General features: G+C 65.6%; 81 protein-coding genes and 1 other RNA gene (1 of these 82 running past the window's edge). 51 read left to right on the plus strand and 31 right to left on the minus strand.

What is annotated here, in order from left to right; genetic code table 11:
• On the plus strand, positions 1–2192 hold the 3' portion of the coding sequence (gene rnr / locus GVL12_RS10860; protein ID WP_159913733.1) for a ribonuclease R. 250 nt of this gene lie to the left of the window's left edge; only the last 2192 of its 2442 coding nucleotides appear in the window; its start codon lies beyond the left edge, outside the window; its stop codon occupies positions 2190–2192.
• A gap of 60 nt (positions 2193–2252) precedes the next feature.
• Here rnr and GVL12_RS10865 read toward each other — a convergent pair whose 3' ends face one another.
• The 3 genes from GVL12_RS10865 to GVL12_RS10875 are packed head-to-tail and all read right to left on the minus strand — an operon-like array spanning position 2253 to position 6459.
• Positions 2253–3764 (minus strand): NAD(P)H-hydrate dehydratase, encoded by a 1512-nt coding sequence (locus GVL12_RS10865; RefSeq protein ID WP_159913735.1) that lies wholly within the window; start codon positions 3762–3764, stop codon positions 2253–2255.
• 21 nt (positions 3765–3785) lie between these two features.
• Positions 3786–5036 carry an FAD-dependent oxidoreductase gene (locus GVL12_RS10870; RefSeq protein WP_159913737.1) on the minus strand — a complete coding sequence of 417 codons (1251 nt, stop codon included), beginning with the start codon at positions 5034–5036 and terminating at the stop codon, positions 3786–3788.
• A gap of 46 nt (positions 5037–5082) precedes the next feature.
• A complete protein-coding gene (locus GVL12_RS10875; protein WP_159913739.1) occupies positions 5083–6459 on the minus strand; it encodes an amidase in 1377 nt (458 codons plus the stop codon).
• Between the two features lie 205 nt (positions 6460–6664).
• Here GVL12_RS10875 and rpsB point away from each other — a divergent pair, with 205 nt between their 5' ends.
• The 20 genes from rpsB (at position 6665) to GVL12_RS10975 (ending at position 27509) form a co-directional block, all read left to right on the plus strand.
• Positions 6665–7417, plus strand: a complete 753-nt coding sequence (gene rpsB, locus GVL12_RS10880) for a 30S ribosomal protein S2 (RefSeq protein ID WP_159913741.1) — start codon at positions 6665–6667, stop codon at positions 7415–7417.
• Between the two features lie 104 nt (positions 7418–7521).
• Positions 7522–8418: a translation elongation factor Ts gene (gene tsf / locus GVL12_RS10885; protein WP_159913743.1), complete on the plus strand. Its 897-nt coding sequence runs from the start codon at positions 7522–7524 to the stop codon at positions 8416–8418.
• Positions 8419–8475: 57 nt separating this feature from the next.
• Positions 8476–9198 (plus strand): UMP kinase, encoded by a 723-nt coding sequence (pyrH, locus tag GVL12_RS10890; protein ID WP_159913745.1) that lies wholly within the window; start codon positions 8476–8478, stop codon positions 9196–9198.
• Between the two features lie 46 nt (positions 9199–9244).
• A complete protein-coding gene (gene frr / locus GVL12_RS10895; RefSeq protein WP_159913747.1) occupies positions 9245–9805 on the plus strand; it encodes a ribosome recycling factor in 561 nt (186 codons plus the stop codon).
• Between the two features lie 26 nt (positions 9806–9831).
• A complete protein-coding gene (uppS, locus tag GVL12_RS10900; RefSeq protein WP_159913749.1) occupies positions 9832–10569 on the plus strand; it encodes a polyprenyl diphosphate synthase in 738 nt (245 codons plus the stop codon).
• Positions 10570–10580: 11 nt separating this feature from the next.
• Positions 10581–11435, plus strand: coding sequence for a phosphatidate cytidylyltransferase (locus tag GVL12_RS10905; protein WP_159913751.1), 855 nt, complete (start codon positions 10581–10583; stop codon positions 11433–11435).
• Complete coding sequence (ispC, locus tag GVL12_RS10910) at positions 11432–12616, plus strand: 1-deoxy-D-xylulose-5-phosphate reductoisomerase (protein WP_159913753.1); 1185 nt, start codon at positions 11432–11434, stop codon at positions 12614–12616. Before GVL12_RS10905 ends, ispC begins: the two co-directional genes overlap by 4 nt.
• Positions 12617–12659: 43 nt before the next feature.
• Positions 12660–14024, plus strand: coding sequence for an RIP metalloprotease RseP (rseP, locus tag GVL12_RS10915; RefSeq protein WP_159913755.1), 1365 nt, complete (start codon positions 12660–12662; stop codon positions 14022–14024).
• 44 nt (positions 14025–14068) lie between these two features.
• The gene (gene bamA / locus GVL12_RS10920) at positions 14069–16366 is read left to right on the plus strand and encodes an outer membrane protein assembly factor BamA (protein WP_159913757.1); all 2298 of its coding nucleotides are present in this window, start codon (positions 14069–14071) and stop codon (positions 16364–16366) included.
• A gap of 38 nt (positions 16367–16404) precedes the next feature.
• Positions 16405–16872, plus strand: coding sequence for an OmpH family outer membrane protein (locus tag GVL12_RS10925; protein ID WP_200843670.1), 468 nt, complete (start codon positions 16405–16407; stop codon positions 16870–16872).
• A gap of 24 nt (positions 16873–16896) precedes the next feature.
• Complete coding sequence (gene lpxD, locus GVL12_RS10930) at positions 16897–17895, plus strand: UDP-3-O-(3-hydroxymyristoyl)glucosamine N-acyltransferase (RefSeq protein ID WP_159913761.1); 999 nt, start codon at positions 16897–16899, stop codon at positions 17893–17895.
• Positions 17895–18332 (plus strand): 3-hydroxyacyl-ACP dehydratase FabZ, encoded by a 438-nt coding sequence (gene fabZ / locus GVL12_RS10935; RefSeq protein WP_235033848.1) that lies wholly within the window; start codon positions 17895–17897, stop codon positions 18330–18332. The genes lpxD and fabZ overlap by 1 nt, the downstream gene beginning before the upstream one ends.
• Positions 18333–18348: 16 nt before the next feature.
• Positions 18349–19137: an acyl-ACP--UDP-N-acetylglucosamine O-acyltransferase gene (gene lpxA / locus GVL12_RS10940; protein WP_159913765.1), complete on the plus strand. Its 789-nt coding sequence runs from the start codon at positions 18349–18351 to the stop codon at positions 19135–19137.
• A 13-nt stretch (positions 19138–19150) separates the two neighbouring features.
• On the plus strand, positions 19151–20308 hold the full coding sequence (gene lpxB / locus GVL12_RS10945; RefSeq protein ID WP_200843672.1) for a lipid-A-disaccharide synthase: 1158 nt from the start codon (positions 19151–19153) through the stop codon (positions 20306–20308).
• A gap of 10 nt (positions 20309–20318) precedes the next feature.
• Complete coding sequence (rnhB, locus tag GVL12_RS10950) at positions 20319–20909, plus strand: ribonuclease HII (protein WP_235033849.1); 591 nt, start codon at positions 20319–20321, stop codon at positions 20907–20909.
• Between the two features lie 6 nt (positions 20910–20915).
• Entirely contained in the window at positions 20916–21692 is a 777-nt protein-coding gene (locus GVL12_RS10955; protein ID WP_159913769.1) for an RNA methyltransferase, read from the plus strand.
• A 267-nt stretch (positions 21693–21959) separates the two neighbouring features.
• Entirely contained in the window at positions 21960–23129 is a 1170-nt protein-coding gene (carA, locus tag GVL12_RS10960; protein ID WP_200843682.1) for a glutamine-hydrolyzing carbamoyl-phosphate synthase small subunit, read from the plus strand.
• Entirely contained in the window at positions 23129–26377 is a 3249-nt protein-coding gene (gene carB, locus GVL12_RS10965) for a carbamoyl-phosphate synthase large subunit (protein WP_159913773.1), read from the plus strand. Before carA ends, carB begins: the two co-directional genes overlap by 1 nt.
• 212 nt (positions 26378–26589) lie before the next feature.
• On the plus strand, positions 26590–27066 hold the full coding sequence (gene greA, locus GVL12_RS10970; RefSeq protein WP_159913775.1) for a transcription elongation factor GreA: 477 nt from the start codon (positions 26590–26592) through the stop codon (positions 27064–27066).
• A gap of 8 nt (positions 27067–27074) precedes the next feature.
• On the plus strand, positions 27075–27509 hold the full coding sequence (locus GVL12_RS10975) for a DUF4149 domain-containing protein (protein WP_159913777.1): 435 nt from the start codon (positions 27075–27077) through the stop codon (positions 27507–27509).
• Between the two features lie 89 nt (positions 27510–27598).
• Here the strand turns inward: GVL12_RS10975 and GVL12_RS10980 are convergent, their stop codons facing one another.
• Together GVL12_RS10980 and GVL12_RS10985 are read right to left on the minus strand one after the other, a co-directional pair.
• Positions 27599–28351: a glycosyltransferase gene (locus GVL12_RS10980; RefSeq protein ID WP_159913779.1), complete on the minus strand. Its 753-nt coding sequence runs from the start codon at positions 28349–28351 to the stop codon at positions 27599–27601.
• A gap of 21 nt (positions 28352–28372) precedes the next feature.
• A complete protein-coding gene (locus tag GVL12_RS10985; RefSeq protein ID WP_159913781.1) occupies positions 28373–28849 on the minus strand; it encodes a YhbY family RNA-binding protein in 477 nt (158 codons plus the stop codon).
• A 32-nt stretch (positions 28850–28881) separates the two neighbouring features.
• Here GVL12_RS10985 and GVL12_RS10990 point away from each other — a divergent pair, with 32 nt between their 5' ends.
• The 4 genes from GVL12_RS10990 to glmM all read left to right on the plus strand — a co-directional run bounded on the left by GVL12_RS10990 (position 28882) and on the right by glmM (position 33959).
• On the plus strand, positions 28882–29535 hold the full coding sequence (locus GVL12_RS10990; protein WP_159913783.1) for an RlmE family RNA methyltransferase: 654 nt from the start codon (positions 28882–28884) through the stop codon (positions 29533–29535).
• Between the two features lie 159 nt (positions 29536–29694).
• The gene (gene ftsH / locus GVL12_RS10995; protein ID WP_306770594.1) at positions 29695–31656 is read left to right on the plus strand and encodes an ATP-dependent zinc metalloprotease FtsH; all 1962 of its coding nucleotides are present in this window, start codon (positions 29695–29697) and stop codon (positions 31654–31656) included.
• Between the two features lie 83 nt (positions 31657–31739).
• Positions 31740–32585 carry a dihydropteroate synthase gene (gene folP / locus GVL12_RS11000; protein ID WP_159913785.1) on the plus strand — a complete coding sequence of 282 codons (846 nt, stop codon included), beginning with the start codon at positions 31740–31742 and terminating at the stop codon, positions 32583–32585.
• 39 nt (positions 32586–32624) lie between these two features.
• The gene (gene glmM, locus GVL12_RS11005) at positions 32625–33959 is read left to right on the plus strand and encodes a phosphoglucosamine mutase (protein WP_159913787.1); all 1335 of its coding nucleotides are present in this window, start codon (positions 32625–32627) and stop codon (positions 33957–33959) included.
• Between the two features lie 186 nt (positions 33960–34145).
• On the opposite strand, the gene GVL12_RS11010 is transcribed toward glmM, so the two are convergent.
• A complete protein-coding gene (locus GVL12_RS11010; RefSeq protein ID WP_159913789.1) occupies positions 34146–36326 on the minus strand; it encodes an EAL domain-containing protein in 2181 nt (726 codons plus the stop codon).
• A 380-nt stretch (positions 36327–36706) separates the two neighbouring features.
• Positions 36707–37633, minus strand: a complete 927-nt coding sequence (locus tag GVL12_RS11015; RefSeq protein ID WP_159913791.1) for a Ppx/GppA family phosphatase — start codon at positions 37631–37633, stop codon at positions 36707–36709.
• Positions 37634–37818: 185 nt separating this feature from the next.
• Between GVL12_RS11015 and ppk1 the strand changes: the two genes are divergently transcribed.
• Positions 37819–40056, plus strand: a complete 2238-nt coding sequence (ppk1, locus tag GVL12_RS11020; protein ID WP_200843673.1) for a polyphosphate kinase 1 — start codon at positions 37819–37821, stop codon at positions 40054–40056.
• A gap of 364 nt (positions 40057–40420) precedes the next feature.
• Here the strand turns inward: ppk1 and GVL12_RS11025 are convergent, their stop codons facing one another.
• Positions 40421–41902 carry a Ppx/GppA phosphatase family protein gene (locus GVL12_RS11025; protein WP_159913793.1) on the minus strand — a complete coding sequence of 494 codons (1482 nt, stop codon included), beginning with the start codon at positions 41900–41902 and terminating at the stop codon, positions 40421–40423.
• A gap of 961 nt (positions 41903–42863) precedes the next feature.
• Here GVL12_RS11025 and GVL12_RS11030 point away from each other — a divergent pair.
• From GVL12_RS11030 to phoR, 8 genes are all read left to right on the plus strand, one after another.
• Positions 42864–45347 carry an autotransporter outer membrane beta-barrel domain-containing protein gene (locus GVL12_RS11030; protein WP_200843674.1) on the plus strand — a complete coding sequence of 828 codons (2484 nt, stop codon included), beginning with the start codon at positions 42864–42866 and terminating at the stop codon, positions 45345–45347.
• 119 nt (positions 45348–45466) lie between these two features.
• The gene (gene pstS / locus GVL12_RS11035) at positions 45467–46507 is read left to right on the plus strand and encodes a phosphate ABC transporter substrate-binding protein PstS (RefSeq protein WP_159913795.1); all 1041 of its coding nucleotides are present in this window, start codon (positions 45467–45469) and stop codon (positions 46505–46507) included.
• A gap of 107 nt (positions 46508–46614) precedes the next feature.
• Positions 46615–47613 carry a phosphate ABC transporter permease subunit PstC gene (gene pstC, locus GVL12_RS11040; RefSeq protein WP_200843675.1) on the plus strand — a complete coding sequence of 333 codons (999 nt, stop codon included), beginning with the start codon at positions 46615–46617 and terminating at the stop codon, positions 47611–47613.
• Positions 47610–48509, plus strand: a complete 900-nt coding sequence (gene pstA / locus GVL12_RS11045; RefSeq protein WP_159913797.1) for a phosphate ABC transporter permease PstA — start codon at positions 47610–47612, stop codon at positions 48507–48509. Before pstC ends, pstA begins: the two co-directional genes overlap by 4 nt.
• Positions 48510–48525: 16 nt before the next feature.
• Entirely contained in the window at positions 48526–49311 is a 786-nt protein-coding gene (pstB, locus tag GVL12_RS11050; protein WP_159913799.1) for a phosphate ABC transporter ATP-binding protein PstB, read from the plus strand.
• Positions 49312–49324: 13 nt separating this feature from the next.
• Positions 49325–50026, plus strand: a complete 702-nt coding sequence (gene phoU, locus GVL12_RS11055) for a phosphate signaling complex protein PhoU (protein ID WP_159913801.1) — start codon at positions 49325–49327, stop codon at positions 50024–50026.
• An 18-nt stretch (positions 50027–50044) separates the two neighbouring features.
• Positions 50045–50752 (plus strand): phosphate regulon transcriptional regulator PhoB, encoded by a 708-nt coding sequence (gene phoB, locus GVL12_RS11060; RefSeq protein ID WP_159913802.1) that lies wholly within the window; start codon positions 50045–50047, stop codon positions 50750–50752.
• Positions 50753–50901: 149 nt separating this feature from the next.
• The gene (gene phoR, locus GVL12_RS11065; protein ID WP_200843676.1) at positions 50902–52233 is read left to right on the plus strand and encodes a phosphate regulon sensor histidine kinase PhoR; all 1332 of its coding nucleotides are present in this window, start codon (positions 50902–50904) and stop codon (positions 52231–52233) included.
• Here phoR and GVL12_RS11070 read toward each other — a convergent pair.
• The 6 genes from GVL12_RS11070 to trxA all read right to left on the minus strand — a co-directional run bounded on the left by GVL12_RS11070 (position 52228) and on the right by trxA (position 61481).
• On the minus strand, positions 52228–53583 hold the full coding sequence (locus tag GVL12_RS11070) for an MATE family efflux transporter (protein WP_159913806.1): 1356 nt from the start codon (positions 53581–53583) through the stop codon (positions 52228–52230). The genes phoR and GVL12_RS11070 overlap by 6 nt on opposite strands.
• Complete coding sequence (locus tag GVL12_RS11075; RefSeq protein ID WP_159913808.1) at positions 53580–55295, minus strand: hypothetical protein; 1716 nt, start codon at positions 55293–55295, stop codon at positions 53580–53582. The genes GVL12_RS11070 and GVL12_RS11075 overlap by 4 nt, the downstream gene beginning before the upstream one ends.
• Positions 55296–55882: 587 nt before the next feature.
• Positions 55883–58891 carry an ankyrin repeat domain-containing protein gene (locus GVL12_RS11080; protein ID WP_159913810.1) on the minus strand — a complete coding sequence of 1003 codons (3009 nt, stop codon included), beginning with the start codon at positions 58889–58891 and terminating at the stop codon, positions 55883–55885.
• A 343-nt stretch (positions 58892–59234) separates the two neighbouring features.
• Positions 59235–59492 carry a type B 50S ribosomal protein L31 gene (locus GVL12_RS11085; RefSeq protein WP_159913812.1) on the minus strand — a complete coding sequence of 86 codons (258 nt, stop codon included), beginning with the start codon at positions 59490–59492 and terminating at the stop codon, positions 59235–59237.
• Positions 59493–59641: 149 nt separating this feature from the next.
• A complete protein-coding gene (gene rho, locus GVL12_RS11090; protein WP_159913814.1) occupies positions 59642–60904 on the minus strand; it encodes a transcription termination factor Rho in 1263 nt (420 codons plus the stop codon).
• Positions 60905–61148: 244 nt separating this feature from the next.
• Positions 61149–61481 (minus strand): thioredoxin TrxA, encoded by a 333-nt coding sequence (trxA, locus tag GVL12_RS11095; RefSeq protein WP_159913816.1) that lies wholly within the window; start codon positions 61479–61481, stop codon positions 61149–61151.
• A 200-nt stretch (positions 61482–61681) separates the two neighbouring features.
• Here trxA and GVL12_RS11100 point away from each other — a divergent pair, with 200 nt between their 5' ends.
• Positions 61682–63043, plus strand: coding sequence for a TIGR03862 family flavoprotein (locus GVL12_RS11100; RefSeq protein ID WP_159913818.1), 1362 nt, complete (start codon positions 61682–61684; stop codon positions 63041–63043).
• A gap of 170 nt (positions 63044–63213) precedes the next feature.
• On the opposite strand, the gene ffs is transcribed toward GVL12_RS11100, so the two are convergent.
• Positions 63214–63310: signal recognition particle sRNA small type (ffs, locus tag GVL12_RS11105), an RNA gene on the minus strand.
• A 163-nt stretch (positions 63311–63473) separates the two neighbouring features.
• On the opposite strand from ffs, the gene dnaX reads away from it, so the two are divergent.
• The 4 genes from dnaX to GVL12_RS11125 all read left to right on the plus strand — a co-directional run bounded on the left by dnaX (position 63474) and on the right by GVL12_RS11125 (position 67002).
• Positions 63474–65456, plus strand: a complete 1983-nt coding sequence (dnaX, locus tag GVL12_RS11110; protein ID WP_159913820.1) for a DNA polymerase III subunit gamma/tau — start codon at positions 63474–63476, stop codon at positions 65454–65456.
• 21 nt (positions 65457–65477) lie between these two features.
• Positions 65478–65810 carry a YbaB/EbfC family nucleoid-associated protein gene (locus GVL12_RS11115; RefSeq protein ID WP_159913822.1) on the plus strand — a complete coding sequence of 111 codons (333 nt, stop codon included), beginning with the start codon at positions 65478–65480 and terminating at the stop codon, positions 65808–65810.
• Positions 65811–65947: 137 nt separating this feature from the next.
• Positions 65948–66544: a recombination mediator RecR gene (gene recR / locus GVL12_RS11120; protein ID WP_159913824.1), complete on the plus strand. Its 597-nt coding sequence runs from the start codon at positions 65948–65950 to the stop codon at positions 66542–66544.
• A 38-nt stretch (positions 66545–66582) separates the two neighbouring features.
• A complete protein-coding gene (locus GVL12_RS11125) occupies positions 66583–67002 on the plus strand; it encodes an MAPEG family protein (RefSeq protein WP_159913826.1) in 420 nt (139 codons plus the stop codon).
• 31 nt (positions 67003–67033) lie between these two features.
• Here the strand turns inward: GVL12_RS11125 and GVL12_RS11130 are convergent, their stop codons facing one another.
• Both GVL12_RS11130 and gloB read right to left on the minus strand, forming a co-directional pair.
• Positions 67034–68545, minus strand: coding sequence for a transglycosylase SLT domain-containing protein (locus GVL12_RS11130; RefSeq protein ID WP_159913828.1), 1512 nt, complete (start codon positions 68543–68545; stop codon positions 67034–67036).
• On the minus strand, positions 68542–69318 hold the full coding sequence (gloB, locus tag GVL12_RS11135) for a hydroxyacylglutathione hydrolase (RefSeq protein WP_159913830.1): 777 nt from the start codon (positions 69316–69318) through the stop codon (positions 68542–68544). Before gloB ends, GVL12_RS11130 begins: the two co-directional genes overlap by 4 nt.
• On the opposite strand from gloB, the gene GVL12_RS11140 reads away from it, so the two are divergent.
• Together GVL12_RS11140 and rnhA are read left to right on the plus strand one after the other, a co-directional pair.
• Complete coding sequence (locus GVL12_RS11140; RefSeq protein ID WP_200843677.1) at positions 69317–70096, plus strand: class I SAM-dependent methyltransferase; 780 nt, start codon at positions 69317–69319, stop codon at positions 70094–70096. The two genes, gloB and GVL12_RS11140, sit on opposite strands and share 2 nt — an antisense overlap.
• 11 nt (positions 70097–70107) lie before the next feature.
• Entirely contained in the window at positions 70108–70557 is a 450-nt protein-coding gene (rnhA, locus tag GVL12_RS11145) for a ribonuclease HI (protein WP_159913832.1), read from the plus strand.
• Positions 70558–70559: 2 nt separating this feature from the next.
• Here rnhA and GVL12_RS11150 read toward each other — a convergent pair whose 3' ends face one another.
• The 7 genes from GVL12_RS11150 to GVL12_RS11180 all read right to left on the minus strand — a co-directional run bounded on the left by GVL12_RS11150 (position 70560) and on the right by GVL12_RS11180 (position 77019).
• The gene (locus GVL12_RS11150) at positions 70560–70883 is read right to left on the minus strand and encodes a thioredoxin family protein (protein ID WP_159913834.1); all 324 of its coding nucleotides are present in this window, start codon (positions 70881–70883) and stop codon (positions 70560–70562) included.
• Positions 70884–70932: 49 nt separating this feature from the next.
• A complete protein-coding gene (locus tag GVL12_RS11155) occupies positions 70933–72195 on the minus strand; it encodes a PAS domain S-box protein (protein WP_200843678.1) in 1263 nt (420 codons plus the stop codon).
• 257 nt (positions 72196–72452) lie between these two features.
• Positions 72453–73745, minus strand: a complete 1293-nt coding sequence (gene glp, locus GVL12_RS11160; protein ID WP_159913838.1) for a gephyrin-like molybdotransferase Glp — start codon at positions 73743–73745, stop codon at positions 72453–72455.
• A complete protein-coding gene (mobA, locus tag GVL12_RS11165) occupies positions 73742–74377 on the minus strand; it encodes a molybdenum cofactor guanylyltransferase MobA (protein ID WP_200843679.1) in 636 nt (211 codons plus the stop codon). Before mobA ends, glp begins: the two co-directional genes overlap by 4 nt.
• Complete coding sequence (gene moaA / locus GVL12_RS11170) at positions 74370–75506, minus strand: GTP 3',8-cyclase MoaA (protein ID WP_159913840.1); 1137 nt, start codon at positions 75504–75506, stop codon at positions 74370–74372. The genes mobA and moaA overlap by 8 nt, the downstream gene beginning before the upstream one ends.
• Before the next feature lie 79 nt (positions 75507–75585).
• The gene (locus GVL12_RS11175) at positions 75586–76173 is read right to left on the minus strand and encodes a DUF2889 domain-containing protein (protein WP_159913842.1); all 588 of its coding nucleotides are present in this window, start codon (positions 76171–76173) and stop codon (positions 75586–75588) included.
• 93 nt (positions 76174–76266) lie between these two features.
• Entirely contained in the window at positions 76267–77019 is a 753-nt protein-coding gene (locus tag GVL12_RS11180) for a Crp/Fnr family transcriptional regulator (RefSeq protein WP_159913902.1), read from the minus strand.
• Positions 77020–77249: 230 nt separating this feature from the next.
• Between GVL12_RS11180 and ppa the strand changes: the two genes are divergently transcribed.
• The 4 genes from ppa (at position 77250) to GVL12_RS11200 (ending at position 82414) form a co-directional block, all read left to right on the plus strand.
• Positions 77250–77777 (plus strand): inorganic diphosphatase, encoded by a 528-nt coding sequence (gene ppa / locus GVL12_RS11185; protein ID WP_159913844.1) that lies wholly within the window; start codon positions 77250–77252, stop codon positions 77775–77777.
• A 215-nt stretch (positions 77778–77992) separates the two neighbouring features.
• Entirely contained in the window at positions 77993–79768 is a 1776-nt protein-coding gene (locus GVL12_RS26885) for a methyl-accepting chemotaxis protein (protein WP_159913846.1), read from the plus strand.
• Positions 79769–79983: 215 nt separating this feature from the next.
• Positions 79984–80505 (plus strand): chemotaxis protein CheW, encoded by a 522-nt coding sequence (locus tag GVL12_RS11195; protein ID WP_159913848.1) that lies wholly within the window; start codon positions 79984–79986, stop codon positions 80503–80505.
• Positions 80506–80677: 172 nt separating this feature from the next.
• Positions 80678–82414: a methyl-accepting chemotaxis protein gene (locus tag GVL12_RS11200; protein ID WP_159913850.1), complete on the plus strand. Its 1737-nt coding sequence runs from the start codon at positions 80678–80680 to the stop codon at positions 82412–82414.
• Here the strand turns inward: GVL12_RS11200 and GVL12_RS11205 are convergent.
• Positions 82411–83676, minus strand: a complete 1266-nt coding sequence (locus GVL12_RS11205) for a GNAT family N-acetyltransferase (protein ID WP_159913852.1) — start codon at positions 83674–83676, stop codon at positions 82411–82413. The genes GVL12_RS11200 and GVL12_RS11205 overlap by 4 nt on opposite strands.
• A gap of 71 nt (positions 83677–83747) precedes the next feature.
• On the opposite strand from GVL12_RS11205, the gene GVL12_RS11210 reads away from it, so the two are divergent.
• Together GVL12_RS11210 and GVL12_RS11215 are read left to right on the plus strand one after the other, a co-directional pair.
• On the plus strand, positions 83748–85394 hold the full coding sequence (locus GVL12_RS11210) for an NAD+ synthase (RefSeq protein ID WP_159913854.1): 1647 nt from the start codon (positions 83748–83750) through the stop codon (positions 85392–85394).
• Positions 85395–85440: 46 nt separating this feature from the next.
• Positions 85441–85779: a P-II family nitrogen regulator gene (locus tag GVL12_RS11215; RefSeq protein ID WP_159913856.1), complete on the plus strand. Its 339-nt coding sequence runs from the start codon at positions 85441–85443 to the stop codon at positions 85777–85779.
• 112 nt (positions 85780–85891) lie between these two features.
• Here GVL12_RS11215 and GVL12_RS11220 read toward each other — a convergent pair whose 3' ends face one another.
• From GVL12_RS11220 to GVL12_RS11245, 6 genes are read right to left on the minus strand one after another with little or no spacing between them, the layout of a single operon-like run.
• Positions 85892–86491 carry a TIGR00730 family Rossman fold protein gene (locus GVL12_RS11220; protein WP_159913858.1) on the minus strand — a complete coding sequence of 200 codons (600 nt, stop codon included), beginning with the start codon at positions 86489–86491 and terminating at the stop codon, positions 85892–85894.
• Positions 86491–86883, minus strand: a complete 393-nt coding sequence (locus GVL12_RS11225; protein ID WP_159913860.1) for a diacylglycerol kinase — start codon at positions 86881–86883, stop codon at positions 86491–86493. Before GVL12_RS11225 ends, GVL12_RS11220 begins: the two co-directional genes overlap by 1 nt.
• Positions 86884–86904: 21 nt before the next feature.
• The gene (locus GVL12_RS11230) at positions 86905–87474 is read right to left on the minus strand and encodes an RDD family protein (RefSeq protein WP_159913862.1); all 570 of its coding nucleotides are present in this window, start codon (positions 87472–87474) and stop codon (positions 86905–86907) included.
• The gene (locus GVL12_RS11235) at positions 87474–88331 is read right to left on the minus strand and encodes a DUF3106 domain-containing protein (protein WP_159913864.1); all 858 of its coding nucleotides are present in this window, start codon (positions 88329–88331) and stop codon (positions 87474–87476) included. Before GVL12_RS11235 ends, GVL12_RS11230 begins: the two co-directional genes overlap by 1 nt.
• Before the next feature lie 27 nt (positions 88332–88358).
• The gene (locus GVL12_RS11240) at positions 88359–88808 is read right to left on the minus strand and encodes a DUF3619 family protein (protein ID WP_159913866.1); all 450 of its coding nucleotides are present in this window, start codon (positions 88806–88808) and stop codon (positions 88359–88361) included.
• On the minus strand, positions 88805–89374 hold the full coding sequence (locus GVL12_RS11245; protein WP_159913868.1) for an RNA polymerase sigma factor: 570 nt from the start codon (positions 89372–89374) through the stop codon (positions 88805–88807). Before GVL12_RS11245 ends, GVL12_RS11240 begins: the two co-directional genes overlap by 4 nt.
• Positions 89375–89688: 314 nt before the next feature.
• On the opposite strand from GVL12_RS11245, the gene GVL12_RS11250 reads away from it, so the two are divergent.
• The 4 genes from GVL12_RS11250 to pssA all read left to right on the plus strand — a co-directional run bounded on the left by GVL12_RS11250 (position 89689) and on the right by pssA (position 94603).
• Positions 89689–91473, plus strand: coding sequence for an acetolactate synthase 3 catalytic subunit (locus GVL12_RS11250; RefSeq protein ID WP_159913870.1), 1785 nt, complete (start codon positions 89689–89691; stop codon positions 91471–91473).
• 139 nt (positions 91474–91612) lie between these two features.
• Positions 91613–92104 carry an acetolactate synthase small subunit gene (gene ilvN, locus GVL12_RS11255; protein ID WP_159913872.1) on the plus strand — a complete coding sequence of 164 codons (492 nt, stop codon included), beginning with the start codon at positions 91613–91615 and terminating at the stop codon, positions 92102–92104.
• A gap of 51 nt (positions 92105–92155) precedes the next feature.
• The gene (ilvC, locus tag GVL12_RS11260; protein ID WP_159913874.1) at positions 92156–93172 is read left to right on the plus strand and encodes a ketol-acid reductoisomerase; all 1017 of its coding nucleotides are present in this window, start codon (positions 92156–92158) and stop codon (positions 93170–93172) included.
• Positions 93173–93769: 597 nt separating this feature from the next.
• On the plus strand, positions 93770–94603 hold the full coding sequence (gene pssA / locus GVL12_RS11270; RefSeq protein ID WP_159913884.1) for a CDP-diacylglycerol--serine O-phosphatidyltransferase: 834 nt from the start codon (positions 93770–93772) through the stop codon (positions 94601–94603).
• The last annotated feature ends 436 nt before the right edge of the window (positions 94604–95039 follow it).

Genomic DNA, 95039 nt, shown 5'->3' on the forward strand with positions numbered 1-95039 from the left:
GGCTGCTGCAGGAAAGCGGTGTCTGGCTGGTCGCGCCCGAAGACAAGCGCTATGGCCAGGATGTGCTGATTCCCGCGAACGCCACGGGCACGGCCAAGACCGGCCAGGTCGTGGTCGCGGAGCTCACGGAGTCGCCTGCGCTGTTCGGCCAGCCGGTCGGTCGCATCACCGAAGTGCTAGGCGAAGTCGACGACGCGGGCATGGAAATCGAGATCGCGGTGCGCAAGTACGATGTGCCGCACGAGTTCTCGCCCGAGTGCCTGGAGCAGGCCAAGGGCCTGCCCGACAAGGTGCGCGCCATCGACCGCAAGCAGCGCATCGACCTGACCGACGTGCCGCTGGTGACCATAGATGGCGAGGACGCGCGCGACTTCGACGATGCCGTGTACTGCGAGCCCGCCAAGGTCGGGCGCGCCAAGGGCTGGCGCCTGCTGGTGGCGATTGCCGACGTGAGCCACTATGTGCGCACCGGCAGCGCGATCGACACCGACGCCTACGACCGTGCGACCAGCGTCTATTTCCCGCGCCGCGTGATTCCCATGCTGCCCGAAAAGCTCAGCAACGGCCTGTGCTCGCTGAACCCCGAAGTCGACCGCCTGTGCATGGTCTGCGACATGTTGGTCACGGCCAAGGGCGATGTGCACGCCTACCAGTTCTATCCGGCGGTGATGCACAGCCATGCGCGCTTCACCTATACCGAAGTCGCAGCCATCCTGTCGAACACGCGCGGCCCCGAAGCCCAGCGCCGCAGCGCGCGCGTGCCCGATCTGCTGAACCTGCACGGCGTCTACCAGTCGCTGCTCAAGGCGCGCCAGGCGCGCGGCGCCGTGGATTTCGAGACCACCGAAACGCAGATCGTCTGCGACGACAACGGCCGCATCGAGAAGATCATTCCGCGCACGCGCAACGAAGCGCACAAGCTGATCGAGGAAGCGATGCTCGCGGCCAACGTCTGCAGCGCCGACTTCATCGCGCAAAGCGGCCAGAACGGCCTGTTTCGCGTGCACGACAGCCCGTCGGTCGAGAAGCAGGAAGTGCTGCGCAATTACCTCAAGGCCATGGCCGTGGGCATGTCGATCAGCGACAACCCCAGGCCCGCCGAGTTCCAGGCGATTGCCCAGGCGACCAAGGACCGCCCCGACGCGCCGCAGATCCACACCATGCTGCTGCGCTCGATGATGCAGGCGATCTACACGCCCGTGAACGAAGGCCACTTCGGCCTGGCCTTCGAGGCCTACACCCACTTCACCAGCCCGATCCGGCGCTACCCCGATCTGCTGGTGCACCGCGTGATCAAGTCCGAACTCGAAGGCAAGCGCTACCGCCTGCCGGTGCTGCCGACGCCGGGCGAAGCCCATGCCAAGCTGGCCAAGCGCCTGGCGAACCGCGTGAGCGCGCCCAATCAGGCGCCGCGCAAGAAGCCCGCGGGCGGTGCCGAGCTGCTGGCCTGGGAGGCCGCGGGCCTGCACTGCAGCGCCAACGAACGCCGTGCCGACGAGGCCAGCCGCGATGTCGAGTCCTGGCTCAAGTGCAAGTACATGCGCGAGCACCTGGGCGAGGAGTTCTCGGGCACCGTGACGGCCGTGACCACCTTCGGCATCTTTGTGACGCTGGACGCGATGTACGTCGAAGGCCTGGTGCACATCACCGAGCTGGGCGGCGATTACTTCAAGTTCGATGAAATGCGCCAGGAACTGCGCGGCGAGCGTTCGGGCATACGCTATGCAATAGGCTCGCGGCTGCGCGTGCAGGTCAGCCGCGTCGACCTCGATGGCCGGCGCATCGACTTCCGTCTGGTGCAGGAAGGCGGCGAAGCCCAGCCTGCGCGCAGCGGCGGCGGCAAGCGCGACGCCCGGCCCCAGCGCGGAACGCGGGAGGAACGCAGCCCGCGCGACGAGCGCGGCCGGCGCGAGGAGGCTTCGGGCCATCGCACCGAGCGCCCTGAACGCAATCCACGCGATGCGGGTGCGCGGCAGGCCGGCGATGCGCAGCCGCACGTGGAGGATTCCAACGACCAGGCAATGGATGCGCCCGTCAGCCGCAAGGACCGTGGCAGCCGCTCCAAGCCCTCGCTGCTGATGCCCTCGCTGCCGCCACCGTCGCCCATCGAAGGCCTCAAGGCGTCGGTACGCAAGGCCGCGACAGGCCCCAAGCCGCCCAGCGGCAAACCCAAGCGCAAGCCACGCCGTTAAGCCGTGGCTGCACCAAAGGCCCTTGCCGGTTCTGCCAGCGAGGGCTTTTTTGCGTCGCGCTTATTGAAGCATTGCCGCAAGCGCGCTGGCGGTGAGTGCCAGGTGCGCGGGCCAGCGGTCGGCCGCCGCGCCATGCGCCTGTGCGGCATCGCTGGCCGCATGGTGGGGCGCAAGTCCACGCGCCAGGCGCGCGCCTATCAGTCCTGCGAGCACATCGCCCGTGCCGGCCGTGGCCAGCCGGGCATTGCCGGTCGGGTTGACGATGGGCCGTTCGCCCGGGGTGGCGGTGATCGAGCCCGAGCCCTTGAGCACCACCGTGCAGGCGTAGCGAGCGGCCAGCGCCTGCGCCGCGGCCAGCCGGTCGGCCTGGACTTCGCTGGTGGTGCAGTGCAGCAGGCGCGCGGCTTCGAGGGGGTGGGGCGTGAGCACCGTGGCCTGGCCGGCGGCGGCGCGGGCGCGCAAGGCCGTGGACAATGCGCTGTCGCCGGCCACGGCGTTGAGTCCGTCGGCGTCGAGCACCAGGCGCGGCGCCTGGGCCAGCACCGCGGGCAGCACGGCGCGCACGGCTTCGCCGCCGCCACAGCCGCAGACCACGCTCAGATCGGGCAAGCGCAGTGCATCGAAGCGGCGCAGCATCAGTTCGGGCCAGGGTGGCGCCAGCGTCAATCCATCGTCCAGCAGGGAAACCATTACCCGGCCCGCGCCGCCAAACACCGCTGCGCCGGCCGCGAGCCAGGCCGCGCCGGTCATGCCCATGCCGCGCGCCTGCAGGCCTTCGCCGCCGACCACGGCGACATCGCCAAAGCTGCCTTTGTGGCTGGCGTGCTGCGCATTGCCGCGCGTGTTTGCGCGCTGCTCCGGGCCGTCGATTCCCAGCTGCGCCGTGGCCGGCGGCGCAAGCGCGCCGCAACCCAGGTCGTCGAGCCAGACGCTGCCGCTGGCATCGCGCCCCTGGGCGGTGAACAGTCCGGGCTTGAGCGTCAGCAGGCTTAGCGTATGGCAAGGCGCAATAGGCGGCGAGTCGGGTGCGAATCCTGCGGCGTACTGGCCGGTGTCGGCATCGAGCCCCGAAGGCATGTCGACCGCCAGCAGCGTCGCCGGGCTGTTGCGCAGATGGTCCAGCAACGCGCGCAGCGCTGGCGCCGGCGCGCGCGCGGACGCGGCGCGCAGGCCTATGCCCAGCAGGGCATCGATGCACAGATCGCGCGGCCCGAGGTCGGTGGGCGGGCCGGGCGCAAACACCACGCCGGCTGCGAGCGCGCGCTGCCAGGCGGCGCGCGCATCGGCCGGTGTGGAGTCGGGATGGCCCAGCCAGGTCACGGTGACGCTCCGGCCGGCCTGGTGCAGGCGGGCCGCGGCCTCCAGGCCGTCGCCGCCATTGTTGCCGCTGCCGCAGGCGATCCAGATCCGGCGCGCATGCGGCGCGAGCGCCAGGGCCAGGCTGGCGGTGGACGCGCCCGCGCGCTGCATCAGGCAGTGGGCGGGCAGGCCGATTGCGGCCGTGGTTTCCAGGGCGCGGGTCGCGGCAACGCCGTGCAGCGCATGGGTCTGTTCAATGGAGATGGCTTGCATGGCCCCAGCATAGGGCCGCGCTCAGAAGCGTTCAAGCACCAGGCCCTGGGTGTCGATGGCCGGTGCGCGCCCGGCGACCAGGTCGGCGAGCAACTGGCCGCAGCCGTGCGCCATGGCCGCGCCGTGGTTGCCGTGGCCCAGGTTGAGCCAGATGCCGGGCAGGCCGCTGGCGCCCAGCAGTGGCGCGCCGTCGGCGGTCATGGCGCGCGTGCCGCGCCAGGTCTGCACGCCCTGCGAGGGCTGCATGCCGCCGGGAAACCAGTGGTTGAGCGCGTCGTAGAGGCGCTGCAGGCTGGGCGCGTGGTGCGCGCCCGAGGTGCCGATTTCGGCGCCGCCGCCCGCGCGCACGCGCTGGCCCAGCCGCACCAGCGTGATCTGGCTGTCCCAGTCGACGACGGCGCAGCGCGGCGCATGCACGGGTTCGCGCACGGGCGCGCTCACGGTGTAGCCGCCCAGGCCGACCACGGGCAGCTTCAGGCCCAGCGGGCGCAGCAGTGCGGCGCTGTCGGCGCCCGCGCAGACCACGATGGCGTCGTGCACGCGTGGGCTCGACTCTCCCGCGAGCTGCACGCCCGTGGGCGCGTGGCGCAGCCGGCTGACATGCGCGTCGAACACGAACTGCACGCCCATCTGCTGGGCCTCGAAGCGTTGCAACTGCACCCACAGGCGTGAGTTGGCGGTGGCGGCGCCGGGCAGGTTCAGCGCGCCGACCAATTTGAAATCGGACGCCAGGCCGGGTTCGAGCTGGCGTGCCTGGGCCGCATCGAGCCGCTGCACGGCCACGCCGGCGTCGGCGAGCACTGCCAGCGCGGGCTGCAGCCGGGCCAGCGTGGCTTCGGTGCGCAGCAGCACCAGCGCGCCGGTCTGCGCTTGCAGGTCCTGGGCCAGCGCGGCGCCCCCGCTGTCGCGCAGTGCGCGGCTGTACTGGGCCAGGCGTTCGATGGCCGCGAGCGCCGGGTGCACGCGCTCGGGTGCGCTGCGCACGCGCCGTCCAGCCTGGCGCCAGCGCCAGAGCCAGGCCAGGTCGGCGCTGTCCAATGCGCTGCCTATGCGCAGCAGCGCGGGTTGGCGGCGCAGACCGGCGGAAGGTGCGAGGCCCGCAGCGCTCCAGGGCTGGAGCAGGGCCGGCGCGAGCCAGCCCGTGGGCGCGAAGCTCGCGCCTTCGGCCGCGCTGCCGCGCTGGTCGTAGACCGTGACGGCGTGGCCGTCATGCTGCAGCGCGTGCGCAGTGGCGATGCCGGCGGCGCCGGCACCCACGATGGCAATGTTCATGAGAGGGTGTGATCAGAAAGGTCCGGCCCGCAGCGCGGGTGCTGCGCTACGACGCCGCGAGTATGCCTTCGATCTGCAGGCTGATGTCGAGTACCGCATCATCGTGCAGCGCGCCATGCCAGACCATCAACCCTACGGGCAGCTCGCCTTGTATGTGGCAGGGCAGCGACAGCGCGCAGCCGTCGAGCATGTTGACCACGCTGGTGTTGCGCAGCAGCAAGGTATTGGCGCGCTGGAAGGCCGCGTCGCGCTGCGCGTCGACGGCGGCGTCGAGGCCGTCGGCCGGTGCGACGCTGGCAATGGGGGGCGCGAGAATTGGGACCGTGGGCGACAGCAGCGCGTCGTAGCCGGCCAGCGCCTGCTCCATGCGCGCGATCCACTGGTTGCGCGCGTGGTGCAGGTCGATGTAGTGCGCGGCCGTCATGCCCGCGCCGCGTTCGATGCGGCTGCGCACGCGCGGGTCGTAGGGCAGGCCCAGCGCGTCGGCCCGGGCCAGCAGCGGGCGGTGCCAGGCATAGCTTTCGGCGCCCGGGAAGCTGCCGTGGTCGTTGATGTGGGCCAGCGTGTCGAGTTCGGGCAGGTCGATGTCGACGATGCGCGCGCCCGCGGCGCGCAGCTGCTCGAGGCTGCGCTCGAAGGCCAGTGCCACGGCGGGCTCGATGTCGTCGAGGAACAGCCGGCGCGGCACGGCCAGGCGCCAGTCGGCGATGCCGCAGGCCGCGCGCGCGACCGTGCGCGCGGCGAGGATTTCGTGCACAAGAATAGCGTCGCGCACGCTGCGCGTGATCGCGCAGGCCGTGTCCAGCGTGGGCGACAGCGCAATCGTGCCGCTGGTGGGCGTGAGGCGCGCGGTGTTCTTGAAACCGACCAGGCCATTGAGCGCCGCGGGAATGCGTATCGAGCCGCCGGTGTCCGAGCCCAGGCCCACATAGGCCGCGCCGCTGGCCACCGACACCGCCGCGCCCGACGACGAGCCGCCGCTCACGCGCGCCGGACCGGGCAGGGGGCCGAAACGTGCATCGAGCGCTGCGGGCGTGCCGAAATGCGGGTTGACGCCCACGCCGGAATAGGCGAATTCCACCATGTGGGTGCGGCCTATGAGCGCCGCGCCGGCCGCGCGCAGCCGGGCCACGGCCAGGCAGTCCTCGCCGGCAGGGGGGGCATCGGCGAGCACGCGCGAACTCGCCGCACTGCGTGTGCCCTCGATGTCGAAGAGGTCTTTGACCGAGACCGGCAGGCCGGCCAGCGGCAACTGCGGCGCGGCGCGGGCCGCGCTGTGCATGGCGCTGTCGAACAGTGTCTGGGCAAACACATGCGCGCAGGCCGGTGTGCTCGCCGTGGCGATCGCGGCCTGGAGCAGATCGGTGGCGCGGCATTCGCCGCTGCGCACGTTGGCGAGTGCGGAGCAAAGATCAAAGGACATGCTTGTGGTAGAATTTTTCGGCTTTGCTGAGTGCTGCCTTGCGGCATGCAATGCTGGGCGCGTCTTACGCGTTTGGCGTCACGTTCTGTGCACAGTGTGCCCTAGTGGCAAGCAGCAAAGCAAATAGCAAACCAGTCCCCTCAAGGTGTTGCCCTCACGGGCAAATGTCGGGCTGGATTTTAGACCCAACCTTTGGAGTATTCATATGTCCGTCACTATGCGCGAAATGCTGGAAGCCGGTGTCCACTTCGGTCACCAAACCCGCTTCTGGAACCCCAAGATGGCTCCGTTCATCTTCGGTCACCGCAACAAGATTCACATCATCAACCTGGAAAAGTCGCTGCCGATGCTCCAGGACGCGCAGAAGTTCGCCAAGCAGCTGTCCGCCAACCGCGGTACCGTGCTGATGGTGGGCACCAAGCGCCAAGCCCGCGACCTGGTGGCTGCTGAAGCCCAGCGCGCTGGCGTGCCTTACGTCGACCAGCGCTGGCTCGGCGGCATGCTGACCAACTTCAAGACCGTCAAGACGTCGATCAAGCGTCTGAAGGACATGAAGATCCAGCAGGAAGCCGGCCTGGAAGCCATGAGCAAGAAGGAACAGCTGATGTTCGCTCGCGAACTCGAAAAGCTGGAAAAGGACATCGGCGGTATCCAGGACATGAACGGTCTGCCAGACGCCATCTTCGTGATCGACGTGGGCTTCCACAAGATCGCCGTGGCCGAAGCCAAGAAGCTGGGCATCCCCCTGATCGGTGTGGTGGATTCGAACCACAACCCCGAAGGCATCGACTACGTGATCCCTGGCAACGATGACTCGGCCAAGGCCGTGGAACTGTACGCCAAGGCCATCGCCGACGCGATCCTCGAAGGCCGTGCCGACGCCGTCAACGACGTGGTCAAGGCCGTGGCTGCTGAAGGCTCGGACGAATTTGTGGAAGTGCAAGAGTCGGCTGCCTAAAGTCCGGCAACGCGACCTGTCGCGAAAAGGAAGCGGGGCTCTGGTAGCCCCCTTTTTTTAGCCTCAATCCTTGTAACGAATCGAACTGAAACCGGAGAATTAAGATGGCTGTTATTACCGCAAAACTGGTGGCTGAACTGCGCGCGAAGACCGACGCACCGATGATGGAATGCAAGAAGGCACTGACCGAAGCCGACGGCGATCTGGTCAAGGCCGAAGAGCTGCTGCGCGTCAAGCTCGGCACCAAGGCTGGCAAGGCCGCTTCGCGCATCACCGCCGAAGGCGTGGTTGCAAGCTTCATCAATGGCAATGTCGGCGCGATGATCGAAGTCAACAGCGAAACCGACTTCGTCTCCAAGAACGACAGCTTCCTGGCCCTGGCCGATGCCGCTGCCAAGCTGATCGCCGAGCACAACCCCGCCGACATCGAAGCCCTGTCCGCGCTGCCCTACGAGCAGGACACTTTCGGTCCCACGCTCGAAGACGTGCGCAAGGGCCTGATCGGCAAGATCGGCGAAAACATGTCGTTCCGCCGCTTCAAGCACTTCAGCGGCACCAGCCTGGCCTCCTACCTGCACGGCTCGCGCATTGGCGTGGTCGTCGAGTTCGAAGGCGATGCAACGGCGGCCAAGGATGTGGCCATGCACGTGGCCGCGATGAAGCCCGTCGCCCTGAGCAGCGCCGACGTGCCTGCCGAGCTGATCGAAAAAGAGCGCGCCGTGGCAACCGCCAAGGCCGCTGAATCGGGCAAGCCCGCCGACATCGTCGCCAAGATGGTCGAAGGTTCGGTGCAGAAGTACCTCAAGGAAGTCTCGCTGTACAACCAGGTCTTCGTGAAGGCCGCTGACGGCAAGCAGACCGTTGAGCAAATGCTCAAGGCCGCAAACACCACCATCAAGGGCTTCACCCTGTACGTGGTCGGCGAAGGCATTGAGAAGAAGGTGGACGATTTCGCCGCCGAAGTGGCTGCCCAGGTCGCCGCTGCCAAGGCTGGCGCTTAAGTCATCCGTAGACCGTTTCTTTCCCCCGATCCCATTTTTACCGTACGGAGTATTTTCATGACCCACGCAGCACCAGCCCACAAGCGCATCTTGCTCAAGTTGTCTGGCGAGGCGCTCATGGGCGACGACTCCTTCGGCATCAACCGGGCCACCATCGAACGCATGGTGGAGGAAATCGCCGCCGTCACCCGTGTGGGTGTGGAGGTGGCGGTCGTGATCGGGGGCGGAAACATCTTTCGTGGCGTGGCCGGTGGCTCCGTAGGAATGGACCGTGCAACGGCCGACTACATGGGCATGCTGGCCACGGTCATGAATGCCCTGGCCCTGGCCGATGCCATGGACAAGCAGGGCCTGACGGCCCGCGTGATGTCGGCCATTGCGATCGAGCAGGTGGTCGAGCCTTACGTGCGCCCCAAGGCGCTGCAGTACCTCGAAGAGGGCAAGGTCGTGGTGTTTGCCGCCGGCACGGGCAACCCGTTTTTCACCACCGACACCGCCGCCGCGCTGCGCGGTGCGGAAATCGGTGCCGAAGTCGTGCTCAAGGCGACCAAGGTGGATGGCGTGTATACGGCCGATCCGTTCAAGGACCCTGAAGCAACCCGCTACACGAAGCTGAGCTTCGACGAGGCCATTTCGCGCAATCTGGGCATCATGGATGCGACCGCATTCGCGCTGTGCCGCGACCAGAAGCTGCCGGTGCGGGTGTTCTCCATCGTCAAGCATGGAGCGCTGTTGCGTGTGGTGATGGGTGAAGACGAAGGCACCTTGGTGTACGCTTGAGCATCATGCACCGCGCAGGTGCATTGCCGATCCCCGAGGAATAGACATGACGATTGCTGACATCAAGAAAACCACCGAAGCCAAGATGGACCAGTCCATCACGGCGTTCAAGAACAACCTGGGCAAGATCCGTACCGGCCGCGCCAGCGCCGGCATGCTCGACAGCATCCAGGTCGAGTATTACGGCTCCATGGTGCCGCTGACGCAGGTGGCCAACGTTTCGCTGCTCGATTCGCGCACCCTGAGCGTCCAGCCCTGGGAAAAGTCCATGGCTGCCAAGGTCGAAAAGGCGATCCGCGAAAGCGATCTGGGCGTGAACCCTTCGTCGCTGGGCGAGCTGATCCGCGTGCCCGTGCCGCCGATGAGCGAAGAGCGCCGCAAGGAAATGACCAAGGTCGCACGCAACGAAGCCGAAGGCGCGAAGATCGCCATCCGCAACCTGCGCCGCGATGCGAATGATTCGGTCAAGAAGCTGGTCAAGGAAAAGCTGGCGTCCGAAGACGACCAGAAGCGCGCCGAAACCGACGTGCAGAAAGTGACCGACCGCCATATCGCCGAGATCGATCAGCTGGTGGCGGCCAAGGAACAAGAGATCATGGCGGTTTGACAGGTCCAGCCACCGTAGACCACGCCTTGCAGACGTTCACCGAATTTTCCGTGCCCCAGCACGTTGCCATCGTCATGGATGGCAACGGCCGCTGGGCCAAGCGCCGTTTCATGCCCCGCCTCACGGGGCACACGCAGGGCGTCAAGGCCTTGCGCCGCTGCGTCAAGGCCTGCCTCGAACGCGGCGTGGCGGTGCTCACGGTGTTTGCGTTTTCCTCGGAAAACTGGCAGCGTCCCGAAGACGAGGTCTCCGGCCTGATGGGCCTGCTCACGACGGCGCTGGGCCGCGAAGTCGTGCAGCTCGGACGCGAGGGCGTACAGCTGCACTTTGTCGGCGAGCGCCGCGGCCTGAGCGAGCGCATGTGCGCCGGGCTGGACGCCGCCGAGCGCGAAACGGCGCACAATAGCCGTCTGGTGCTCAATATCTGTTTCAATTATGGTGGACGCTGGGACATCGCCCAGGCTGCGGCCCGTCTGGCCGCGCAGGGCGCGCCCATCACCGAAGCCAGCCTGAATGCCGCCATGGGGCTGTCGCATGTCGCCGACCCGGATCTGCTGATACGCACGGGTGGAGAAATGCGCATCAGCAATTTCCTGCTGTGGCAACTGGCCTACTCGGAATTGTTTTTCAGCCCCGTTCTGTGGCCCGACTTCGACGAAGCGGCACTGGACGAGGCTTTTGCTGCCTACGGCGCGCGCGAGCGCCGCTTTGGCAAAACTTCTGCACAAATTCAGTCGGCCCCTCCCGCGAAGTTGCCGGTCTGAGAAAGGGAACCATGCTCAAGCAGCGTGTCATTACCGCTCTGGTCCTGCTGGCGATTCTTCTTCCCGCATTGTTCTATCCGGACCCGCTGCCGTTCTCGCTGGTGGTGCTGGTGCTGATGACCGCAGGCGCCTGGGAATGGGGCCGGATGCATGGCCTGCGCCAGGCCGGCGCCGTTGCGCTGGCCGCGGCCTGCCTGCTGCTGTGCGCCCTGACCTGGTACCTGGGCTGGCTGGACCAGTCGCTGGCCCGGTTGTGGCTGATAGGCGGCAGCCTCTGGGTGCTGGGCGCCGCGGCGCTGCTGCGTGCGGGCGTGGGCGCCTGGGGGCGTGTGCCGCTGGCGCTGCGGCTGGTGGGCGGCGTGCTCGCGCTGTGGCTGGCCTGGCTGGCCGTGGTGCAGGCGCACCGCATGGGTGTCAATTTCCTGCTGTCGGTGCTGCTGCTGGTCTGGGTCGCCGACATCTTTGCCTATTTCGCCGGCCGCACTTTCGGCCTCAAGTTCACGCGCAACAAGCTCGCGCCCTCGATCAGCCCCGGCAAGAGCTGGGAAGGGGTCTGGGGCGGCATGGCCGGGGTGCTGGTGCTGGCGGCGGTCTGGGTGGTCGCCGACCGCCAGCTGGGCGCAGCCCTGCCGAGCTTCTATTCCCTTTTGCTGCGCCAGGGCCTGTGGTTCCTGGTGCTGGCCGTGGTGTTCATGGGGGCCATGAGCGTGGTCGGTGATCTGGTCGAGTCGCTGGTCAAGCGCAGCGTCGGCGTCAAGGACAGCAGCGCGCTGCTGCCGGGCCACGGCGGCGTGCTCGACCGCATCGATGCGCTGCTGCCGACCCTGCCATTGGCCATGATGCTCTCTTCCTTCGTACAGCCATGAAACAACGACTTACTATCCTGGGCTCCACCGGCTCGATAGGCACCAGCACGCTCGACGTGGTGGCGCGCCACCTCGCGGATTACGAGGTGTTTGCGCTCAGCGCCGCGACCCAGGTCGACCTGCTGCTCGCGCAGTGCGCGCAGTTCAAGCCGCGGTTTGCTGTCATGGCCAGCCCGCCCCATGCGCGCGAGCTCGCCGAGAAGATCCAGGCCAATGGCCTGGCGACCCAGGTGCTGCAGGCGGGCGATGCGCTCGAGCAGATCGCCGCGCATGAAGAGGTCGATGTCGTCATGGCCGCGATCGTCGGCGCCGCGGGCCTGGGCCCGTGCCTGGCCGCGGCCCGGGCCGGCAAGCGTTTGCTGCTGGCCAACAAGGAAGCGCTGGTGGTCGGCGGCGCGCTGTTCATGGACACTGTCAAGCGCCATGGCGCGACGCTGCTGCCCATAGACAGCGAGCATTCGGCGATTTTCCAGTGCCTGCCCGAAGACCGCACGACATGGCCCCGGCGCGTGGACAGCATCCTGCTCACCGCCTCGGGCGGGCCGTTTCGCACGCGCGATCCCGCAAGCCTTTCGCAGATCACGCCCGAGCAGGCCTGTGCCCACCCGAACTTCTCGATGGGCCGCAAGATTTCCGTGGATTCGGCGACGATGATGAACAAGGCGCTTGAAGTCATCGAGGCGCGCTGGCTGTTCGACATGACGCCCGATCGCATCAAGGTGGTGATCCATCCCCAGCAGATCGTGCACTCGATGGTGCAGTTCAACGACGCCTCGGTGCTGGCCCAGCTGGGCACGCCCGACATGCGCGTGCCCATTGCCTGCGGCCTGGCCTGGCCCGAGCGCATCGCCAGCGGTGCGGCGCGGCTGGACTTCTCCCAGTTGACGGCGCTGACGTTCGAGGACGCAGATGCCCAGCGCTTTCCGGGCCTGCACCTGTCTTGGCAGGCGCTGCGCGCGATCGAGGGCACGACCACGGTGCTCAACGCGGCCAACGAAATGGCCGTCGATGCTTTCTTGCACCGCCGCCTGACGTTCGACCGTATCCATGCGGTCAACCTCGAGACGCTGGCGAAAATGCAGTTGCCGCAGGCCCCGGGCTCGCTCGAGGACCTGCTGGCCGTCGATGCCCAGGCGCGCGACTGCGCGCGCGCTGCGGTCGAACGCTGGGCACTGGCCTGAACGGCCAGGTCCGGCCCTCTTTTTTTCGAAATAGGCGCCCTCCATGTTGATGACTGTCCTTGCTTTCGCGCTTGCGCTGGGCGTGCTGATCGCCGTGCACGAGTACGGTCATTACCGCGTGGCGGTCGCCTGTGGCGTCAAGGTGCTGCGTTTTTCGGTAGGCTTCGGCAAGCCCCTGCTGCGCTGGACGCCCAAAGGCTCGCCCACGGAGTTCGTGCTCGCGGCGTTTCCGCTGGGCGGCTATGTGCGCATGCTCGACGAGCGCGAATCGCCGGTCTCTGCCGAGGAGCGGCATCTGGCGTTCAACAACCAGCCGCTGCGCGCGCGCGCGGCCATCGTCGCGGCCGGGCCCGCGGCCAATCTGCTGCTCGCGGTGCTGCTGTATGCGGCCGTCAACTGGATAGGCGTGCAGGAGCCCAAGCCCTATGTCGCCAGCCCGCCGGCCGGCTCGCTGGCCCAGGCCGCAGGCCTGCAGGGCGCGGAGCTGGTGCAGGCCGTGGCGCGCGGCGACGGCCCCTGGGAGCCGGTGGTTTCCTTTGACGAGCTGCGCTGGGCGCTGGCGCGCGCGGCGCTCGAAGGCGAGGATGTGCGTCTGGAGATCCTGCGGCCGCAGGCGTCGGCCGCGGCGGTGCTCCAGCTGCCGCTGGGCACGCTGGAAACGCGCGATGCCGACGCAGGGCTGTTCGAGCGCATAGGCGTGGTCGCGCCTTGGACGCCGGCCGTCATGGGCGAGCTGCTGCCCGACGGCGCGGCACAGCGCTCGGGCCTGCGCGAAGGCGACAAGGTACTGTCCGTGGGGCCGGTCACGGTGCTCGACGGCCAGCAGCTGCGCGGCCTGATCCGCGCCTCAGTCAGCGACGCGCAAGGCCTGGCACAGGACTGGCGCATAGAGCGGGGCGGCCAGCCGCTGCAGCTGTCGGTGCGCCCGGACGCGGTGCAGCAGGATGGGCAATGGTTCGGACGCATAGGCGCGTTCGTCGGCGCCGCGCCTGAAATGACGCTGGTGCGCCGGGGCTTCCTGGAAGGCCTGCAAAATGGCGCGCAGCGCACCTGGGATCTGTCGGTATTGACCTTGCGCATGATAGGCCGCATGGTCATCGGCGAGGCGTCGCTGAAGAACATCAGCGGCCCGCTGACGATTGCCGACTATGCGGGCAAATCGGCGAACATGGGGTTCACGCAGTACCTCGCTTTCCTCGCGCTGATCAGCGTCAGCCTGGGCGTGCTCAACCTGCTGCCCCTGCCGGTTTTGGACGGTGGGCACCTGATGTATTATCTTTGGGAAGGCGTGACGGGCCGGCAGGTGTCCGAAGCTTGGATGGAAAGATTGCAGCGTCTCGGCGTGGCTGTGCTGCTGATGATGATGTGCATCGCCTTTTTCAACGATATCAACCGGCTTTTGGGCTAACTATTTTTGCCGAATTTGCCAAGCAAGTCGGCGGCAATTCACTCATGAAAAAACACATCAATCGCTTAGGCGCGCGTACCGCTTCGGCCTTGACCGCCATGGTTCTTGCGGCCAACGCTGCCTGGGCACTTGAGCCTTTCAAGGTACAGGATATCCGCGTCGAAGGTCTGCAGCGGGTGGAAGCGGGTACCATTTTTGCGTCCATCCCCTTGCGCGTGGGCGATGATTACAACGACGAAAAAGGCTCGGCCGCGATCCGCGCGCTGTTTGCGCTGGGCCTGTTCAAGGACGTGCGCCTCGAAGCCAATGGCAATGTGCTGACGGTGGTGGTCGAGGAACGTCCGACGATTGCCGACGTCAACTTCGCGGGCACCAAGGAGTTCGACAAGGACACGCTCAAGAAGGCCATGCGCGACGTGGGCCTGGCCGAAGGCCGGCCTTTCGACAGCGCGCTCGCCGACCGCGCCGAGCAGGAGCTCAAGCGCCAGTACATCAACCGCAGCCTGTATGGCGCGGAAGTCGTGACCACCGTGACGCCGATCGAGCGCAACCGCGTCAACCTGACGTTCACGGTGACCGAAGGCGAGCCGGCGAAGATCAACGAGATCCACGTGGTCGGCAACAAGGCGTTCAGCGAATCCACGCTCAAGGGCCTGTTCGACCAGGACACGGGCGGCTGGCTCAGCTGGTACACCAAGTCCGACCGCTATGCGCGCTCCAAGCTCAATGCCGACCTCGAAACGCTGCGCTCGTACTATCTGCAGCGCGGCTACCTCGAGTTCCGCATCGATTCGACCCAGGTCGCGATCTCGCCGGACAAGCAGACGATTTCGCTGACGGTGAACATCCACGAAGGCGAGCGCTATGTGGTCTCGGACGTCAAGCTCGAAGGCAATTACCTCGACCGTGACGACGAGTTCAAGTCCATGGTCAAGATCAAGGCCGGCGAGCCCTACAACGCCGACCAGGTGACCGAAACCACCAAGGCATTTTCCGACCACTTCGGCAACTTCGGTTTTGCGTTCGCACGCGTCGAAGCCGTGCCCGAGATCGACCGCGCCAACAACCGCGTGTCCATCGTGGTCAAGGCCGAGCCCTCGCGCCGCGCCTATGTGCGCCGCATCCAGGTCAGCGGCAACAACCGCACGCGTGACGAAGTGATCCGCCGCGAGTTCCGCCAGTTCGAAGCCTCGTGGTACGACGGCGACAAGATCAAGCTCTCGCGCGACCGCGTCGACCGCCTGGGGTTCTTCACCGAAGTCAACGTCGAGACCCAGGAAGTCGCGGGCTCGCCCGACCAGGTCGACCTGGTGGTGACGGTGGCCGAGAAACCCACGGGTTCGTTGCAATTGGGTGCAGGTTTTTCAAGTGCCGAGAAAATCTCGTTGTCGTTCGGTATCAAGCAGGAAAACGTTTTTGGGTCAGGTAACTATTTGGGTGTTGATGTAAATACCAGTAAATATCGCCGTACCCTGGTGCTGAGCACGACCGATCCTTATTTCACCAAGGAAGGCATCTCGCGCACGCTTGACGTCTACTACCGCACCGACAAGCCTTATGAAGACCAGGGCGGCAACTACGAACTCGTGACCGCGGGTACGGGCGTGCGTTTCGGTGTGCCGTTCAGCGAACTCGATACCGTGTTCTTCGGCGCGGGCCTGGAGCAGACCCGCATCAAGCCGGGCACCAACATTCCTGCGGCCTACCTGGCCTATGGCGACACCTATGGCTATACCAGCACGGCCGTGCCGCTCACCATAGGCTGGTCGCGCGACAGCCGTGACAGCGCGCTCGCCCCCAACGACGGCCGCTACCAGCGCCTCAACACCGACTGGTCGGTGGCGGGCGACGCGCGTTATGTGCGCGCCAACTACCAGATCCAGCAGTACGTGCCGCTGAGCAAGAAGTTCACGCTGGCCTTCAACGGCGAGCTGGGCTGGGGCAAGGGCCTCAACGGCCGTCCGTTCCCGGTATTCAAGAACTTCTACTCGGGCGGCCTGGGTTCGGTGCGTGGCTTCGACCAGGGCACGCTGGGCCCGCGTGACGTGATCGGTTCGTCGCTGGGCGGCCCGAAGAAAGTCACGCTGAACGCCGAATTCATGGCGCCGCTGCCAGGCGCTGGAAATGACAAGACCTTGCGCGTGTTCACTTTTGTTGACGTCGGTAATGTTTTTGGCGACCGCGAGACAGTCGACTTCTCGCAGATGCGGGCTTCGACTGGCATTGGCTTGAGCTGGATTTCCCCGCTGGGGCCATTGCGCTTGGCGTATGCTCATCCCGTGCGCAAATTTGCTGGGGATAAAATCCAGAAACTTCAATTCCAAATCGGAACGTCCTTCTAATGAAATCACTTTCTCGCCAAATCTCTCTGGCCGTGCTGATGGGCACTATGGCTCTGGCTGCGCATGCGCAAGAATTCAAGGCCGGGTTTGTCAATACGGACCGGATCTTCCGTGAAGCCACCACGGCCAAGGCCGCCCAGGCCAAGCTCGAGCAAGAGTTCGCCAAGCGCGAAAAAGACCTCGTAGACGCGGGCAACGCCCTCAAGACGGCTTCGGACAAGTTCGAGCGCGAAGCCCCGACGCTGTCGGAATCGCAGCGCACCGCACGCCAGCGCCAGCTCGTGGACCAGGACCGTGAATTCCAGCGCAAGCGCCGTGAATTCCAGGAAGACCTGAACTCGCGCAAGAACGAAGAACTCTCGCAAGTGCTCGAGCGCGCCAATCGCGTGGTCAAGACGGTTGCCGAAGCGGAAAAGTACGACGTGATCCTGCAGGAAGCGGTCTACATCAATCCCAAGCATGACATCACCGACAAGGTGCTCAAGGCGCTCAACGCTGCCAAGTAATCTGCTGCAGAAGACGTACAGACAGTGAGCTTGTTACTCGGGCAAATTGTGGGTGCGCTGGGGGGGACGCTGGAGTTGGCAGGCAGTGATACGGAAATTTCCCGCATCGCTCCGCTGGACTCCGCAGGCCCGGGAGACTTGAGTTTCCTGAGCAATCCACGCTACCAGCAGCAACTGGCCGCCTCCAAGGCGGCCTGTGTCATTGTGGCGCCCGGCATGCGGGATGCGGCAATGCAACGCGGCGCGTGCATCGTCACGCCCGACCCCTACGTGTATTTCGCGCGCGCGACCCAGCTGTGGAAGCGGCTGCACGAGCGCGCGCTGCCCAGCGGCGTGCATCCGAGCGCGGTGGTCGATCCGCAGGCGCAGATCGACCCGACGGCCTATGTGGGCCCGCTGTGCGTGGTCGAGCGCGGAGCGCGCATCGGTGCGGGCACGGTGCTCAAGTCGCGCGTCACGGTGGGCGAGAACTGCAGCGTGGGTGCACGCTGCCTGCTGCATTCGGGCGTGGTGCTGGGCTCCGATGGCTTCGGCTTTGCGCCCGAGCGCGGAACCTGGGTCAAAATCGAGCAGCTCGGCGCAGTGCGCATCGGCGATGATGTTGAAATTGGCGCCAATACCTGCGTGGACAGGGGTGCGCTTGATGACACTGTGATTGAAAATGGCGTGAAGCTGGATAATCTGGTCCAGATCGGACACAACGTCCATGTCGGACAGCATGTCGCCATGGCCGGGTGCGTGGGCGTGGCGGGCAGCGCGCAGATCGGTGCGCACTGCACCGTCGGCGGCGGCGCGATCGTGCTCGGGCACTTGCAATTGGCCGAAAATGTACATATCTCGGCGGCGACTGTGGTGACGCGTTCTTTGAGCAAACCCGGCGTCTATACAGGAATGTTTCCTGTCGATGAAAACAACAAATGGGAAAAAAATGCTGCCACTTTAAAGCAGCTGCACAGCTTGCGTGAGCGCATCAAGGCGCTTGAGCAGCAGCAGCCGCAGGACAGCAAGATCGGAACGCAATGATGGATATTCACGCAATTCTCAAGCAACTGCCCCACCGCTACCCCTTTTTGCTGGTGGACAAGGTTCTGGAGCTCGAGAGCAACCAACGCATCAAGGCGATCAAGAACGTCACGTTCAACGAGCCTTATTTCCAGGGCCATTTTCCTGGCCGCCCCGTGATGCCCGGCGTGCTCATGCTCGAAGCATTGGCACAGGCCGCGGGCCTGCTGGCGTTCGACGCCATGGGCCAGGTGCCGGACGAGAACAACATCTACTACTTCGTCGGCATCGACGCCGCACGCTTCAAGCGTCCGGTCGAACCCGGTGACCAGCTGGTGCTGGAAATCACCATCGACCGCGTGCGCGGCGGCATCTGGAAGTTCAAGGGCGTGGCCCGCGTGGGCGACGAGGTGGCTTGCGAAGCCGACCTGATGTGCACCATGCGGGCTGTGGGCTGAAGGCGCTGGGTTGGTCGTGAGCCGTATTCACTCTACCGCGCTGGTTGATCCGGCAGCCCAGCTTGACGCATTGGTGACCGTGGGTCCCTATGCGGTGATCGGTCCCGATGTGCGCATAGGCGCCGGCACCACCGTGGGCGCGCATTGCGTCATCGAAGGCCACACGACGATAGGCCGGGAAAACCACATTTTCCAGTTCGCCTCGCTGGGCGCGCAGCCGCAGGACAAGAAGTACGCGGGCGAACCCACGCGGCTGGTCATAGGCGATCGCAATACCATCCGCGAGTTCTGCACCTTCAATACCGGCACCGTCCAGGACCAGGGGCTGACGCAGGTCGGCAGCGACAACTGGATCATGGCCTATGTGCACATTGCGCACGACTGCGTCGTGGGCAACCACACGGTGCTGGCCAACAACGCGACGCTGGCCGGCCATGTCAAGGTCGGTGACCACGCAATTTTGGGTGGCTTGACCGGCGTGCACCAGTTCACCCAGATCGGTGCGCATGTGATGGCCGGCTTTGCCAGCCATATCTCGCAGGACGTGCCGCCATTCATGCTGGTCGACGGCAATCCGCTGTCGGTGCGCGGCTTCAACCTCGAAGGCCTGCGCCGGCGCGGTTTTTCGCCCCAGCGCCTGGCCGCGGTCAAGCAGATGCACAAGCTGCTGTACCGCCAGGGCCTGACGCTCGAGGCCGCACGCCAGGCAATTGCTGAACTGAAGTCGCAAAATCCCGAAGCCGTCGCCGATATCGATGCCGTGAGCGCGTTTATCGCCGGCTCCAAGCGCGGTCTTGCACGCTGAACGGGAGCCTTCAATGACTGCAGCGCGTGTGGCCATGGTGGCCGGTGAAACTTCGGGCGACCTGCTGGCCGGCCTGATTCTCGACGGTCTCAAGACCCAGTGGCCGGGGCTGCAAAGCGCGGGCATTGGTGGCCCGCACATGCGCTCGCGCGGTTTCGAGGCCTGGTGGGACAGCCAGCGCCTGGCCGTGCACGGCTACAACCTCGAAGTCTTCCAGCGCCTGGCCGAGCTGCTGCGCATACGCCGGCAGCTGCGCGATCGGCTGCTGGCCGATCCGCCCAGCGTGTTTGTCGGCGTCGATGCGCCCGACTTCAATCTCGGGCTCGAAGCCGATCTGCGCGCCAAGGGTGTCAAGACCGTGCATTTCGTCTGCCCGTCGATCTGGGCCTGGCGTGCCAACCGCGTGGAGAAGATACGCCGCGCGGCCGACCATGTACTGTGCATTTTTCCGTTCGAGCCCGAGCTGCTCGCGGCCCATGGCATTGCCGCGACCTATGTCGGCCATCCCCTGGCCAGCGTGATTGCGCTCGAGCCCGATCGCCAGGCCGCGCGCCAGCGGCTGGGCCTGGCGCCGGACGCGCTGGTGCTGGCCGTGCTGCCCGGCAGCCGGACTTCCGAAATTCGTTATATCGCGCCCGTGTTCTTCGCGGCCGCAGCGCTGGTCGGCAAGGCGTATCCGGCGGTGGAAATCATCGTTCCGGCCGTGCCTTCGCTGATCGACACCGTGCGCCAGGCGGCGCGCGCCGCCGGCATCGAGGCGCGTATCCGCATTCTGTCGGGCCAGTCGCACGATGCGCTCGCGGCCTGCGACTGCACGCTGATTGCCAGCGGCACGGCCACCCTCGAAGCGGCGCTGTTCAAGCGCCCGATGGTGATCGGCTACCGCATGCAGTCGCTGAGCTGGCGGCTGATGCGCCGCAAGCAGCTCCAGCCCTGGGTCGGCCTGCCCAATATCCTGTGCGGCGAGTTCGTCGTGCCGGAGTTGCTGCAGGACGCGGCCACGCCCGAAGCCCTTGCGGCCGAGGTGCTGCGCTGGCTGCGCGCGCGCGATGATTCTCCTTCAACCATTGAAGCGCTCGAGCAGCGCTTCACAGCGCTGCACCATCTGCTGCGGCGCGATACCGCCCGATTGGCCGCTGATGCAATCCAGAAAGTTGTCTCTTCCACCTGAACAGGTCTGCTTGCCGTGGCATCCGCCCGGCCTGGTAGCGGGGGTGGATGAGGCGGGCCGCGGTCCTCTGGCCGGCCCGGTCGTGGCGGCCGCCGTGATTCTCGATGACCTGAACCCGATCGCGGGCCTGGCCGATTCCAAGAAGCTCACGGCCGCGCGCCGTGAAGCGCTGTTCGACGAAATCCGCGCGAAGGCGCTGTGCTGCTCGATTGCCGAAGCCAGCGTGCAGGAGATCGACGAGCTCAATATCCTGCAGGCCACGATGCTGGCCATGCGCCGCGCGGTGATGGGGCTGCGCCTGAAACCCGTGCTGGTCCTGGTCGACGGCAACCGCATTCCGGTGCTGGACATGCAGGCCGAAGCGATCGTCAAGGGCGACGCCCTGGTCAAGGCGATTTCCGCGGCCTCGATCCTGGCCAAGGTGCACCGCGACCGCTGGTGCGAGCGCCTGCACGAACAGTATCCGGCCTATGGTTTTGCCGGCCACAAGGGCTATGGCACGCCGGCCCACCTGACGGCCTTGCAGGCGCATGGCGCCTGCCCCGAGCACCGGCGCTCGTTCTCGCCTGTCGCCCAGGTGCTGGCCCCCTCTTTTTTCTGAATCGCCATGACTTCACCTGTGACTGCCATCCATTCGCGTGACAACGCCTTCGTCAAGGAACTGCGCAAGCTTTCGCACGACAGCACGGCCTACCGCAAGCAGGGCCGGGTCTGGCTCGAAGGCGACCACCTGTGCCGCGCGGCGCTGGCGCGCGGCCTGCACCCCGAAATAGCGGTGTTCGCCGAATCGTTCTGGCCCCAGGTGCCGGCCGAATGGGCGCAGGCCGCAGGCAAGGTGGTGGTGCTCGCCGACGCGCTGTTTGCCGATATCAGCGGCCTGGAGTCGCCGGCGCGCATGGGCTATCTGCTCGAATGGCTGCCGGGGCAGGCGCCCCAGCCGGGCCTGGCGACCGTGGTGCTCGATCGCGTGCAGGACGCGGGCAATGTGGGCTCCATCCTGCGCAGCGCCGCAGCCTTTGGTTTCCTGCAGGTGGTCGCGCTCAAGGGCACGGCGGCGCTGTGGAGCCAGAAGGTGCTGCGCGCGGGCATGGGCGCGCATTTCGGCCTGCATCTGGTCGAGTCGGTCGAGGTCGATGCGCTTGACGCGCTGCAGGTGCCGCTGATCGTCACCAGCTCGCACCAGGGTGCGCTGATCCAGCATGCCCAGCTGCCCTGGCCCTGCGCCTGGGCCATGGGCCACGAGGGCCAGGGCGTGGGCGCGGCCGTCGAAGCGCGCGCGGCGCTGCAGGTGCGCATCGCCCAGCCTGGGGGCGAGGAGTCGCTCAATGTCGCGGCCGCGGCGGCAATCTGTCTGCATGCGAGTGCGCTGGGGGCGGCAGGCTAGGGCCAGCCCTCGGAAAAGATTCACGAGCCTTGGGCAGGCGCACCAAGAACGTGCGCGGCGCGGCCGTATAGGTCTTCTGCGCTCTCGGGTAATCCCGGGCGCAGCCACGAGCCCGTCATGGTGCACGGCTATAATGGGCGGCTTTCAAGCATTCCACATCTACGCCTAGCGCCGCTTCGAGCCTTCCCCCGCAACACAAGCTATAGCCAGACTCACGTCCAGGCTCGCTGGGCGTAACCGTAATTAGAACCGGAGAACCCAGTGCTTTTGTCTCTCAAGGGATCCTTCCCCCCAGCCATCTTGGCGCTCGCAGACGGCACGGTCTTTATCGGCAACTCGATCGGTGCACTCGGCACCACCGTCGGCGAAGTGGTGTTCAACACCGCGATCACCGGCTACCAGGAAATCCTCACCGACCCAAGCTATTGCCAGCAGATCGTGACCCTCACGTATCCGCACATCGGCAACTATGGTGTCAACGCCGAGGACATCGAGGCTGAAAAAGTCCACGCCGCAGGTTTGATCATCAAGGATCTGCCGCTGCTGGCAAGCAACTTCCGCTTGACGCACACCTTGCCCCAGTACCTGGTGCGCGAGAACACCGTCGCCATCGCCAACATCGACACCCGCAAGCTCACGCGCCTGCTGCGCGACAAGGGCGCGCAAAACGGTGCGATCGTGGGCCTGGCCGAGGGCGAAAGCGTGACCCCCGAGCGCATTGCCGCAGCGCTGGCCGCTGCCCAGGCTGCGCCTTCGATGAAGGGCCTGGACCTCGCCAAGGTGGTGTCCACGACCAAGACCTATACCTGGGACCAGACCGAATGGCAACTGGGGCAGGGCTACGGCCAGCAGACGGCGCCGCGTTTTCATGTCGTCGCCTATGACTTCGGCGTCAAGCTCAACATCCTGCGCATGCTCGCCGAGCGCGGCTGCAAGCTCACGGTGGTGCCCGCGCAGACGTCGGCCGCCGAGGTGCTGGCTTTGAATCCCGACGGCGTGTTCCTGTCGAACGGCCCGGGCGACCCGCAGCCCTGCGACTACGCCATCGAGGCGGTCAAGGAACTGATCGAGTCCGGCGTGCCGACCTTCGGCATCTGCCTGGGCCACCAGATCATGGCCCTGGCTTCGGGCGCGACCACGTTCAAGATGGACAACAGCCACCATGGCGCCAACCACCCGGTCAAGGACCTGGACACGGGCCGCGTGAGCATCACGAGCCAGAACCATGGCTTCGCGGTCGACATGGCATCGCTGCCGGCCAACCTGCGCCCCACGCACGTGAGCCTGTTCGACGGCACGCTGCAGGGCCTGGAGCGCACCGACAAGCCCGCGTTCTGCTTCCAGGGTCACCCCGAAGCATCGCCCGGCCCGCACGACATCGCGTACATGTTTGACCGCTTCACGGCATTGATGGCCAAGGCCCAGGAGAATAAATAATGCCAAAGCGCACAGACCTCAAAAGCATTCTGATCATCGGCGCCGGCCCCATTGTCATCGGCCAGGCCTGCGAGTTCGACTACTCGGGCGTGCAGGCCTGCAAGGCGCTGCGCGAAGAGGGTTACAAGGTCATCCTGATCAACAGCAACCCCGCGACGATCATGACCGACCCGGCCACGGCCGACGTCACCTACATCGAGCCCATCACTTGGCAGACGGTCGAGAAGATCATCGCCAAGGAGCGCCCCGACGCCATCCTGCCGACCATGGGTGGCCAGACCGCGCTGAACTGCGCGCTCGACCTGTGGCGCAATGGCGTGCTGGAAAAATACAGCGTCGAGCTGATCGGCGCCACGCCCGAAGCCATCGACAAGGCCGAAGACCGGCTGAAGTTCAAGGACGCGATGACCAAGATCGGTCTGGGTTCGGCGCGCTCGGGCATTGCCCACAGCATGGACGAAGCCTGGACCGTGCAAAAGCAGATGGGCTTTCCCACGGTGATCCGCCCGAGCTTCACGCTCGGTGGCACGGGTGGCGGCATTGCCTACAACCCCGAAGAGTTCGAGACCATCTGCAAGCGCGGCCTCGAAGCTTCGCCGACCAACGAGCTGCTGATCGAAGAGTCGCTGCTCGGCTGGAAAGAGTACGAGATGGAAGTGGTGCGCGACAAGGCGGACAACTGCATCATCATCTGCTCGATCGAGAACCTGGACCCGATGGGCGTGCACACCGGCGACTCGATCACCGTCGCGCCCGCGCAGACGCTGACCGACAAGGAATACCAGATCATGCGCAATGCCTCGCTGGCAGTGCTGCGTGAAATCGGTGTCGACACCGGCGGCTCGAACGTGCAGTTCTCGGTGAACCCTGTCGACGGCCGCATGATCGTCATCGAGATGAACCCGCGCGTGTCGCGCTCGTCGGCGCTCGCTTCCAAGGCCACGGGTTTCCCCATCGCCAAGGTCGCGGCCAAGCTGGCCGTGGGCTATACGCTGGACGAACTCAAGAACGACATCACGGGCGGCGCCACGCCCGCGTCGTTCGAGCCTTCGATCGACTACGTGGTCACCAAGATCCCGCGTTTCGCGTTTGAGAAGTTCCCCACGGCCGACAACCGCCTGACGACGCAGATGAAGTCGGTCGGCGAAGTCATGGCCATAGGCCGCACCTTCCAGGAGTCGTTCCAGAAGGCGCTTCGCGGCCTCGAAGTCGGCGTGGACGGCATGAACGAGAAGACCCAGGACCGCGAGACCCTGGAAAAGGAACTGGGCGAGCCCGGTCCCGACCGTATCTGGTACGTGGGCGATGCGTTTGCCATGGGCCTGTCGGTGGACGAAGTGTTCAACCTGACCAAGATCGACCGCTGGTTCCTGGTGCAGATCGAGCAGATCGTCAAGATCGAACTCGAGCTCGACGAGCTCTACGCCGCCCAGGGCGAAGGCGCGCTGGCCGCGCTGGACGCCGCGACGCTGCGCACGCTCAAGCAAAAGGGCTTCTCGGACCGCCGCCTGGCCAAGCTGCTGCACACCACGGAGCATGTGGTGCGCGCCGCGCGCCATGCGCTCGATGTGCGTCCCGTGTACAAGCGCGTGGACACCTGCGCCGGTGAATTTGCGACCGACACGGCCTACATGTACTCGACGTATGACGAAGAGTGCGAAGCCGCGCCTACCGACAAGAAGAAGATCATGGTGCTCGGCGGCGGTCCCAACCGCATCGGTCAGGGCATCGAGTTCGACTATTGCTGCGTGCATGCCGCGCTCGCCATGCGCGAGGACGGCTATGAAACCATCATGGTCAACTGCAACCCCGAAACCGTGTCCACCGACTACGACACCTCGGACCGCCTGTACTTCGAGTCGCTGACGCTCGAGGACGTGCTCGAGATCGTGGCCGTGGAAAAGCCCATGGGCGTGATCGTGCAGTATGGCGGCCAGACGCCCTTGAAGCTCGCGCTGGGCCTAGAGGAAGCCGGCGTGCCCATCATCGGCACCTCGCCCGACATGATCGACGCCGCCGAAGACCGTGAGCGCTTCCAGAAGATGCTGCACACGCTGGGCCTGCGCCAGCCGCCCAACGCCACCGCGCGTACCGACGCCGAAGCGCTGGAAAAGGCCGCCACGCTGGGCTACCCGCTGGTCGTGCGCCCGAGCTATGTGCTTGGCGGCCGCGCGATGGAAATCGTGCACGAGCAGCGCGACCTCGAGCGCTACATGCGTGAAGCCGTCAAGGTCAGCCATGACTCGCCGGTGCTGCTCGACCACTTCCTGTCCAACGCCATTGAGTGTGACGTGGACTGCATCCGCGACGTCGAAGGCAAGGTGTTCATCGGCGGCGTGATGGAGCACATCGAGCAGGCCGGCGTGCACTCGGGCGACTCCGCGTGCTCGCTGCCGCCTTACTACCTGGCCAAGGACACGATCGAGGAAATCAAGCGCCAGACCGCGGCCATGGCCGAAGGCCTGAACGTGGTGGGCCTGATGAACGTGCAGTTCGCGATCCAGGAGCGTGACGGCAAGGACGTGATCTACGTGCTCGAAGTCAACCCGCGTGCCTCGCGCACCGTGCCTTTCGTCTCCAAGGCCACGGGCATCCAGCTGGCCAAGGTGGCCGCACGCTGCATGGTCGGCCAGACGCTGGCCTCGCAGGGCGTGACCAAGGAAGTGACGCCCCCGTACTTCAGCGTCAAGGAAGCCGTGTTCCCGTTCGTCAAGTTCCCCGGCGTGGACACCATCCTTGGCCCCGAAATGAAGTCGACCGGCGAAGTCATGGGCGTGGGCAAGACCTTCGGCGAAGCCTTCGTCAAGAGCCAGCTGGGCGCGGGCACGCTGCTGCCCCAGTCGGGCCGCGTGTTCCTCACGGTGAAGAACAACGACAAGGCACGCGCCGTGGTCATTGCACGCGAACTGGCTGCCATGGGCTTCGAGCTGGTGGCCACCAAGGGCACGGCCGCGGCGATCGCCGAGGCCGGCATCGCGGTGCAGGTGGTCAACAAGGTCACCGAAGGCCGTCCGCACATCGTCGACATGATCAAGATGGGCGATATCGCCATGGTGATCAACACCGTCGAAGAGCGCCGCAATGCGATTGCCGACTCGCGTGCCATCCGCACCAGCTCGCTGCTGGCGCGCGTGACCACCTTCACGACCATCTTCGGCGCGGAAGCCGCGGTCGAAGGCATGAAGAGCATGAACAACCTGGAGGTCTATTCCGTCCAGGAGTTGCATGCCCAACTGGCCCAGGCTTGAGCGCCAGGCCGGGTTATACCGGGTGAATGCCGCGCCAATCGCGGCATAATGAGCCCATGACCAGAAACCGCCGCGCGGCAACGTGCGGCGGTTTGCTTTTGGGGCGTGCGTTGGCCGCCCCGGGCAATGCAGCCCCGTATCCCGGGCATCCGCTGGTTTTTTTATGAATTGCCGCGCCAGGCGCGGAGCATGCTGAACGTGGAGATTCAACAATGACCACCATTCCCATTACCAAGCGCGGTGCGGAAAAACTCAAGACCGAGCTGCACCGTCTCAAGACCATAGAGCGCCCCAGCGTGATCCAGGCAATCGCCGAGGCCCGCGCCCAGGGCGACCTCAGCGAAAACGCCGAGTACGAAGCCGCCAAGGACCGCCAGGGCTTCATCGAAGGCCGCATCCTCGAAGTCGAGGGCAAGCTGTCGGCCGCGCAGATCATCGACCCCACGGCCGTCGATGCGGGCGGGCGCGTGGTGTTTGGCGCCACCGTCGACCTCGAGGACGAGAACACCGGCGACAGCGTGACCTACCAGATCGTGGGCGAAGATGAAGCCGACCTGAAGCAAGGCCTGATCAATATCTCCAGCCCGATCGCGCGTGCGCTGATCGGCAAGGAAGAGGGCGACACCGCCGAAGTCCAGGCCCCGGGCGGCCTGCGCCGCTACGAAGTGGTGGCCGTGCGCTACCTCTGAGCCGCGCGATGGCGAATTTCGCTTCCCAGCTGCCTGAGCGCCTGCCGGCGCTCGCTGCCGCGCTGTGGTGGGGCGGGCTGAGCGTGGTCGGCTTTATCGCCGTGCCGCTGCTGTTCGCCCACCTGCCGTCGCCGGCCATGGCCGGGCGCATGGCGGCGACGCTGTTCACGGCCCAGACCTGGGTGTCGGTGGCCTGCACGGCCTTGTTGCTGGTGCTGGCCAAGCGCCGCCATGCGCAGGCTGAAGAGCCCTGGGCGCGCGATGTGCTGGTCTGGGTGATCGTCGGCATGCTGCTGGCACTGCTGGTGCAGTTCGGCGTCTCGCCGCGCATCGTGGCGAAGCAGGATCTGAAGCTGTGGCACAGCGTGGGCACATTGATGTATGCCGTGCAATGGCTGTGCGCGTTGCGGGTGTTATGGCGTACCTGCGCTGCGCCGCGTTGAATGCCACGGCGCAGCGCGCCGGAGCGAAAAAAAGGCGGTTCCCAGGAACCGCCTTTTTTGTCTGCCAGGGCGCAGGGCGCCCGGATGGATCACTCGTGCCAGTAGTCCGCGACCCAGGTCGCGGGCTTGATGAAACGAAAACGCCGGTTGCGCCGGCCGGCCAAGGCGTCCGGCGGATTGCATTCGCCGTGGAAGATCACCACGCGCGCGCCTGCGGGCACGAACGGCGGCTTCCAGTAGTTCGTCGGCCAGGACGGAATGCCGTGGTATTTGAAGCTCGGGCACCATTCGGCAGGCCAGTACTGCAGCTTGCCCTGGCGGTGCAGGAAGTCGGACAGATAGGCCTGCTCGTTGCGGAACTGCTTGCGGATTTCCTCGAAGTGGCCGCGGAAGTACGCCAGCACATCGGGGTGCGCGCCCAGTTCCCAGCGGTACACGGACGAATTGCCCGTGATTCGCCAAGGGCGCTTGTAGTCGTGGATGATCAGGAATTCGCCCGGCTGCGTGAAGAACTCGTCGAGCGGGCCGGTGACGACCACGTCCACGTCAAGAAACAGCGCCGTGCCGCGCAGGCCATGCAGGTCGGGCGTGAAGGTGGCGAGCTTGGTCCAGCCGCGCTCGGGCAGGCCCTTGGGCAGGTCCAGCGAGGGAATCGGCAGGCACTCGACTTCGGCGCGAATCCCCTTGCTGTCATCGGTCAGGCAGATGAAGCGAAAATCACCCTGCAGATTGCGCCGCACCATGGCGTAGAGCCGGTTGACGTATTCAGGGCCGTATTTCGTGCCCCACTTCATGCAGATGACATGGCGCTCGCGCGCTGGAATATTCGGAATGGCGGTCATGGGCTGCGCAACAAAAAGACTTTAGTCGCCTTGTTGGCGTTTCTTGACCGATTTTTGCTTTACTTTGGCGCGTTTGATCGTGCCGCCTGCGGTCAGGCGCTGGTTGCCCAGCACGCGCAGCTGCTTGACTTCGGGGCGCTGGCCGCCGCGCGAGCTGAACTTGAGCACCTTGACGTCGCGCGGGCCGGGCATGCGGTCCTCGTCGACGGTCTTTTCCTTTTCGGGAATCGGGCGCCACAGCACCAGCAGCTTGCCGATGTGCTGGATAGGCGCGGCGCTGAGTTCCTCGGCGAGTTGTTGGTAGATCTGGTCGCGTGCGGCGCGATCGTCATTGAAGACGCGGACCTTGATCAGGCCGTGCGCATTGAGCGCCGCGTCGATTTCTTTTTGCACGGCGGGCGTGAGGCCGTCGCCGCCGATCATGACCACGGGGTCGAGATGGTGGGCGTTGGCGCGGTGTTCCCGGCGCTCGGCGGGAGTCAATTGAATTTGGGGCATGGCCCGTATTATCTAGGCAGGACGTAATCAGCATGAAAACCAAGACCAAAAGTAAGAAGGTCAATAAGGCATGGCTCAATGACCATGTCAACGACACCTATGTCAAACTCGCCAAGATCGAGGGGTTCCGTGCCCGCGCGGCCTACAAGCTCAAGGAGATCGACGAGCAGCTGGGGCTGATCCAGCCCGGCGACTTCGTGGTCGATCTGGGCTGCACGCCCGGGGCCTGGAGCCAGTACGTACGCCGCAAGCTCTCGCCCAAGGGTGCGGCGGTGGGCGAGCTCAACGGCCGCATCATCGGCCTGGACCTGCTGCACATGGAGCCCATCGAAGGCGTGCATTTCATCCAGGGCGATTTTCGCGAGGAAGAGGTGCTGGCCCAGCTCGAAGGCCTGCTCGGCGACAGCAAGGTCGATGTGGTGGTGTCGGATATGGCACCAAATTTGTCGGGTAATGACGCGACCGACGCCGCGCGCATCTCGCTGCTGGTCGAATTGGCCGTGGATTTCACCAAGCAGCACATGAAGCCCGAAGGCGCGCTGGTCGTGAAGCTGTTCCACGGCAGCGGCTACAGCGAACTGGTCGAGCTGTTCAAGCAGACCTTCAAGACCGTCAAGCCTATCAAGCCCAAGTCTTCGCGCGTGAAGTCGTCGGAAACCTTTCTGGTGGGCATGGGTCTGAAGTAGACCCTGGCCCGGCACCCTGGGAATACCCTTGAATGTCCATGCGCCCATAGGCAAGATCAAGGGAATTATGGGTATGCCGCCTTGAAGCACCTAAAATGGTCCCCAAATGGGTCATGAAGATTTCATGATCCTTTCTCTGCATTCCATCTGGAGCCCCGCTTGAACAATCAGTGGTTTTCAAAAATTGCCGTGTGGCTGGTCATCGCCATGGTGCTGTTTACGGTGTTCAAACAATTTGACACCCGTACCAGTGCTGCGTCCGGTCACATCGGCTATTCCGAATTTCTGGAAGAAGTTCGCAACAACCGCATCAAGAGTGCGACCATCCAGGAAGGACAGGGCGGCACCGAGATCGTCGCCATCGCGGCGGACGGCAGCCGGCTGCGCACGACGGCCACCTACCTCGACCGCGGTCTGGTGGGCGACCTGATCAACAACGACGTCAAGTTCGACGTCAAGCCCCGCGAAGAAGGATCGCTCCTGATGTCGCTGCTCGTGAGCTGGGGCCCTATGCTGCTGTTGATCGGCGTGTGGGTCTATTTCATGCGCCAGATGCAAGGCGGCGGCAAGGGCGGAGCGTTCAGCTTTGGCAAGAGCAAGGCGCGCATGCTCGACGAGAACAACAACACCGTGACTTTCGCCGACGTCGCAGGCTGCGACGAGGCCAAGGAAGAGGTCAAGGAAGTCGTCGACTTCCTGAAAGACCCGAGCAAGTTCCAGAAGCTCGGCGGCCGCATTCCGCGCGGTCTGCTGCTCGTCGGCCCTCCGGGCACGGGCAAGACCCTGCTCGCCAAGTCGATCGCCGGCGAAGCCAAGGTACCGTTCTTCAGCATTTCGGGCTCCGACTTCGTTGAAATGTTCGTCGGCGTGGGCGCGGCGCGCGTGCGCGACATGTTCGATAACGCCAAGAAAAATGCTCCCTGCATCATCTTCATCGACGAAATCGATGCAGTCGGTCGCCAGCGTGGCGCGGGCGTGGGCGGCGGCAATGACGAGCGTGAGCAGACGCTGAACCAGATGCTGGTCGAGATGGATGGTTTCGAGACCAATGTGGGCGTGATCGTGGTCGCGGCAACGAACCGTCCCGACATTCTCGATGCCGCGCTGCTGCGCCCCGGTCGTTTCGACCGCCAGGTCTACGTGACGCTGCCCGATATCCGTGGCCGCGAGCAGATCCTGAACGTGCACATGCGCAAGATTCCCGTGAGCCAGGACGTGAACCCCGGCATCATCGCGCGCGGCACGCCCGGCATGTCGGGTGCCGATCTGGCCAACCTGTGCAACGAATCCGCCTTGATGGCTGCGCGCCGCAATGCGCGCACCGTCGAGATGCAGGACTTCGAGAAGGCCAAGGACAAGATCATCATGGGCCCCGAGCGCAAGTCCATGGTCATGCCCGAGGAAGAGCGCCGCAACACGGCCTACCACGAAGCCGGCCATGCGCTGATCGGCAAGCTGCTGCCCAAGTGCGACCCCGTGCACAAGGTCACCATCATTCCGCGCGGGCGTGCGCTGGGCGTGACCATGAGCCTGCCCGAGAAGGACCGCTACTCCTTCGACAAGGAGTTCATGCTCAACCAGATCGCGATGCTGTTCGGTGGTCGCATTGCCGAAGAAGTGTTCATGCACCAGATGACCACCGGCGCGAGCAACGACTTCGAGCGCGCGACCCAGATCGCCCGCGACATGGTCACGCGCTACGGCATGACCGAAGCGCTGGGCCCCATGGTCTATGCGGAAAACGAAGGCGAAGTGTTCCTGGGCCGTTCGGTGACCAAGACCAACAACGTCAGCGAACAGACCATGCAGAAGGTCGACGAGGAAGTGCGCCGCATCATCGATGAGCAGTACCACCTGGCCCGCAAGCTGATCGAAGACAACAGCGACAAGATGCATGCGATGGCCAAGGCCATGCTCGAATGGGAAACCATAGACGCCGAGCAGCTCGACGACATCATGGCCGGCCGCGCGCCGCGTCCGCCCAAGGACTGGACGCCACGCACGCCTTCGTCGGGCGGCGACGATGCCAGCGGCGGCACGCCCGCCGTGACGGCGGATGCGCCAGTCGCACCCGCCGTGGATGCCCCGCCCAGCGCGGATGCGGCACCCAACGCCGCCTGACGCCTGGGGCAGCAACAATGACAGCGGGGCCTTCGGGCCCCGCTTTCTTTTGGCTAATCATTTTCAAATTCGGACAATTGACCATGCAGCAATGGCAGACCAGCCGCTTCCTGTTGGACCTTGGGCGCCCGCAGGTGATGGGCATCGTCAACGTGACGCCCGACTCGTTCTCGGACGGCGGGGCGCACGACAGCCTTGCCGGCGCGCTCGCGCACTGCGAGCAACTGCTCAAGGACGGCGCGGACATCCTCGACATCGGCGGTGAATCGACGCGCCCGGGCAGCCCGGCCGTGGGCCTGGCCGACGAACTCGCGCGCGTATTGCCGCTGGTGCGCGAGGCCGTGAAGCTGGGCGTGCCGATCTCGGTGGACACCTACAAGACCGAAGTGATGCAGGCCGTGCTCGACCTGGGCGCGGACATCATCAACGACATCTGGGCGCTGCGCCAGCCGGGCGCGGCCGCGGTGGTGGCGGCGCATGCGCAATGCGGGGTCTGCCTGATGCACATGCACAGCGTGCCGCAGAGCATGCACCGCGAGCACATGCAGGGCGATGCCGTCGTCCAGGTGCGCGATTTCCTTGCCGCCTCGGCGCAGGCGCTCGAAGCACTGGGCGTGGCGCGCCAGCGCATCGTGCTCGACGCCGGCACGGGCTTCGGCAAGACCGTGGCGCAGAATTTCGCGCTGCTCGCGCGCGAGGCGGAGTTGGCCGCGCTGGGTTACCCGCTGCTGGCCGGCTGGTCGCGCAAGGGCTCGCTGGGCCAGGTCACGGGCCTGGAGGTGGGCGAGCGCATGGTTCCCAGTGTCGCCGCGGCCCTGCTGTCGGTCGAGCGCGGCGCGCGCATCGTGCGCGTGCATGACGTGCGCGACACGGTGATGGCGCTCAAGGTATGGCAGGCAATGCACGACAATGCTGCATGGGCCGCTTGAACCGGCTTGAATTCAATAGATTGACAATGAAGGCTTGCAATGGCTCGTGAATATTTCGGCACCGACGGCATCCGTGGCACTGTCGGGCGCACTCCCATCACTCCTGACTTCGTGCTGCGCCTGGCGCATGCGGTGGGGCGCGTGCTGCGCCGCACGCAGCAGCGCCCGACGGTGCTGATCGGCAAGGACACACGGATCTCGGGCTATATGCTGGAAAGCGCGCTCGAGTCGGGCTTCAACTCCGCGGGCGTCGATGTGGTGCTGCTCGGGCCCTTGCCTACGCCGGGCGTGGCCTACCTCACGCGCACCCAGCGCGCGAGCCTGGGCGTGGTGATCAGTGCGAGCCACAACCCCTATCCCGACAACGGCATCAAGTTCTTCAGCGCCCAGGGCAGCAAACTGCCCGACAGCTGGGAAGAAGAGGTCGAGCGCGCATTGAAGGAAGAGCCCGTCTGGGCCGACTCCGCGGCCCTGGGCAAGACCCGGCGCCTCGACGATGCCGCAGGCCGCTACATCGAGTTCTGCAAGAGCACGTTCTCGCACGACCTCACGCTCAAGGGCCTGAAGATCGTGGTCGACGCGGCCCATGGTGCGGCCTACCAGATCGCGCCCAAGGTGTTCCACGAACTCGGCGCCGAAGTCATTGCCATGGGCTGCGCGCCCGATGGCCTGAACATCAACGATGGCGTGGGCGCGACCCATCCCGAAGCGATGGTGCTCGCTGTGCGCGCCAATGGCGCGGATTACGGGATTGCGCTTGACGGCGATGCCGACCGGCTGCTGGTCGTGGACGCCAAGGGGCGGCTTTACAACGGCGATGAGCTGCTGTACCTGCTGGCCGCCGATCGCCTTGCGCGCGGCCAGACCGTGCAGGGTGTGGCCGGTACCCTGATGACCAATCTCGCGGTGGAGTCGGCGCTCAAGGCGCAGGGCGTGGGTTTCGTGCGCGCCAAGGTCGGTGACCGCTATGTGCTCGAAGAACTCGCGCGCAATGGCTGGCTGCTCGGTGGCGAGGGCTCGGGCCATCTGCTGGCGCTCGATTGCCACACCACGGGCGACGGCCTGATCAGCGCCCTGCAGGTATTGCAGGCCTGTGTGCGCAGCGGCAGGACGCTGGCCCAATGGCTTGAAGCCGTGCCGCTGTACCCCCAGGTGCTGATCAACGTACGCCTGGCTCCCCGCCAGGATTGGAAAAACAACGCGTTGCTCGACCAGACGCTGGCTGCCGTGCAGGCCGAGCTCGGCGACACGGGGCGCGTGCTGATCCGCCCGAGCGGCACCGAGCCGCTGCTGCGGGTCATGGTCGAAGCGCGCGACCAGCAGCAGGCAAGCCGCTGCGCGCAACAACTGGCCGACGCGGCCCGCGCAGGGTGAATGGGAGGCACCCCCTGAGCCGCTGACGCAGCTTCCCCCTCTCACCCTTCGGTGGAGGGGGGCGCCCGGCCAGGGACGGCAGCCTTGCTGCGGGGCGGCCCTTGCTCGCTGCGCCAGCGCCGGGCCACGCCAGGTTCCTGAGGCCATGGATCAGCGATTCGAGGATGCAGCGGTGGGCGCTGGCGTTCAGGCGTTGGGCGTGGAGAACACCGGGGCCTGGCGGCTGCGCAGGAATTGCAGCAGGTCTTCGCCAGGGGGCAGGGGGCGGCTGAAGTAGTAGCCCTGGGCTTCGTCGCAGCCCATGTCGCGCAGGAACTGCAGCTGGGCTTCGGTTTCCACGCCTTCGGCCGTGGTCTGCATGCCCAGTGCCTGGGCCATGCGGATGATGGCGCTGACGATCGCGCGATCGTTGCCGTCGTGGTCCAGATCCTGCACGAACGACTGGTCGATCTTGAGCTTGTAGATCTGGAAGCGCTTGAGCTGGCTCAGCGATGAGTAGCCGGTGCCGAAGTCGTCGATCGACAGGCGCACGCCGCGCGAGCGCAGCTGGTCCATGGTCGCGGTGGCGGCGCGGGGGTCGTCCACCGCCACGCCTTCGGTCAATTCGAGTTCCAACGCATCGGGCGGCACGGCGGCGGCGTGCAGGATCTGGCTGACCAGGTCGGGCAGCTGCGGCTGGTGGAACTGGATGGCAGACAGGTTGACCGCGACCTTGAGGTCGGTGAGGCCGGCGTTGCGCCAGGCCTTGAGCTGTTTGACCGCATTGCGCAGCACCCATTCGCCGATCTGCAGGATCTGGCCCGTGTCCTCGGCCACGGGAATGAACTCCGAAGGCGAGATCGGTCCGAGCTTGGGATGGTTCCAGCGCAGCAGGGCTTCTACGCTGTGCACGCGGCCGGTGCGTATGCGCACCTGGGGCTGGTAGTGCAACTGCAGCTCGTCGCGCTCCAGCGCCCGGCGCAGCGCATTCTCGAGCTGCAGCGCGCGCAGCGACTGGGCGCGCATTTCGGGCGTGAAGAAGCGGAAGGTGTTGCGGCCGTCGAGCTTGGCGTGGTACATCGCGACATCGGCCGACTGCGTGAGCGTGTCGAAGTCCATGCCGTCCTGCGGGTACAGCGCGATGCCCATGGACGGCGCCATGGTCAGTTCATGGTGGTCGATCTGGTAGGGCTGGCGCGAGGCTTCGAGCAGCTTGTCGGCGACGCGCGCCGCGCCGTGGGCGTTGGCACCCGGCAGCAGCAAGACGAATTCGTCGCCGCCGATGCGCGAGACCGTGTCCTTTTCGCGCACCACCGAGCGCAGCCGCTTGGCGATCTGCACCAGCAAGGTGTCGCCCACGCGGTGGCCCAGCGAGTCATTGACATGCTTGAAGTGGTCCAGGTCGAGAAAGATCGCGGCCAGCGGCGTGTCGTTGTCACGCGCGAGCTGGATGGCCTGGGCGCTGCGGTCGGCAAGCAGCGTGCGGTTGGGCAGGCCGGTCAGCGGGTCGTAGTGCGCGAGCCAGTAGATGCGGTCCTGGTCGCGCTTGCGGTCGGCCATCTCGCGGTGCAGGTCTTCGACCGTGGCGCTGAGTTCGCGCGTGCGGTCGCGCACCTGCTGCTCGAGCTGCTCGTGCACCTTGGCCAGTGCCGCCTGGGCCTGGGTGCGCTCGGTGATGTCGACCGTGATCCAGATCGTGCCCTGGCTGGGGTCGGTGGCATCGATGAGCTTGCAGCGCACTTCGCAGATCACCGTGCCGCCGTCCTTCTTGCTGAGCATCATTTCGCCCTCGAAGCTCAGGCCCACGGTCAGCTGGCGTGTGAAGCTCTCCTCGAGGCGCTCCCATTCGGCGGCGCTTGCGAACCAGTTGTGCGCGCTGGTGCCGATCAGCTCGCCCGGTCCGTAGCCCAGCATGGTCTCGAAGTGGCCATTGCAGCGCGTGAGGTGACCGCGGCGCATGAAGATGATGCCTACGCTCGCATGGTCGAACAGCAACTGCTTTTCGCGCAGCGCGGTGTTGAGCATGGCCTGGGCCTGGCGCTGTTCGTCGATGTCGTCGAGGGTCCAGATCGAACCTTCCTCGGGCCTGGCGGGGTTGATCAGCCGGCCGGTGACGTCGCCCCAGAAAAGCGCACCATTGTGGCGGCGCAACTGGCATTCGGTGCGAAACGTCAGCCCCTTGGACATGCGCACTCTGGCGAGCTTGCCGAGGCGGTAAAAGGTACGGGTGTCGGGATGGAAGGATGCCCCATGGCGCCCCAGCATATCGCCCGGCGCTGGATGGCCGAAAATCTCGGCGCAGCGTTCGTTGCAGCGTACGATTTCCTGCCTGTGCATGAACGCAATGCCCACGCCGGCGCTGGCCAGAAGGGTGTGCTGCTCGCGCATGATGCGCTCAATTGCGTCGAGTGGGACGGTATTGGAGGACGGCACTGGGAGCGCTCTAGCGAATGGGGTGGGCCCGGTGCGGCAAATGCTGGGGACCCTCTGCACAAATCCCTGCGGCCGTTGGCAGCACGGGATCGGGCGGTCCGCTGCGTTGCTTTTCTTGCCAATAGCCGAGCTATTGGCGGCGAAAAGACGCCTTGCGGCCCATCCCGACCCGCACCACCACCGTCTCGCGAGGTTTGTGCAGAGGATCCCTATCGCTCCACTGGGCAATGGATGTTAATGAAGTGTAGCATTTGATACTTATTTTCCATCTCGCCGGTCCCACCTGCTGGTGGTGCACGGCCCCGCATGCCCACCTCCGTGTGCGGGTTGCTGCATTACGGCGCGTCTGGCGTGGGCGGCCGCAGCCCATACAGCAGACCATGGCGCAGCGATCCCTGGGTGACGCGCATTTCCTCGATTCCGAACAACTCGAACACGGCGTGCATCACGCTCACGCCGCCACCGATCACCGGGCGCAATTCTTCGCGCAGCCCGGCGAGATGCACCGCGCTGCTGTGGCCCTCCTGCTGCAGCCGGGTCTGGAGCCAGCCCAGGCCCTGGCGCGTGATCAGGCCCGGGACACCGGTCTGGGCTGCGAGCACCCTGCTGATCGCCCCCGCTGTGCCGGATGCGCCATATGCCTGCTCCCAGTGGGCCGCAGCGAACGCCTCGGCCTGCGGCTGCAGCACGGCGCGTGCGCTGGCCTGCGCTGCGGCAAACTGCTCGGGCCGCAGGCCGCCGTCGGAAAAATGCCGCAGCGACCAGGCCACGCTGCCTATCTCCACCGAGCGCGTGAGATGCGCAGCCAAACCCTGTCCCAGGCACAGCTCGGTCGAGCGCCCGCCAATGTCGACCACCAGGCGCCGGCGCGACGAGGGCGGCAACAGCCGCGCCACGCCCTGGTAGATGAGGCGGGCTTCTTCCTCGCCGCCGATGACTTCGATGGGCACGCCTAAAATCGCACTGCCGTGCGCGAGAAACAGTGCGCGGTTGGTGGCTTCGCGCAGGGTCTGCGTCGCCACGGCGCGCACGCGCTCGCGCGGCAAGTCGGCGATCAGCGGCGCAAAACGCTGCAGACAGGCCCAGCCGCGCTCCATGGCCTCGCTGCTGAGCTGCCCCTGCGCGTCTAGCGATCCGCCCAGGCGTATGGTTTCCTTGCGACAGGTTTGTGACACAAGGCGCTCGCCAGCGAAATGTCCGATTTCCAGCAGGCAGCTGTTGGAGCCGATATCGATGGCGGCAAGCAGGCTGGCGTTTTGCATGGAGGGAAGACAGAAAAGTCAAAAAAGCGCGCAGCTTAGCATCTTGGCTCGGCTGCGTCCGGCTGCCGTGCCAGCCGAGGGCGCAAGATATTCCGCGCCATGGGTGAATGTCACTGTCATCGCGCTGACACAGAAGCGGTAAATACTGGGCGGCGCCGCGTCTTTCGCACGTTGTAGGATTGTTTGTGACCACTCTGACCTCTACCCACCCGGAGCGCGCTGCCCCTTTGGACGCCGAAGCGACCAGTCTCACATCGCCCGTCGATGACGCTGCCGCGGGCGTCGAGCCGACGCCTGCCGCACAGGACGCTGCGCCGTGCGTTGCACAGGCCGGCGCAGCGCCAGCGCCTGTACCCGCGGTCGACGCCACGCTCAACGGTGTGCTGCTCGATCGGGATCATTGCATCCTGGCGTTCAACGACCGGGTGCTCGATTGGGCGGTACGCGCCGACGTGCCTTTGCTCGAGCGCCTGCGCTACCTGTGCATCGTGTCGTCCAATCTCGATGAGTTCTTCGAGGTCCGGGCCGCGCCGCACATCACGGCCGAGCTCAGCGGTGACGGCCAGGGCGCCTATACCACGGCCTCGTTCCAGGCCTTGATGGAGCAGGCCCACCAACTCGTGGCGCGCCAGTACGAGCTCTACAACAAGGCACTCGTGCCGGCTTTCGAGCGCCAGGGCATACGCATCCTCTCGCATGGCGACCGCTCAAGCGTGCAGCGGCGCTGGGTGCGCGAATATTTCCTGTCCGAAGTCCGGCCCTTGCTGATTCCGCTGGGGCTGGACCCGGCGCATCCGTTTCCCCAGGTCGCGAACAAGGCGCTGAATTTCATTGTCCGCCTCAAGGGGCCGGATGCGTTCGGTCGCACCAACGAGGTGGCGATCGTGAAGGTGCCGCGCGCCTTGCCGCGCTTGATCCGGCTGCCGGCCAAGGTCGCGGGCAAGCAGCGCGTGTTCGTGAGCCTGTCGAGCATCGTGCGCGCCCATCTCAAGGAGCTGTTCCCGGGGCGTGAAGTGGTCGAGTTCTCGCAGTTCCGCGCGACCCGCCATTCCGAACTCGCCGTGGACGAGGAAGATGTCGGCAACCTGCGCATGGCATTGCGCCAGGGGCTGCACCACCGCCACTACGGCCAGGCCGTGCGCCTCGAAGTGTCCGCGGGCTGCTCGCCCTTCCTCGCCGACCTGCTGCTCGCGCAGTTCCACCTGCCGCCGCAGGCCTTGTTCCGCGTGCCTGGCCCGGTCAATCTGGTGCGCCTGGGGCAATTGGTCGATCTGGTCAACGATGCGTCGCTGCTGTTCCCGCCATGGCAGCCTGTGTGGCCGCGGCAGCTGCAGCGTGGCGCGTCGGTGATGGCGCAGTTGCGCCAGCGCGATGTGCTGATCCACCAGCCGTTCGAAAGCTTCGAAGGCGTGCTGGCGCTGCTGCGCGAGGCCGTGAACGACCCGCAGGTGCTGGTGATCAAGCAGACCATTTACCGCACCGGGTCGGACTCGGAACTGATGGACCTGCTGGCCGAGGCCGTGCGCCGCGGCAAGGAAGTCATGGCCGTGGTCGAGCTCAAGGCGCGTTTCGACGAGGAAGCGAACATCAACTGGGCCGAAGCGCTGGAGCTTGTGGGCGCGCAGGTGGTCTATGGCGTGGTCGGTCTCAAGACCCACGCCAAGATGATGCTGATCACGCGGCGCGAAGGCCGGCGCCTGCGCCGCTATGGGCATCTGTCGACGGGCAACTACAACCTGCGCAGCGCCAGGCTCTACACCGACCTCGGCTATATGACGTCGGACCCCACGGTGACCGCCGATATGGACGAAGTGTTCAACCATCTGGCAAGCCACAACCGCCTGCCGCAACTGCAGCGCCTGATCATGGCGCCTTTCCATCTGCACGACCGGATGATTGCCTTCATTGCCCAGACCGGCGAGGCCGCAGCCAAGGGCCAGCCCGCGCGCATCGTCGCGAAGATGAATGCGCTGACCGACGAGGCGCTGATCCATGCGCTGATCGCGGCGGGGCAAAAGGGCGTGCAGATCGATCTGATCGTGCGCGGCGCCTGCATGCTCGCGCCGCAGCGCCCGGGCCTCACGGACAACATCCGCGTGCGCTCGGTGATCGGCCGTTTTCTCGAGCACACCCGGGTGTTCTATTTCCGCCAGGGCGAGAAGGAAGAGCTGTTTCTGTCCAGCGCCGACTGGATGAATCGCAACATGATGCGGCGCATAGAACTGGCCTGGCCGGTGCGCGACGCGGCGCTGCGCCAGCAGATCGTCGACGAGTGCCTCGTGGCCTACCTGCACGATGACCGCGATGCCTGGACGCTGGGCCCGGACGGCACCTACACACGCTCGCCGCGGCCCTTTGATGGCAATGGTGCGCAGAACGCGCTGATGGGGCGCTACGGACCGCCCAATTTAATCACCCCCTGAGCGGCTAACGCCGGATGGCCGGCCGCCCTGCGCGGGCCGCCCTACGCGGGCCGCCCTACGCGGGCCGCCCTACGCGGGTCGCCCTATGCGGGCCACCCTGCGCGGGCCACCCTGCGCGGGCCGCCCTATGCGGGCCACCCTACGCGGGCCGCCCTATGCGGGCCACCGCTTCCCCCTCTCATCCTTCGGTGGAGGGGGGCGCCCGGCTAGGGGCGCCCGGCGAGGGACGGCACCCTCGCTGCGGGGCGGCCCTTGCTTGGTGCCCCTGGGGTGGGAGTGCTATTTGTCAGGCTGGGCATGCATCTCGCGTTTGCCTGCCTCTCGAGGATTGTGGGCAGAGCCCTGTCCAGCGCAGGGCCGAATTTCAACCCAGGTTCAGTTCCAGCTGCCAGTGGGTCTTGAGCCAGGCCTGCTGTTCTTCCTGCAGCAAAAACGCCGACTGGGGATAGTTCTGTGACCAGTCGCTGCTCGCGCTGAGCTTGAAGCGCGGCCCGTCGGCTTCGATCTGCAGGCTTGCGAGCTCCGGCGGGCGCCGCGCATGGCACAGCAGCACGGCCAGGCGCAAGGCCAGCAATGGGTAGACATGCTGTGGCTCGGTGAGCATTTCGGGCTCGAGCTTGCGCAGCTTGCCGCGCTGGCCGCACACCAGTTGGGCCAGCAGGTCGCGCTCGGCCTGGGTAAAGCCCGCGGCCGTGGTGTTCTGCAGTACATAGGCACCGTGGCGGTGGTAGTTGCTGTGCGCGATATGGCTGCCGATCTCATGCAGCAGGGCCGCATGGCTCAGTGGTTTGTAATGCTCTGCAGAGGTCTCCGGGGCCAGTTGTTCGAGCAGGTTGCGCGCGACGCCTGCAACGCGATGTGCCTGGTCGGCATCGACGGAAAACTTCTGCATCAGGCCGTGCACGGCAGCCGTGCGCAGGTCCGTGCACAGCGGGTCCTGCTCGACCAGGGTGTGCAGCACGCCCTGGCGCAACGCCCCTTCGGCCACGCGCAGCGAGCGCAGCTGCAGCAGGTCGAACAGCGCCTGCATGATGCTCACGCCGCCGGCAATCACCGCGCGTCTATCTTCCTTGAGGCCTACGAGCCGGATCTGGTCGGTGGTCTGGGCGCGCACCAGGCTGTCGTGCAGCCATGCGAGCCCTTCGGCGTCGATGATGCCCGGCGTGCGCCCGCTTGCGGCCAGGATGTCGCCTATGGCCGCAGCCGTGCCCGAGGACGCATAGACGGCGTCCCAGTCGCCGCCGTGGATGCTGTCGAGCGCTTCGTCGAGCACCGCGCGCGCGGCCACGGCCGCGAGCGAGAACGCCGAGCGGCTGAGCTCGCCCTGCGGGAAGTAGCGCTGGGACCAGGCCACGCTGCCCAGGCGCAGCGACAGCGCCTGCTGCGCCTCCTGGTGCCGGCCCAGCACCAGCTCGGTCGAGCGCCCGCCGATGTCGATCACCAGCCGGCGTTCGTCGGAGGCCGGCAGCAGGCTGCTCACGCCGCGGTAGATCAGCCGGGCCTCTTCTTCGCCGGCAATGATTTCAATCGGGCAGCCCAGCAGTTCGGCGCCGCGTTGCACAAAGGCTTCGCGGTTGCGCGCCTCGCGCAGCGTCTGCGTTGCGACCGCGCGCACATGGCCGGCGGGAAAGCCCGCCAGGCGCTCGCCGAAGCGCGCCAGGCAGTCCCAGCCGCGCTGCATCGCCTCTTGGGAAAGAAAGCGTTCGGCGTCAAGGCCGCCGCCCTGGCGCACGGTTTCCTTGAGGTACTCCACGCGCTGGAAGTGGTGGTGGGAGAAGTGACCGATCTCGAGCCGGAAGCTGTTGGATCCGAGATCGATGGCGGCGAACAAATGGGCGTGGGGCATGGGCAGGAACCGGTCACGAAACGCAGGGCGTAGAGGGCAATGGGTGGTGCACGCCACGGCGCGCACCACCTCGTGGAGCGCAAGCGTACACCCGGAATATGGCAAGCGCGTGAAATCGATGCAACAGAAATATGGCGGGGCATCGACCTTGCGCCGCGAATGCATTCGCGGTGCTGCGCTGGCGCAGTCGAGTGCTTGGGAACACTCCAGGTTGTTGCTGATTTGCAATAACTATGAAAGGTATTTTTCGATAAATTTAAAGAATGATTAATAATAGAAGTTAGCTATCGGCGATATGAATTACATAGCCATTGATGTGCTTTTGCTTCATGCATCCCGGGGAGGCACTCAGCGCACCAGGTTTTCTTGGCAGCCGGTTCCGAGTCATTGGTTATCGAGGAGAAAATTTATGATGATGAATCTGGAGTTGGTTGATTTCAGGAAAAGCACTGTGGCAATTGCCGTGTCTTGTGTCTTGTGGGGCGCAAGCGGCGGTGCGTTGGCAAATCAACGGGGAAGCGCAGATTTCGCGAAGACTTTGCAGGATGTTGGAGCGAATCTCAAAAAAGCGGGTGTGCCGCCCCGGCCCCAGCCTGCAAATGAAAACGACAACACTCTTGCCGGCGAGTTGAGGAAGGCCGCGGCGCGGCGCCAACAAGCGACTGCGGTGCCCCTCCCGCCCCAGCCTGCTGCTCAGCTACCCGTGTTTGTGTTGCCAGAGGCGCTGCAAAAAAGGCTTCAGCATCTCGTGCAGGCGCAAGTAAACACGCACTCCGATGGATCGGACGACGACGGATGGGGCTCTACGCCGGCGCAAATCGAGTCGAGCAAGAGGCCGTTGATGCATGCCGTGCAGCCGCAGGCAGGGCAGGATAGGGCGCAAAGGCCAGCCCCGCAGGAGCAAATGCAGCCACAGGCTCGGCAGGGATGGGTGACGCAGCCGGCCCAGAAGGCTGAAGCGGTGGATTTTCTTACGGCGATGGCCAGGAGACGCGCTGTTATCGAGGACGAGGAGGACGCTCCCGAAGCGGAAAAACAGCCGCCCATGCAATCGCGGGAAGACCGGCAGAAGGCGCAGCAGGTGCTGGCCAACCTGCTCGAGAGGGGGCCGAGCCGGGACATGGCGAAACCTCCTGCCGCACCCCCTATCGCTCCTGAAGTGCAAGAGGGTTCCCTGACCGTGCCGCAGCCAGGCACGACCGCCGCGGCGCCTGAGCTTCAAGCGCCGCCGTCCGCAGCGCGACCCCTGGTGATGCAGCCGTCTCCAGCCCCTGTTGTGAGCGGGCCGCCTGCCGATATCGATGCTGCAATGCCGGTGCAGGCATTGCCCAAGCCGTGGCCATTGCCGCCGCACGCGGCTGCATTGCCGCAGGATTTGATGCCGTCGGCGATGCCGCTGGCGGCGGATGCCGATGGCGCGGAGATTCCGGCGCCGGCTGCTGCTCCCGCTCCCCTGCCTAAGCCGGCCCCAGCCGTGCTGACTCTGGTCCCGCAGCCGGAGGCGATGCTGCCCGAGCTGCCCCCGATTGCGGCCGCTGCGCCACGGCGGCCCGCAGCCACAGCGGTGGCACCTTCGGTTCCCGAGCCTTCAGCGCCAGCGGCACAGCGCAAACGCCCCGCCGACCTGACCATTGATACCGACACGCGCTACGAGTTCGACGGCAAGATGGGACGTGCGCCCAAGCTCATCAAGCGCGGCGTTGGCACCCTGGTGCTGAACCATGCTGGCGAGATGCGCAACGGCGTGCATCTCAAGCAGGGCCGCATTGAGCTGGGCCATGCGCAGGGCCTGGGCGAAGGCAGCCTGCTCATGGACGATGGCAGCGCCATCGACCTGGCGCTGGACGGCATGACCGTGGCCAACGATCTCCATATGACAGGCAGCGACGATCCGGAAATCAATACGGGCAGCAACCACCAGGTCTGGGCGGGTGCGATCAGCGGCGCCGGTTTTCTGAGCAAGCAGGGCGCTGGCAGCTTGACCTTGACCAGCGCCGCCAACAACTACACCGGTGCGACCGACGTCGCCCAGGGTACGCTGCAGGCCGGGGCGACCAACACTTTCAGCGCGGCCTCGGTCCACAGTGTTGCGACGGATGCGGCCTTGAGTCTTGCAGGCTTTGATCAGACGATTGCCGGCCTGAACAACCGCGGCATGGTGCAGTTCAGCGCTGCATCGGCAGCGCCTGGTACGGTGTTGACGGTCACCGGCCCGTATGTGGGCCATGGCGGTGAACTGGCCGTCGCGGCCAATGCCAGTGCAAGTGACCGCCTGCTGCTCAGCGGCGCTGCTGCCGTCGCCAGCGGAAACACCACCGTGCGTGTCACCAATGTCGGTGATCTCGGTGAGAAAACCACGGATGCCGGCATTGCAATCATCGCCACCGAGAACGGCGCGCGCCTTGAGCCCGGGGCTTTTGCGCTTGCAGGTGGCCATGTGGATGCGGGCGCTTACGAATACCGCCTGCATCAGACAGACGAGGGTGCGAGTCTGCAGTCGTCCTATCGCGCGGAAGTGCCGCTGATCTCGGCGCTGCCAGCCCAGCTGCGCCAGGCCGACATGGGCATGCTGGGTGACATGCACCAGCGCCTGGGCGACGCGCCGAGCGGCGCCGGCAATGACCGCCGGGCCTGGGGGCGCATGCTGCGCACCGACCCCGGAATCCGCCAGCAGGGCAGCGTGAACCCGCAAAGCAGTGGCCATCTGACGGGTTTCCAGACCGGGCTGGACCTGTATGCCGCCAAGAACGTCCATGCCGGTTTCTATCTGGGCCAGCTCAAGGGCGATACGGGGGTCAAGGGCCTTGCCAGCGGCGTTGCGGACAAATACGTGGGGTTCAACCGCCTGCAGGGCCGTTACCTGGGCCTGTATGCGAGCTGGCTGGGCGATGGCGGCCTCTATGCCGACACGGTGCTGCAGTGGGCCGACTACCGCAACCATTTGCATACGCAGGAAAGCCATGCCGCGACCAAGGGCCGCAGCCGGCTCGCGTCGCTGGAAACAGGCCGGCCCTTTGCCATCGACAGCCGGTGGCAGATCGAGCCCCAGGCCCAGCTCGTGTACCGCCGGATCAGTCTGCATGACACGGCCTTGAGCCACGCGACGGTGCAGCACAAGACCCCCAGCGACTGGACGCTGCGCCTGGGCGCGCGCCTCAAGGGCAGTTTCACGACCCGCGCCGGCGTGCTCCAGCCCTATGGCAGTGTCAATGTCTACCGGTCCAGCAGCACGAGCGATGTCGCCCGCTTTGTGGTTCCCGCGGCCACCACCGACATCCACACCCGGGGCGGCCACACCAGCACGGCGCTGGCCGCAGGTGCGACCTTGCAACTCAACCAGCGCACCAGCTTTTATGGCGAGCTGAGCCGGCATTGGGCCAACGGCGGGCAGGCACGCGTCAAAAGCGGGGTGCAGGCCACCGCGGGCGTGAAGCTGCACTGGTGACAGGGTTTGCACGCCGCCAGGCTATGTCATAAGAGGCACAACAACTTGTCACGAGGCCGTCATAAAAGGTTTCTAAAGTCACGGACATCACAGTTTTTTCCAACCTGAGAGGTGCGTTCATGAAGTGGTCCGTGATTCAAATTCTGGCGGCTGGTGTTGTAGCTGGCTCCGGCGTGGGCAGTGCCTGGGCGCAACAGGAAGCCACCGGTGCAGGCGCGAGCTTCCCCGCACCGCTGTATTCCAAGTGGGCGGCCGACTACAACAAGGCCACGGGCGTCAAGATCAACTACCAGTCGGTAGGATCGAGCGCCGGTCTCAAGCAGATCGAAGCCAAGACCGTTGACTTCGGCGCTTCGGATGAGCCGCTGAAAGACGACGAACTGGCCAAGAAGGGCCTGGTGCAGTTCCCCACCGTGATCGGCGGCATCATCCCCGTGGTCAACATCGCCGGCGTCAAGCCCGGCGAGCTCAAGCTCACCGGCAAGGTGCTGGGCGACATCTACCTGGGCAAGATCAGCAAGTGGAACGATGCCGCCATCGTCGCGCTCAACCCCGGCGTGAAGCTGCCTGACGCGACCATCGCTCCCGTGCGCCGCGCCGACGGCTCGGGCACGACCTTTGGCTTCACCAACTACCTGAGCGCAGTGAACGCCGAGTGGAAGGAAAAAGTCGGTGAAGGCAAGGCGGTGAACTGGCCCACGGGCGCGGGTGGCAAGGGCAATGAAGGCGTCGCCGCTTTCGTCGGCCGCCTGCCCAACTCCATCGGCTACGTCGAGTACGCCTATGTGAAGCAGAACAAGATGACCTACGCGCTGCTGCAAAACCGCGAAGGCAACTTTGTCTCGCCTGACGAAGTGTCGTTCAAGGCCGCCGCCGCCGGTGCCGACTGGACCAAGAGCTTCTACCAGATCCTGGGCAACCAGCCTGGCAAGGATGCATGGCCCATCACTTCGGCCACCTTCATCGTGATGCACAAGGCGCAGGACAAGCCCGCGCAGGCCGCGGCCTCGCTGAAGTTCTTCGAGTGGGCCTACAAGTCGGGCGACGGCACGGCCAGCGGCCTGGACTATGTGCCCATGCCCGAAGAAGTGAAGAAGGTGATCTACAAGGCCTGGGCCGACATCAAGGACTCTTCCGGTAACGCCATCGCTGTAAAGTAAGCGTACCCATGGCGGTGCACCCTGGGTGCACCGCCTTTTCGGTGCTTGTGTGATGAACCTATTTTGAAGAGGCGCTCAGCGTGTCCACTCCATCGACTGCCCGTGCCATGCCTGCGTCTGCAAAGACGCCAGCCACGCCACGCGGCCCAACACCCCGTCGTCTGAACGCCCTGTCCGGCGTCTGGGCCGACCGTGGCTTTGCCTGGCTCGCCCGCGCCGCGGCCGTGCTGACCCTGGGTCTGCTCGCTGCCATTCTGGGCTCGCTGCTGATAGGCGCCTGGCCCGCAATCCATGAATACGGCCTGGGATTCCTCACCAGCAGCGTCTGGGATCCCGTGCAGAACCAGTACGGCGGACTGGTGATGATCTACGGCACGCTTGCCACCTCGATCATCGCGCTGGTGATCGCCGTGCCCGTGAGCTTCGGCATCGCCCTGTTCCTGACCGAACTGTCCCCGGCCTGGCTCAAGCGCCCGCTGGGAACGGCCATCGAACTGCTGGCCGCCGTGCCGTCCATCGTCTACGGCATGTGGGGGCTGATGGTCTTCGGTCCCGTGCTCGCCACCTACGTGCAGATACCGCTGCAGTCGCTGTTTGCGGGCATTCCCTATCTTCAAGCCTTCGTCTCCGGCCCGCCCGTGGGCATCGGCATTCTGTCGGCCGGCATCATCCTGGCCATCATGGTCATTCCGTTCATTGCTTCGGTGATGCGCGACGTGTTCGAAGTCACGCCGGCGCTGCTCAAGGAATCGGCCTACGGTCTGGGTGCGACCACCTGGGAAGTGGTCTGGAAAGTCGTGCTGCCCTACACCAAGACCGGCGTGCTCGGCGGCGTGATGCTGGGACTGGGACGCGCGCTTGGTGAAACCATGGCCGTCACTTTCGTGATCGGCAACATGAACCAGCTCAACTCGCTGTCGATTTTCGAAGCCGCCAACAGCATCACGTCGGCGCTGGCCAACGAGTTCGCCGAAGCCGGCGAAGGCCTGCACCAGGCCTCGCTGATCTATCTGGGCCTGATCCTGTTCTTCATCACCTTCGTGGTGCTGTCGCTGTCCAAGGTGCTGCTGTCCCGCCTGCAGAAGAATGAAGGAGCGCGCTCATGAACCCGAGCCCTGTGAACGGCACGGCCCACCGGGTCCTGCAGGCGGCCGAGCTGGCCGCCCAGCGCCAGGCGCGCTATGCATCGCGCAAGCGCGTCAACCAGGTCGCGCTGACGCTGGCGCTGGCCGCTATGGCCTTCGGCCTGTTCTGGCTGGTCTGGATTCTGTGGGAGACCATACGCCTGGGCCTGGGCGGCCTGAGCCTGATGCTCTTCACCGACATGACGCCGCCGCCGAACGAGGCCGGCGGCCTGGCCAACGCGATCTTCGGCTCGCTGGTCATGGTGACCATGGCGACGCTGATCGGCACGCCTATCGGCATCCTGGCCGGCGTGTATCTTGCCGAGTACGAGCAGCGCGGCTGGCTCGCGCGCACCACGCGCTTCGTCAACGACATCCTGCTGTCGGCGCCGAGCATCGTCATCGGCCTGTTCGTCTACGCCGTGGTCGTGGCCCAACTCAAGAGCTTCTCCGGTTTTGCCGGTGTGGTGGCGCTGGCGCTGATCGTGATTCCGGTCGTGATCCGCACCACCGAGAACATGCTGATGCTGGTGCCGTCCAGCCTGCGCGAAGCGGCCTATGCGCTGGGCACGCCCAAGTGGAAAGTCATCATGATGGTCACGCTGCGCGCGGCGCGCGCCGGCGTGATCACCGGCGTGCTGCTGGCCGTGGCGCGTATCGCGGGGGAGACCGCGCCGCTGCTGTTCACCGCGCTGAACAACCAGTTCTGGAATGCCGACCTGAGCAAGCCCATGGCGAGCCTGCCGGTGACCATCTTCAAGTTTGCAATGAGCCCGTACGAGAACTGGCAGCAGCTGGCCTGGGCCGGCGTCTTCCTGATCACCGTGGCCGTGCTGGGTCTCAATATCCTGGCGCGTGTGCTCACACGCCAAAAATAAGGCAAGGTAACTTCCCATGTCGACCACTCTTTCTCCCATTCCCTCCCTGTCGTCCAAGCTGACGGTGCGCAACCTCAACTTCTATTACGGCAAGTTCCACGCGCTCAAGGGCATCAACCTGGACATTCCGGAAAAGAAGGTCACGGCGTTCATCGGTCCGTCGGGCTGCGGCAAGTCGACACTGCTGCGTACTTTCAACCGCATGTTCGAGCTCTATCCCGACCAGCGCGCCCAGGGCGAGATCCTGCTCGATGGCGACAATCTGCTGACCAGCAAGCAGGACGTGGCGCTGGTCCGCGCCAAGATCGGCATGGTTTTCCAGAAACCCACACCGTTCCCGATGTCGATCTACGACAACATCGCCTTTGGCGTCAAACTGTTCGAACGCCTGAGCGCCACCGACATGGACGACCGCGTCGAATGGGCGCTGCGCAAGGCGGCGCTGTGGAATGAAGTCAAGGACAAGCTGCAGCAAAGCGGCTCGGGCCTGTCGGGCGGCCAGCAGCAGCGCCTGTGCATCGCGCGCGGCATTGCGATCAAGCCCGAAGTGCTGCTGCTCGACGAACCGTGCTCGGCGCTGGACCCGATCTCGACGGCCAAGATCGAAGAGCTGATCGCCGAGCTCAAGAACGACTACACGGTGGTGATCGTCACGCACAACATGCAGCAGGCGGCGCGCTGCAGCGATTACACCGCCTACATGTACCTGGGCGACTTGATGGAGTTCGGCGAAACCGAGCAGATGTTCTTCAAGCCCCAGCGCAAGGAAACCGAAGATTACATCACTGGCCGTTTCGGCTGAGGAGACAGGCAACATGAACGAAAAACACCTCTCGTCCCAGTTCGACGCCGAGCTCAACCGTATCTCCACGCGCGTCATGGAGCTCGGTGGCATGGTCGAATCGCAGATCCGCCTGGCCATCTATTCGCTCGCGGAGTTCAGCGTCGAAGCCGCCGACCAGGTGGACGAGGCCGAGAAGCAGATCAATGCGATGGAAGTCGAGATCGACCACGAGCTGTCGTCTATCATCGCCCGGCGCCAGCCGACGGCGCGCGACCTGCGCCTGCTGATCGCGTTCTCCAAGGCCACGGCCAACCTCGAGCGCATGGGCGACGAGGCGCACAAGATGTCGCGCATGGTGCGCTCCATCGTCAGCAGCGGCTCGGCGCGGGTCCTGCCCTCGAACGAGCTGCGCATCGCCGCCGACCTGGCTTCGGGCCTGCTGCGCAAGACGCTGGACGCGCTCGCGCGCCTGGACACCAAGGCTGCGGTCGCGATCCTCAAGGAAGACGATCTGATCGACCAGGAGTTCGACGGCTTCGTGCGCAAGCTCATCACCTACATGATGGAAGACCCGCGCACCATCTCGGCCAGCCTGGACCTGCTGTTCCTGGCCAAGGCCATCGAGCGCATCGGCGACCACTCGAAGAACCTGGCGGAACTGATCATTTATCTGGTGGAAGGCAAGGATGTGCGCCACCAGACCATGGCCGCCATCGAATCGGCCGTGCTCTAAGCCAGAAAGACGACAGGGATGAAAAAACTGCCCTTGGTCCTCATCGTCGAGGACGAGCCCGCGATTGCCGAGCTGATTGCGGTCAATTTGCGGCACAACGGATTCCAACCCATCTGGGCTGAAGACGGGATTTCGGCGCAGCGCGAGCTCGACGCCGTGCTGCCCGATGTGATCCTGCTCGACTGGATGCTGCCGGGCACGAGCGGGCTGGCGCTGGCGCGCAAGTGGCGCGCCGACGCGCGCACCAAGCCCGTGCCCATCCTGATGCTCACGGCCCGGGGCGACGAGCCCGACAAGGTCGCGGGCCTGGACGCGGGTGCCGACGATTACATCACCAAGCCGTTTTCCACCCAGGAGCTGCTCGCGCGCATCCGCGCGGTGCTGCGCCGGCGCGCGCCCGAGCAGCTGCAGGACCAGGTCAGCGCGGGCGCGCTGGTGCTCGACGCCGCGGCCCACCGCGTGAGCTACAGCGGCGAGCCGCTCAAGCTCGGGCCTACCGAGTTCAAGCTGCTGCACTATTTCATGAAGCACCCGGAGCGCGTGCACAGCCGTTCGCAACTGCTCGACAAGGTCTGGGGCGACCATGTGTTCATCGAGGAGCGCACGGTCGACGTGCATGTCAAGCGCCTGCGCGAAGCGCTGGGCGAGGCCAGCGGCCTCGTCGAGACGGTGCGTGGCGCGGGTTACCGGCTGAGTGTGCCGGCCATGAACTCAAGCACCTCCTGAACCGGGGCAGGTCGGTCTCGGTGGGCATCCTGGAGCGCTGAGAACCGGCATATGGCGCATGGCATGCGCCGTGGGCGCGCCGCCGGACCTTCCGGGCGGCGCAGCAAAAGGCGAAAAATATGGTCTGGCGTAGTTTCTGGTTCTTTGGGATGCAACTGCTGGGGGGTGCGGCGGGCTGGTGGCTGGGCGACCTGCCCGGCGCGCTCATCGGCGTGCTGCTGGGCGGCTGGCTGTGGCTGGCGCAGGACAGCTGGAGCGCATCCCGGCTGCTGTCGTGGCTGCGCAGCTCGGAGCTCGCGAATGCGCCCGCGCAGCGCGGGCTCTGGGGCGAAATCGGCGAACGCGCGCGCCGCTGGCTGCGGCTGCAAAGCCAGCAGACCCAGGCCAGCGACGAGCGCCTGCATGACATCCTGTCGGCGCTGCAGGCCAGCCCCAACGGCGTGGTGCTGCTCGATGAGCAGAGCCGGATCGAGTGGTGCAACCAGATTTCCTACGCACAGTTCGGCTTCGACGCGGCACGCGACCGGATGCAGAACATCGGCAACCTGGTGCGCGACCCGTCCTTCAGCCACTATCTGAGCGCGCAGGACTTTTCCCGCGATCTGATACTGCAAGGGCGTGACAGCATGCCCGGGCGGCCGGTGCGCCTGTCGGTGCAGATCTTTCCCTATGGCGATGGCCGGCGCCTGCTGCTGGCGCGTGACGTCACGGCGCAGGAGCAGGCCGAAGCCATGCGCCGCGATTTCGTCGCCAATGTCTCGCACGAAATCCGCACGCCGCTCACGGTGCTGGTCGGCTTCGTCGAAACGCTGCAGACCCTGCAGTTGCCGGACGACGAGCGGGCGCGCTATCTGGCGCTGATGGCCCAGCAGTCGGCGCGCATGCAGCATCTGGTCGAGGATCTGCTGGCGCTGTCGCGCCTCGAAGGCAGTCCCTTGCCGGGGCTCACGCAGTGGACGCCCGTGGGCCTGTTGCTGCGCCAGTGCGAAGACGAGGCGCGCGGGCTGTCGGTCGCGTTGACCCGGTCCCAGAACCGGCCCCATCTGATTGAATTTCCGGATTCGCCTGCGGGCGCGGAGCTCGGCGAGATCGCGGGCGCGGCCACCGAGCTGCAAAGCGCGTTCTCCAACCTGCTCGCGAATGCGCTGCGCTACACGCCGGCCGGTGGCCGCGTGACCGTGCGCTGGCAGCCGCATGCCGACGGCAGCGCGACTTTCTCGGTGCAGGACGCGGGCCCGGGCATAGACCCCGTGCACCTGACGCGGCTGACCGAGCGCTTCTACCGCGTGGACCGCAGCCGTTCGCGCGATACCGGCGGCACCGGCCTGGGCCTGGCCATCGTCAAGCATGTGCTGCAGCGCCATGGCGCGACGCTCGCCGTGCGCAGCACCGTGGGCAGCGGCTCGGTGTTCTCCGTCACCTTTCCCGCGCAGCGCCTGCGCCAGGCGCCGGCGCTGGGCGCTGCCGACGCGGCTTCATGAAGCCGGCTGCGCGCCGTGCCTGCGCAGCGTGTGCCACAGCAGGCCGCTGAAGGCAAGGGCGGTGATGCCCAGGGCCAGCGCGCTCATCGCCCAGAACGGCGCGGGCGTGGGCCTGCCGCTCCAGGGGCCGACGCCGCCATAGGCGAGCCAGTAGCCGCCGGCCAGGCCGCCGCCCCACAGCAGTACGCAATAGGTCAGCAGCGGCGCGACCGTGATGCGGTAGCAGCGCAGCACGAAGATGCAGAAGGTCTGTACCGCATCGGCCGCATGGTAGGCGCCGACCCACAGCAGCAGCGAGGCCGCAAGGGCCGCGACCTGGGCGTCGCTGGTGTAGATGGCCGCAAGCAGATGGCGGCTGATCAGCAGCAGCGCGGTCAGCACCAGGCCCATCAGCGCGGCCAGGCGCAGGCCCAGCACGACCAGCTGCCGGGCGCGCACTTCGTCGCCGGCGCCACGCCACCAGCTCACGCGTGCGCTGGTCGCAATCGCCAGCGACAGCGGCACCATGTAGCAGACCGCAGCCAGGTTGGCTGCGATCTGGTGGCTGGCCGCTGCCAGATTGCCCTGGCGTGCGACAAACAGCGCGACCAGCGTGAACGACGTCACTTCGACCAGGATGGCCATGCCCGCGGGCAGGCCCAGGCGCAGGAACTGGCCGAGCTGGGTCCAGTCCGGACGCTCCATGCGCCGCCACAGCAGCAGCGGCGCGTACAGTGATTGCGTGCGCACCAGCCACAGGCCCAGGCCCAGCAAGGTGTAATTGACAACGAGCGTGGCCCAGGCGCAGCCGGCCACGCCCAGCGCGGGCAGGCCCGCGCCGCCGAAAGTGAACCAGATCGACAGCGGCAGCTTGAGCGCCAGCGCGCCGACCTGCAGCCAGGTCACGAGCTGCGGCCGGCCCAGCGACTGGTTGAGCGTGCTGTAGATGCGAAACAGCATTGCCGGCGGCAGGCCCCAGGCGAGGATGCTCAGGTAATTGCGCACATCGGCCTTGAGGGCCTCGGGCACGTCGGTCCAGCGCAGTATCGCGTCGGGCGACAGCAGCACGGTCATGCCGAGCACGCAGATGCCCAGGCACAGGTACAGCGACTGGCGCAGCGAGCGGCCCATGGCCGGCAGCCGGCCCGCGCCGCGCTGCTCGGACCACAGCGGCAGCAGCGCCTGCAAGATGCCCATCAGCGAGATGTAGACGCTCACGAACACCGCCGAGCCTACCGACAGCGCGGCCAGGGCCGCGGGCGAGTAGCGGCCCGCGACAATCGTGTCGGTCACGCCGAAAGCCATGATGGCCAGCTGGCCCGCGAGCACGGTGAGTGCGTGGCGGGCAATGGTCGAGAGCTCGGACCTCATCGGCCAGTGCGCTTGCGCAGCAGCAGCAACTGGTCGTTCTTGACCGTGGGCCGGGCAATGCGCGCCACGGGCTGCCAGTCGCGCTGCAGCGCGCGATCCTGCGTCGCGTCCCACATCTGCGCATCGGCGACCAGCCAGTCGCAGGGGCGGCGGTTTTCGCTGGTGGTCGAAATCTGCGTGGTCGCGACCTGGCCATGGAATTCCAGGCCGGTCAGCTGGGCGCGGCTGAGCCCGTAGGTGGCCACGCACTGCGGCGCGGGGCTGCCGATGGCGGCCATGACCTGCTGGACCTGCGGCGCATAGCTGCGCGCGTAGTCGAGCATGGGCAGCCACAGCGTCATCAGCAGCAGCCAGCCCAGCGTCGCGCCGCCGGCCGGCAGCACCAGCGTTTTCCAGATGGCCGCGCGGTTGCGCGAGGTGCGCCAGACCACGAGCGCGCACCAGGCCACGGTGGCGGTGAGCGCGACGATGAAGGCCAGCAGCGAGAACTCGGGCACGAAGCCCGGCGCGAGCTTGGCGACGTTCGCGGCCGGCTTGGCGGGCACGCCGGTCTGCAGCGAAATCCAGATCACCCAGATGGTGATTGCCGAGACACTGAAGAAGATCAGCGTGAACCAGTCGATCAGCGCGCCTATGCTGCGGCGCAGCGTCGGCAGCGCGAACGCGGCGAGCGTGGCGATCGCGGGCAGCCCGGGCAGCAGCGCGCGGTCCGCGGGCTGGGTGAACAGCGCGGCGACGAAGGCCAGCCCGGCAAACCAGATCGGCAGCACCAGATGGCGGTGGCGCATGGGGTGGGCAATCTGCTTGCGCCAGCGCCACAGCGTCCACAGCGCCAACGGCCAGGCGGGCCAGCTGAACCATGCGAGCAGGCGCAGCAGGCTCGCCCATTCGGGGCTGCCGAGGGGTGGCAGCGCGATGCGCCACTGCCACAGATCGAGCGCCGTGGCGAGCCAGGCGGCAAGCACGGTGCTCGCGAGCCAGGCCAGGCCCCAGCCACGCGAGGCGCAAGTGGCTTCGGCCGGGGGCGAAAGCCAGGCCAGGGCCGCGCAGCCCAGGCCCATCATGATCGCCATGGTCGGGGCGCCGCTGAGCACCAGCCCGGCCATGCCCAGCAGCATTGCCGCGCCAGGCGCTGCACGGCGGTAGGGCATGGCCGCGGCCGCGAAGAACACCAGCGTGGTGCAGCTGAGCTGGGTCACGTAGCTCGTGGTCTCGTGCGACAGCTGGGCCAGGCCCAGGCAGGCGATCAGCGCCAGCAGGCCGCCGTCGGCCATGGCGCGCGCATAGTCGATGGGGTTGGCTTCACCGCCGAACGCAAACGCCACGGGCTGGGCTCCGGGGCTGCGTGCGAGGCTGTATACGCCCCACCAGGTCGCGGCCATGGCCACCAGCAGCAGCAGCATGAAAGGCAGGCGCACGGCCATTTCCGCGGGCATCGCGGCCGGCGCGAGCTGCAGCGCCCAGGCGCCCAGCCAGTAGGGCAGCAGGCCATCGGTCTGCGGCGCCATGCCGGCGAGCAGGGGATCCATCCATTCGGTACGGCCCTCGAACAGCGCGAGCATGTAGCCGAAGGCCGTGATGTCGGCGTTCTTCCAGGGCGCGCGCCCGACGAAGCCCGGCACCACATAGGCCAGGCACAGCAGGAGCAGCGCCCAGCGCGGCAGGGTGCGCACGGCCTGTTGTGAAACGATGGCGGGGGTAGGTTGGTTCACGCGGCGTAAGAACGACAAGAAAGACCGCAAGAATACGCGAACCCGGTGCGTTCAGAGGTGGGCGGGGGAGTATGAGCCACTTTTGTGGATGTGATCTTTCCCGCCGGCGTGCAATGCCTCGAGATATGTGCGCACTTGTCGTGCGCAGCATGCAGCCACTGAGCGTGTCGATACGGCAGGCGGCCTGCGGCGTGCATCTAAGAACGTGTTCATGATTTCAACGCGTCGCGTTGGGACGCAATCGGGATGAGTTCGAAGCGCTGCGGCGCAGCTTGCACCGGGGTGCAAGCAAGCTGCAGCGCGAAGAAATCGCCCGATTTCGTCCCAACCCTTCGGGACAGAGCCTTGGCGGGCGGTCTGCGTCGTTGCAGATCCTCGCAATAGCAGGGCTATTGCTGCGGTACTGCGCCTAGCATCCCATCCCGCCAAGGCGCTGTCGCGGCGCGAAGAGATCGTGAACACGTTCTAAGCACCGGGTCTCGGGTTTGTGGCTGGTTTTGTCAGCCCCTCGACGGGCTGCCACGCTCAAAGAAAAATGCTGTGGTTTGAGAATTTCAATCAAAACTCGCAGGAGTTTGACGGGGGAATCAATACCAGTAAAACCTCAGCAATTTATCATGCATGTAATCTGTCCTGGATTTTTCAGGAATCATGTTGATGAAGAAGAGTTGAATCCTAGTGAAAAATCCTGGGGCAGGGGGATTTATCTTTTTGACGATGTGGCGAGCAATATCGGTTTGTTTCTTGTGTCGCGCGATGATGAATGCTGTCGTTCCGTAGATATTTCGTATTTCGAGCTGCTCCTTGGTCATTTTCTCGATGATGGCGGATATCGTTTCATTTTTCTGCACCCGCTGCGCGATCATCAGCGCCGTATTCCCGAATTTATCCTGCAGGCCCAGTTGATCCTGATTTGTATTGTCGATGAGGTATTGGCAGACAGGGGCTGTGCTGTTGTTCAGCGCAAGCATCAGCGCGGTGCTTCCATCGCGACTGCGGATGTGGAGCTGCTCCCTGGGCATCTTCTCCATGAGGGCGCTGGCAATTTCCGTTTTGCCAGCCTGTAGTGCGAGCATGAGAGCGGTGTTGCCCAATTTATCCGTGCTGCCCAGTTGCTCCGGTGCCATTTTCGCGATAAGTGCAAAGCTGGAATCGTCATGGCCGGATCTCAGTGCCATCATCAGCGCGGTATCGCCTCTATTATTTGTGATGCCCAGGTGCTGAGCAAGCATCTGGTTGATGATATCTGCACCCCCGCCCACGCTATGAAGTTTTTTTTGCAGATTCTGCAGAAGGCCGTCGTGGCGCTCGCGAAGCGGTTTTTCGCTCATTTTTTTGCTGATGTCATCGACCAGGTCCACCTGGTTTTTATGGAGCGCAATGGTCAGTGCTGTATTGTTCTTGTTGTTCCGGACGTCGAGTTGCTTCTGGCTCATCTTGTGGGTGAGCAGATTGGCGATCTCGAAATTGTTGTTCCTGAGCGCGATCATCAGCGCTGTATCGCCATCGCTGTTTCTGAGTCCGAGCTGGTCCTGGTTTGCCATGCTGGCCAGAATGCTGGCGCTCGAGGAATCGTCCATTTTGAGAGCCAGCATCAGCGCCGTGTCGCCATTCCTGTTTTGCAGGTCCAGTTGCTGCGGGCCCATGTTCTTGCTGATGCTTTCGGCGAGTTGGGGGTGGAGCTGCTGGATAGCCTCCATCAAGGCAGTGTTGCCTTCACGGTTCCTGATGCCGAAATGCCCGGGGCTCATGTTCGCGACGATGGTGCCGGCAATATCTATCTGGTCGTTGTACATGGCAAGCATCAGCGCTGTATCGCCATGCTCTTGCGTCATTCCAAAGGTGGGCGGCAGCATCTGTCCAATGAGAATCTCGGCTTTTTGCAGGTCTTCGGAATGCAAGGCGTCGCGCAGTTCAGCAAGCAGCTGGCGTTGTTGTTTCTCGAGGATTTCTTGCTGCTGTATTTTTCTGTCGAGGGTGGCGGATAGCTCGGTCAAATGGCCATTTCTGGCGATGGTGGCGCAGTTGTGACCATTGTTGTTCTTGATGCTGAACTGCTCCAGGCTCATCTTGCCTATGAGTGCATTGGCGACTTCGAAATATTCGTTCATCAGCGCAAGGTGCAGCGCAGTATTGCCGTCGGCATCCTTTTTCCCCAGATGCTGCGCCCCCATTTCGGAGAGGACGATGCTGGCGATGTCCGGTTTTTTTGCCCTCAGCGCCTGTGCCAGGCATGTTGACAGCAATTCTTCTCTTGCTGTATCCGACCACATCAGCGCGATGGATTCTGTCAGAATCGTTCTGGCATTTTCAAGGTCTGCGGTTTGCGTTATTCTTCTTGCGGCAGATGCGGAAATTCTTTGAAGGATATTGTCTTGTGAGTCTTTGGCTTGGGTTTTTTCTATGACTTTTTTGTTGAGTTTTTCAAGCAGTTCCTTGGATTGGCTGCCGTCTTGCCATATGAATTCCTCCAGGATTTCTTGATGGTGTTGCTTGTTGTCGTCTGTTGTGCTGACGTAGACGGTGTTTTCCCCAAGTGTTTTTAGTTTGATTCCCTGGCCCTTTTCTCCGGCGAGGTAAGTTGCATCGAAGCTGATGGAGCGTGCTTCACGCAGGTTGCGAGCGATGGAGCGCATCAGCAGCGTGTTGTCGATGGTTAGCTTGTATTTTTCATCGTCATCTTCGTAATATGAGTTGAAGATATCTGTTGAAAGAATGGGGCCGAAGGCGAGCTCTATTTTTGGCTTGACTGCGTCATGGAATTTTATGTGGACTTTTCCGAATTCATCGGGATCCATGGGCGCCGATCGGAGGTTGGGGTGGTCTTTTGCGTATGATTCAATGATCTGGTTACGGCAGTCTTCGGCCATTATTTCGATGACATGGTCTATGGTGATCTTGTCGTAAACATATAAGTTGAATTCATCGAGCGCCTTCTCGTTCAGATGCGGTGCGAATGGGTCTGCGCGTGCGGGCAGGCCGAAGTTGGGCGCGACATGATTGAAAAATGCTGCGGCGTAGTGGATCTCGTTGCCTGTGTTTTCGTCAGATGTGCAGATTTTTCTTTCTCTCATGTAGTCCAGAATCTGGGATTCTATGAGCTGTATCAGGTGGTTGATGAAATTCTGCGGCAGTCCGTGCTTGAGCGCTTGCAATTTGCGCGCTGCTTCTTCTATGTGCTGGGCGATGCCTGGAGTGCAGAGATGAAAATGCCGGGTCAGGTCTCTGATGGTCTCCTTGCGCAAGTCTTCCGGAAGATCGGGATCCTGCGCGAGAGTGCAAATCAGGCCGAAGTCATGAAAGACCGCAGTTTTGTAGTTTGCAAGAACTTCATGGGTGAAGTTTTTTCTGATTCCGGATTCAATCAGTTTTTCGAAATCATCCAGATTATCGGATTCGGGCTTTCCAAGATCATTGCGCATGAATTCGCGCAATGCTTCGATATTTTCTTTATAGCCAAGGATTATTTCTTTGTCTGACAGACTGTCGTGAGAATTGACAGGCTTCTTTTCGGCAGCAGAAGGGTTGGCACTGCCCGCAGCACGCGCCATGAACTCAGGGTTGAGGTTGAAATGGTGGCTGTTGGCGGTGCGCATGTTGATGGGCAGTCCTTGACTGAAATCCGTTGATGTGGCGAGCAGGCTGTAGTCTTCGGATAGGGCCGCGGCGCTGGCTTCATGGCGGCGTTAGTGACTCTTGGAGCGTGAACACGTTTTTAGTGATAAAGGCGCGCATTGAGTTCCATGGCCTGTGCTGCAATGGTTCAAGCGCGCCCTGGACAAGGGCCTGGCAGCCACCCTCACGCAGCTGCGTTTCACTTCACTCACTGTGACCCGCGCGTGACGGGACTTGCGCCCGCAGGCATGCGCCCATGCCGGGCGCGCCAAAAAAAAGGCAGCCCGGTTGCCCGGGCTGCCTTTTGGCGTGAATGCGCAGTATTTACTTGGCTGCAGTCTTGCCGAAACGGTTGCGGAAGCGCTCGACGCGGCCGCCCATGTTGTCGACCGACTTTTGCGTGCCGGTGTAGAAGGGGTGCGATTCGCTCGAAGTGTCCAGCTTGAACATAGGCAGTTCGCGGCCGTCTTCGGTCGTGCCCTTTTCCTTGGTGTTCACGCAGGAGCGGGTCACGAATTTGAAGCCGTTGGACAGGTCAACGAACAGCACTTCGCGGTAGTTGGGGTGAATTCCTTCTTTCATGATCTTCCTTAGGTCAAGTGCGGTAGCCGTGTCCAACCCGATGCAACCTTTGCACCGGTTCGAATTGAACGTACTTTCCGCAATAGAAAAGCCCCCGAGTATACCGCGGGGGCTTGATGTGCAGGCACAGCCATGTGCCGGGGTGGGGATTAGCCGCCGCGGCGCATCATGTCGAAGAAGTCGTTGTTGGTCTTCGTCGCCTTCATGTTCTTGATCATCAGCTCGGTGGCTTCGACGTCGTCCATGTTGTAGAGGAACTGGCGCAGGATGCGCGTCTTGTTCAGGATCTCGGGCGACAGCAGCAGCTCCTCGCGGCGCGTGCCGCTCTTGTTGAGCTCGATGGCCGGGAACACGCGCTTTTCGTAGAGGCGGCGGTTCAGGTGCAGTTCGCTGTTGCCCGTGCCCTTGAATTCCTCAAAGATCACTTCGTCCATGCGGCTGCCGGTGTCGACCAGCGCCGTGGCGATGATGGTCAGCGAGCCGCCTTCCTCGACCTTGCGCGCCGCGCCGAAGAAGCGCTTGGGGCGTTGCAGGGCGTTGGAGTCGACACCGCCCGACAGCACCTTGCCCGACGAGGGCACGACGTTGTTGTAGGCGCGGGCCAGACGCGTGATCGAGTCGAGCAGGATCACCACGTCCTTCTTGAGTTCGACCAGGCGCTTGGCGCGCTCGATCACCATCTCGGCCACGTGGACATGGCGCGTGGCGGGCTCGTCGAAGGTCGAGGCAATGATTTCGCCCTTGACCGAGCGCTGCATTTCCGTGACTTCCTCGGGGCGCTCGTCGACCAGCAGCACCATCATGTGCACGTCGGGGTGGTTGGCGGTGATCGCGTGGGCGATGTTCTGCATCATCATCGTCTTGCCGCTCTTGGGCGGGGCGACGATCAGCGCGCGCTGGCCGCGGCCGATGGGGGCGATGATGTCGATGATGCGGCCGGTGATGTTCTCTTCCGACTTGATCTCGCGTTCGAGGCGCAGCTGCTCCTTGGGGAACAGCGGCGTCAGGTTCTCGAACATCACCTTGTGCTTGTTCTGCTCGGGCGGGCCGCCGTTGACCTTGTCGAGCTTGGTCAGCGCGAAGTAGCGCTCGCCATCCTTGGGCGTGCGCACTTCGCCTTCGATCATGTCGCCGGTGTGCAGGTTGAAGCGGCGCACCTGGCTGGGCGAGATGTAGATGTCGTCCGTGCTGGCGGTGTAGCTGGTGTCGGGGCTGCGCAGGAAACCGAAGCCGTCGGGCAGGATTTCAAGCACGCCGTCGGCGAACACTTGCTCTCCGGCTTTGGCGCGTTTCTTGATGATGGCAAACATGATTTCCTGTTTGCGCATCCGGCCAACGTTCTCGATCTCGAGCTCTTCGGCCTGCTTCAAGACTTCAGACACGTGCTGTGCCTTGAGTTCATTAAGGTGCATGGGGTTACTCCTTGGCGGAGTTAGTGGAATCAGGAATGAGGCGGAAGGCTGGGCGATACACGCGGTCGTGGGCCAAGCTTGCCTAGGGATCTCGAAACGGCCGTCGATGCAGTGGGCCGGTGATCTGTGCAGATTATGACAGGAAAAATTCTGCAGGTCTGAAATAAAGAACCGGGGCTGCATCGCGCCGCCCCGGACTCAGGCAACCTCGTGCGGAAGAACTCCGCCCGAGGTTGCCTGTGGATCAAGCGAGTTGCTCGTCCAGGAATGCCGTCAGCTGGGTCTTGCTCAATGCGCCCACCTTGGTCGCAGCGAGTTCGCCGTTCTTGAACAGCATCAGCGTGGGGATGCCACGGATGCCGAACTTCGCGGGAATCTCGCGGTTTTCGTCGACGTTCATCTTGGCGATGGTGACCTTGCCCTGGTAGGTGCCCGCGACTTCGTCGAGGATGGGGGCGATCATCTTGCAGGGGCCGCACCATTCTGCCCAGTAGTCCACCAGCACCGTGGTGCCGGCTTGCAGCACTTCGGCTTCGAAGGAGGCGTCGGAGAGATGTTTGATGAGGGCGCTTGCCATGGAGGTTTCCTTGGTGTGTTTGCTGAATGGGGCGAAGGTTCGCAGACTGGTTTCGATTGTGACAGAAACACATCTCCAGTCGGAGCGTATGGGCGACGCCTGGTGCTATGACTGTCATAGCGTAAAACGATGAGAATGCGAATCTGGCGGTATTGTGCGCGGATGCGCGCCGTCGATTTGTCTTAACGAGGAAAACCTGAATGACTGAAGTCCCCACCCACCGCGCGCAACTGGACTGCGAGGTCGCCATTGTCGGTGGCGGGCCGGCCGGCCTGATGGCCGCCCAGCGCCTGGCGCAAGCCGGCGTGCGCGTGCATCTGTTCGATGCCATGCCTTCGGTGGGGCGCAAATTCCTGCTGGCCGGCAAGGGCGGCCTGAACCTGACCCATTCGGAGCCCGCGGATGCGTTTGCCGGGCGCTTTGGCGCACGGCAAACGCAGATCGAGCCGATGCTCGAGGGCTTTGGCGCCGATCAGGTCAAGGCCTGGGCCGCGGCCCTGGGCATAGAGACTTTTGTCGGCACGTCGGGGCGTGTGTTCCCCGTGGGCATGAAGGCCGCGCCGCTGCTGCGCGCCTGGCTGGTGCAGTTGCGCGGCCTGGGCGTGCAGTTCCATACGCGCCACCGCTGGCTGGGCTGGGACGAAGCCGGCGCGCTGCGCTTTGCGACGCGAGCCGGCGAGGTGCCGGCCGGCGAGACGCTGGTGCGCGCGCGTGCGCTGGTGCTGGCATTGGGCGGTGCGAGCTGGCCGCAACTGGGCTCCGACGGCGCCTGGGCGCCGTGGCTGCAGGCGCGCGGCGTGCAGCTCGCGCCGCTGCAGCCCGCGAACTGCGGCTTCGACGTGCTGAACGTGGCGCCCGGCAGCGCCGAAACGCGCCGGGAATTCCTGCGCGAACTCGTGGGCCTGGAGGCGGCGCCGGCACGCGGCTGGACGCCGCACTTCCAGCAGCGTTTCGCGGGCCAGCCGCTCAAGTCGGTGGGCTTGTCGTTCACCGACAGCCAGGGGCAGGCATTCGCGCGGCGCGGCGAGTTCGTCGTCACCGAAACCGGCATCGAAGGCAGCCTGGTCTATGCGGCTTCGCAGTGGCTGCGCGACGCAATCGCGGCCCAGGGCCATGCCACGCTGCACCTCGACCTGCTGCCCGAGCACGACGCCCAGCGCGTCGACGCCGAAGTGCGCCACCCGCGCGGCTCGCGCAGCCTGAGCAGCCACCTCAAGAGCCGCCTGGGAATCGATGGCGTGAAGATGGGCCTGCTGCATGAAGTGCTGGGGCGCGACGGCGTCAACGACCCGCAGGCGCTGGCCGCGGCAATCAAGGCCTTGCCGCTGACCCTGGTGGCGGCAAGGCCGGTCGCCGAAGCCATCAGCACCGCGGGCGGCGTGGCTTTTGAAGCGCTCGATTCCAAGGGCATGCTGCAGGCGATTCCCGGCGTGTTCTGCGCGGGCGAAATGCTCGACTGGGAAGCGCCCACGGGCGGCTATCTGCTGACAGCCTGCCTGGCCAGCGGCGTGCAGGTCGCTGACGGCGTTCGGCAATTTCTGGGCGAGGCGGTCAAGGGCTGATGGCGATACCGGCCGGCGCCCGGCGCCGGTCGAACGCAAAACCCCCACTGCATGGTGGGGGCTGTATCGAAGGGGGAGGGGTGATCGGCGCTGTGCCGATCGGAAGGGCAAAGGCGGCGTGGCCGGCCATTCCATGAGGACCTCTGCGAATGCAGACATCCTGGAAAGAAGTTGACGAGCCTTACCCCCGGCACTGACTCTACAGTTAGGGCTGCTTGGTTCCCCACCTGACCCGGTTGGCTGCTTCACCATGCGGGGAGGCCCGTCACTGGCGATTGTACCGCAGACCGGCGGGTCGGTTTGCAAAGAGACCCCAGGATGGATGGGCCGCGATCTTCCAAAGCGCGCGTTGGTGCACTTTGCCTGCGTTGCACGGGTAAAAATACCGGGTTCAGGCGCCGGCCCCGGTTGGCCCCGTAGAATCGCAGCCATGTCCTACCTCGTGCTTGCCCGCAAATACCGCCCCCGCAATTTCTCAGAAATGGTGGGGCAAGAGCACGTCGTGCAGGCCTTGTCGAATGCCTTGACGCAGCAGCGCCTGCACCACGCCTACCTGTTCACGGGCACGCGCGGCGTGGGCAAGACCACGGTCTCGCGCATTCTGGCCAAGTCGCTCAACTGCCAGGGTGCCGATGGCCTGGGCGGCATCACGGCCACGCCCTGCGGCGTCTGCGCGGCCTGTACCGAAATCGACAGCGGTCGCTTTCCTGATTACACCGAGCTCGACGCGGCGTCCAACCGCGGCGTGGACGAAGTCCAGGGCCTGCTCGAGCAGGCGGTCTACAAGCCGGTGCAGGGGCGCTTCAAGGTCTTCATGATCGACGAAGTGCACATGCTCACGAACACGGCGTTCAACGCCATGCTCAAGACGCTCGAGGAGCCGCCCGAGTACCTGAAGTTCGTGCTGGCCACGACCGATCCGCAGAAGGTGCCGATGACGGTGCTGTCGCGCTGCCTGCAGTTCAACCTGCGGCCCATGGCGCCCGAAACCGTGCTCGACCATCTGGGCCAGGTGCTGGCCGCCGAGAACGTTCCGGCCGAGCCGCAGGCGCTGCGCCTGCTCGCGCGTGCCGCGCGCGGCTCTATGCGCGATGCGCTGTCGCTGACCGACCAGGCGATTGCGTTTGGCAGCGGGCAATTGCTCGAAGCCGGCGTGCGCCAGATGCTGGGCAGCGTCGATCGCTCCTATGTGTTCCGCCTGATTGCCGCACTGGCCCAGGGCGATGGCCGCAGCGTGGTCGAGACCGCGGATGCGCTGCGCCTCAACGGCCTGTCGGCCGCGTCCACGCTCGAGGAAATGGCCGCGGTGCTGCAGCGCATGGCCGTGGTCCAGGCCGTGCCGCAGATGGCGCACGACGAGAGCGACCCCGAAGCCAGCGAGATCGCGCGTCTGGCGGGTGCCATGCCGGCCGACGAAACCCAACTGCTCTACAGCATCTGCCTGCATGGGCGTGCGGAACTCGGGCTTGCGCCCGACGAGTACGCGGCGCTGACCATGGCGCTGCTGCGGCTGCTGGCCTTCAAGGCCCCGGCTGAAAAAAAAACTCCAGCGATAGCTGAAGCGGCCCCGGCCGCTGTTGCGCCAACGCCTGTGGCGCCGATGCGGGCTGCACCTGCGCCGGCGCCGGTTCCAGCGCCCACGCCAGTGCGCGCGGCCGCGCCCGTGCCGGTCCCTGCGCCTGCCCCTGTGCCAGCGCCTGCGCCTGCGCCTGCCCCTGCGCCTGCTCCTGTGCCAGCGCCGGCCCCTGTGGCCGCCCCTGCTGTCCCGCGCCAGCGCATAGCGCCCGCTGCGGCACAGCGCCAGCCCATGCCCGAAGCCGTGGCATTCGACAGCGACCCCATCGGCATGGACAGCGTCGAATTTGCGCCGCTTGAAGTGCCGCCCTGGGAATCCCTGCCTTCCGATGCGCCCGCGCCGCGCGCGCCTGTGCCGCAGGCGGCGGTCGAAAGCATGCCCGCGCCCGAACCCATGGTTGCAGCCCGTCCCGCCTGGACACCTTCCGAGCCTTCAGGCGAGCCCGTGGTGGCCACGCCCGAAGGCGAGCGCTGGTTTGCGGCCGTGCAGCAGTTGATTGCCAGCGAGGCCATCACGGCGCTGGTGCGCGAGCTCGCGCTGCAGTCGCAGCTCGTGGGCTGCGAGGGCGACCATTGGACGCTGTGCGTGCAGCGCCAGTCGCTGAACCAGGCGACGGCGCGCGAGCGGCTGCGCGCGGCGCTGGCCGAAGCCGGCCTGGCGCAGCAACTGAGCGTCGAGATCGGCCCGGTCACGGACACGCCTGCCCGGCGCAACGCCGCTGCGGCGCAGCAGCGCCAGCGCGTGGCCGAGGACATTGTGATGAATGACCCCCTGGTGCAAACATTGATGCGCGAGCATGGCGCGCGCATTGTGCCGGGTAGTATCAAACCTGCTTAAACACTGAAAAGGAAACAACCTATGTTCAACAAAGGACAACTCGCCGGCCTCATGAAGCAGGCCCAGGCCATGCAGGACAACCTCAAGAAGGCCCAGGATGAGTTGGGCCATGTCGAAGTCGAAGGCGAGTCCGGCGCCGGCCTGGTCAAGGTGCTGATGACCTGCAAGCACGACGTCAAGCGCGTGACCATCGACCCCAGCCTACTGGCCGAGGACAAGGACATGCTCGAGGACCTGGTGGCCGCCGCGTTCAACGCCGCCGTGCGCAAGGCCGAAGAGACTTCGCAGGAAAAAATGGGCAAGCTGACTGCGGGCATGCCCGGCCTGCCCGGTGGAATGAAGTTCCCTTTCTGACATCGCTTGTGGCCGGGCGCAGTGGCTGCCGGCCCATGCATCGACCTGCAGAGCGCCTGCGATCCCGGAGTTCCTGGATCGCATTTGCGTTCGCAGGTCTTTTTTTCGCCTTGCGGCTTGCCCGAGAATGAGAATCCATGACCGTCCCCGATGTACATCCCCTCGATGATTTGATCCAGGCCCTGCGTCGCCTGCCGGGGGTGGGCGTCAAGTCGGCCCAGCGCATGGCCTACCAGCTGTTGCAGCGCGACCGCGAAGGCGCGGTGCAGATCGCGCGCGCGCTGGACACCGCGCTGCAGGAGGTCCAGCATTGCGCACAGTGCCATACGTTCACCGTGGGCCGCCTGTGCGCGATCTGCCAGGATGAGGGCCGGGATGCGGCACGTCTTTGCGTGGTCGAAACGCCCGCCGACCTGGCCGCGATGGAGCGCACGGGCGCCTACCAGGGCCGCTACTATGTGCTCATGGGCCGGCTGTCGCCGCTCGACGGCATTGGCCCGCGTGATATAGGCCTGACCGAGCTGCTCGCGCGCACGGCCGAAGGCGGCGTGCAGGAAGTGATTCTCGCGACCAGCTTCACCGCCGAAGGCGAGGCCACCGCGCATGCGATCAGCGAGGCCTGCAAGAGCCGCGGCGTGCATGTGACGCGGCTGGCGCGCGGGGTTCCTGTGGGCAGCGAACTCGAGTATGTGGATCTGGGCACGATTGCCCATGCCTTGGTGGATCGCCGCTGAAAACGGGCTTCGAAAGACTGCAGCAAAGGAGCTATGCCATGAATGCCTTGTCCCCCCATTTCACCGTTGCCTACTGGTGCGTGCTGATTGCCGCGCTGCTGCCCATGGTCTGCGCCTACCTCGCCAAGGGCCGCGGCTTTGGCAAGCCAAGGGAGCAGGGCGGTTTCGACAACCATGATCCGCGTGCCTGGCTGCAGCGGCAGACGGGTTTCCAGGCGCGCGCCAATGCGGCCCAGGCGAATAGTTTCGAAGCCCTGCCGTTCTTCATCGGCGCGGTGATCATTGCCCACCAGCTGGGCGCGCAGCAGACCTGGCTGGACCTGCTGGCGCTGCTGTTCGTGCTGCTGCGCGGCTTCTACATCCTGATGTATGTCGCCGACATGGCGACGGCGCGCAGCCTGGTCTGGGCCGTGGCCATGTTCGTCAACGTGGCGATCCTGTTCATCGGCTATCGCTGAGTTCGCAGCCCCGGGCGGGCTGCCGCGCGGCTCAGCGCTTCTTGACCTTGGACGGCGTGCCGCCCTTCTTGCTGGTCTGCGCCGGGGCCTTGTTCGAACGCGCCGAGACCGCGACCTTGGCGCCCGCACGCGGGCGCGAAGCCGTGACCGAGGCTGCGCGCAGCGGCAGGAACATGACGATCGACTGCCCGGCCTGCAGGGCCGAGCCGACCTTGAGGCCATTCCAGTCGGCGACGCTGGCCGCGCTGACCCGGTGGCGGCGCGCGAGGCTGGCCACGGTATCGCGCTTTTGCGCCTTGACGGTGGTGCGGCGGGTCACGACTTCCGGCGCGAACGCCATGTGGCCATTGTCGGCCACCTGGCTGGATACATCGGTCAGCGTGCTCGCGGTGCGCGGCACCATCAGCGCCGAACCGGCCTTGATCACCATGCGGGGCGGGATGTTGTTGATCGCGCGCAAGCCGTCCTCGCTCATGCCCACGCGCTGGGCGGCGTCGGCCACGGTGAGCGTCGAAGGCACGGTCCAGACGGTCCAGCTCGAATACTGGCCCTTGTCGTAGGCGTCGAGGTTGCGCTCGAACACCTTGGCGTTGTCCCAGGGCAGCAGGATCTGCGGAATGCCGGCGGCGAAGATCACGGGCCGGCTCAGCGAAGGATTGAGGGCGCGGAAATCGGCCACCGTCACGTCGGCGAGCTTGGCTGCGAGTTCCACGTCGATGTCGCGCTTGATGTCGACAGCCTGGAAGTAGGGGTGGTTCTCTATCAGTGGCAGCTCGGCGCTGAAGGCCTCGGGCGTGCTGACGATGTTCTTCACGGCCTGCAGCTTGGGCACATACAGCCGCGTTTCCGCGGGCATGTTGAGTTCGGCATAGGTGATGCCCAGGCCGGCCTTGCGGTTGCGCGCGATCGCGCGTCCTACGCTGCCTTCGCCCCAGTTGTAGGCGGCCAGCGCCAGGTGCCAGTCGCCGAACATGCCGTGGAGCTTTTGCAGGTAGTCGAGCGCGGCGCGCGTCGAGGCCAGCACGTCGCGGCGGTCGTCGCGAAAGACATTCTGCTTGAGGTCGAAATAGGTGCCGGTGGCGGGCATGAACTGCCACATGCCGGCGGCCTTGGCGCTGGACACGGCCTGCGGATTGAACGCGCTCTCGATATAGGGCAGCAGCGCGAGCTCCGTCGGCATGTCGCGGCGCTCGAGCTCTTCGACGATGTGGAACAGGTATTTGCTCGAGCGCTCGGTCATGCGCAGGATGTAGTCGGGCCGGCTCGCATACCACTGCTCGCGGTCCTGCACCAGTTCATGGTCGAGGTCGGGCATGGCAAAGCCGCGCCGGATGCGCTCCCACAGATCGGCCGGTGCCGACAGCGAGGCCACGCCGGGCGCCGTGACCTGGGTGCGCTTGATCGGGCTCAGCGCGCCATTCGGGTAGTCGGGCGTGTGGCTGGAGGCGGTCTGGGGCGTGGGGGAGGATGCGTCGGGCGTGACGGTGGCGCAGCCAGCGAGCCAGAGCACGCTGCTGAGCAATACGGGGTAGAGAAGCTTCATCGGAAATCGTTTTTCCATGCACGCAATGCCGCAAGCACCTCATGGGCTTGCTGCGGGTGGATACGCGCGTCATGGCGGTGGGCGGCTGCGGCCACCGCGGTTTCGCGCGTACGAAGAAAGGGGTTGATGCTGCGTTCCAGCACCATGCTCGAAGGCAGGGTCGGCCGGCCCTGGGCGCGCAGGCCCTGGCAGTGCTCCATGTGGTGGAGCAGCGCCGCGTTGTTTGGTTCCACCGCCAGCGCAAAGCGAAGGTTGGAAAGTGTGTACTCGTGCGCGCAGCACACCTGGGTGGTGTCGGGCAACGCGGACAGCGCGTCGAGGGACTGCTGCATCTGCGCCGGCGTGCCTTCGAAAAGCCGCCCGCAGCCGCCTGAGAACAGCGTGTCGCCGCAGAACACCACCGGTTGGGGCATCGCCGTGGCGCTGTAGAAGGCCACGTGGCCGGCGGTGTGGCCGGGCACATCGATCACCAGCCAGGGGCCGCCGAGCGCGTCGACCTGGTCGCCGCCCTGCACGCGCGTCACGGGCTCGGGCAGGGTTTCGCGCGCCGGCCCCCAGACCGGCGCGCCCGTGGCGGCGCGCAGTGCCGCCACGCCGCCGACATGGTCCGCATGGTGGTGCGTGATTAGAATGGATTGCAATTGCAGCGCGTGGCGCTCCAAGGCCGCGAACACGGGAGCCGCTTCGCCCGGGTCTATGACCAGGGCCTGGCGGCCGTCGTGCAGCATCCAAATATAGTTGTCAGAAAAAGCGGGCAGCGGCAACAGGTTCATGAGCGACAAAATTATAGGGATGCACCACTGGCTTGATTCCCCCACCGGGCGCTATCTGCTCGACTGGGAGCAGCAACGCTGCGATGAAGCCGTGGCGGATGTGTTTGGCTACCATAGCCTGCAGCTGGGCCTGCCTATGCTACAGGGCTTGCGCGCCAACCGCATGCCCCATCGTTGGCTGGCGCTCGAATCGAGCGCCGAAGCTGCGGCATGGGCGTCGGCCGCGCCCGTTCAGGCCGCAGGCGACTGGCCCGCACGCGCCGTGCTCGAACCGTCGGCGCTGCCGTTCGCCGAAGCCAGCCTCGACCTGCTGGTGCTGCCGCACACTCTCGAACGCACGCCCGACCCGCATGGCGCGCTGCGCGAAGTCGCGCGCGTGCTCGTGCCCGAAGGGCGGGTCGTGATCTGCGGCATCAACCCTGCAAGCTGGTGGGGAATGCAGTCGGCGCTCGCGCCGCGCAGCGCGCGCCTGCCCGATGCGCGCAGCGCCATCGGCTACTGGCGGCTGCGCGACTGGCTGCGCTTGCTGGCGCTGGATGTGCAGGCCGTGGAGTTCGGCTGCCACCGGCCGGCGGTGCAATCCGCGCAATGGCATCAGCGCTGGGGCTGGATGGACGCTTTGGGCGACCGTGCGTGGCCCATACTCGGGGGCGTTTACTGCGTGGTGGCCATCAAGCGCGTGCCGGGCATGCGCCTGCTGGAGCCGGCCTGGCGCCAGCGGCAAAAGCTTGCGGCGGCCGCGGCGCCGCTGGTCCACCGCAGCCATAGAAAAATCTAGAGGGAAAAACGTTGAATCAAGTTGTGATCTATACCGATGGCGCCTGCAAGGGCAACCCCGGACCCGGGGGCTGGGGCGTGCTGATGCGTGCTGGGACCATGGAAAAGGAATTGTTTGGCGGCGCGTTGGGCACGACCAACAACCGCATGGAAATGCAGGCCGTGATCGAGGCCCTGGCCGCGCTCAAGCGGCCCTGCGACGTGACGCTGTTCATCGACAGCCAGTATGTGCTCAAGGGCATCACCGAATGGATCCATGGCTGGAAGGCCAAGGGCTGGCGCACGGCCTCGAAGGAGCCCGTGAAGAATGTCGAGCTGTGGCAGCGGCTCGACGAGCTGGTGAGCAATGGCGGCCACCGCATCGACTGGCGCTGGGTCAAGGGCCATGCGGGCGATCCGGGCAATGAGCGCGCCGACATGCTGGCCAACAAGGGTGTCGAAAAGGCCCTGGGCCGTGGCTGATCTCAGTCGCGCGGTAGTTTTGCGAGTTCCGCCGCCAGGCTTGCGCTGTCCTGGGGGCGCACGCTGCGCCCCACTTCCTGGCCGTCGCGCAGGAACACCAGCGTCGGCCAGAGCTTGACGCGAAAGCTGCGGCCCAGCGGCCGGCCCGGGCCGTCCTCGATCTTCAGGTGCCGTACGTCGGCGCGCGCGTCCAGGGCCTCGCGGATCAGCGGCTGCGCGCCCTGGCACCAGCCGCACCAGCCGGTACCGAACTCCAGCACCGCATTGCCCCGCAGGGCCTGAACGTCTTGTGTGGAAGGGGCGAGGGGCTGGGTCTGGTAGGACATGCAGTTTTCCTGTGAAATGGGAGAAGGCGCGGGCCGGCGCCCGGCGGCTTCAGCCATCGCTGGCGTGGACCGCGCGGACCTGGTTGCGGCCCTCTTGCTTGGCACGGTACAGCAACTGGTCTATGCGTTCAATGCAGTCCGCCAACTCCTGGCCGGGCTCGATCTGGCCCACGCCGGCGGAAATGGTGATAGGCATGGGCAGCATGTCGGCGCAGGCCTGGTGCACCGCATGCCGGCAGCGATCGAGCGTAGAGACGGCGCTGGCCTCGTCGCAGCCGGCCATGATCAGCAGGAACTCCTCGCCACCCCAGCGGATGATCTTGTCGCTGGCGCGCAGGCATCCAGCCAGGGCCCCGGCCACCGTGGCCAGCACCTTGTCGCCCGTGGGGTGGCCGAAACGGTCGTTGACCTGCTTGAAGTAGTCGATGTCCACCAGCGCCAGCGCCAGCGTTGCGCCGAGCGCGCGCGACTGGGCGACGGCGTTTTCGAGGTGCAGGCTGCCCGAGGTGCGCGTGAGCGCGCCGGTCAGGCTGTCGTGCTGCATCTGCTCGCGAAAGGCGCGCTCCGACAGGACCCGGGCGGTGATGTCGCGGACCATGCTCACATAGTGCGTGACTTCACCCTGGCGGTTGCGCAGCGGCGTGATGCTTTCCTCGCAATGCACTTCCGTGCCATCCGTGCGGCGGTTGACGAAGATCTCGCGAACGGGCTGGCCGTCCGTGAGCCGGCTCCAGAGCGCGGCATAGAACGCCTGGTCATGCCGGCCGGACTGGGCTACCGACGGCTTGCGGCCGACCAGCTCGCGCGCGCGCAAGCCGGTGATTTTCTCGTAGCCCCGGTTGGCGAATTCGATGATTCCCAGGTGGTTGCAGATCAGCACGCCGTCCTCGGTGGCGTCCAGCGTGCGCGCGAAGATGTCCGACGAGGCCTGGGCCTGCGCGATGGCGCTCAAGTCGTGCTGCACCGAAACGAAGTGGGTGATGCGTCCGTTGCCGTCGCGCACCGGCGAGATGTTCCATTCGAGCAGGTAGGGCGAGCCGTCCTTGCGGTAGTTGAACGTCGAGCCCTTGAAGAAGCGCCCTTCGGCGACGCAGCTGCGCAGCTCGGCGATGACTTTCGCGCAGGTCTGCGGGCCCTGGAGCATGCGCGGATTGCGCCCCAGCAGTTCGTGCGCCGCGTAGCCGGTCATCTCGCACAGCGCCGGATTGACATAGACGATGCGGTGCCCGTTCTCGACCGCATCGGTGATCAGCACGGCATTGAATGCCTGGTGTATGGCCTGCAGCAGCAGGGCCGGCAGGGCGTCAGGCACGCTGGCAGCCGGTGGCGAGGAGGGCGAGCGGGAACGCATGCAGATGTTGTCGTGCCCTGAAAGGGGTGGCAAAAATGCTGCGCCACCCGAGGTGGCAGGGCAGCGCCCAGGGAAGTTCTGCTCCAATCATCGCGCCGTGTGCATCTGCGGGCTCAGGCAGCAGCCCAGCCCATCCTGATCCGCCGCGCACACTTACCGCTCGCTTGATGCAGAGCTCCCCTTGCCAGATTATGCCGGTTCGGCGCTGATCTGTATGGTCAGATCGCTGCGTCGAACATCAGCACTTCGACGGCTTCGCCGGCCTGCACCGTGCCCTGGTCATGGTGCAGCACGATCAGTCCATTGGCCTGGAGCATGGAGCTGAGCACGCCCGAGCCCTGGTTGCCCGTGGTGCGCACCTGCAACCGGCCGTCCGGGCCCGTGCTGACGATGCCGCGCTGATACTCGGTGCGGCCCGGGCGCTTGCGCAGGGTTTCGCAGCTGTGCGCCTGCAGCAGCGGCTGCGGTCGTGCGCGCCAGCCCATCATCTGCGCCAGCGCGGGGCGCACCAGCGCGATGAAGGCCACCATGGCTGCGACCGGATTGCCCGGCAGGCCGAACAGGATGGCGGGCCTGGCCCCGGCGTCCAGCCGGCCCACGGCCAGCGGCCGGCCGGGCCGCATCGCAATGCGCCAGAAAGCCACTTCGCCCAGGCGCTGCAGCAGGGGGCGCAGGTGGTCGGCGTCGCCGGTACTCACGCCGCCGCTGGTGATCACCGCATCGGCTTCGCTGGCCGCGCGCCGCAGCGCCGCCTCGAGCAGCGCCGGGTCGTCGCCCACGGGGGCGCCTTCGATGACGTCGACGCCCAGCCGGCGCAGCAGCGCGCAGATGGTGTAGCGGTTGCTGTCGTAGACCGCGGCGGTGCGCGGCGCTTCGCCGGGGCTGAGGATTTCATCGCCGGTGGAGAAATACGCGACCCGCAGCCGGCGAAACACGCGTACTTCGGCCAGGCCCAGGCTGGCGAGCAGGCCCAGTGCCGCGGGAGCGAGGCGTTCGCCGCGCGCCAGCGCCACCGCGCCCTGCTGCAGGTCTTCGCCGCAAAGGCGGCGGTTGGCGCCCGCACGCAGCAGATCGGGCGCGATTGCGATGTGCTCGTCCCCGTCCAGCGTGACGAGCTCCTGCGGCACGACGGTGTCCAGGTCCGGCGGCATGACGGCGCCGGTCATGATGCGCAGGCATTCGCCGGACGCAAGCGCCCCCTGCCAGGTGGCGCCCGCATGCGCGCGGCCCGCGACGCGCAGCCGCAGGCCGCGGCCGGGTTGCAGCGCGCCGCCGGCGAACGCATAGCCGTCCATGGCGGAGTTGTCGTGCGCGGGCACGTTGATGGGCGAGACCAGGTCGTCGGCCAGCACCCGGTCCAGCGCTTGGCCCAACGGCAGGACTTCGCTGCCCTCGGGCGCGGGCAGGTGAGCGGCCGCCAGGGCACTCAGAAAGCGCTGGGCCGTGGCCACGTCGAGGGACTCGGGGTCGTAGCCTTGCAGGCGGGCGGCAATTTCCGGCAGGGTGGTCATCGGGCGTTTTCCAGGGCGTGCAGCTCTTGCAGGGTATTGGCGTTGGCGAAGGCGCGCGGGTCGTCTTCGGGCCGGTCGAACGCCACGCTGATGCAGCGGTGCGCGCGCGCCCAGGTGTCGATCTTGCGCCCCCCCTGGGCGGTGTACTGCTGCAGGCTGGGCAGCAGCGCGGCCTGCAGCAGGCAGAAGACGGGCTGGTCGCGCCAGCGCGCATGGCCTTGGGCGTCGGTTTCACGGCCCGCTGCAAAAACGATTTCGGCGTTGCGCGCGGCAGCGGCACTGGCCAGGCGCTGCGCGAGATCGAGCGGAAACAGCGGCGTGTCGCAGGGCACGGTCAGCAGCCAGGGCGTGGGGCAGTGGGACAGGCCGCAGAGGAAACCGGCGAGCGGGCCCGCGTAGTCGCTGAGGCTGTCGGGCCAGACCGGCACGCCGAAGTCGGCATAGCGCTCCAGATGGCGGTTGGCGTTGACCAGGCAACTGCCGACCTGGGGTGCGAGCCGCTGCAGCGCATGCCGGGCCAGCGGCAGGCCGCGAAACGGCTGCAGGCCCTTGTCCACGCCGCCCATGCGCGCGCCGCGGCCGCCAGCCAGCACCAGGCCGGTGATGTCGTGGGCGCGCACGGCTTCAGCCACCGATGTAGCTCATTTCTATGCGCCGGCCGGGGCTGGCGCTGCCCGCCGGCAGGCTGGCGCGCAGTTCCGAATACTGGTCGCTGCGCTGCTGCCACAGCGGCGCGATCGCGCCGGCGAGTTCGGCGTCGCTGGCGCCGCCGCGCAGCAGGCTGCGCAGATCCCAGCCCTGGGACGCGAACAGGCACAGATAGAGCTTGCCTTCGGTCGACAGCCGCGCGCGGTTGCAGTCGCCGCAGAAGGCTTCGGTGACGCTGCTGATGAAGCCGACTTCGCCCAGCGCGGGGTCGTATTCGCCACTGGCGTTCGCATAGCCCCAGCGCGCCGCGGTTTCGCCGGTGCTGGCCGGCGCGAGCGCCACCAGCGGGAATTCGGACTGCAGGCGTTCGCGCACCTGGGCCGAAGGCAGGACTTCGTCCATGCACCAGCCGTTGGTCGCGCCCACATCCATGTATTCGATGAAGCGCAGGGTCACGCCCGTGCCGCGGAAAAAGCGCGCCATGGGAAGAATCTGGTCATCGTTGGTGCCGCGCTGGACCACCATGTTGACCTTGATGCGCTCGAAGCCCACGGCCTGCGCGGTCTCGATGCCGCCCAGCACGTCGGTGACGGCGAAGTCGACGTCGTTCATGCGGCGAAACACCGCGTCGTCGAGCGCGTCCAGGCTCACCGTGAGGCGGCTCAATCCCGCGTCCCTGAGCGCGCGCGCCTTGCGCGCGAGCAGCGAGGCATTGGTGGTCAGCGTCACGTCGGGCGGCTGGCCTTCGGCGGTGCGCAGCGCCGCGAGCTGCGCGACCAGGGCCTCGAGGTTCTTGCGCAGCAGCGGCTCGCCGCCCGTGAGACGGATCTTGTGCACGCCATGGGCCAGGAACACGCGCGCCAGGCGCGTGATTTCCTCGAAGCTCAGCAGTGCGCTGTGCGGCAGGTAGGTGTAGTGCTTGTCGAACACTTCCTTGGGCATGCAGTACTGGCAGCGGAAGTTGCAGCGGTCGGTCACGCTGATGCGCAGATCACGCAGCGGCCGGCCCAGCTGGTCGCGCAAATGACCGGTGGGGGAGACGGAGAGCCGCGGCACAGCCGCAGACAAGGCTGCTGTGCGCTGATCTACCAGGGGAATCACTCGTACAGCCATGGGGGGTATTTTGCCGCAATCGGGGGCGGTCGGCCCGGGGGGGCGGCATGCCCCGGTGGGCACCGGGGCCAGTGCGGCCTCAGACGACGGACTTCTGCGCCACCGGGCTGTCCGGGGCTGCGGGACGGGGCGCGCTCCAGTGCACGAACTGCGGGTAGTAGGCGGCCACGCCCGGGCCGTCGAAGTCCCAGCCCAGGCACTGGCCCAGGTGGCGCGGAGGCTGGTCGGGGTTGTCGCTGGCAAACACGTTGGGCATGGACTGGAACGCGGCCGTGGCCATGTTGAACAGCAACTCGCGCAGGTGGGTGCAACTCGCAACGCCGCCCAGGTGTTCCTGGATGGACTTGCGCCAGCCGCGGGACATGTAGCAGCCCACCATCTTCTGCAGCGCCGCCGACGCTTCGGGGCAATGGCCCAGGGGGTGGGAGTCCATGGCCACTTCGATGGCCTGCACCTGCAGCGCCCGGTCGACGGTGGTGCGAATCCACATGTGGTGGATGGCCGTGCCTGCGGGAACCTTGCGGTTGCCCTGGAAGACCTTATCGGCCGCCTTGCTGTCGTGCAGCTCGCCTTCTATGTCCCAGAGGCCGTCGGGGCGGGAAAAGCTGCGGTAGCGCACATCGCGCAGGTGCTGGGGGGTGCGGTGGGGGATTTCGGTCAGGGGCATCGTGGATTCTTCGAGGCGGGGCGCTGCGGTGCAGCTGCCGGATGCCTAGACCGTAGCGAACAATCGGCGTGCAGGCAAGCACCTGTGTTCGGCTCAGGGCAGCGTCGGTGGCGGCGGCACACAGCTCTCGCGCAGTTTTGCGAGGTCCAGGATTTCGAGCTTGCCGCGGTACAGGCGGATCATGCCGCGTTGCTGCAGGTCCTGCAGGATCTGGTTGGTGGTCTGGCGCGACAGCGCCAGCATGCGCGCGAGCTGCTCCTGAGACAGATTGAGCATGCGGCGCGACTGCGTGGTGTCCAGGCGCAGGCCGTAGTCTTCGGCCATGGTGACCAGCCGGCGCGCGAGCCGCTGCGGCGCGGCGAGCACGGACTGGTCTTCGAGCGTGACCAGGGCCTGGCGCAGCTTGAGCGCCACCAGCAGCGCCAGCGAGCGCCAGTGTTCGGGGTGCTGCTCCAGCCAATGCTGCAGCGGCGCGAGCGGCACCTGCAGCACGCAGCTGGGTTCGGTGGCATGGACATCGTGGGTGCGCGCCGACTGGTCGAACAGCGACAGCTCGCCAAACCAGGCGGGCGATTCGAGCAGCGTCAGCAGCGTGCTGCGCGGGTGCGCACCGTCGCCGGCGCTGGAAATGCTCAGCGTGCCGCGCAGCACGGCGTAGAGTCCGCCGGGTGGATCGCCGCGCAGGAACACGGCTTCGCCGGGCGCGAGCTGCTGGATGCGGGCCAGCCCCGTGAGCTGCTGGGCCAGTGCCTTGGGCAGTTCATGGAACCAGCGGCCCGAACGCAGGATGATCAGGTGCTCGGGCAGCAGCGGGGAAAAGACGGGTGAGGGCGCTTGCGTCAGCATCACGACAGGCATGGCGGTGAATGGGCAACGCCCTATTGACGCATGCCTGCCGGTTTTCCTGACGCATGAAAACCCTGATCCTCCGGCTGGTCGAATCGACGCACGCGGCGCGCGCAAACGGCCGGCCCAGGTGATTTTCCACGGCGCGCGCGGGGATGTGCCGGGGCTGCGCCTAAAATCATGGCCAATCCCGCTGTGGACCGCTTCATTTCATTCAACTCACTACCATCATGTCCCTCGACAAAGTCTCCCCTGGCAAGAATGCGCCCGACACGTTCAACGTGGTCATTGAAATTTCGGCCAACGCCCATCCCGTGAAGTACGAAGTGGACAAGGAATCGGGTGCGATTTTCGTCGACCGTTTCATGACCACGGCCATGCACTACCCCACCAACTACGGCTATGTCCCGCAAACCCTGTCGGGTGATGGCGACCCGGTCGACGTGCTGGTGATGACCCCGTTTCCCCTGCCCCCGGGCGTGGTCGTGCCCTGCCGCGTGCTCGGCATTCTGATGATGGAAGACGAAGCCGGCGTGGATGGCAAGGTGCTGGCCGTGCCCACCGCCAAGATCCTGCCCTCGTACAGCAAGATCGAATCGATCGCCGACGTGCCCGAAATCACGCTGGCGCAGATTTCGCATTTCTTCGAGCACTACAAGGACCTCGAAAAGGGCAAGTGGGTCAAGGTCCAGGGCTGGCAAGGCGTGGAAGCGGCCAAGAAGGAAATCGTCGACGGCATCAAGAACTACAAGGCCTGAGCCGCACAGCAAGCCATGGCCCGACGCACGCGCTTTCAGCCACGCCGCTCCAGGGTGGCGGGACTGGCGTGCCCACCGGGCCACGGGCATTGAATTCACAGCGTGGGGTCAGCAATGGCCGCACGCTGTTTTGTTTGGGGCATCCGCCTGGGGGCGCCGAGGGGCCGCGCGCAGGGGGGTGAGGCAATGGCAAGCGTTCGAAGAAAGAAACACTCATGAAGTTGGCTGATATGCGCCTGGGAATGAAGCTGGGGCTGGGATTTTTTCTGGTGGTGCTGTTGACCGTCGCGGTCGGCGGGCTGGCGCTGTGGCAGTTGCAGAAAATCAATGCGGCGGCGAGTTTTCTCGGTGGCCATGCGCTGCAAAGCGTGTCGGACACGGGAGATCTGCGGGTCCACTGGAACCGCTTGCGCCGTCTGGATGCGGGCCTGCTGTCGGCGAAGAGCCCCGAGGAGGTCTCGGGCCTGGCCTCGCGGGCTCCCGCCATTTTGGAGCAGTTGCAGACGCTGGAGCGCGGCTACGAAGCGCTGCACCACAATACCGAGGAGCGCGCGCTGCTGGCCCAGTACCAGACGGAGCGCCAGGCCTATGCCAGCAGCCGTGAGGCCTTGTTCCTGGCCGCGAAGGAAAAGGATTTCAGCGTGGTCGAGCAGGATTCGCTGCTCGGGGATGCGGTCGGCAACCTCTACCAGGGCAGCTCGGAAGGGGCGTTCGTGGCGATGACGGAAACCGTAGGCCAGCTCAATGCGATCAGCCAGCAACGCGCCCGGCTTGCCCAGCAGGCGGCGGCCGGTGCCTACGACGACGCCAGGCTGTGGCTGGTCGCGGGCGTCGCGCTGAGTGCCATCATCGCGGCCCTGTTTGGCGCGCTGGTGACGCGTTCCGTGACCCGGCCGGCGCAGCAGGCGGTCGATGCGGCCAACCACATTGCCCAGGGTGATCTGTCGCAAACGATTGCCTCGGGCAGCCAGGACGAAATGGGCCATCTTCTGCAGGCCTTGCAGCGCATGCAGGGCAGCCTGGTGCAGACCGTCAACAGCGTGCGCAGCAACGCCGAAGGCGTGGCCACGGCGAGCGCGCAGATCGCCTCGGGCAACAGCGACCTGTCGGGCCGCACCGAGGAGCAGGCCAGTGCGCTCGAGCAGACGGCGGCATCGATGGAGCAACTGGGCTCTACCGTGCGCCAGAACGCCGACAACGCGCGCCAGGCCAACCAGCTGGCGCTGAACGCCTCGACGGTGGCGGTGCAGGGCGGCGACGTGGTGGCCCAGGTGGTCGGCACGATGAAGGGCATCAACGACAGCAGCCGCAAGATCGCCGACATCATCGGCGTGATCGACGGCATTGCGTTCCAGACCAATATCCTGGCGCTGAACGCCGCGGTGGAGGCGGCGCGCGCGGGTGAGCAGGGCCGGGGCTTTGCCGTGGTGGCCAGCGAAGTGCGCAGCCTGGCGCAGCGCAGTGCCGAGGCGGCCAAGGAAATCAAGGCGTTGATCACGGCCAGCGTGGAGCGCGTGGAGCAGGGCACGCAGCAGGCGGACCTGGCGGGCGAGACCATGACCGAGGTGGTCGGGGCGATCCGCCGCGTGACGGACATCATGGGCGAGATCAGCGCGGCGAGCAGCGAGCAGAGCACGGGCGTGGCCCAGGTCGGCGAGGCGATCACGCAGATGGATCAGGCGACGCAGCAGAACGCGGCGCTGGTCGAGGAAAGCGCGGCCGCGGCCGACAGCCTGCAGCGCCAGGCGCAGGACCTGGTCGAAGCCGTGGCGGTGTTCCGCCTGGCGCAGGGCGCGCAGGGTCGTGCCGTGACCGCCAGCGCGGTGCCGGGCCCGCGGCGAACGCCGGCGCGCGTGGCCAGCCCTGTCGAACGCCCCCCGATTCCCCGTGCGCCGGCGCGGGCCCCGCAGGTGGCGGCCGCGCCGGCTGCCGCCGCCCCCGCAACGCCCGCCGCCCGCCAGGCTGCGGACAGCGATTGGGAAACGTTCTGACGCCGCGCAAGTCCTTTTTTTGGGGCCTGCCTCCACTTTTTGGTGACAATATGTAATTCGGTCGTGCGAGGGCGTCGCTGTCCTTGCCGCCGGATTCCCGTTTCCCCACAGGCCTGGGGCCGGGCGGGTGGTGCGGCATTTCGCCTGCGACCCGCCATGCATCCGCTGCCCAGGTACGTCCGCAACCGCGGCGATCTCAACCCAAGGGAGCCTTCATGCTTTCGAATCTTTCTTCTACCGGCGGGCTGCGTTCGCGCTCCGCTTCCCAGACCACGGCCCAGGTGGCCAAGGCCGAGTTTCTGACCTTTCAGTTGGGCAAGGAAGAGTACGGCATCGACATTTTGCGGGTGCAGGAAATCCGCTCCTACGAGACGCCAACGCGCATCGCGCATGCCCCCGATTTCATCAAGGGCGTGGTCGATCTGCGCGGCGTGATCGTGCCCATCGTGGACCTGCGCATGAAGCTCGATTGCCCCACGGTCGAGTACACGGCCTTCACCGTGGTGATCATCCTCAACGTTGCCGACACCGTGCTCGGCGTGGTCGTGGATTCGGTGGCCGATGTGGTCAATCTGCCGCTCGATGCCATCCGTCCCACGCCCCAGTTCCAGTCGCAGGTCGACGAAGCGTTCATCAAGGGCATTGCCAACGTCGACGAGCGCATGCTGATCGTCATGGACATCGAAGCCCTGCTGAGCTCGGCCGACATGGGATTGCTCAAGGCCGCGGTCGGCTGAGCCCGATGGCGCGGCATGCCGGCGCGCGTGCCGTGGCCGGGGCGACTGCGCCCACGCCCATCGAACAATGGCGTAGTGCCGTCCCGGGGCATTTTCACCTCCGTTAGAGTATGAGACGCAATTCATTACATTGATCCCGGTCCACCGGGGCGATTCACCAGGGACAAGAACCATGCGCTACGCTCACTTGAAGATCGGCACCCGCCTCACACTCGCGTTTTCGGTACTGTTGTTGATTACCGCCGCCATTGCCGGCATGGGCGTATGGCGGCTCGAAGCGCTCAAGGAAGCCAATCAGGCCATCGCCACCGTGCAGATGCAGCGCAGCATGCTCACCCAGCGCTGGGCGTCGTTGATCGAAATCAACTGGGTGCGCACTTCGACGCTGTTGCGCATCGGCGACCCCGCCTATGTCGCCACCTTGCGAAAAGACATGGCCGCGGCGAGCGAGAGCGTCAACCAGGCGCAGCAACAGCTCGAAGCCATGGCGCAGGACGCCGAACGCCAGGCCTTGATGGCCGAAGTCGCCACGCGGCGCAAGGCCTATTCGGATTTTCGCACCGGCCTGCAAAAGCGCCTGGCGCAGGGCGACGACATCTCGCAGGAACTCGACGGCCAGTTGCGGCCGCTGGCCGACAGCTACCTGAAGTCCGTTGCCGACGTGGCCGATGACGCTGCCAGGGGTCTGGTCGCAGTGCAGGCAAGCGCCCAGGAGTCGGCCACCGCCAGCCAGGTGGTATTGGGCGCGGGCGCGGCCCTGGCCCTGCTGATCGGTCTGCTGTTGGGCGTGACGACGACGCGCTCCATCACACGTCCCATCCAGCGCGCGGCCGAAGTCGCCGATTCGATACGCAACGGTGACCTGACATCGAACATCGATGCGAGCGGCGAGGACGAAACCGCGCAGATGCTGCGCGGCCTGGCCGGAATGCAGACCAACCTGCGCAATATCGTGGCGCATGTGCGCGAAGGCTCCGAGGCCGTGGCCACGGCGAGCGCGCAGATTGCCTCGGGCAACAGCGACCTGTCGGGCCGCACCGAGGAGCAGGCCAGCGCGCTCGAGCAGACGGCGGCGTCGATGGAGCAACTGGGCTCTACCGTGCGCCAGAATGCCGACAACGCGCGCCAGGCCAACCAGCTGGCGCTGAACGCCTCGACGGTGGCGGTGCAGGGCGGCGACGTGGTGGCCCAGGTGGTCGGCACGATGAAGGGCATCAACGACAGCAGCCGCAAGATCGCCGACATCATCGGCGTGATCGACGGCATTGCGTTCCAGACCAATATCCTGGCGCTGAACGCCGCCGTGGAAGCGGCGCGCGCGGGCGAGCAGGGCCGGGGCTTTGCCGTGGTGGCCAGCGAAGTGCGCAGCCTGGCGCAGCGCAGTGCCGAGGCGGCCAAGGAAATCAAGGCGCTGATCACGGCCAGCGTGGAGCGCGTGGAGCAGGGCACGCAGCAGGCGGACCTGGCGGGCGAGACGATGACCGAGGTGGTCGGGGCGATCCGCCGCGTGACGGACATCATGGGCGAGATCAGCGCGGCGAGCAGCGAGCAGAGCACGGGCGTGGCCCAGGTCGGCGAGGCGATCACGCAGATGGACCAGGCGACGCAGCAGAACGCGGCGCTGGTCGAGGAAAGCGCGGCCGCGGCCGACAGCCTGCAGCGCCAGGCGCAGGACCTGGTCGAAGCCGTGGCGGTGTTCCGCCTCGACGATGGCCAGGCCCGGGCCACCCGTGCAGCGCCAGCGGCGCGTGCCGTCCAGCCCGCGCCCCAGCGCGCGGCCGCCAGGCCGGCGCCGGTTGTCCGGCAAGCGCCCGCACCTGCGGTGCCCGCCGTGCCGCACAGCGTCAATTCGCGTGGCCGGCCGGCGCAGGCCTCGGCCAGCAGCACGGACGACTGGGAAAGCTTCTAAAGGCGCGCCGCGCCTGCGCCCAGACCCGGCGCGCGCAGCGGGCTGTGCGCGTGCAGCGCCTCGAGATAGGCCTGCACGCCCGTGCCCTCGCGTTCTAGAAAGCGGTCCACGGCATCGGCGAAGCCGGGGTGGGCGATCCAGTGGGCGCTTGCCGTGGGCGTGGGCAGCAGCGCGCGCGCCATCTTGTGCTCGCCTTGCGCGCCGCCTTCGAAACGCGCGATGCCCTGCGCGATGCACCAGACGATGGGCTGGTAGTAGCAGGCTTCGAAGTGGAGGCAGTCGACGCGCTCGAGCGCCCCCCAGTAACGGCCATAGGCCACGCCCTGCGGCGCGCCGCCGCCGGTAGCTGCCGCGGCCTCGGTGTCGAGGGCGATCAGGCTCGCGGCGATAGGCTGGCCGGCGCGCTCGGCAATGAACAGCAGCCAGTGCGCGGGCAGCAGCGCGCCCATGCGCGCGAAGAAGTCGCGCGCGAGATAGGGCGCATTGCCGTGCTCGAGATAGGTGCGTTCGTAGCAGCGGTAGAAGAAGTCCCAGTCCTGGGCCTGGATCTGCGCACCATGCAGCGCGCGGAAAGTCACGCCGGCCTCGGCCACCTTGCGGCGTTCCTGGCGTATCTTCTTGCGCTTTTCCTGCTGCAGCTGGGCAAGGAAATCATCGAAGTCGCGCAGTGGTCGGGCGGTGCCCGCGGTGCCGGCTGCGGCATGGGCCGCCCCGGCATGGGCCGCCCCACGGTTGTGCCAGTGGAACTGCACGCCGCCGCGCTCCATCCAGCCGTCGGCGCGGCAGGCAGCGAGATCGGCGTCTTCGGTGAACAGCGCATGCACCGAAGACCAGCCCTGGGCCGCAACCCAGCGGCGCACGGTCTGCGCGAGCAGCGCACGCAGCGCTTCACTGCGCGCGAGCAGGCGCGAGCCGGGCACGGGCGTGAACGGCACGGCGATCACCGCCTTGGGGTAGTAGTCCAGGCCATGCTCGGCATAGGCGCGCGCCCAGGCCCAGTCGAACACGTATTCGCCCGACGAATGGTTCTTGGCGTACAGCGGGCAGGCCGCGACCAGTGCGTCGCCTTCCCACAGCGTGACGAAGCAGGGCTGCCAGCCGGTTTCCAGCGTCGCGCTGCCGCTGGCTTCGAGCGCGGCCAGGTACTCATGGCGCATGAAAGGCGTGGGCACGGACTGCTGCGCGAGCAGCGCGTTCCAGGCCTGCGAGGGGATCTCCTGCACCTGGGTGAACACGCGGGTGATAATTGCGCTTTCAGCCATGCCTGCTCCCAGCGCTCGATCCCTGTGGCGCAGCGCTTTTGCGATGGGCCTTGTCGGCCTGATTTCTATCCATGACGTTCTCCATCTGCACTGCTCAGCGCAATTTTGTTGTGGGCGATCTGCCTGGCAATGCGCAAAAAATCATTGAGGCCGCACGCGCGGCGCATGCGGGAGGCGCGCGGCTGCTGCTCACGCCCGAACTCGCGCTGTGCGGCTACGCGGCCGAAGACCTGCTGCTGCGGCCCGCGTTTCTCGACGCCTGCGAGCAGGCGGTGCATACCGTAGCACGGGAAACCGCCGATCTCACGGGCCTGGCCATTGTCCTGGGTCACCCGCGGCGCGTGGCAGGCGAGCGACTGTGCCATAACGCGGCCAGCGTATTGCGCCACGGGGTCGTTGAATGCAGCTATGCCAAGCAGGCGCTGCCCAACTATGGCGTGTTCGACGAGCAGCGCTATTTCACGCCCGGCGATGCGCCCTGCGTGCTCGACGTCGACGGCGTGCGCATCGGCCTGCTGGTCTGCGAGGATGCCTGGCTGCCCGGCCCGGCGCAGCAGGCTGCGCAGGCCGGCGCGCAATTGCTGGCGGTGCTCAATGCCTCGCCCTTCCACGGCGACAAGCCGGGCGTGCGCGAGGCCATGCTGCGCGCACGCGTGCAGGAAACCGGCCTGCCCGTGGTCTACGCCCATCTGGTCGGCGGCCAGGACGAACTGGTGTTCGACGGCCATTCGTTTGCGCTTGGCGCTGACGGTGCGGTGGTCGCGCGCGCTCCGGGCTTCGAGGAAAGCCTGATGGCGGTGCAGGTGACGGCGCAGGCCGGCGCGCTGGTGCTGCAGGGCGAAGTGCAGCCGCTGGCCAGTGCGCACGAGCAGCTGTGGCGCGCGCTGGTGCTGGGGGTGCGCGACTATGTGGGCAAGAACCGTTTTCCCGGCGTGCTGCTGGGGCTGTCGGGCGGCATAGACTCGGCGCTGGTGCTGGCGATCGCCGTCGACGCGCTGGGCGCGGACAAGGTGCGCACCGTGATGATGCCCTCGCCCTACACGGCCGACATCAGCTGGATCGATGCGCGCGACATGGCCGCGCGCCTGGGCGTGGCCTACGAGGAAATCGCCATCGCACCGCAGTTCGAAGCCTTCAAGGCCGCGCTGGCCGCCGATTTCGCGGGCCGCGCCGAAGACACGACGGAAGAGAACCTGCAGGCGCGCATCCGCGGCACGCTGCTGATGGCGCTGTCCAACAAGTTCGGCGCGCTGGTCGTGACCACGGGCAACAAGAGCGAAATGGCCACGGGTTACTGCACGCTCTACGGCGACATGGCGGGCGGCTTCGCGGTGATCAAGGATCTGGTCAAGACCCAGGTGTTCGCGCTGGCGAACTGGCGCAATGCGCACGATCCGTTCGGCACTTGCAGCAATCCCATCCCCGAGCGCATCATCACGCGCCCGCCCAGCGCCGAGCTGCGCCCGGACCAGAAAGACCAAGACAGCCTGCCGCCTTATGAGGTGCTCGATGCCATCGTCGAGCGATACATGGAAAATGACGAATCCGTGCAGGACATTGTGGCCGCGGGCTTTGCCGCCGTCGATGTCGAGCGGGTCACGCGCCTGATCCAGATCAACGAGCACAAACGCCGCCAGGCGCCGATAGGCGTGCGCCTCACGCGCCGCAGCTTCGGCAAGGACTGGCGCTACCCGATCACCAACAAATTCCGGGCGTGATGCAGCAATGCATGGCGCCAACGCATTCCCACATCCAGGAGTTCCCATGAAAATGATCACCGCTGTCATCAAGCCGTTCAAACTCGAAGAGGTGCGCGAAGCGCTGGCCGATTGCGGCGTCACCGGCCTCACGGTCACCGAAGTCAAGGGCTTCGGCCGGCAAAAAGGCCATACCGAACTGTACCGCGGCGCCGAGTACGTGGTCGATTTCCTGCCCAAGGTGAAGATCGAAGTCGTGGTCAACACCGAAGACGTGGACCGCTGTGTCGACGCCATCGTCAGCGTCGCGCGTACCGGCAAGATCGGTGACGGCAAGATTTTCGTCACGCCGGTGGAGCGCGTGGTGCGCATCCGTACCGGCGATCTGGACTCTTCCGCTATCTGATCTAGGGGGCTTGAGGCCAGGACGTTCATGGTTCGACAGGCTCACTACGAACGGTTTGCGAGCAGGTCGCCTTTGGGTGGCCGTCCGAAGGGCGCTTGAGCGCCCGCGCCCTTCAGATCACCGCGCGCAAGGCCTTGGTTTCGCTCGCGGTGCCCGCAGCTTCGACCAGCGCGGGCAGCAGCACCGCCGCATCGGCGTGGCTTTCGATCAGTCCCATCTGCCACTCGCCCATCAGGCCGCTTTGCACGCTGGTGGCCAGGAAAGTCAGCAGGCTGTCGTAGTAGGCCGCGGTATTGAGCAGGCCTATGGGCTTGTCGTGGTAGCCGAGCTGGCGCCAGGTCCAGACTTCGAACAGTTCCTCGAACGTGCCTATGCCGCCGGGAAGCGCGAGGAAGGCGTCCGAGCGTTCGGCCATCATCGCCTTGCGCTCGTGCATGGTCTGCACGATGTGCAGTTCATCGCAGGCATGGTTGGCCTGTTCCTTGTCGACCAGCGCCTGCGGAATGATGCCGACCACGCGGCCACCGGCCAGGCGCGTGGCTTCGGCCACGGTGCCCATCAGGCCGGAACGGCCGCCGCCATAGACCAGCTGGCCGCCATGCGCGCCAATCCACTTGCCGACTTCGATCGCGGCTTCGGTGAACAGGGGATTGACGCCGGGGCGCGAGCCCAGGTAGACGCAGAGGGAAAAGGCAGGTGTCGGGGAGTTCATCATAGGAATTTCAAGTAAAGGGCGGACAGCCAGGTGCCCGCGCACAGCAGCAGGGCCAGCAGCACGGCGGCGCTGCCCATGTCCTTGGCGCGCTTGGACAGCGCATGCCATTCGGGGCCTATGCGATCGATCGCGGATTCAATGGCGCTGTTGAGCAACTCGACGATCAGCACCAGCACGATGGACGCCACGAGCAGCATGCATTCGCTCCAGCTGCGTCCCAGCCAGGGCGCGAACGGCAGCAGGCACAGCGCGCCCAGGGCTTCGGTGCGAAAGGCTTTCTCGCCCCAGCCCGCACGCAGGCCCTGCAGCGAGTAGCCGCCTGCATGCCATATGCGGCGCAGGCCGCTGCGGGTTTTCTGGGGGTTGACCGGTGGAGTCTCTGGAGCCATGGGCCGAGAGGATACGCTAGCCTAGGCCAGTCCGTCGGCCTTGCGGCGTTTCGTGCGGGCACGCGCTTCGCCTTGCGCGTCGTGCACCAGCCGCGTGCCGGCCAGCGCATCGTGCAGGAACTGGCGCTGCGGGTGCAGGCGGCTGAGCAGCGCCCAGACCGCGATCCAGCCCAGCATCAGCACCGTGGTCTCGCCCGCGGGCAGGTGGAAGGGCGCGATCACGGCCAGCGGCGGCAGGAACCACAGCCAGCTGAGCAGGTAGCGCGCAAGCGCACGGCCCTGCGTGAGCGCGCGGCCCGACTTGTCGGTCACGCGGATGTGCCAGGTTTTCATCGCCAGGGTCTGGCCCTTGGACCAGAACCAGGTGAAGTAGATGCCGAACACCACGAACAAAAAGGCCTGCAGCGCGTGGCGGTTGTCCATCGCATTGCGTGTCTGGCTCAGCGTGCCGAACAGATAGCCGGCAATGAATACCACGCCGAACAGCAGCAGTCCTTCGTAGAGCCAGCAGGCCATGCGCCGGCGCAGGCTCGGGGTCGGCGGCAGGGACGGAAGCTGCGCAGGCGTCGAAGGCGGGACGGAAGAGTGCATTACGGTGGAAGCGGGTCGCCCAGCCCCGTGCCTGCGGCCGTGTCGGCGCCTGCGGGGGCGAGCGCGGGCAAGGGCAGCGCCGTCGCGGTGGACAGGTTCACGGGTGCGGTCTCGACCACGTTGGGCATAGACACCGGCCGGGTTTCGACGGCCAGCGCGGGCGGCGCCGGCGGCGCGATGTGGTGCGTTGACTGGGCGCTGGGCGCGGGAATCTTGGGCAGGTTGGCGACGTTGTTGGCGGTGGCCGTGGCGGCCGGCACGCGCGCGAGCTTTTTCGCCGGCACCGGGCGCAGCGCGGGTGCGGCGCCCGCGGGCCTGGCCGCGGCGGCCCTGGCTGCAAGCGCCCGTCGCTGTTCGTCGCTCAAGGCCTGGTAGGCTTCCCACTGCGCCCATTTGTCCTTGGGGGCCATGCGGTTGGTGAGTGCATAGTTGAGCCGGGCCTGGCTGCGCTGCTGGGCGCTCAGGCTGGCCCAGGATTCCATGCGGTCGCGCAGCTTGAGCTGCTCCTGCGCGGGCAGGGTGTCGAAGGTGCCGGCCAGCACGATCCAGCGGCTCTTTTGCACTTCGCCCATGAACGGCCAGCGTTTCTCCAGCGGCTGCAGCACGCTTTGCTGGGCCAGCGTGAGTTCGCCCCAGTTGGGACCCGCGGCTTGCAGGCGGCGCTGCGACAGGCCGTTGCGCGGTGCATCGGAATCGGCCGCAGGCGCCTGGGCCACCGTGGCCATGGCCAGCGCGCTGGGCGCCTGTCGCACCTGCGGCACGATCCAGCCCGCGACCAGCGTGAGCGCCAACAGCAGCGCCGACGCCAGCGCGACGCTGCTCAAGCTGCGGAATTCAGTACGCGGGACAGGGGGCATGCAACCGGAAGATCTCTAGCAAGGGGGTCAGAGCGTGGAAACCGCGGGCGGTGTCTGGATGAACTGCAGGAAACCTGGATCGGCATAGGCCGAAGGGGGCAGGTCGTCCGTGAGCAGGGCGGCGTCGACTTCGGCGACTTCGTGCATGCCGAAATCGGTCTGCGAGGTGATGAACACCGCGAGGCTGATCGCGAGCCCGACCAGCGGCGCTGCGGTGAGTGCACCGCGCCACCAGCCGTGGCGCCCGGGCGCGCCCAGCGAGGCCACGCCCCCCTGATTCTGCACTGCGTGTGCCGTGACGCGCTGGTGCACCAGCACTTCGCGCCGGCGCTGCGACAACGCGCGCTCACGCCCGGCGCGCAATCGCTCGCTGATGTCGTAGGCCAGTAGTTGGTTGTTTTCGCTCAGGCGTGCGGTCACGCGCCGCGCAAAACGATCGGCGGCCTGCTCAATGGACGGTGTTGCTGCAATGTTCATAACTGGATTCCTTTGGCCTTCAGTGCCTTGCTGAGGGTCTGAATGGCACGAAAACAGTGTGTCTTCACACTGCCTTCCGAGCAACCCATGGCGGCTGCGGTCTCTGCGACGTCCATCTCCTCCCAATAACGCATCAGAAAGGCTTCACGTTGACGTGTTGGCAACTCCTGCACCTCTTTTTCTATGCCTTGCAGCGTTTGTACACGCTGCGTGTGCTCTTCGGCGCTTTGCACCGTCTGTTCGTTTCCATTGCCAGCATAGGTCTCGAGCAGATCAAAGTCCATGCCGTCGTCGCCTGCGGGCTCGAAATCGCTCATGCGCGTGAAGAGCGCATTGCGCGTTTTCTGGCGCCGGAACCAGTCGAGCGTGCAGTTCGACAGGATGCGCTGGAACAGCATCGGCAACTCGGCAGGCGGCTTGTCCCCGTAATGGTGCGCGAGCTTGAGCATACTGTCCTGGACAATGTCGAGCGCCGCCTCATCATCGCGGACATGGTAGAGCGCGCGCTTGAAAGCGCGTTTTTCCACATCCTTGAGAAATTGCGAGAGTTCTTGTTCGGTTGCCAAAGAGGTCAGCCTGCCGCGAAAGGGGCGCCGTGGCCAGAAAGAGGATTGCTGCGGCGGCTTGCCCGATTCCGGGAGTCCGTCAGCACAGGACAAAGCGAATTATCGCATCCATCGAATATTTTGCCGCACCGGGCAGCCCGGGCATTGCGCCGCGGTGCGATAATCCGGGCGCAAATCAAAAAAGCAAACGGGTCACGGTCCGGCGTCCACACATTTCGCCCATGGCCATGGCCTCAAGTCCCAAACCGGCCCCACAAGGGCACAGGCCAGGGGCACCCAAGGTTTTTCGTTAGAGAAATTCGCAAAGGTTGATCATGGAAATTTCCAAGGCAGAGCTTTCTTCCGCTGCCGCTGCAGCAGCGTCGTCTCCCGCGCGTCCCACTGAACTCATGGGCGCAGAAATCCTCGTCAAGTCGCTCCAGGCCGAAGGCGTGCAGCATCTGTGGGGTTATCCGGGTGGCGCTGTGTTGTATATCTACGACGCGCTCTACAAGCAAGACACCATTCAGCATGTGCTGGTGCGCCATGAACAGGCGGCCGTGCATGCAGCCGACGGCTTCGCCCGCGCCACTGGCGAAGTCGGCGTGGCGCTGGTCACTTCCGGCCCCGGCCTGACGAACGCCGTCACCGGCATCGCCACCGCCTACACCGACAGCATTCCGCTGGTCGTGATCAGCGGACAGACTTCGACCGCCTCCATCGGCACCGACGCCTTCCAGGAGTGCGACACCGTGGGCATCACGCGCCCCATCGTCAAGCACAACTTCCTCGTCAAGGATGCGCGCGATCTCGCCGCGACGATGAAGAAGGCCTTCCACATCGCGCGCTCGGGCCGGCCCGGCCCGGTGGTGGTCGACATTCCCAAGGACGTGTCCTTCAAGAAGGCCGCCTGGACCGGTTATCCGCAGAGCATAGAAATGCGCTCGTACAACCCGGTCAAGAAAGGCCACAGTGGCCAGATCCGCAAGGCGCTGCAACTGCTGCTGAGCGCCAAGCGCCCCTATATCTATACCGGCGGCGGCGTGTTGCTGGGCAATGCCTGCAACGAACTGCGCACGCTGGTCGACATGCTCGGCGTGCCCGTGACCCACACCCTGATGGGCCTGGGCGCCTACCCCGCGAGCGAGCGCAAGTACCTGGGCATGCTGGGCATGCACGGCACCATCGAAGCCAACAACGCGATGCAGAACTGCGACGTGCTGCTGGCCGTGGGCGCGCGCTTCGACGACCGCGTGATCGGCAACCCCAAGCACTTCCTGTCGGTCGAGCGCAAGATCATCCACATCGACATCGACCCCTCGTCGATCTCCAAGCGCGTGCGCGTCGATGTGCCCATCGTGGGCGACGTCAAGGACGTGCTTGGCGAGCTCATTGCCATGCTGCGCGAAACGGCGGCCCGCCCCGACGCCGGAGCGCTCGCGGCCTGGTGGGACACCATCGAAGCCTGGCGCGCGCGTGACTGCCTGCGCTACGACAACAGCAACCCTGAAGTCATCAAGCCGCAGTACGTGGTCGAGACGCTGTTCAACATGACGCGCGGCACCGACACCTACATCACGTCCGACGTGGGCCAGCACCAGATGTGGGCCGCGCAGTACTACCGCTTCGACGAGCCGCGCCGCTGGATCAACTCCGGCGGCCTGGGCACGATGGGCGTGGGCATTCCCTACGCCATGGGCATCAAGCTCGCCAAGCCCGACGCCGAAGTGTTCTGCATCACCGGCGAAGGCTCGGTGCAGATGAACATCCAGGAGCTGTCGACCTGCCTGCAGCACAACACGCCGATCAAGATCTGCTCGCTCAACAACCGCTACCTGGGCATGGTGCGCCAGTGGCAGGAGATCGAGTATTCGGGCCGCTACAGCCACAGCTACATGGACGCGCTGCCGAACTTCGTCAAGCTCGCCGAAGCCTATGGCCACGTGGGCCTGCTGGTCGAACGCTCCGAGGACGTCGAGCCCGCACTGCGCGAAGCGCGCCGCCTCAAGGACCGCACGGTGTTCATCGACTTCCGTACCGATCCGACCGAGAACGTCTTCCCCATGGTCCAGGCCGGCAAGGGCATCACGGAGATGCTGCTCGGCACCGACGACCTCTGAGCACGCGGGGCCGCGTGCCCTGCTGCCTCATCCCTTTCCAGCTATCGTTCGATAGTTCCATTGTTGACGAATCTATTGCCCGCCAAGCCCGCGCATTACCGTGCGCGGGGGAGGGCGGCGAAAAGAGGAATCCGTACCCATGAAGCACATCATTGCAGTCTTGCTCGAGAACGAACCCGGCGCGCTGTCGCGCGTGGTCGGACTGTTCTCGGCGCGAGGCTATAACATCGAGTCCCTGACCGTGGCGCCGACCGAGGATCCGTCGCTGTCGCGCATGACCATCCAGACCACGGGCTCGGAAGACGTGATCGAGCAGATCACCAAGCATCTGAACCGCCTCATCGAGGTGGTCAAGGTGGTGGACCTGACCGAAGGCGCGTACGCCGAGCGCGAGCTGATGATGGTCAAGGTCCGGGCCGTGGGCAAGGAGCGCGAAGAAATAAAGCGCCTGGTGGACATCTTCCGCGGCCGCATCATCGATGTGACCGACAAGAGCTACACCATAGAACTCACGGGCGACCAGTCCAAGAACGACGCCTTTTTGCAGGCCATGGAACGCTCTGCCATCCTCGAGACCGTGCGCACCGGTGCGAGCGGCATCGGCCGAGGCGAGCGCATCCTGCGCGTGTGATTTTCCCTGTCCTATTTTTTACCCCCTAAGAACCCATTCACTGGAGCCAACATGAAAGTTTTCTACGACAAAGACTGCGACCTGAGCCTGATCAAGGGCAAGACCGTTGCAATCATCGGTTACGGCAGCCAAGGCCATGCGCACGCACAGAACTTGAACGAAAGCGGCGTGAAGGTCGTGGTCGGCCTGCGCAAGGGTGGCGCTTCGTGGCCCAAGGTCGAAAAGGCCGGCCTCAATGTGATGGAAGTCAACGACGCCGTGAAGGCCGCCGACGTGGTCATGATCCTGCTGCCCGATGAAGACATCGCAGCCGTGTACAAGAACAACGTCGAGCCCAACATCAAGCAAGGCGCTTCGCTGGTGTTCGCCCACGGCTTCAACGTGCACTACAACCAGGTCGTGCCCCGCGCCGACCTCGACGTGTGGATGGTCGCTCCCAAGGCGCCCGGCCACACCGTGCGCAACACCTACACGCAAGGCGGCGGCGTGCCCCACCTGATCGCCGTGCACCAGGACAAGTCGGGCAAGGCCCGTGATCTGGCCCTGTCGTACGCGATGGCCAACGGTGGCGGCAAGGCCGGCATCATCGAGACCAACTTCAAGGAAGAGACCGAGACCGATCTGTTCGGCGAACAGGCTGTTCTGTGCGGTGGTGCGGTCGAGCTGATCAAGATGGGCTTCGAAACCCTGGTCGAAGCCGGCTACGCGCCTGAAATGGCCTACTTCGAGTGCCTGCACGAACTCAAGCTGATCGTCGACCTGATCTATGAAGGCGGCATCGCCAACATGAACTACTCGATCTCGAACAACGCCGAATACGGCGAGTACGTGACCGGCCCCGAAGTGATCAACGCCGAGTCGCGCCAGGCCATGCGCAACGCCCTCAAGCGCATCCAGGACGGCGAATACGCCAAGATGTTCATTCTGGAAGGCCGCACCGGCTACCCCAGCATGACCGCTCGCCGCCGCAACACCGCCGATCACCAGATCGAAAAGGTCGGTGGCCAGCTGCGCGCGATGATGCCCTGGATTGCCAAGAACAAGCTGGTTGACCAGACGAAAAACTGATCCAACGCAGGGCGTGAGCCCTGCCGCGGTCATCGAAAGCCACCGCAAGGTGGCTTTTTTTATTGACGCCGGGCCTGGGGGGGGGCTTTGCCCCCCCAGACGGCTACACGCAGTGAGCAAGCGTGGGGGCCTTTTTTGCCGCCGGGCCGCCCCAAGGCAATAAGCGCCCCCGTGGGGGGGCAGCGGCTACACGCAGTGAGCAAGCGTGGGGGTCTTTTTTTTTGCCGCCGGGCCGCCCCAAGGCAAAAGCAGCCCCCTCGAGGGGCAGCGGCTACACGCAGTGAGCAAGCGTGGGGGCCTTTTCTTTGCCGCCGGGCCGCCCCAAGGTAAAAAGCGGCCCCCTCGGGGGGCAGCGGACCTTGCGCAGCAAGGGAAGCGTGGGGGTCTTTTTTTGCCGCCGGGCCGCCCCAAGGCAAAAAGCGGCCCCCTCGGGGGGCAGCGGCTACACGCAGTGAGCAAGCGTGGGGGCCTTTTTTATTAACGTCGCGCCATGGCACACGGGTACACTGCAGCACACAGAGGGGGCAAGGCGCTCCCGCGAACAAACAGTGTCAATCGCGTTCCCTGTCCATGGGCAGCGCAGTGGAGGTTTATTACATGCATGACGGCAATGAGTCGACGGAAGTGGCGGGCGTGTCGGTGCGCAAGCGCCGCAAGGGCATCTACATCCTGCCCAACCTGTTCACATTGGCAGCGCTGTTCGGCGGTTTCTATGCCATCGTGATGGCGATGAACGGACGCTTCGAGCTGGCCGCCGTGGGCGTGTTCTGTGCGATGGTGCTCGACAGCCTCGACGGCCGCGTGGCGCGCATGACCAACACCCAGAGCGCGTTCGGCGAGCAGATGGACTCGCTGTCCGACATGGTCTCGTTCGGCGTTGCGCCGGCGCTGATCGCCTACGAGTGGGCGCTCAAGGGCCTGGGCCGCTGGGGCTGGATCGCGGCGTTTGTCTACTGCTCCTGCGCGGCGCTGCGCCTGGCGCGCTTCAACGTCAATACGGCCGTGGTCGACAAGCGCTACTTCCAGGGCCTGCCGTCGCCGGCCGCCGCGGCGCTGGTCACGGGCTTCATCTGGCTGCTCAGCGACTCGGGCCTGATGCGCGGCGCCGACGGCCTGCTGACCTGGACCCAGCTGACCTGGACGATGTTCGCGCTGACGCTGTACTCGGGCCTGACCATGGTCACCAACGTGCCGTTCTACAGCTTCAAGGACATCCACATGAAGCGCAGCGTGCCGTTTGCGGCCATCGTGCTGATCGTGCTGGCGATCGCGGTGATCAACATCCACGCGCCCACGGTGCTGTTCGGCGTGTTCGTGCTCTACGGCTTCAGCGGCTACGCGGTCTATGCCTGGCGCAAGGCCAAGGGCCAGCAGGTCAGCGTGATCAGCACGTCCAAGGACGAGCCAGAAGAGCGCGGTCTGCACAAATAGAAATCTCCTTGATGCGTCCCGCTTCGTGTGGGCGCGCTGGGGGCCTTGGTCCCTGTAGGGAATGTCAGTTAGTTAAAAGCGCAAGAGCCTCAGGAGGAGGCGCTAAAAATCCGCTTTTGTGGTACCTTTGTTTCGCTGGGGCCTGTGCCAGCGGCCGCTATGGCTTTGCTTTTCGAGGCCGGGTCTCGGCCCGGCAGCCGACTTCATTTTCTTGTACGCACAAGAAAACGAAGCAAAAGAAGGCGCCCCTGCTGTCTGCGACCCTGCGCTGCGCTCCGGGCAACCTGCCGTGCTCGGTCCCGGGCTGCACCGCAGAACTTATATGGACACCTCCCGTGATGCAAGCAAACTTTTGAAGTTTTGACTCGGCGGTTCATTGCAACCTTATATCCGGCCTTTCGATGCAGTACGGACTGTTCATCCGCTGCTGGCCCTG

The sequence above is a fragment of the Pantoea sp. 18069 genome (assembly GCF_902706035.1).
Taxonomy (GTDB): domain Bacteria; phylum Pseudomonadota; class Gammaproteobacteria; order Burkholderiales; family Burkholderiaceae_C; genus Comamonas.

Coding starts and splice junctions, on each gene's coding strand:
- GVL12_RS10865 (WP_159913735.1), bottom strand. CDS start 3,764: ATGCAAGCCATCTCCATTGAACAGACCCATGCGCTGCACGGCGTTGCC.
- GVL12_RS10870 (WP_159913737.1), bottom strand. CDS start 5,036: ATGAACATTGCCATCGTGGGTGCCGGCGCCGCCGGCATCGCCACTGCG.
- GVL12_RS10875 (WP_159913739.1), bottom strand. CDS start 6,459: ATGTCCTTTGATCTTTGCTCCGCACTCGCCAACGTGCGCAGCGGCGAA.
- rpsB (WP_159913741.1), top strand. CDS start 6,665: ATGTCCGTCACTATGCGCGAAATGCTGGAAGCCGGTGTCCACTTCGGT.
- tsf (WP_159913743.1), top strand. CDS start 7,522: ATGGCTGTTATTACCGCAAAACTGGTGGCTGAACTGCGCGCGAAGACC.
- pyrH (WP_159913745.1), top strand. CDS start 8,476: ATGACCCACGCAGCACCAGCCCACAAGCGCATCTTGCTCAAGTTGTCT.
- frr (WP_159913747.1), top strand. CDS start 9,245: ATGACGATTGCTGACATCAAGAAAACCACCGAAGCCAAGATGGACCAG.
- GVL12_RS10905 (WP_159913751.1), top strand. CDS start 10,581: ATGCTCAAGCAGCGTGTCATTACCGCTCTGGTCCTGCTGGCGATTCTT.
- ispC (WP_159913753.1), top strand. CDS start 11,432: ATGAAACAACGACTTACTATCCTGGGCTCCACCGGCTCGATAGGCACC.
- rseP (WP_159913755.1), top strand. CDS start 12,660: ATGTTGATGACTGTCCTTGCTTTCGCGCTTGCGCTGGGCGTGCTGATC.
- bamA (WP_159913757.1), top strand. CDS start 14,069: ATGAAAAAACACATCAATCGCTTAGGCGCGCGTACCGCTTCGGCCTTG.
- GVL12_RS10925 (WP_200843670.1), top strand. CDS start 16,405: ATGGGCACTATGGCTCTGGCTGCGCATGCGCAAGAATTCAAGGCCGGG.
- fabZ (WP_235033848.1), top strand. CDS start 17,895: ATGGATATTCACGCAATTCTCAAGCAACTGCCCCACCGCTACCCCTTT.
- lpxB (WP_200843672.1), top strand. CDS start 19,151: ATGACTGCAGCGCGTGTGGCCATGGTGGCCGGTGAAACTTCGGGCGAC.
- GVL12_RS10955 (WP_159913769.1), top strand. CDS start 20,916: ATGACTTCACCTGTGACTGCCATCCATTCGCGTGACAACGCCTTCGTC.
- carB (WP_159913773.1), top strand. CDS start 23,129: ATGCCAAAGCGCACAGACCTCAAAAGCATTCTGATCATCGGCGCCGGC.
- greA (WP_159913775.1), top strand. CDS start 26,590: ATGACCACCATTCCCATTACCAAGCGCGGTGCGGAAAAACTCAAGACC.
- GVL12_RS10975 (WP_159913777.1), top strand. CDS start 27,075: ATGGCGAATTTCGCTTCCCAGCTGCCTGAGCGCCTGCCGGCGCTCGCT.
- GVL12_RS10980 (WP_159913779.1), bottom strand. CDS start 28,351: ATGACCGCCATTCCGAATATTCCAGCGCGCGAGCGCCATGTCATCTGC.
- GVL12_RS10985 (WP_159913781.1), bottom strand. CDS start 28,849: ATGCCCCAAATTCAATTGACTCCCGCCGAGCGCCGGGAACACCGCGCC.
- GVL12_RS10990 (WP_159913783.1), top strand. CDS start 28,882: ATGAAAACCAAGACCAAAAGTAAGAAGGTCAATAAGGCATGGCTCAAT.
- folP (WP_159913785.1), top strand. CDS start 31,740: ATGCAGCAATGGCAGACCAGCCGCTTCCTGTTGGACCTTGGGCGCCCG.
- glmM (WP_159913787.1), top strand. CDS start 32,625: ATGGCTCGTGAATATTTCGGCACCGACGGCATCCGTGGCACTGTCGGG.
- GVL12_RS11010 (WP_159913789.1), bottom strand. CDS start 36,326: ATGCGCGAGCAGCACACCCTTCTGGCCAGCGCCGGCGTGGGCATTGCG.
- GVL12_RS11015 (WP_159913791.1), bottom strand. CDS start 37,633: ATGCAAAACGCCAGCCTGCTTGCCGCCATCGATATCGGCTCCAACAGC.
- GVL12_RS11025 (WP_159913793.1), bottom strand. CDS start 41,902: ATGCCCCACGCCCATTTGTTCGCCGCCATCGATCTCGGATCCAACAGC.
- pstS (WP_159913795.1), top strand. CDS start 45,467: ATGAAGTGGTCCGTGATTCAAATTCTGGCGGCTGGTGTTGTAGCTGGC.
- pstC (WP_200843675.1), top strand. CDS start 46,615: ATGCCTGCGTCTGCAAAGACGCCAGCCACGCCACGCGGCCCAACACCC.
- pstA (WP_159913797.1), top strand. CDS start 47,610: ATGAACCCGAGCCCTGTGAACGGCACGGCCCACCGGGTCCTGCAGGCG.
- pstB (WP_159913799.1), top strand. CDS start 48,526: ATGTCGACCACTCTTTCTCCCATTCCCTCCCTGTCGTCCAAGCTGACG.
- phoU (WP_159913801.1), top strand. CDS start 49,325: ATGAACGAAAAACACCTCTCGTCCCAGTTCGACGCCGAGCTCAACCGT.
- phoB (WP_159913802.1), top strand. CDS start 50,045: ATGAAAAAACTGCCCTTGGTCCTCATCGTCGAGGACGAGCCCGCGATT.
- phoR (WP_200843676.1), top strand. CDS start 50,902: ATGCAACTGCTGGGGGGTGCGGCGGGCTGGTGGCTGGGCGACCTGCCC.
- GVL12_RS11070 (WP_159913806.1), bottom strand. CDS start 53,583: ATGAGGTCCGAGCTCTCGACCATTGCCCGCCACGCACTCACCGTGCTC.
- GVL12_RS11080 (WP_159913810.1), bottom strand. CDS start 58,891: ATGCGCACCGCCAACAGCCACCATTTCAACCTCAACCCTGAGTTCATG.
- GVL12_RS11085 (WP_159913812.1), bottom strand. CDS start 59,492: ATGAAAGAAGGAATTCACCCCAACTACCGCGAAGTGCTGTTCGTTGAC.
- rho (WP_159913814.1), bottom strand. CDS start 60,904: ATGCACCTTAATGAACTCAAGGCACAGCACGTGTCTGAAGTCTTGAAG.
- trxA (WP_159913816.1), bottom strand. CDS start 61,481: ATGGCAAGCGCCCTCATCAAACATCTCTCCGACGCCTCCTTCGAAGCC.
- GVL12_RS11100 (WP_159913818.1), top strand. CDS start 61,682: ATGACTGAAGTCCCCACCCACCGCGCGCAACTGGACTGCGAGGTCGCC.
- dnaX (WP_159913820.1), top strand. CDS start 63,474: ATGTCCTACCTCGTGCTTGCCCGCAAATACCGCCCCCGCAATTTCTCA.
- GVL12_RS11115 (WP_159913822.1), top strand. CDS start 65,478: ATGTTCAACAAAGGACAACTCGCCGGCCTCATGAAGCAGGCCCAGGCC.
- recR (WP_159913824.1), top strand. CDS start 65,948: ATGACCGTCCCCGATGTACATCCCCTCGATGATTTGATCCAGGCCCTG.
- GVL12_RS11125 (WP_159913826.1), top strand. CDS start 66,583: ATGAATGCCTTGTCCCCCCATTTCACCGTTGCCTACTGGTGCGTGCTG.
- GVL12_RS11130 (WP_159913828.1), bottom strand. CDS start 68,545: ATGAAGCTTCTCTACCCCGTATTGCTCAGCAGCGTGCTCTGGCTCGCT.
- GVL12_RS11140 (WP_200843677.1), top strand. CDS start 69,317: ATGAGCGACAAAATTATAGGGATGCACCACTGGCTTGATTCCCCCACC.
- gloB (WP_159913830.1), bottom strand. CDS start 69,318: ATGAACCTGTTGCCGCTGCCCGCTTTTTCTGACAACTATATTTGGATG.
- GVL12_RS11150 (WP_159913834.1), bottom strand. CDS start 70,883: ATGTCCTACCAGACCCAGCCCCTCGCCCCTTCCACACAAGACGTTCAG.
- glp (WP_159913838.1), bottom strand. CDS start 73,745: ATGACCACCCTGCCGGAAATTGCCGCCCGCCTGCAAGGCTACGACCCC.
- moaA (WP_159913840.1), bottom strand. CDS start 75,506: ATGGCTGTACGAGTGATTCCCCTGGTAGATCAGCGCACAGCAGCCTTG.
- GVL12_RS11175 (WP_159913842.1), bottom strand. CDS start 76,173: ATGCCCCTGACCGAAATCCCCCACCGCACCCCCCAGCACCTGCGCGAT.
- GVL12_RS11180 (WP_159913902.1), bottom strand. CDS start 77,019: ATGCTGACGCAAGCGCCCTCACCCGTCTTTTCCCCGCTGCTGCCCGAG.
- ppa (WP_159913844.1), top strand. CDS start 77,250: ATGTCCCTCGACAAAGTCTCCCCTGGCAAGAATGCGCCCGACACGTTC.
- GVL12_RS26885 (WP_159913846.1), top strand. CDS start 77,993: ATGAAGTTGGCTGATATGCGCCTGGGAATGAAGCTGGGGCTGGGATTT.
- GVL12_RS11195 (WP_159913848.1), top strand. CDS start 79,984: ATGCTTTCGAATCTTTCTTCTACCGGCGGGCTGCGTTCGCGCTCCGCT.
- GVL12_RS11200 (WP_159913850.1), top strand. CDS start 80,678: ATGCGCTACGCTCACTTGAAGATCGGCACCCGCCTCACACTCGCGTTT.
- GVL12_RS11205 (WP_159913852.1), bottom strand. CDS start 83,676: ATGGCTGAAAGCGCAATTATCACCCGCGTGTTCACCCAGGTGCAGGAG.
- GVL12_RS11210 (WP_159913854.1), top strand. CDS start 83,748: ATGACGTTCTCCATCTGCACTGCTCAGCGCAATTTTGTTGTGGGCGAT.
- GVL12_RS11215 (WP_159913856.1), top strand. CDS start 85,441: ATGAAAATGATCACCGCTGTCATCAAGCCGTTCAAACTCGAAGAGGTG.
- GVL12_RS11220 (WP_159913858.1), bottom strand. CDS start 86,491: ATGAACTCCCCGACACCTGCCTTTTCCCTCTGCGTCTACCTGGGCTCG.
- GVL12_RS11225 (WP_159913860.1), bottom strand. CDS start 86,883: ATGGCTCCAGAGACTCCACCGGTCAACCCCCAGAAAACCCGCAGCGGC.
- GVL12_RS11230 (WP_159913862.1), bottom strand. CDS start 87,474: ATGCACTCTTCCGTCCCGCCTTCGACGCCTGCGCAGCTTCCGTCCCTG.
- GVL12_RS11235 (WP_159913864.1), bottom strand. CDS start 88,331: ATGCCCCCTGTCCCGCGTACTGAATTCCGCAGCTTGAGCAGCGTCGCG.
- GVL12_RS11240 (WP_159913866.1), bottom strand. CDS start 88,808: ATGAACATTGCAGCAACACCGTCCATTGAGCAGGCCGCCGATCGTTTT.
- GVL12_RS11250 (WP_159913870.1), top strand. CDS start 89,689: ATGGAAATTTCCAAGGCAGAGCTTTCTTCCGCTGCCGCTGCAGCAGCG.
- ilvN (WP_159913872.1), top strand. CDS start 91,613: ATGAAGCACATCATTGCAGTCTTGCTCGAGAACGAACCCGGCGCGCTG.
- ilvC (WP_159913874.1), top strand. CDS start 92,156: ATGAAAGTTTTCTACGACAAAGACTGCGACCTGAGCCTGATCAAGGGC.
- pssA (WP_159913884.1), top strand. CDS start 93,770: ATGCATGACGGCAATGAGTCGACGGAAGTGGCGGGCGTGTCGGTGCGC.